The sequence below is a fragment of the Halomonas sp. G15 genome (assembly GCF_021282295.1).
Taxonomy (GTDB): domain Bacteria; phylum Pseudomonadota; class Gammaproteobacteria; order Pseudomonadales; family Halomonadaceae; genus Halomonas; species Halomonas alimentaria.
The window spans coordinates 1-115,343 of sequence record NZ_JAJSPA010000005.1; the positions used below are offsets into that span (position 1 = coordinate 1).

Annotated in this window: 105 protein-coding genes and 4 tRNA genes (1 of these 109 running past the window's edge); 61 read left to right on the forward strand and 48 right to left on the reverse strand. The window is 62.7% G+C overall.

Translation table 11 applies throughout. The annotated features are described in order from the left end of the window. Positions 1-77: 77 nt before the first annotated feature. From LWH48_RS03960 to LWH48_RS03980, 5 genes are all read right to left on the reverse strand, one after another. The gene (locus LWH48_RS03960; protein WP_232911371.1) at positions 78-2,177 is read right to left on the reverse strand and encodes a diguanylate cyclase domain-containing protein; all 2,100 of its coding nucleotides are present in this window, start codon (positions 2,175-2,177) and stop codon (positions 78-80) included. A 98-nt stretch (positions 2,178-2,275) separates the two neighbouring features. Beyond that, positions 2,276-4,075: a bifunctional diguanylate cyclase/phosphodiesterase gene (locus LWH48_RS03965; RefSeq protein ID WP_332875609.1), complete on the reverse strand. Its 1,800-nt coding sequence runs from the start codon at positions 4,073-4,075 to the stop codon at positions 2,276-2,278. Next, the gene (locus LWH48_RS03970; RefSeq protein ID WP_232911373.1) at positions 4,072-5,748 is read right to left on the reverse strand and encodes a methyl-accepting chemotaxis protein; all 1,677 of its coding nucleotides are present in this window, start codon (positions 5,746-5,748) and stop codon (positions 4,072-4,074) included. The genes LWH48_RS03965 and LWH48_RS03970 overlap by 4 nt, the downstream gene beginning before the upstream one ends. 68 nt (positions 5,749-5,816) lie before the next feature. After that, complete coding sequence (locus LWH48_RS03975) at positions 5,817-7,535, reverse strand: putative bifunctional diguanylate cyclase/phosphodiesterase (RefSeq protein ID WP_232911375.1); 1,719 nt, start codon at positions 7,533-7,535, stop codon at positions 5,817-5,819. Continuing rightward, positions 7,520-8,836: a sensor domain-containing diguanylate cyclase gene (locus LWH48_RS03980; protein WP_232911376.1), complete on the reverse strand. Its 1,317-nt coding sequence runs from the start codon at positions 8,834-8,836 to the stop codon at positions 7,520-7,522. Before LWH48_RS03980 ends, LWH48_RS03975 begins: the two co-directional genes overlap by 16 nt. A 313-nt stretch (positions 8,837-9,149) precedes the next feature. Between LWH48_RS03980 and LWH48_RS03985 the strand changes: the two genes are divergently transcribed. From LWH48_RS03985 to LWH48_RS04000, 4 genes are all read left to right on the forward strand, one after another. Beyond that, entirely contained in the window at positions 9,150-9,629 is a 480-nt protein-coding gene (locus tag LWH48_RS03985; RefSeq protein WP_232911377.1) for a hypothetical protein, read from the forward strand. A gap of 207 nt (positions 9,630-9,836) precedes the next feature. Next, entirely contained in the window at positions 9,837-10,616 is a 780-nt protein-coding gene (locus LWH48_RS03990) for a nitrate- and nitrite sensing domain-containing protein (protein ID WP_232911378.1), read from the forward strand. A 218-nt stretch (positions 10,617-10,834) separates the two neighbouring features. After that, positions 10,835-11,803, forward strand: a complete 969-nt coding sequence (locus LWH48_RS03995; protein ID WP_232911380.1) for a methyl-accepting chemotaxis protein — start codon at positions 10,835-10,837, stop codon at positions 11,801-11,803. A gap of 117 nt (positions 11,804-11,920) precedes the next feature. Next, positions 11,921-12,289 carry a flagellar protein FlaG gene (locus tag LWH48_RS04000; RefSeq protein WP_232911381.1) on the forward strand — a complete coding sequence of 123 codons (369 nt, stop codon included), beginning with the start codon at positions 11,921-11,923 and terminating at the stop codon, positions 12,287-12,289. Here LWH48_RS04000 and fliE read toward each other — a convergent pair whose 3' ends face one another. Beyond that, on the reverse strand, positions 12,290-12,619 hold the full coding sequence (gene fliE, locus LWH48_RS04005) for a flagellar hook-basal body complex protein FliE (RefSeq protein ID WP_232911383.1): 330 nt from the start codon (positions 12,617-12,619) through the stop codon (positions 12,290-12,292). Between the two features lie 265 nt (positions 12,620-12,884). Here fliE and fliF point away from each other — a divergent pair, with 265 nt between their 5' ends. The 13 genes from fliF (at position 12,885) to fliR (ending at position 24,092) form a co-directional block, all read left to right on the forward strand. Then, positions 12,885-14,615, forward strand: coding sequence for a flagellar basal-body MS-ring/collar protein FliF (fliF, locus tag LWH48_RS04010; RefSeq protein ID WP_232911389.1), 1,731 nt, complete (start codon positions 12,885-12,887; stop codon positions 14,613-14,615). Then, positions 14,608-15,612 carry a flagellar motor switch protein FliG gene (gene fliG / locus LWH48_RS04015; RefSeq protein ID WP_232911390.1) on the forward strand — a complete coding sequence of 335 codons (1,005 nt, stop codon included), beginning with the start codon at positions 14,608-14,610 and terminating at the stop codon, positions 15,610-15,612. Before fliF ends, fliG begins: the two co-directional genes overlap by 8 nt. Continuing rightward, positions 15,605-16,384, forward strand: a complete 780-nt coding sequence (gene fliH / locus LWH48_RS04020) for a flagellar assembly protein FliH (protein WP_232911391.1) — start codon at positions 15,605-15,607, stop codon at positions 16,382-16,384. Before fliG ends, fliH begins: the two co-directional genes overlap by 8 nt. Continuing rightward, positions 16,381-17,772 (forward strand): flagellar protein export ATPase FliI, encoded by a 1,392-nt coding sequence (gene fliI, locus LWH48_RS04025; RefSeq protein ID WP_332875610.1) that lies wholly within the window; start codon positions 16,381-16,383, stop codon positions 17,770-17,772. The genes fliH and fliI overlap by 4 nt, the downstream gene beginning before the upstream one ends. Then, complete coding sequence (gene fliJ / locus LWH48_RS04030; RefSeq protein WP_232911396.1) at positions 17,769-18,227, forward strand: flagellar export protein FliJ; 459 nt, start codon at positions 17,769-17,771, stop codon at positions 18,225-18,227. The genes fliI and fliJ overlap by 4 nt, the downstream gene beginning before the upstream one ends. 19 nt (positions 18,228-18,246) lie before the next feature. Then, complete coding sequence (locus tag LWH48_RS04035; RefSeq protein ID WP_232911397.1) at positions 18,247-19,596, forward strand: flagellar hook-length control protein FliK; 1,350 nt, start codon at positions 18,247-18,249, stop codon at positions 19,594-19,596. Between the two features lie 118 nt (positions 19,597-19,714). Further along, positions 19,715-20,185 (forward strand): flagellar basal body-associated protein FliL, encoded by a 471-nt coding sequence (fliL, locus tag LWH48_RS04040; RefSeq protein WP_232911398.1) that lies wholly within the window; start codon positions 19,715-19,717, stop codon positions 20,183-20,185. 25 nt (positions 20,186-20,210) lie between these two features. Next, a complete protein-coding gene (gene fliM / locus LWH48_RS04045) occupies positions 20,211-21,269 on the forward strand; it encodes a flagellar motor switch protein FliM (RefSeq protein ID WP_232911400.1) in 1,059 nt (352 codons plus the stop codon). Continuing rightward, on the forward strand, positions 21,262-21,771 hold the full coding sequence (gene fliN / locus LWH48_RS04050; protein ID WP_232911402.1) for a flagellar motor switch protein FliN: 510 nt from the start codon (positions 21,262-21,264) through the stop codon (positions 21,769-21,771). Before fliM ends, fliN begins: the two co-directional genes overlap by 8 nt. Continuing rightward, entirely contained in the window at positions 21,768-22,214 is a 447-nt protein-coding gene (gene fliO, locus LWH48_RS04055) for a flagellar biosynthetic protein FliO (protein WP_232911404.1), read from the forward strand. The genes fliN and fliO overlap by 4 nt, the downstream gene beginning before the upstream one ends. 56 nt (positions 22,215-22,270) lie before the next feature. Continuing rightward, positions 22,271-22,969, forward strand: a complete 699-nt coding sequence (fliP, locus tag LWH48_RS04060; protein WP_269816088.1) for a flagellar type III secretion system pore protein FliP — start codon at positions 22,271-22,273, stop codon at positions 22,967-22,969. 51 nt (positions 22,970-23,020) lie between these two features. Next, positions 23,021-23,290 carry a flagellar biosynthesis protein FliQ gene (gene fliQ, locus LWH48_RS04065; protein ID WP_232911406.1) on the forward strand — a complete coding sequence of 90 codons (270 nt, stop codon included), beginning with the start codon at positions 23,021-23,023 and terminating at the stop codon, positions 23,288-23,290. A gap of 4 nt (positions 23,291-23,294) precedes the next feature. Continuing rightward, on the forward strand, positions 23,295-24,092 hold the full coding sequence (gene fliR / locus LWH48_RS04070) for a flagellar biosynthetic protein FliR (protein WP_232911408.1): 798 nt from the start codon (positions 23,295-23,297) through the stop codon (positions 24,090-24,092). A 115-nt stretch (positions 24,093-24,207) separates the two neighbouring features. On the opposite strand, the gene flgL is transcribed toward fliR, so the two are convergent. The 11 genes from flgL to flgB all read right to left on the reverse strand — a co-directional run bounded on the left by flgL (position 24,208) and on the right by flgB (position 34,731). Then, entirely contained in the window at positions 24,208-25,425 is a 1,218-nt protein-coding gene (gene flgL / locus LWH48_RS04075) for a flagellar hook-associated protein FlgL (RefSeq protein WP_232911410.1), read from the reverse strand. 17 nt (positions 25,426-25,442) lie between these two features. Then, the gene (gene flgK / locus LWH48_RS04080; protein ID WP_232911411.1) at positions 25,443-27,347 is read right to left on the reverse strand and encodes a flagellar hook-associated protein FlgK; all 1,905 of its coding nucleotides are present in this window, start codon (positions 27,345-27,347) and stop codon (positions 25,443-25,445) included. A gap of 62 nt (positions 27,348-27,409) precedes the next feature. Next, positions 27,410-28,501 carry a flagellar assembly peptidoglycan hydrolase FlgJ gene (gene flgJ / locus LWH48_RS04085; RefSeq protein ID WP_232911413.1) on the reverse strand — a complete coding sequence of 364 codons (1,092 nt, stop codon included), beginning with the start codon at positions 28,499-28,501 and terminating at the stop codon, positions 27,410-27,412. A 1-nt stretch (position 28,502) separates the two neighbouring features. Further along, a complete protein-coding gene (locus LWH48_RS04090) occupies positions 28,503-29,585 on the reverse strand; it encodes a flagellar basal body P-ring protein FlgI (protein ID WP_232911544.1) in 1,083 nt (360 codons plus the stop codon). Positions 29,586-29,646: 61 nt separating this feature from the next. Beyond that, positions 29,647-30,330, reverse strand: a complete 684-nt coding sequence (locus tag LWH48_RS04095; RefSeq protein WP_232911415.1) for a flagellar basal body L-ring protein FlgH — start codon at positions 30,328-30,330, stop codon at positions 29,647-29,649. A gap of 23 nt (positions 30,331-30,353) precedes the next feature. Next, positions 30,354-31,136, reverse strand: a complete 783-nt coding sequence (gene flgG / locus LWH48_RS04100) for a flagellar basal-body rod protein FlgG (protein WP_232911416.1) — start codon at positions 31,134-31,136, stop codon at positions 30,354-30,356. Between the two features lie 35 nt (positions 31,137-31,171). Continuing rightward, positions 31,172-31,933 carry a flagellar basal-body rod protein FlgF gene (gene flgF, locus LWH48_RS04105; RefSeq protein WP_232911417.1) on the reverse strand — a complete coding sequence of 254 codons (762 nt, stop codon included), beginning with the start codon at positions 31,931-31,933 and terminating at the stop codon, positions 31,172-31,174. Positions 31,934-31,949: 16 nt separating this feature from the next. Continuing rightward, positions 31,950-33,152 (reverse strand): flagellar hook protein FlgE, encoded by a 1,203-nt coding sequence (gene flgE / locus LWH48_RS04110; protein WP_232911419.1) that lies wholly within the window; start codon positions 33,150-33,152, stop codon positions 31,950-31,952. Between the two features lie 41 nt (positions 33,153-33,193). Further along, positions 33,194-33,898: a flagellar hook assembly protein FlgD gene (locus LWH48_RS04115; protein WP_232911421.1), complete on the reverse strand. Its 705-nt coding sequence runs from the start codon at positions 33,896-33,898 to the stop codon at positions 33,194-33,196. A gap of 3 nt (positions 33,899-33,901) precedes the next feature. After that, a complete protein-coding gene (gene flgC / locus LWH48_RS04120) occupies positions 33,902-34,309 on the reverse strand; it encodes a flagellar basal body rod protein FlgC (protein ID WP_232911423.1) in 408 nt (135 codons plus the stop codon). A 14-nt stretch (positions 34,310-34,323) separates the two neighbouring features. Beyond that, positions 34,324-34,731: a flagellar basal body rod protein FlgB gene (gene flgB / locus LWH48_RS04125; RefSeq protein ID WP_232911425.1), complete on the reverse strand. Its 408-nt coding sequence runs from the start codon at positions 34,729-34,731 to the stop codon at positions 34,324-34,326. A 218-nt stretch (positions 34,732-34,949) separates the two neighbouring features. Here flgB and flgA point away from each other — a divergent pair, with 218 nt between their 5' ends. From flgA to LWH48_RS04140, 3 genes are all read left to right on the forward strand, one after another. Further along, positions 34,950-35,591, forward strand: coding sequence for a flagellar basal body P-ring formation chaperone FlgA (flgA, locus tag LWH48_RS04130; RefSeq protein ID WP_232911427.1), 642 nt, complete (start codon positions 34,950-34,952; stop codon positions 35,589-35,591). A gap of 103 nt (positions 35,592-35,694) precedes the next feature. Then, positions 35,695-35,991 carry a flagellar biosynthesis anti-sigma factor FlgM gene (flgM, locus tag LWH48_RS04135; protein ID WP_232911429.1) on the forward strand — a complete coding sequence of 99 codons (297 nt, stop codon included), beginning with the start codon at positions 35,695-35,697 and terminating at the stop codon, positions 35,989-35,991. Then, complete coding sequence (locus LWH48_RS04140) at positions 35,988-36,437, forward strand: flagella synthesis protein FlgN (protein ID WP_332875611.1); 450 nt, start codon at positions 35,988-35,990, stop codon at positions 36,435-36,437. The genes flgM and LWH48_RS04140 overlap by 4 nt, the downstream gene beginning before the upstream one ends. On the opposite strand, the gene LWH48_RS04145 is transcribed toward LWH48_RS04140, so the two are convergent. Next, entirely contained in the window at positions 36,429-37,985 is a 1,557-nt protein-coding gene (locus tag LWH48_RS04145) for an EAL domain-containing protein (protein WP_232911432.1), read from the reverse strand. The two genes, LWH48_RS04140 and LWH48_RS04145, sit on opposite strands and share 9 nt — an antisense overlap. Positions 37,986-38,356: 371 nt before the next feature. Here LWH48_RS04145 and LWH48_RS04150 point away from each other — a divergent pair, with 371 nt between their 5' ends. The 24 genes from LWH48_RS04150 (at position 38,357) to LWH48_RS04260 (ending at position 66,237) form a co-directional block, all read left to right on the forward strand. Further along, positions 38,357-40,039 (forward strand): HD domain-containing phosphohydrolase, encoded by a 1,683-nt coding sequence (locus LWH48_RS04150; protein WP_232911434.1) that lies wholly within the window; start codon positions 38,357-38,359, stop codon positions 40,037-40,039. Between the two features lie 188 nt (positions 40,040-40,227). Next, complete coding sequence (gene fliS, locus LWH48_RS04155; protein WP_232911435.1) at positions 40,228-40,650, forward strand: flagellar export chaperone FliS; 423 nt, start codon at positions 40,228-40,230, stop codon at positions 40,648-40,650. A 5-nt stretch (positions 40,651-40,655) separates the two neighbouring features. Beyond that, the gene (locus LWH48_RS04160) at positions 40,656-41,045 is read left to right on the forward strand and encodes a flagellar protein FliT (protein WP_232911437.1); all 390 of its coding nucleotides are present in this window, start codon (positions 40,656-40,658) and stop codon (positions 41,043-41,045) included. Positions 41,046-41,839: 794 nt separating this feature from the next. Next, positions 41,840-42,268, forward strand: coding sequence for a flagellar hook-length control protein FliK (gene fliK / locus LWH48_RS04165; RefSeq protein WP_232911439.1), 429 nt, complete (start codon positions 41,840-41,842; stop codon positions 42,266-42,268). Beyond that, on the forward strand, positions 42,255-42,551 hold the full coding sequence (locus tag LWH48_RS04170; protein ID WP_232911440.1) for an EscU/YscU/HrcU family type III secretion system export apparatus switch protein: 297 nt from the start codon (positions 42,255-42,257) through the stop codon (positions 42,549-42,551). The genes fliK and LWH48_RS04170 overlap by 14 nt, the downstream gene beginning before the upstream one ends. A 252-nt stretch (positions 42,552-42,803) precedes the next feature. Next, on the forward strand, positions 42,804-43,136 hold the full coding sequence (gene flhD / locus LWH48_RS04175) for a flagellar transcriptional regulator FlhD (protein WP_232911441.1): 333 nt from the start codon (positions 42,804-42,806) through the stop codon (positions 43,134-43,136). Then, entirely contained in the window at positions 43,129-43,713 is a 585-nt protein-coding gene (flhC, locus tag LWH48_RS04180) for a flagellar transcriptional regulator FlhC (RefSeq protein ID WP_232911442.1), read from the forward strand. The genes flhD and flhC overlap by 8 nt, the downstream gene beginning before the upstream one ends. Before the next feature lie 126 nt (positions 43,714-43,839). Continuing rightward, on the forward strand, positions 43,840-44,712 hold the full coding sequence (motA, locus tag LWH48_RS04185; RefSeq protein ID WP_232911444.1) for a flagellar motor stator protein MotA: 873 nt from the start codon (positions 43,840-43,842) through the stop codon (positions 44,710-44,712). Then, on the forward strand, positions 44,709-45,650 hold the full coding sequence (gene motB, locus LWH48_RS04190) for a flagellar motor protein MotB (protein ID WP_232911445.1): 942 nt from the start codon (positions 44,709-44,711) through the stop codon (positions 45,648-45,650). Before motA ends, motB begins: the two co-directional genes overlap by 4 nt. Positions 45,651-45,692: 42 nt before the next feature. Next, a complete protein-coding gene (gene cheA, locus LWH48_RS04195; RefSeq protein WP_232911446.1) occupies positions 45,693-47,882 on the forward strand; it encodes a chemotaxis protein CheA in 2,190 nt (729 codons plus the stop codon). Next, positions 47,879-48,379, forward strand: a complete 501-nt coding sequence (locus LWH48_RS04200) for a chemotaxis protein CheW (RefSeq protein ID WP_232911447.1) — start codon at positions 47,879-47,881, stop codon at positions 48,377-48,379. The genes cheA and LWH48_RS04200 overlap by 4 nt, the downstream gene beginning before the upstream one ends. 18 nt (positions 48,380-48,397) lie before the next feature. Then, the gene (locus tag LWH48_RS04205) at positions 48,398-50,053 is read left to right on the forward strand and encodes a methyl-accepting chemotaxis protein (RefSeq protein ID WP_232911448.1); all 1,656 of its coding nucleotides are present in this window, start codon (positions 48,398-48,400) and stop codon (positions 50,051-50,053) included. Between the two features lie 18 nt (positions 50,054-50,071). Next, the gene (locus tag LWH48_RS04210) at positions 50,072-51,790 is read left to right on the forward strand and encodes a methyl-accepting chemotaxis protein (protein ID WP_232911449.1); all 1,719 of its coding nucleotides are present in this window, start codon (positions 50,072-50,074) and stop codon (positions 51,788-51,790) included. A gap of 61 nt (positions 51,791-51,851) precedes the next feature. Continuing rightward, complete coding sequence (locus tag LWH48_RS04215) at positions 51,852-54,035, forward strand: methyl-accepting chemotaxis protein (RefSeq protein ID WP_232911450.1); 2,184 nt, start codon at positions 51,852-51,854, stop codon at positions 54,033-54,035. A gap of 23 nt (positions 54,036-54,058) precedes the next feature. Continuing rightward, entirely contained in the window at positions 54,059-54,910 is an 852-nt protein-coding gene (gene cheR / locus LWH48_RS04220; protein WP_232911451.1) for a protein-glutamate O-methyltransferase CheR, read from the forward strand. 96 nt (positions 54,911-55,006) lie between these two features. Then, on the forward strand, positions 55,007-56,068 hold the full coding sequence (locus LWH48_RS04225; RefSeq protein ID WP_232911453.1) for a protein-glutamate methylesterase/protein-glutamine glutaminase: 1,062 nt from the start codon (positions 55,007-55,009) through the stop codon (positions 56,066-56,068). Positions 56,069-56,120: 52 nt separating this feature from the next. Beyond that, positions 56,121-57,845 carry a methyl-accepting chemotaxis protein gene (locus LWH48_RS04230; RefSeq protein ID WP_232911454.1) on the forward strand — a complete coding sequence of 575 codons (1,725 nt, stop codon included), beginning with the start codon at positions 56,121-56,123 and terminating at the stop codon, positions 57,843-57,845. 53 nt (positions 57,846-57,898) lie between these two features. Next, complete coding sequence (gene cheY / locus LWH48_RS04235; protein ID WP_089677136.1) at positions 57,899-58,288, forward strand: chemotaxis response regulator CheY; 390 nt, start codon at positions 57,899-57,901, stop codon at positions 58,286-58,288. 42 nt (positions 58,289-58,330) lie between these two features. Further along, positions 58,331-59,017, forward strand: coding sequence for a protein phosphatase CheZ (cheZ, locus tag LWH48_RS04240; protein WP_232911456.1), 687 nt, complete (start codon positions 58,331-58,333; stop codon positions 59,015-59,017). Between the two features lie 143 nt (positions 59,018-59,160). Next, the gene (gene flhB / locus LWH48_RS04245) at positions 59,161-60,327 is read left to right on the forward strand and encodes a flagellar biosynthesis protein FlhB (protein ID WP_232911457.1); all 1,167 of its coding nucleotides are present in this window, start codon (positions 59,161-59,163) and stop codon (positions 60,325-60,327) included. Continuing rightward, positions 60,324-62,405 (forward strand): flagellar biosynthesis protein FlhA, encoded by a 2,082-nt coding sequence (gene flhA, locus LWH48_RS04250; RefSeq protein ID WP_232911459.1) that lies wholly within the window; start codon positions 60,324-60,326, stop codon positions 62,403-62,405. The genes flhB and flhA overlap by 4 nt, the downstream gene beginning before the upstream one ends. 3 nt (positions 62,406-62,408) lie before the next feature. After that, positions 62,409-64,664 (forward strand): flagellar biosynthesis protein FlhF, encoded by a 2,256-nt coding sequence (gene flhF / locus LWH48_RS04255; protein WP_232911461.1) that lies wholly within the window; start codon positions 62,409-62,411, stop codon positions 64,662-64,664. Positions 64,665-65,166: 502 nt separating this feature from the next. Beyond that, on the forward strand, positions 65,167-65,508 hold the full coding sequence (locus tag LWH48_RS18420) for a flagellar protein FlhE (RefSeq protein ID WP_442908295.1): 342 nt from the start codon (positions 65,167-65,169) through the stop codon (positions 65,506-65,508). Positions 65,509-65,529: 21 nt separating this feature from the next. Further along, positions 65,530-66,237, forward strand: a complete 708-nt coding sequence (locus LWH48_RS04260) for an RNA polymerase sigma factor FliA (RefSeq protein ID WP_232911463.1) — start codon at positions 65,530-65,532, stop codon at positions 66,235-66,237. A 43-nt stretch (positions 66,238-66,280) separates the two neighbouring features. On the opposite strand, the gene LWH48_RS04265 is transcribed toward LWH48_RS04260, so the two are convergent. The 3 genes from LWH48_RS04265 to LWH48_RS18360 are packed head-to-tail and all read right to left on the reverse strand — an operon-like array spanning position 66,281 to position 69,084. Then, a complete protein-coding gene (locus LWH48_RS04265) occupies positions 66,281-67,399 on the reverse strand; it encodes a GGDEF domain-containing protein (RefSeq protein WP_232911466.1) in 1,119 nt (372 codons plus the stop codon). After that, entirely contained in the window at positions 67,399-67,839 is a 441-nt protein-coding gene (locus LWH48_RS04270; RefSeq protein WP_232911468.1) for a molybdopterin-dependent oxidoreductase, read from the reverse strand. The genes LWH48_RS04265 and LWH48_RS04270 overlap by 1 nt, the downstream gene beginning before the upstream one ends. Positions 67,840-67,899: 60 nt before the next feature. Then, positions 67,900-69,084, reverse strand: a complete 1,185-nt coding sequence (locus LWH48_RS18360; RefSeq protein WP_232911469.1) for an EAL and HDOD domain-containing protein — start codon at positions 69,082-69,084, stop codon at positions 67,900-67,902. A 245-nt stretch (positions 69,085-69,329) separates the two neighbouring features. Between LWH48_RS18360 and LWH48_RS04280 the strand changes: the two genes are divergently transcribed. Beyond that, positions 69,330-70,145, forward strand: a complete 816-nt coding sequence (locus tag LWH48_RS04280) for a motility protein A (protein WP_232911471.1) — start codon at positions 69,330-69,332, stop codon at positions 70,143-70,145. Beyond that, the gene (locus LWH48_RS04285) at positions 70,138-70,830 is read left to right on the forward strand and encodes an OmpA/MotB family protein (RefSeq protein ID WP_232911473.1); all 693 of its coding nucleotides are present in this window, start codon (positions 70,138-70,140) and stop codon (positions 70,828-70,830) included. The genes LWH48_RS04280 and LWH48_RS04285 overlap by 8 nt, the downstream gene beginning before the upstream one ends. Before the next feature lie 174 nt (positions 70,831-71,004). On the opposite strand, the gene LWH48_RS04290 is transcribed toward LWH48_RS04285, so the two are convergent. The 3 genes from LWH48_RS04290 to LWH48_RS04300 all read right to left on the reverse strand — a co-directional run bounded on the left by LWH48_RS04290 (position 71,005) and on the right by LWH48_RS04300 (position 75,678). Continuing rightward, positions 71,005-72,690 (reverse strand): sensor domain-containing diguanylate cyclase, encoded by a 1,686-nt coding sequence (locus LWH48_RS04290; protein ID WP_232911474.1) that lies wholly within the window; start codon positions 72,688-72,690, stop codon positions 71,005-71,007. A 178-nt stretch (positions 72,691-72,868) separates the two neighbouring features. Continuing rightward, positions 72,869-74,116 carry a TIGR02679 family protein gene (locus LWH48_RS04295; RefSeq protein ID WP_232911475.1) on the reverse strand — a complete coding sequence of 416 codons (1,248 nt, stop codon included), beginning with the start codon at positions 74,114-74,116 and terminating at the stop codon, positions 72,869-72,871. Beyond that, a complete protein-coding gene (locus LWH48_RS04300; protein ID WP_232911477.1) occupies positions 74,113-75,678 on the reverse strand; it encodes an ATP-binding protein in 1,566 nt (521 codons plus the stop codon). Before LWH48_RS04300 ends, LWH48_RS04295 begins: the two co-directional genes overlap by 4 nt. A 335-nt stretch (positions 75,679-76,013) precedes the next feature. Here LWH48_RS04300 and LWH48_RS04305 point away from each other — a divergent pair, with 335 nt between their 5' ends. After that, the gene (locus LWH48_RS04305; protein WP_232911478.1) at positions 76,014-76,805 is read left to right on the forward strand and encodes a Fic family protein; all 792 of its coding nucleotides are present in this window, start codon (positions 76,014-76,016) and stop codon (positions 76,803-76,805) included. On the opposite strand, the gene LWH48_RS04310 is transcribed toward LWH48_RS04305, so the two are convergent. The 5 genes from LWH48_RS04310 to LWH48_RS04330 are packed head-to-tail and all read right to left on the reverse strand — an operon-like array spanning position 76,773 to position 85,423. Next, the gene (locus LWH48_RS04310) at positions 76,773-80,948 is read right to left on the reverse strand and encodes a TIGR02680 family protein (protein ID WP_232911479.1); all 4,176 of its coding nucleotides are present in this window, start codon (positions 80,946-80,948) and stop codon (positions 76,773-76,775) included. The two genes, LWH48_RS04305 and LWH48_RS04310, sit on opposite strands and share 33 nt — an antisense overlap. Beyond that, on the reverse strand, positions 80,941-82,230 hold the full coding sequence (locus LWH48_RS04315; RefSeq protein WP_232911480.1) for a TIGR02678 family protein: 1,290 nt from the start codon (positions 82,228-82,230) through the stop codon (positions 80,941-80,943). The genes LWH48_RS04310 and LWH48_RS04315 overlap by 8 nt, the downstream gene beginning before the upstream one ends. After that, positions 82,218-83,762, reverse strand: coding sequence for a TIGR02677 family protein (locus LWH48_RS04320; RefSeq protein ID WP_232911482.1), 1,545 nt, complete (start codon positions 83,760-83,762; stop codon positions 82,218-82,220). Before LWH48_RS04320 ends, LWH48_RS04315 begins: the two co-directional genes overlap by 13 nt. Before the next feature lie 12 nt (positions 83,763-83,774). Continuing rightward, positions 83,775-84,080, reverse strand: a complete 306-nt coding sequence (locus tag LWH48_RS04325) for a helix-turn-helix domain-containing protein (RefSeq protein WP_232911484.1) — start codon at positions 84,078-84,080, stop codon at positions 83,775-83,777. Then, positions 84,077-85,423: a type II toxin-antitoxin system HipA family toxin gene (locus tag LWH48_RS04330; protein ID WP_232911485.1), complete on the reverse strand. Its 1,347-nt coding sequence runs from the start codon at positions 85,421-85,423 to the stop codon at positions 84,077-84,079. Before LWH48_RS04330 ends, LWH48_RS04325 begins: the two co-directional genes overlap by 4 nt. A 217-nt stretch (positions 85,424-85,640) precedes the next feature. Between LWH48_RS04330 and LWH48_RS04335 the strand changes: the two genes are divergently transcribed. The 4 genes from LWH48_RS04335 to LWH48_RS04350 all read left to right on the forward strand — a co-directional run bounded on the left by LWH48_RS04335 (position 85,641) and on the right by LWH48_RS04350 (position 88,527). Further along, entirely contained in the window at positions 85,641-85,919 is a 279-nt protein-coding gene (locus tag LWH48_RS04335) for a helix-turn-helix domain-containing protein (protein WP_232911487.1), read from the forward strand. Beyond that, positions 85,909-86,613, forward strand: a complete 705-nt coding sequence (locus LWH48_RS04340; protein ID WP_232911489.1) for a type II toxin-antitoxin system HipA family toxin — start codon at positions 85,909-85,911, stop codon at positions 86,611-86,613. The genes LWH48_RS04335 and LWH48_RS04340 overlap by 11 nt, the downstream gene beginning before the upstream one ends. A 248-nt stretch (positions 86,614-86,861) precedes the next feature. Then, positions 86,862-87,986, forward strand: coding sequence for an RNA-guided endonuclease InsQ/TnpB family protein (locus LWH48_RS04345; protein ID WP_232911491.1), 1,125 nt, complete (start codon positions 86,862-86,864; stop codon positions 87,984-87,986). A 43-nt stretch (positions 87,987-88,029) separates the two neighbouring features. Further along, a complete protein-coding gene (locus LWH48_RS04350) occupies positions 88,030-88,527 on the forward strand; it encodes a HipA domain-containing protein (protein WP_232911492.1) in 498 nt (165 codons plus the stop codon). Between the two features lie 125 nt (positions 88,528-88,652). On the opposite strand, the gene cysS is transcribed toward LWH48_RS04350, so the two are convergent. Both cysS and LWH48_RS04360 read right to left on the reverse strand, forming a co-directional pair. Continuing rightward, positions 88,653-90,062 (reverse strand): cysteine--tRNA ligase, encoded by a 1,410-nt coding sequence (gene cysS / locus LWH48_RS04355; RefSeq protein WP_232911493.1) that lies wholly within the window; start codon positions 90,060-90,062, stop codon positions 88,653-88,655. 1 nt (position 90,063) lies between these two features. Further along, the gene (locus LWH48_RS04360; RefSeq protein WP_232911494.1) at positions 90,064-91,776 is read right to left on the reverse strand and encodes a glutamine--tRNA ligase/YqeY domain fusion protein; all 1,713 of its coding nucleotides are present in this window, start codon (positions 91,774-91,776) and stop codon (positions 90,064-90,066) included. A gap of 314 nt (positions 91,777-92,090) precedes the next feature. On the opposite strand from LWH48_RS04360, the gene LWH48_RS04365 reads away from it, so the two are divergent. Together LWH48_RS04365 and LWH48_RS04370 are read left to right on the forward strand one after the other, a co-directional pair. Next, positions 92,091-92,588, forward strand: coding sequence for a peptidylprolyl isomerase (locus LWH48_RS04365; protein ID WP_213313200.1), 498 nt, complete (start codon positions 92,091-92,093; stop codon positions 92,586-92,588). Between the two features lie 79 nt (positions 92,589-92,667). Beyond that, complete coding sequence (locus LWH48_RS04370) at positions 92,668-93,429, forward strand: UDP-2,3-diacylglucosamine diphosphatase (RefSeq protein ID WP_232911496.1); 762 nt, start codon at positions 92,668-92,670, stop codon at positions 93,427-93,429. Here the strand turns inward: LWH48_RS04370 and LWH48_RS04375 are convergent. The 11 genes from LWH48_RS04375 to LWH48_RS04425 form a co-directional block, all read right to left on the reverse strand. Beyond that, positions 93,404-94,462, reverse strand: coding sequence for a CobW family GTP-binding protein (locus LWH48_RS04375; RefSeq protein WP_232911498.1), 1,059 nt, complete (start codon positions 94,460-94,462; stop codon positions 93,404-93,406). The two genes, LWH48_RS04370 and LWH48_RS04375, sit on opposite strands and share 26 nt — an antisense overlap. A gap of 130 nt (positions 94,463-94,592) precedes the next feature. Beyond that, positions 94,593-96,410: a SurA N-terminal domain-containing protein gene (locus tag LWH48_RS04380; RefSeq protein WP_232911500.1), complete on the reverse strand. Its 1,818-nt coding sequence runs from the start codon at positions 96,408-96,410 to the stop codon at positions 94,593-94,595. Positions 96,411-96,567: 157 nt separating this feature from the next. After that, the gene (locus LWH48_RS04385) at positions 96,568-96,840 is read right to left on the reverse strand and encodes an HU family DNA-binding protein (RefSeq protein ID WP_027962884.1); all 273 of its coding nucleotides are present in this window, start codon (positions 96,838-96,840) and stop codon (positions 96,568-96,570) included. A gap of 177 nt (positions 96,841-97,017) precedes the next feature. Beyond that, entirely contained in the window at positions 97,018-99,423 is a 2,406-nt protein-coding gene (gene lon, locus LWH48_RS04390; protein ID WP_232911501.1) for an endopeptidase La, read from the reverse strand. 168 nt (positions 99,424-99,591) lie between these two features. Next, complete coding sequence (gene clpX, locus LWH48_RS04395) at positions 99,592-100,872, reverse strand: ATP-dependent Clp protease ATP-binding subunit ClpX (RefSeq protein ID WP_161432036.1); 1,281 nt, start codon at positions 100,870-100,872, stop codon at positions 99,592-99,594. Positions 100,873-100,981: 109 nt separating this feature from the next. Further along, positions 100,982-101,602, reverse strand: a complete 621-nt coding sequence (gene clpP, locus LWH48_RS04400; RefSeq protein WP_232911503.1) for an ATP-dependent Clp endopeptidase proteolytic subunit ClpP — start codon at positions 101,600-101,602, stop codon at positions 100,982-100,984. 80 nt (positions 101,603-101,682) lie between these two features. Beyond that, on the reverse strand, positions 101,683-103,047 hold the full coding sequence (gene tig, locus LWH48_RS04405) for a trigger factor (protein ID WP_232911504.1): 1,365 nt from the start codon (positions 103,045-103,047) through the stop codon (positions 101,683-101,685). A 341-nt stretch (positions 103,048-103,388) separates the two neighbouring features. After that, positions 103,389-103,463: transfer RNA gene (locus LWH48_RS04410), tRNA-His, on the reverse strand. Positions 103,464-103,488: 25 nt separating this feature from the next. Beyond that, positions 103,489-103,563: transfer RNA gene (locus tag LWH48_RS04415), tRNA-His, on the reverse strand. 45 nt (positions 103,564-103,608) lie between these two features. Beyond that, a tRNA-Arg gene (locus tag LWH48_RS04420) sits at positions 103,609-103,685 on the reverse strand. 68 nt (positions 103,686-103,753) lie between these two features. Then, positions 103,754-103,830, reverse strand: a tRNA-Pro gene (locus tag LWH48_RS04425). A gap of 192 nt (positions 103,831-104,022) precedes the next feature. On the opposite strand from LWH48_RS04425, the gene folD reads away from it, so the two are divergent. From folD to LWH48_RS04445, 4 genes are all read left to right on the forward strand, one after another. After that, complete coding sequence (gene folD / locus LWH48_RS04430) at positions 104,023-104,880, forward strand: bifunctional methylenetetrahydrofolate dehydrogenase/methenyltetrahydrofolate cyclohydrolase FolD (protein ID WP_232911505.1); 858 nt, start codon at positions 104,023-104,025, stop codon at positions 104,878-104,880. Positions 104,881-104,981: 101 nt separating this feature from the next. Next, on the forward strand, positions 104,982-105,446 hold the full coding sequence (locus LWH48_RS04435) for an S-ribosylhomocysteine lyase (protein WP_232911506.1): 465 nt from the start codon (positions 104,982-104,984) through the stop codon (positions 105,444-105,446). Beyond that, a complete protein-coding gene (mtnN, locus tag LWH48_RS04440; protein ID WP_232911508.1) occupies positions 105,446-106,180 on the forward strand; it encodes a 5'-methylthioadenosine/S-adenosylhomocysteine nucleosidase in 735 nt (244 codons plus the stop codon). The genes LWH48_RS04435 and mtnN overlap by 1 nt, the downstream gene beginning before the upstream one ends. Positions 106,181-106,211: 31 nt before the next feature. Continuing rightward, the gene (locus LWH48_RS04445) at positions 106,212-106,976 is read left to right on the forward strand and encodes an alpha/beta hydrolase (RefSeq protein ID WP_232911510.1); all 765 of its coding nucleotides are present in this window, start codon (positions 106,212-106,214) and stop codon (positions 106,974-106,976) included. Here LWH48_RS04445 and LWH48_RS04450 read toward each other — a convergent pair. Beyond that, a complete protein-coding gene (locus tag LWH48_RS04450; RefSeq protein WP_232911512.1) occupies positions 106,868-108,199 on the reverse strand; it encodes an IS200/IS605 family accessory protein TnpB-related protein in 1,332 nt (443 codons plus the stop codon). The two genes, LWH48_RS04445 and LWH48_RS04450, sit on opposite strands and share 109 nt — an antisense overlap. Positions 108,200-108,303: 104 nt before the next feature. Between LWH48_RS04450 and LWH48_RS04455 the strand changes: the two genes are divergently transcribed. Further along, complete coding sequence (locus LWH48_RS04455; protein WP_332875612.1) at positions 108,304-108,654, forward strand: alpha/beta hydrolase family protein; 351 nt, start codon at positions 108,304-108,306, stop codon at positions 108,652-108,654. On the opposite strand, the gene LWH48_RS04460 is transcribed toward LWH48_RS04455, so the two are convergent. Beyond that, the gene (locus tag LWH48_RS04460; protein WP_232911514.1) at positions 108,651-108,884 is read right to left on the reverse strand and encodes a hypothetical protein; all 234 of its coding nucleotides are present in this window, start codon (positions 108,882-108,884) and stop codon (positions 108,651-108,653) included. The genes LWH48_RS04455 and LWH48_RS04460 overlap by 4 nt on opposite strands. A 144-nt stretch (positions 108,885-109,028) precedes the next feature. Here LWH48_RS04460 and LWH48_RS04465 point away from each other — a divergent pair, with 144 nt between their 5' ends. Next, on the forward strand, positions 109,029-110,027 hold the full coding sequence (locus tag LWH48_RS04465; RefSeq protein WP_232911515.1) for an IS5 family transposase: 999 nt from the start codon (positions 109,029-109,031) through the stop codon (positions 110,025-110,027). A gap of 135 nt (positions 110,028-110,162) precedes the next feature. Here the strand turns inward: LWH48_RS04465 and LWH48_RS04470 are convergent, their stop codons facing one another. From LWH48_RS04470 to pyrC, 3 genes are all read right to left on the reverse strand, one after another. Beyond that, positions 110,163-111,137 (reverse strand): type II toxin-antitoxin system HipA family toxin, encoded by a 975-nt coding sequence (locus LWH48_RS04470; protein ID WP_232911516.1) that lies wholly within the window; start codon positions 111,135-111,137, stop codon positions 110,163-110,165. A 2-nt stretch (positions 111,138-111,139) separates the two neighbouring features. Next, on the reverse strand, positions 111,140-111,427 hold the full coding sequence (locus LWH48_RS04475; protein WP_232911518.1) for a helix-turn-helix domain-containing protein: 288 nt from the start codon (positions 111,425-111,427) through the stop codon (positions 111,140-111,142). 140 nt (positions 111,428-111,567) lie between these two features. Next, entirely contained in the window at positions 111,568-112,608 is a 1,041-nt protein-coding gene (gene pyrC / locus LWH48_RS04480; protein ID WP_232911520.1) for a dihydroorotase, read from the reverse strand. A 75-nt stretch (positions 112,609-112,683) separates the two neighbouring features. On the opposite strand from pyrC, the gene LWH48_RS04485 reads away from it, so the two are divergent. Both LWH48_RS04485 and LWH48_RS04490 read left to right on the forward strand, forming a co-directional pair. After that, on the forward strand, positions 112,684-113,631 hold the full coding sequence (locus LWH48_RS04485) for a DMT family transporter (protein WP_232911524.1): 948 nt from the start codon (positions 112,684-112,686) through the stop codon (positions 113,629-113,631). Between the two features lie 136 nt (positions 113,632-113,767). Beyond that, positions 113,768-114,187, forward strand: coding sequence for a hypothetical protein (locus LWH48_RS04490; RefSeq protein WP_232911525.1), 420 nt, complete (start codon positions 113,768-113,770; stop codon positions 114,185-114,187). A gap of 31 nt (positions 114,188-114,218) precedes the next feature. Here the strand turns inward: LWH48_RS04490 and LWH48_RS04495 are convergent, their stop codons facing one another. After that, positions 114,219-115,343, reverse strand: the 3' portion of a protein-coding gene (locus tag LWH48_RS04495) for an NAD(P)/FAD-dependent oxidoreductase (protein ID WP_232911527.1). 123 nt of this gene lie beyond the right edge of the window; 1,125 of the gene's 1,248 nt are visible here — the last part of the coding sequence; its start codon lies off the right edge, out of view; the stop codon is at positions 114,219-114,221.

Below are 115,343 nucleotides of genomic sequence, written 5' to 3' on the forward strand. Positions count from 1 at the left end.
TTGAATTACCTGAAAGGGGAGACCCGTTTCAAAGGCGGTATTCGGCGAAAGCAGAAGAAAGCCGCGCTGGATGAGACCTACCTCGCAGACATTCTCGCGGTGTAGGGTTTTTCATGCGTTTTCCCTGTCACCAGGTCAGCCTGCCAGAACTCCCGCGCCGAGAGATTGACCGCCACGCGCGGTGGAGAGAATCCGGCCTCCAGCCACTCACACAGCTGGCTTGCCACGAGATGCAACAGCCGCTCGCCAATGGGCAGGATCAGCCCCGAGCGTTCCGCCAGTGGGATGAACTCTCCCGGCGACACAGTGCCCAGCTCCGGGTGGTGCCAGCGCAACAGCGCCTCGGCCCCATGGACCTCGCCTGTATCACGATCGATCAGGGGCTGGAAATACACCTCCAGCCCCTCGCCGGTCTCGGCGGTGTCGCGCAGGGCAGTTTCCAGCCGCAGGCGGTCGGCGTCCTGCTGGTGCATCTCGGAGCGGAACAGGCGGTAGGTGTTGCGCCCCTCCTGCTTTGCCTGATACATCGCCGAATCGGCACAGCGCACCAGGCCTGCCGGGGTGGCTGAGTCATCCGGGTAAAGGCCGATGCCCAGGCTGCAGCCGACCCGGAATACCTGCCCCTCGATGTCAAACGGCGCACTGACGGAGTCGATCAGCCGGCGTGCCACCCGAGTCACCTCATCGAGCTCTTCGACCTCGTTTAGCAGCACGATGAACTCGTCACCGCTGAGCCGCGCCAGGGTATCGTCCTCGCGCAGGTGCGAGCGCAGGCGACGCGAGACATTGAGCAGTAGCTCGTCGCCGGCGGCGTGCCCCAGAGCGTCGTTGACCTGCTTGAAGTGATCGAGATCGAGAAAGATCACCGCCAGGCGCTTTGCCTGACGGTGGGCATGGCGGATTGCCAGTTCCAGACGGTCATCGAGCAGGCGTCGATTGGGTAGACCGGTAAGCGGGTCGTAGTAGGCCAGCCGCTTGACCCGCTCCTCGTTCTCGCGAATATGAGTGATGTCGTTGAACAGGGCGGCGTAGTTGGTGACTTCCCCCGCGTCCCCGTAGATGGCGGTGATGGTCAGTAACTCCAGATAGAGCTCGCCACTCTTGCGGCGGTTCCAGATCTCGCCCCGCCAGTAGCCATGCGCGCGCAGGATGCCCCACATCTCGCGATAGAAGGCGGCGTCCTGGCGCCCCGAGGAGAGCATGGCGGGCGTGCGCCCCACCGCCTCCTCCAGGGTGTAGCCGGTCATGTGGGTAAAGGCCGGGTTGACGAATTCGATGCACGCCTTGGCATCGGTGATGATGATGCCCTCGAGCGAGGAGTCGATCACTCGCTCGGCTAGCTGCAGGTTGTGCCGAGACTGGGCCAGAGCCTGGTCGCGCTGCTCAAGGGCGTGGCGCAGATCCTCGAAGTAGAGATGCTCGGCGCCAGCCAGCATGTCGCGGAAGCCCAGCAACCCCACGACTTCACCCTGCTGATCCAGCACGGCGAGATGACGTACACGATGGTCGATCAGCAGGTCGCGGGCATGGATCAGTGGATCGCTCTCGGCCACGGTCAACAATGGCCGGCTGGCCAGCTCACCGATCGGGGTGTCGCCCGGATGGCGCGCGACGAAGCGCACCATGTCGCGCTCGGTGAGGATGCCGAGCTCGCGCCCGCCACAGTCCACCACCGCGGCATCACAGCCGCCGCGCTTCATCTGGCGCACCGCCTGACCCAGGCTCAGGTCGCATGCCAGTATCAAGGGCCGAGTGCGCATCGCCCCGCTTACCTCGCGCAGGCGCAGGTAGGGCTCCAGCCCCTGGTTCAGGGCCACGTCCGTCTGGGTGATGATGCCCTGAGGCCGCCCCTGCTCATCCACGATAAGGAAGTGGCGCCGCTGCTCGCTGGCAAAGCGCAGCGCCGCTTCGCCAAGCGACGTCCCCAAGGGTAACGATGCCACGGGCTGACTCATCACCTCGCCGATCGGCACGCGCAGCGTCTTGGGATCATCGAAATCAACACTCAGGCAGTCATGCTCGGTCCAGATGCCGACCGCATGCCCCTCCTCCATCACCAACATGGCACTGCAGCGCCGCGCGGACATGCGCGCGGCGGCATCACAAAGGGGAGTGTCACGCCGGCATGTCAGTAGGCCGGTCTGCATGATGCGATCTACGGGCAGGTCTTGCGTCATGAGGGCTCATCAGGGCTGACTTGAGTTATATCAAGCTAATGTTCGTGATGAGCACTCTAACTGATCCTGACCCTCATGATCATGCCCAAGATGACGGTTCAATGACGTCGATCAACGAAAAGGGTACTTCCAATGTGTTTTTTGGCCTCCCCCTTGAGCTCGGCCAGCACGTTGGAGAGATCCAGGGCGCTCTGGGCCGTAACAGGGCTGACCGGGTGCAGCGCCATTGAGAGTGACATCAGCGGAAAATTGACCCGCTGCCCCTGTCGATTGCTGGCCTCGATGCCGCCGCGCAGGCGATCTTCCTCGCGATAGAAGGTCGGGACGAAGCGATCGAAGCGTTCGATCATCGCCTCACAGATCGGCCGGCAGCGCGCCAGATCTCCCTCCAGCACCAGCATGAAGTCGTCACCCCCCAGGTGGCCGACGAAGTCACCTTCTTGGGTGTGCTCGCTGAGCATTCGGGCCAGGGCCAGCAGCATCTGATCCCCCGCGACATAGCCATAGACGTCGTTGTAGGCCTTGAAGTTGTCAAGATCGCAGTAGACCGCGCAGAAGGTTTGGTGTTTCGCCAGTCGCTCGGCCAGGACCTGCTGGATCGCATGGTTGCCCGGGAGGCCGGTCAGCGGGTTGGCCTGGCGCGCTGTACGAATCTGCAGCGTGGTAATTTCGCGCAGAAGATCGACGATATGCCCGACACCGTGATAGCGCCCATCCCGGTCGACGATGATGAACTCTTCCACCAGGCTCTCTGGCGCTTCAGTCACCCGAGCGCTGAGCGCCTCAAGCGGCATTCGCTCGTCGACCACAACCATCTCGTCATCCATCACCTCATCGAGGGTACTGCGGGCATACAACGAGTGGCTGAATGGATTGGCGAAAAGGCTGAGCAAATCGGGCTGTCGAAGCACCCCCAGGGGGCGCTGATCGGCATCCAGCACGGCGATGCAGCGCAGCCCCGGGGCTTCCTTGAAACGGCGAAGTGCCTCAGGCACCCTGACATCTCGTGACAACGGAGCCACATGGCGGCTGAGCAGGCCCGCAGAGAGGCTCAGCGCTCCTGACGCCGGCCGGGCTGGTGGCTCCCCGGGACTGCCCGGCTGTGAGATATTCTGGAGGTCGAGACGACGCAGAGGGTCGTCGGCGGGGCGGGCGAAAAGATAGCCCTGCATCAGCTCGCAGCCCAGCTCCGCTAAACAGCGGTGCTCCCCCGACGTCTCGATGCCTTCGCTGATCACCCGACAACTCAGTCCCCTCGAGACCTCCAATAGAGAACTCAGGAACTGACGCTTGCTCGGGTCACGATCGACGTCCTGTACGAAGTGGCGATCGATCTTGACGAAGTCGGGTTGTAGCTCGGCCCAGTGGCGCAGCCCCGAATATCCTGCCCCCAGGTCGTCTATGGCGACCCGAAAACCCATGCCCCGATAGTGCGCCACGGCCTGGCGCATCAGGGCGTAGTCGTGGATCGGGGTGTGCTCGGTAAGCTCGATCACCACTCGACTGGCAGGCAAACCGGCATGCTCGAGGAGCTGTGCGGTGACCCCTTCACGGAAGTCCTCCTCGAGCAACGACAAGGGCGTCACATTCAGGAACAGGAAGCCCTCCAGGCCAAGCTGTGCGAAACGCTCGATGGCCAGACGCCGACACAGCAGGTCCAGTTCGACCAGGCATCCGGCACGGCCCGCGGTGTCGAACAGCGTAACGGGGGAGTGCAGCGGCGAGTCCGAAGGACCCCGTATCAGCGCCTCGTAGCCGAAGATATCAACCTGCGGACCCATCACGATCGGCTGGAACAGCGGTGTCAGACTGGCCGTCTCCAGCACTCTCACCAGCTCGTCGATCAAGGGATCATCGTGGCCCTGGCTGCCCATTTCAAATTGCCACATCGCTGTCATGCCGCCAGAGGCTCCGAGCGCGAATGCGACTCGCGCAAGTCTGGCGTTGCCTGGGAGGCCTCGACGCCGGAGAACATCGCCTCTTCGAAATCCTCACTCGGCATTTCGCCACTATCGGGTGCGAGCACAAAGCGTCCGGCAAAGGACTGCATACGTTCCGCCTCGGCCTCAAGGGTTGCCGCCGTATGCGAGGCCTGCTCCACCATGCTGGCGTTGCGCTGGGTGACATCTTCCATCTGACCCACGGCCTGGTTGATCTGCTCGAACCCTTGCTGCTGTTCATTGGCCGCCTGGGCGACCTCGCCGGTCAGCTGGCTGACGCCCTGGATCGCCTCGACGATGGCGGCCATGTCTGCCTGGGCCTTGTCGGAAAGTTGACCGCTCTCAGTCACGCTGCCCTGCACGGCTTCACTGAGCTGACGGATTTCACGGGCCGCCTCAGCCGAGCGGGATGCCAGTTCGCGCACCTCGCCGGCAACAACGGCAAAGCCACGTCCGGCCTCTCCTGCCCTGGCGGCTTCGACCGATGCGTTCAGCGCTAGGATATTGGTCTGGAAGGCGATGCCATCCATCAGCCCCAGAATCTCGTCGATGCGCTGGGCGCGGGTGCGCACCTCACCAAGCTTGTCGGTCAGCGCATGCACACCCTGACTACCATGGCGCGCCTTGTCGGCGGCGGCGCTGGCCAGGTTGTCGACCTGGCGCACGTTGTCGGTAGTGGTGCCCACGGTCGCCGTCAGCTCTTCCAGGCCCGATGCTGTCTGTGACAGGGAGGCCGCCTGCTGCTGGGTCCGCGTGGCCAGCTCCTGGCTGGAAAGTGCCATCTGGTGTGCCCCATCGGCAACGTGCGAGCTGCTCGAGCGAAGTCGTTCCACGGTAGTCGCCAGCGCCTGGCGCATGACATCAAGCTCGCGAAAGAGATGCCCGATCTCGTTGCGCGCCTTGAGCCCAACGGGCGAGGCGAGATCCCCCTCGGCCATGGCCTGGAAGTGGCGGGCCAGTTGCCGCAACGGCCGCAGCACGTTGACCTGCACGCCCCAGATCACCAGCAGCACGTTACCGATCGCCAGCACGAGACACACCACCAGTGCCCTCTGCAGCCACTCTGCAAGAGTCGTGAAGCTTTCGGCCTGGGTTTGTCCCTGGGCGGCACTCCGGGTGAAGAAAGTGTCGGCGGCCTGCATGAAGGCATCGCGGTAGTCGCTGACGCGGGACTGGCCGGAGCTGTAGCCGGTCACATCACCCTCTTCCAGCATCATTAGTTGCAGCGATAGCCCGGTATCCACAAGCGTACCGAAGTGTTGTGTCAGCAACTCGACCTGTTCAGCCTGGTCGTCCAGTGGTGCGATGCTCAGGAACGACTCAAAGGACGTCTGTGCCTCGACAAGATGTGACTCAGCCTTTTCGAGGACCGGACCTGGGCGATCAAAGGACGGTGTTCGCAGGAGCTGGGCGGCACGATCCATGCCTACCTGGGCTCGCAGGCTGGCAACATAGGCACGGTTGAGTGCCTGGGCCTGCTCTACCTGGAGGCGACGCAAGGAATCGAACGCCTGCTGCCCATGATGGTTGGCGAAGAGCCCCATGCCGCCGATGCCCAGAATCAATGCACCAAACGCCGCCAGCACCAGAAACCAGCTCAGTCGCACCGAGAGACGATCGAGAACCCGCATGACCCGTTACCCCAGCTTCAAGAATGGGGACAGCAACAGCGTGCTGCCTTTCATGAGCAAGTGTTATATCAGGCTTTTGTGACATTACTGCGACGAGAATTGCCGATCGTGTGCATGGCCAGTGCCGTCCATTCATGACGGTTGGGCCAATCGGCTAGCCAGTCGGGAATCGCCTCGGCAGGCATGGGGCGGGCGATCCCGTAGCCTTGCGCCTGGGCGCAGCCGAGTGCAAGCAGCGCACGAGCGTGATCGAGGCTTTCCACCCCCTCGGCAAGCATCGGACGCCGAAAACGGTTGGCCATGAAGATCACGCTCTCGACGATAGCCATGTCATCGGGATCGATTAGCATGTCGCGCACGAAGCTCTGGTCGATCTTGATCAGGTCGACCGGCAGCTGCCTGAGGTGGGTCAACGAGGAGTAGCCAGTGCCGAAGTCGTCGATGGCGAAGTCGATCCCCAGGTTCTGGCAATCACGCATGGTGGCAAGGGCCGCCTGCAGGTCGCCCATGGCGGCACTCTCGAGCACCTCGAGCTTGAGCCGTGTGGCAGGCACCTCGGGATAGCAAGCAAGCAGACCGGTGAGGCGCTGCACGAAATGTCCCGACAGCAGGTGAGCCGGGCTGATATTGACATGCACCGGCAGAGTAATCCCTGCGCGCTGCCAGCGCTCCAGCTGCTTTAGCGCGGCTTCCAGCACCCACTCGCCGAGCAATGCGTCGAGGCTCGCCCCCTCCACCAGCGGCAGGAAATGGCCAGGAGCAAGCAACCCCTGCTCGGGGTGCTGCCAGCGAACCAATGCCTCGAGACCGATCACTCGGCCATCGAACATGTCGACCTGTGGCTGGTAATGCAGGCAGAGCTCGTCATTCTCGATGGCCTGGCGGAAGCGCCGCCGCTGCACCTCCCGCGCCTGCAGTTCGCGGTCGAAGCGCGGATCAAATACATGGAAGGTATTACGTCCACGCTGCTTGGCGCGGTGCATGGCCTGGGTGGCATGGCGGAGCAGTACGTCACCATCGGCATCGTCCTGGGGATAGAAGGTCACACCCAGGCTGACCGTGACCTGCAGCGCTTCGCCGCGCAGGTGGAAGGGGGCCGCGACCGCCTCGAGCAGACGGGAGAGCACCGCCTCGTCGGCGCCCTGCTGCAGGATCAGGGCGAACTCGTCCCCGGCGATGCGGGCCAGGATATCATCGCCATGGACCAGGTGGCTGATGCGCTGGGCCAGCAGCGCGATCAGGCTATCTCCCATGGTCTGGCCGTGACGGTCGTTGATTGCCTTGAAATGGTCGACATCGAGCACGCAGAGCGCCACCCGGGCGCCGCGCCGCTTGGCATGTTCCAGCGACTCGTTGAGCAACTGGCTAAGCAAGTCGCGGTTGGGCAGTCCGGTCAAGGCATCAAAATAGACCTCACGCCCGGTCTTGCGACCAGAAGCGGCCAGCGCCGCCAGGTCGGAGAGCACGACCAGATGATGGCTCGGTTGACCATGATCGTCGCGCAGGCGCGACACCGAGAGGATCGCGGGAGCGTTACGCCCCATGCGGTTGCGGTAGGTGAACTCTGCCTTGACATGGTCCCGGGCATTCAGCATTTCCCAGGGATCCGTGATCAGGTGGCTCTTGTCGAGCAGCTCACGTACGCATCGTCCCTGGAGGCGGTACGGCTCGACGCCGGAGAGCTCGGCAAAGGCGGCATTGGCCGCCACGACCTTGAGGTCGGCATCGGCTACCACCATCGCTTCGCCCGCCTGGTGAAAGGCAGTGCTAATCAGACTGGCTGGCATTCGCTATCCACCACGATACGGTTGCGTCCCGCCTCCTTGGCGCGATAGAGGGCATCATCGGCCCTCGCCAGCAGAGAGTCGGTATCATCCCCCGGTCGGTACTGGGTAATGCCGGTACTGATCGTCACTGCAAGACCGTTGAGGCGCGCTCCCTCGATCTGGTGACGCAGACGCTCGGCGAAGACGGCCGCTCCTTTGAGTCGAGTATCTGGCAACAGGATGGTGAATTCCTCTCCGCCCCAGCGACAGAGAATATCGGTCGCTCGAAGCGTATCGGCCACCCGCTCGGCAAGACGCTTGAGGATGGCATCGCCGACATCGTGGCCATGACGGTCGTTGACCTGCTTGAAGTGGTCGATATCGAACAGCAAGAGTGTAAAGGGCTCGTTGTCCAGCTCCGCCTGCTGGATGGAGTGGCGCAAGGTGGCATCGAAGGCTCGCCGGTTATAGGCACCGGTGAGGTGGTCCCGCGTCGCCTGGCGTTCCAGCTCATCCTCCATGCGCTTGCGCTCAGCAATGTTATGGAAGACGGCGACGAAGTTGCGAATCCCGCCCTTGTCATCGGGCACCGCGGTAATGGACTGCCACAGCGGATAGACCTCGCCGAACTTGTTGCGATTCCAGATCTCGCCCTGCCAGTGCCCACTCTGGAGCAGCGAGTCCCACAGCCGCTGATAGAACTCTGGTCCGTGCCGGCCCGACTTGAAGATCCGCGGCGTCTTGCCCAGCACTTCCTCCTCGCGATAGCCGGTGATGTCGGTGAAGGCCTGGTTGGCACGCTCAATGCGCATCTCGGCATCAGTAATCATGGTCGCCTGGCCAGTCTCGAAAGCGGTGGCCAACAACTTGAGCTCCCGCTCTTGGCGGCGGCGCTCGGTGATGTCCTCCTTCACCGCCACGAAGTTGACCACCTCCCCCAGGTCGTCGCGCACCGGGGTGATCACCTCGGCCTCCCAGTAGCGTTCACCGTTCTTGCGTCGGTTGAGTAGTTCGCCTCGCCAGATCTTGCCGGCATAGAGCGTTTGCCACAGATCGCGATAGACCTCGGGAGCGGTCTCGCCGGACTGGATGACAGCCGGAGTCTTGCCCAGCAGTTCCTCGCGGGCATAGCCAGTCACATCCAGGAAACGCTGGTTCACATGCTCGATTCGACCCTTCACATCGGTAATCGCGATCGCCACCGGGCTCTGCTCCACGGCAATGGAGAGCTGGTAGAAGCGCTGACGCAGTGAGGTGATATCGGTGCAATGGCAGGCCGTGCCGATCGATACCGCTTTATCCACTGAAGATACGAAACTCACACTTGCTCTCCTGTCCGCGACAGGCTCCCCGTTACCCACGACGCCGCGGTCGGCTCTCGAGTCGGCATGGTTCCCTCCCTTGTTATTGATGTTCAGGACCTCGATCGCGGACAGGATAACCTACTGCGGCGAAGGGCCGCGCCGCTACTGCACTTTCACAACATTGTCTTGACTTATATCAGGAAAATGAGATTGCTTCGATGCCCCTTTTGGCGTGGCCGTGAGGGCCGGCCTGAAGTTTGTCTTCTATCGGCCGATAAGCCTGGAGACAAGGGCGAGCCTGCAGTCACCATCTGGAACAGGAGAGTTGTCGATGTCCGTCATGGAGCGCTTTCATCCAGTACCCAGCACAGAGATCCAACACATCCTTGAGCAGGCACTGAAACGACTGACCATCCGCGATGCGTCCCTGCTGGTGGATGAGGCCAATGAACGCACCCTGGCGTGCCGACTCGCCATCTACCTTCAAAGTGCCCTGCCTCAGTGGGACGTCGACTGCGAATACAACTGCTGGCAAACCCCGATTCAGCGAAAGGGGCATATGGTGATCCCTACCACCAGCGATGCGACGGTCGCCCGCACGATCTACCCCGACATCCTGATTCATCATCGCGACAGCAGCGAGCCGCTGGCCGTGATCGAGCTTGGTAAGAGCAGCTACCCGCAGAGTCGACATCAGGACTTGCGCAAACTGCGTGGCTGCCACGAGCGCTTGGGCTGTCACTACGCCATCTGGCTGGAGCTGGGGGTTGGCGAGGCCTGCGGTGATTACCGCATCGAAGTCCTGCAGTGAGCCCCTTTCTAACGATTCCTTTGACGTAGATCACAACCGTAAGCGCCTCTTCCTCGATCGACTAAAGGCGTAGCCTGCTCAGCCGATAGCTGGGGCAGGCAGGCAGCACGCGACCCCAGAGACAGACTCCAACAACCGCCCCCTCCCCTGCCCCGAACATCCAAAAGCACTATCAGTCGGCCCCGCGCAGGGTCAGGAGATACCGGCATGACAAAGCTGTTGAATCGAATCCCCATGGGCTGGAAGTTCGTCCTCGCCCTTGCCTTACCGTTGCTGGCAATGACGTGGTTCGCTGTCAACGGCATCCTCGAGCGCCAACACATGGCCACCAATATGGCGGAGCTGGAGCAGCTCACCCGGCTCTCTCAGGGCGCTGGTAACCTGGTTCACCAGCTGCAGCGTGAGCGCGGCATCTCCTCTGGCTACATCGGCAGCAACGGCGAGACGTTCGGCAGTCGCCTGAACAGTCAGCGCCCGGCCACTGACCAGGCGCTTTCGGCCTTTCAGGCTACCCTGTCCGAGCTCGACCTCGCCGCGCTCAGCCCGGATCTGGCAGCCATGGCCGGTGACGTCGAAAGCCACCTGGCCGAGACCCGCGCGCTGCGGCGGCGCATCGAGGCACTGGAAGTCGAGGCCCAGGAAGCGGTAGACCACTTCACCGGCTTCAACGAGACCCTGATCGGCATGGTCGGGGAGATGGCACACCTCACCGATGACGCCGAGATCTCGCGCCGCCTCGGTGCCTACTACACTCTGCTCAAGGCCAAGGACCTCGCCGGCATCGAACGCGCGGTACTGGCCAATGCCTTTAGCACCAATCTCATGCGCACCCCCATGCACCAGCGCCTGCTGGCAATGCAGGGGCAGGAGGGCGCGCACTTCGAGACCTTCGACACCCTCGCCAACGCCAAGATGTCCGACAGCCTGAATGCCATCCTGGAGGGCGACATCGTGCAGCGGGTCACCCCCTGCGGGAGAAGGCCCTGACCCTAGGCGTCGCCGGCGGCTACAACGTCGACCCGCAGCAGTGGTTCGACTGGCAGAGCGCCAAGATCGACGCGCTCAAGGGACTCGAGGACGACGTCTCGGCCGACATCCTCGCCTCGGCAAGCGACCTTCGCCGCTCCGCCAACCAGGCCCTGACTGCCTACCTGGTCGTCGCCGGCCTGGCGGCCATTTTCGCAATCACCCTGGCACTGCTTACCGTGCGCAGCCTGCTTGGACCGCTCTATCGCAACCTCAAGGATATCCAGACGCGTGGCGGCGACCTGACCCGGCGACTCGAGGTTCCGGGCAGCGACGAGCTCTCACGCCTGTATGCCGCCTTCAACGACGCCTCCGAGGAGACCGAGACGTTGGTCGGCAACATTCAACGCAACGCCCTCTCCGTGGAGGTTGCCAGCGGCGAGATCGCCCAGGGCAACCAGGACCTGGCCCAGCGCACCGAGGAGCAGTCTGCCTCGTTGGTGGAAACTGCCTCAAGCATGGAACAGATCACCGCCACGGTGCGCAACACCGCTGACAACGCCCGACAAGCCGAGGAGATGACCGAGGAGATGAGCGGTCAGGCCAGCGAGGCCAGCCTGGTTGCCGGCCGCGCCAGCGAGGCGATGCAGCAGATCCACGCCTCCAACCAGGAGGTGACCTCCATCGTCGAGGCGATCGACAACATCGCCTTCCAGACCAACCTGCTGGCCCTGAACGCCTCGGTGGAGGCAGCCCGTGCCGGCGAGCACGGTCGCGGCTTCGCGGTGGTGGCCCAGGAGGTGCGCAAGCTGGCGAGTCGCAGCGCCGAGGAAGCCGAGCAGATCCGCCGCCTGATCGCCAACAACGTGGCGCGCATCAATGAAGGCGAGGCTCTGGTACAGAACACCAGCACCACCCTCGAGGCGATCACCCGCAAGGTGGGCCAGGTCGCCGACCTGGTGCGCGACATGTCTGCCGCTACCGGCGAGCAGTCCGCCGGCATCGAACAGATCAACCAGGCGGTGACACAGCTGGAGGAGGTCACCCAGCAAAATGCGGCCCTGGTGGAGCAGGTGGCGGCGGCAAGCCGCTCGCTGGACGATCAGGCCGGCGACATGGCCAAGCTGGTCGGCCGCTTCACAGTCTCGGGGGGCAGCGAGATGGCCTGGCAGGCACCAAGCCAGCAGCAGCACGCTGAGACGGCCTAAGCCGAAGGCTGCCGTTGTGGGCTCAAGTCTCCGCGGCGGCGGCCGATGATGTAGACGTAAACTTCGTGTGAACCGCGCCGATCAGGCGTGACAAGAAAAGAAGAAAGGAGAGCCACGATGACGTCACCCCTTACCGATGCCACCGCCTCCGCACCCTTCGGGGGCGTCCACGAACTGCCACCACGTCAGCGTCTCGACAACGTGTTGGCTCAGCTACCCAATCCCGGCGGCGTCATCGCCCAAGGAAGTGCCGGCGGGGACGCTATCAGCCAGGACTCACTGGTTGCACCGGTCGCTCGCATCAATGAGACCATGCGCGCCTACGGGCTAGAGTTCGAACTGTCGGAGGACGCCGGACGGCCGATCACCCGAATCGTGGATCGCGACAGCGGCGAGGTGATACGCCAGATTCCTGCCGAGGAGGTGCTGCGAGTGGCAGAACGGCTGAAGGAGCTTACCGGGCGACTGATCCACCAGCAGGCGTGATCACACCTGCATGTTCATGATGTCCTTGTAGGCGGTGACCAGCCGGTTGCGCACCTGGGTGCCCATCTCGCTGGCGATGCTGGCCTTCTGCATGTCGAGCATCACGTCATTAAGCTCAACTCCTGGCTCGCCTGCCTGAAACGCAGCGGCCGTATCCGCGGACTTGAGCTTCAGATCATTGATGCGATGGATGGCGTCCTGCAGCTCACCGGCGAACCCGCCACTGCCGACACGGGTATCGACCTGCTGGCCGCTGACAGCCTGACCCGAGGCCTGAGATGCCAGCGACTGCATCTGGGAAAGGGCCGATTCGATTGCGGGCGCGCTCATTACCACCACCTCACTCATGGGTTCGGAAAGTTACTCGCAAGGCTACCAGCCCAGCCATCTCGACCAAACGGGCAAATGCCCGGCAAAAGAAGGGCTATTCGCTCCTTTAGGGTGGCGCCAAGGCCGGATAATGGCGTTCATCACAGTACCGCTCCGTGCCTGCGGGCGGCTCAATGCGATGAACGGACGCAGCAGATGCCCTCTTTACCCCATTACCGGGTCGTGATGCGCGCCACATCTGGTGCCAAACCGACCGGAGGCGTTCATGAGTAACGGCGCCTCGGCCACAGAAAGTCAGTACCGCCAGGATGCGGGCGGCCTGTCGCGCGTGCTCGACCGGCTGCGGGGCAACCCCATGGTGGCACTACTGATCGCAGGCGCAGCCACGGTGGCCATTGTCGTGGCCCTGTTGATGTGGGCGAGCAGCCCTGACTATCGCGTGCTCTACAGCAATCTCAGCGAAGCTGACGGCGGTCGCATCATCAGTGAGCTGGACAGTCGCGGCGTCCCCTACCGCTTCAGCCAAGGTGGGCAAGCCCTGTTGGTGCCGGACAACCAGGTCCACTCATTGCGCCTGCAGCTTGCCGAGCAAGGCCTTCCCCAGGGCGGCAATGTGGGCCTCGAGCTGATGCAGGATCAGGCATTCGGTATCAGCCAGTTTGCCGAGCAGATCAACTACCAGCGCGGCCTCGAGGGCGAGCTGGCACGCTCCATGGAGTCTCTTGGCCCGGTGGAACGCGCACGCGTACACCTGGCGCTGGCCAAGGACTCGGTTTTCGTGCGTGACCGCGAACCGGCCAAGGCTTCGGTGGTACTCACCCTGCAGCCGGGCCGTACCATCGGCGAAGGACAGGTCAACTCCATCGTACACATGGTCTCCAGCAGCGTACCCGATCTGGCAGCAGACGCCGTCACGGTCGTGGACCAGAACGGCAAGCTGCTGACAAGCAGCGACAGTAACGGACTCGGTCTCGACGGCACACAGCTGGAGTACATCGCCGAAGTCGAGCGCTCCTATCAGAGGCGCATCGAGTCGATCCTGGCACCCATTCTGGGCATGCGTAATGTCAAGGCGCAGGTCACCGCCGATATCGACTTTTCCCAGCGCGAGGAGACGGCCGAGAGGTACGGCCCTAACCAGGACCCCAATGAAGCAGCAGTGCGTAGCCACCAGTCGCGCCTGACCTGGCGCGGCGACGAGGAGCTAGCCGGCGGGATTCCCGGCGCCCTCTCCAACACCCCTCCCGGCATCGCCGCCTCACCAGTGGAAGCTCCCGCCGAGGAAGGTGAGGATGATGACGGCGCGGACGATGCTGAGAACGGCAATGCGGATAACGATGCCAGCCTTGATCGTGATCATGTCGTTAACTATGAGGTCGATCGCACCGTCTCCCATGTCCAGTACCGTCGCGGCGAGGTTGAACGACTGAGCGCCGCCGTGGTGATCAACTTCCGCGAAACCATCGGTGAAAATGGTGCCACCGAGACAGTGCCGCTCAGTGAGGAGGAGCTGACCCAACTGGAGCGCCTGGTGCGTCAAGCCATGGGGTTTTCAGAGGCGCGCGGTGACGAAATCGCGCTGGTCAACAGCCCCTTCGCCGTGGATGAGCGCGAGGCAGAGCCGCTGGAGTGGTGGCAACGCTCGGATATCCAGCAACTGGCCTTTACCCTCGGGCGCTACCTACTCATTGGCCTGGCGGTTCTGCTGCTCTACCTGCTGATCCTGCGGCCCTTCATCAAGCGCGCAACGGCAACACCGCCCCCGGCACCGCAACAGCCGCCGGCAGCTACGGTCACCGCACGCGTCGGTGATGATGACGAACGTGATGACGAACGCGGCCAGGAGGAAGACGACGCCTCCACCTATGACAAGCCGCGCCGACGCCGCAAGGCCTCGGCTTACGAACAGAACCTCAACGACCTACGTGAGATGGCCGAGGAGGATCCCCGCATGGTGGCCATGATTGTACGCGGCTGGATGAACCGGAATGAGTAAGCTCCAGGAAATGGGCGGCGTTCGCCGCAGTGCCATCCTGCTACTGGCGCTGGACGAGGACAGCGCGGCGGAGGTCTTCAAGTTCCTCTCGCCGCAGGAAATCCAGCAGATCAGCATGGAGATGGCCAGCCTCGAACAGGTCTCCCACGATGAGATGCGCAAGGTGCTGCAGGCTTTCAGCGATGAGACAGAGGAGTTCATCGCCCTGAACCTCAACTCCAGCGACCATATCCGCTCGGTGCTCACCAAGGCACTGGGTACGGACCGGGCCAGCAGCCTGATCGAGGACGTGCTCGAGACGCGAGGCAGCGGCTCTGGCATCGATGCGCTCAACCTGATGGAGCCGTCGATGGTAGCCGAGCTGATCCGCGACGAGCACCCACAGATCATCGCCACGGTGCTGATCCATCTGGAACGCCACCAGGCAGCCGACGTGATGGCGTTGCTCGACGAGAAGCTGCGCAACGACGTGGTGTTGCGGATCGCCACCTTCAGCGGCGTGCAGCCGGCGGCCCTTCAGGAGCTGACCGAGGTGCTGACCAACATGCTCGACGGCCAGAACCTCAAGCGCAGCAAGATGGGTGGTGCCCGCACTGCAGCCGAGATTCTCAACCTGATGAACACCAGTCAGGAAGAGGCGGCGATCGAGACGGTACGCTCCCACAGCGAGGATCTTGCCCAGAAGATCATCGACGAAATGTTCCTGTTCGAGAACCTCATCGATCTCGACGACCGCAGCATCCAGATCATCCTCAAGGAAATCGATACCAACTCCCTGGTGGTGGCACTCAAGGGGGCACCCGAGGTGCTCATGGACAAGTTCATGCGCAACATGTCCCAGCGTGCGGCCGACCTTATGCGCGAGGATATGGACGCACGTGGTCCGATCCGGGTATCCCAGGTGGAAGCCGAACAGAAAACGATTCTGCAGGTGGTCCGGCGCCTGGCCGATGCCGGCGAAATCGTGCTGAGCGGTGGAGACGAGACCTATGTCTGACACCTCCCGCTTCGACCCGGGCGGCCAGCAAGGTTCCTGGCAGCGCTGGGAAATGGGCGAGCTGCGCAGCCCGCGCAAAGCTGCGCGCCATGCCGAAGCGGCCAGTGCCGATCCCGGCATCGAGGCGCAACGTCTCGAGCAGTCGCGTCGCCAGGCGGAGCTCCAGGCGCTGCGCGAACGCGCCATGCAGGAGGGGCGCCAGGCCGGCTACCAGGAGGGCCTAGAGCAGGGGCACGCCGAAGGACTGGAGAAAGGCCTTGCGGAAGGCCGACGCCAGGCCCAGGAGGAGCTGGAGGCTCGCAAACGCGAGCTACTCGCTCCTCTGGGCGAACTGGCACAGCAGTTCTCCGAAGCACTCGACTCTCTGGATGACGCCATCGCCGAAGACATGGTTGATCTGGCACTGGAAACGGGTCGACAACTCGCCGGGGAAGCGCTGAAAACCCGGCCGCGCCAGGTGCTGGAACTGGTGCGCACTCTGCTCCATACCGAACCGCCACTGGTGGGCCAGCAGCGGCTATGGCTGCACCCGCTGGACCACAAGCTGGTCGACAAGCACCTCGGCGAGGAGCTCGCCGCCGCGGGCTGGACGCTGCAGCCCGATGACCAGCTCAGCCGCGGGGGCTGCCGGGTGACCAGCGCCAGCGGTGAGCTCGACGCCACCTGGGAAACACGCTGGCAGGCGGTCAAGGCCCAGGTACGCCGCCGCCAACCCGTACGGGAGCCTGGCAGCCAGCCATCTTCTTCTGACCGGGAGGAGAGCCAGCAGTGAACGAAGGCCTCGCCACCAACCCACATCAGGCACGCTGGCAGCAAGCACTGCGCGGCGTGCGTCGGCGTGTGGCGCCGCTGCCCCCCTGCCGCCCCAGCGGCCGGGTGGTACGCGCGACCGGGCTGGTGATCGAGGTGGTGGGGTTGCAGGTGGCGCTGGGCAACGCCTGTCGCATCGAGCTTCCTTCACTGCCCAGCGAGCCTGCCCGCTTCGCCGAGGCCGAAGTTGTCGGCTTCGCCGGCGACCGGCTCTATCTCATGCCGCTGGAGGAGATCAGCGGCCTCTCCCCAGGCGCTCGGGTGCTGCCGCTGGTGGAAGGTAGCCAGAACGCGGCACGCCGGTTTCCGATTGGCGAGAGCCTGCTCGGGCGTGTCGTGGATGGCAATGGCAATCCGCTGGATGACCTCGGCCCGCTACAGGAGGCACGCCGTGCGCCGCTTGCCACACCACCGCTGAACCCCCTCTCCCGCGCTCCCATCAGCGAGCAGATTGACGTTGGGATCCGCGCCATCAACGCCCTGCTCAGCGTCGGCCGCGGCCAGCGCATGGGGCTGTTTGCCGGCTCCGGTGTCGGTAAATCGGTGCTGCTGGGGATGATGGCACGCTACACCCGAGCGGATGTCATCGTGGTTGGGCTGATCGGCGAACGCGGCCGGGAGGTCCAGGACTTCATCGACAACATCCTCGGTGAAGAGGGCCTGGCTCGCTCGGTGGTGGTCGCCGCCCCCGCCGACACTTCGCCATTGCAGCGCCTGCAGGGGGCGGCCTATGCCACCCGGTTGGCCGAAGGGTTCCGTGACCAGGGCAAGAACGTGCTGCTGATCATGGACTCTCTGACCCGCTTCGCCATGGCCCAGCGGGAGATTGCCCTGGCCATCGGCGAACCACCCGCCACCAAGGGGTACCCACCCTCGGTGTTCGCCAAACTGCCGAGCCTGGTGGAGCGAGCCGGAAACGCCGCGCCGGGTGGAGGCTCGATTACCGCCTTCTATACGGTGCTAACCGAAGGTGATGATCAGCAGGACCCCATCGCCGACTCGGCCCGGGCCATCCTCGATGGCCATATCGTGCTTTCACGCACGCTCGCCGAGGCGGGACACTACCCGGCCATCGACATCGAAGCCTCCATCAGCCGCGCCATGACCGCTATCACCGAGGGCTCACAGCAGCGGCTGGCCCAGCGCTTCAAAGGCATGTTCTCGCGCTATCAGCGCAACCGTGACCTGATCAGTGTCGGGGCCTACCACCCCGGCAATGACCCTAAACTTGATGAAGCCGTACGCCGCTTTCCCCAGCTCGAAGCCTTCCTCCAGCAAGGCATCGATGAGATTGCGAGCGTAGACGCATCCCGACAAGCGCTTTCCAGTACGCTCGGAGGTCAGGCATGAGTCAGTCCAATAAGCCGCTCGATACCTTGATCGACCTGGCTCGAGACTCTCGCGACCAGGCCGGCCAGGCACTCGCCGGCGAACAACGCAACGCTCAGCAGGTCGCCGAACAGCTGGCGGCGCTGAGCGGCTACCGGCAGGAGTATGCCGACAAGCTCAATGCTGCCATGCGCGACGGGATTGATCCCGCCACCATGCGCAACTACCAACAGTTCCTCTCCTCGCTCGACGAGGCTCTTGAGCGCGCCCGCCGAGCCGTGGCAGCACAGGAGCAGCGAGTGCACCGTACTCGACAGCAGTGGCAGCAGGAACAGCGCAAACTGAACTCTTATGACACCCTGGCTGAGCGCCGTGCCAAAGAGCAACAGCGCAAGGAGCAGCGGCGTGAACAGAATATCAGCGACGACCTGGTGAACAGTCGCCTGGCCCGCCGTCCCACACGGGGCGAGCGTTGAGCCATCGAGGAGAACTCCAATGGATATCCAGCAGCTCATGACAATCGCCGCCACCCCGGCCAAGGCATCCGCCGGGCGAGTCGGCGAGTCCAGCAACCCAGGCGGCTTCGCCAATGAGCTTGCCCAGGCGTCGATGGGTGGCAAGACCAAGGCGCCCTTCGCCCAGGCATCGACCGGCCCATCCGAGGCCCTGCCTGCGCTTGATGAGGCAGGGCTAGAGGCCCTGCGCCGGGCCTTCGGCAGCGGCGACATGAGCGTACTACGCGATTGGCTGGGAGAAGCCGGTATGGCACAGGCGCAGACCGAAGAGCTGCTCGCCGGGGTGAAGGCCCTGATGCAACAACTGGAGACCAATGAAACGACCGTGTTGCCCATCCAGCTCGAACTGGCAGGCCACGACGACGCCCGGCAGCCAACCCAGGACGCAGCGGGCGAGATAGACGAGTGGGCTGCGCTGCGCGAACGCCTGTCCCTGATCGACCAGGCGGGTCGGACCGCTGAGAGGGAGCGTGGCGAGCAAGCCGCTCCGGCCTTCACCGCCCTGATGCCCCAGCTGGCACAGGATGACGGGGCCCGGGAGCTCGACGTCCTGCGTCGCGGACAGAGCGGCAGTGGCCAACCCCATTCTGAAGCGCCCTCGCGTACCAGCCTGCAGGGCGCAATCCTGGAGGCCATGCAGCGCGGCAGCCAGGCCCAGGCCCAGGCCGATGCTTCCTCTCCTGCTCGTGCGACGAGCGCCGACGCCCTGGCCGCCGCCTTCGGCCGTCAGGCTGAGGCAGCACCCAGCGTAATGGGGAACGCCCAGACCGATGCACAACGCGGAGGCCTACTGGAGGGGCTGTCGACTCTGACTGGTAATGCCGCTGCGGGAGCCCAGCCGGCCAACGCCTCGGCACAGAGCACCGCCCAGGCGACCACCGCCAGCTTGAGCGCCCCGGTAAATAGTCCAGCCTGGCCTCAGCAACTGGGCCAGCAACTGGTGCGCATGAGCCAGAGCGGCGGAGAACAGCGCGTCGAGCTTCAGCTTCACCCTGCCGAGCTTGGTCCGCTGTCGGTAAGCCTCAAGTTCGGCGACCACGGGGCGCAGGCACAGTTCCTCTCTGCCCATGCCCAGGTCCGCCAGGTTCTCGAGCAGGCCCTGCCCCAGCTGCGTGAGGCACTGGCCGAGCAAGGCATCGAGCTGGGGGAGGCCACGGTGGGCGAACAGCGCACTGGTGATGGCAAGGGGGACGAATCCGGCGAGGGTAGTCAGCCGATGATGGCAGGCGAAGCCTTGGGCGAAGGCGTCGACTCTGACCTGGAGGGTGTGCCCGAGGTAGCGTCTGGACGCGAGATCAGCCTCGACGGTCGGGTCGATCTCTACGCCTGAACCCCAGGCGTTCAAACTATGAAGATGCGCCCGCAAGACGGGCCTGTTCGATTCATCATCATGACCTGATCGGCCGCATACTCTGGCCCAGGCATGACACGACACGATAGGTAAGCGAATGGCGAAATCTGCCGGCGGATCCCGCAAGCTGATGTGGGTGATGATTCTGCTGCTGACGCTCTCTTCCTCGGCGGCGGCAGTGGCCCTGTTCATGGTGTTCGACCAGCGCGACGCTTCAGCAGAGGAGACCTCGGCCAGCGTCGAACGCCGTGCGCCGATCTTCCTCTCCATCGAGCCCTTCACCGTCAATGTCGCGGATGACGACTACGGCACGCGGTTGCTCTATACCGGTATCACGCTGAAGCTCGGCGACGAAGAGTCCCGCGAACTGCTCGAGGAGTATATGCCGCAGGTACGCAGCCGGCTGCTGACGCTGTTCTCAGGGCAGCAGGCCAGTGCGCTGACCTCTTCCGAGGACAAGCAGCGGCTGGCTAAGGACATCATCGACGAGCTGGAGACGCCACTGGAAACCAACCAGGCGCCTCTGGCCATCGAAGACGTACTGTTCACCGAGTTCATCGTTCAGTAGTCGGGCAGGAGACCCCCGAGACGCCATGTCCCAAGACGACCTGCTATCACAGGAAGAAATTGACGCCCTGCTCAAGGGCGTCAGTGGCGATGACGAGCCCGAAGCCAAAAACGATGGTTCCTCTCGAATCCGTCCGTATGATCCGGCCTCGCAGCACCGGATCATCCGCGAGCGTCTGCATGCTCTGGATATCATCAATGAGCGCTTTGCCCGCCACTTTCGCATGGCATTGTTCAACCTGATCCGGCGAAGCGCCGACATCACCGTGGACTCGGTGCGCTATCAGAGCTACAGCGAGTTCTCACGCAATGTCCCGGTGCCGACCAATATCAACCTTATTGCCATGAAGCCGCTGCGCGGCTCGGCGCTGATCGTCTTCCCACCCAGCTTGGTATTCATGGTGGTAGACAACCTGTTCGGGGGCGATGGTCGCTTCGTCACCAAGTCAGAAGGGCGCGAGTTCACCAATACCGAGCAGCGCATCATCCAGCGCCTGCTTCAGCTAGCCATCGATGCCTATAGCGAATCCTGGAAGTCGGTCTACCCACTGGAGATCTCGTATCTGCGCAGCGAGATGCAGTCGAAGTTCGCCAACATCACCAACTCGCCCAATGAGATCGTGGTCAACACCAGCTTCAACCTTGAGGTGGGCAACCTGGCGAGCAACTTCCAGATTTGCATGCCCTACTCGATGATCGAGCCACTGCGTGACCTGTTGACCAACCCGCTGAGCGATGGCAATCACAGCCAGGATGGCGCCTGGACACGTCGCATCGCCGGGGAGATCCGTCACTCAGAGGTGGAGCTGGTAGCCAAGTTTGCCGAAATCCCGAGCCGCATCTCCCACGTCATGTCGATGAAGGCAGGAGACGTGCTGCCGTTGGAGCTGCCTGACAAGGTCACCGCCAGCGTTGACGGTGTGCCAGTGATGGAGTGCGAATACGGCAGTCAGCATGAGCAGCGGGCACTGCGCGTGCTGCGGGTGTTTGACCATGCCGGCGACCATGCCCCTGCCGATACTTTCATCAAGGGATCCTCACCGCGGGGCGCCGCACAGAAAGCTAAGGAATCGAACCATGACTGATCCCAACAAGCCCGATCAGAACATCAGCGAAGATGACTGGGCAGCCGCCATGTCAGAGCAGGAGAGCGACTCTCAGGCTGGTGCGGATGATGACCCTTGGGCCGAAGCCCTGGCAGAACAGCAGGCAGTTGAAGCAGCAGAACAGGAGTCCAAGGCCCCGGACGATCCGGAGCCCGAAGCCCGCTCTGCCAGTGGCAGCGTGTTTCGCCCGCTGGAGCAGACCCAAGAAACAACCGAAGCCCGCGACCTCGAGATGATCATGGACATCCCGGTGAAACTCACCGTGGAGCTGGGCCGAACCAAGCTGACTATCAAGCAGCTGCTGGAACTAGCCCAAGGCTCGGTGATTGAGCTCGATGGCCTGGCCGGTGAGCCCATGGACATCCTGATCAACGGCTACCTGATCGCCCAGGGTGAAGTGGTCGTGGTCGAGGACAAGTACGGCATCCGTATTACCGAGATTATCACCCCCTCCGAGCGAGTGCAGAAGCTGAACAGATGAGTGAGAACAGCGGCGAACAGGCACAGGCCGGCATCGAGGCCGCGGCCGCAGGCGGCGAATCTCTGCTCGGGCTGGCCATGCTGGGCAAGACGGCCGCCGCACTGGGCCTGATCCTGGCCATCCTGTTCCTCGCGGCAGCGGCTCTGCGCCGTTGGGGCCCCTATCAGCGTCGCCGTGGCGGCCAGCTCAAGGTCATCGACAGCACCATGGTCGGCCCCAAGGAGCGAATATCCATCGTCCAGATCAAGGACACCTGGCTGGTACTCGGCATCGGTAACGGTCGTGTTGACATGCTGCACAGCATGCCCGCCGAACCAGACACTGCCACTGGTGCACCCGATACACAGTCCCCTCCCCTATTCGAGGCTGGAGACAGTTTCGGCACGCGGTTCGCCAAGGCACTGAAGCGCAATGCAGGAATGGATGGCAGGAGAGGCTCGTGATCACGCGTGACCCCGTGAAATTGCTTGCCTTGCTACTGCTTGCCGCCGGCCTGCTGATGCCAAGCCTGGCCATGGCCCAGGAAATCCCCGGTATTGTCAGCCAGCCCACGGAAGACGGTGGGCAGCGCTGGTCGCTATCCCTGCAAACGTTGCTGCTGCTCAGCTCGCTGGCCTTCTTGCCGGCAGTACTGCTGATGATGACCAGCTTTACCCGCATCATTATCGTACTGAGCCTGCTGCGCACCGCCATGGGTACCCAGGCCACCCCCCCAAACCAGATCCTGCTCGGTCTGGCGCTGTTCCTCACCTTCTTCATCATGGCGCCGGTATTCGACCAGGTCTACGAGCTGGCCTGGGTGCCGCTAAGCAATGACGAGATTGGATTCAGCAGGTTCCTGGAGCTGGCTCAGGGGCCATTCAGAGAGTTCATGCTGGCCCAGACTCGTGAGCCCGACCTGGCAATGTTTGCTCGCCTGGCTGACGTCGGTGAGCTGCAGGGGCCCGAGGATGTACCGCTGCGTATCCTGGTGCCCTCCTTCGTTACCAGCGAATTGAAGACGGCCTTCCAGATCGGTTTCACCATCTTCATACCGTTTCTCATCATCGACCTGGTAGTGGCCAGCACGCTGATGTCGCTGGGCATGATGATGGTGCCACCCATTACCATCTCGCTGCCCTTCAAGTTGATGCTGTTCGTGTTGGTAGATGGCTGGCAGCTGATCCTCGGCTCACTGGCCGAGAGCTTCTACTTCTAGCCATCATCACGTCTTAGCATTGCACACTCACCATCGCTCAGGGAGCCGCTTGTGACACCGGAAATGGTGATGAACCTTGCCTATCAGGGGATGCGCGTCACGCTGCTGCTGGCGGCACCCCTGCTACTGGCGGCACTGGCCACCGGCCTGCTGGTGAGCCTGTTCCAGGCCGCGACCCAAATCAACGAGATGACGCTGTCGTTCATTCCCAAGATCCTGGCGGTATTCGCGGTCCTGGTACTGGCGGGCCCCTGGCTGCTCAAGTTGATCACCACCTTCACGCGGGAGCTGTTCACTAATATCCCCGCGATGTTGATGTAGCCCCATGGTGGAGGTGACCTTCGCGCAGCTGCATGGCTGGCTGGTGGCCTTCTTCTGGCCCTTCGCGCGGATCACGGCACTGATGCTGAGCGCCCCGCTCTGGGGGCACTCCAGCGTACCACGCCAGGCCAAGATCGCCGCCGCCGGCGCGGTTGCTGTGGTGATCTCTCCCGTGCTCCCCCCCATGCCGGATATTCCGCTGTATTCCTGGGCAGGCCTGGGCATTCTGGTCGAACAGATGTTGATCGGCGCCGCCATCGGGCTCACGGTGCGCATCATCGTCTCGGTGGTACAGGCGTCAGGGGAGTTTATCGGCCTGCAAATGGGTCTGGCCTTTGCCACCTTTTTCGACCCCTCTAGCGGCACTAACATGATGGTGCTGTCACGAATACTCTACATGATCACCCTGCTGATGTTTCTGGCCTTCAATGCCCACCTGATGGTGCTGGAAATCCTGGTGATGAGCTTCGAGACGCTGCCAATCGGTATTGGGCGCTTCAATCCCGATGCCTTTATCATGCTGGCCCGCTACGGTGGCACCATCTTCTCCGTCGGCATGCTCATGGCATTGCCCCTGGTCGCCTCGCTTTTGATCATCAATCTGGCGCTGGGCATCCTCAACCGTTCTGCTCCCCAGCTGACGGTATTCAACATCGGCTTTCCCGCCTCGCTCACCGTGGGCCTGGTGTTGCTGATGGTACTGATGATCGACCTGGGCAGCTTCCTGGAGCGCCACTTCGCAAACGGTCTTAGATTCCTTCAGGGACTATTGGAGACGATGGCGCCACTCCCTTTGCCATAAGCCAGGGACAAAAAAACCGTTCCGACCAGGGCAGGTAGCGGAACGGCAAAACGGCCATGTCGGAGACAGGAGACAGACATGGCCGGCAGGGAACGGATGAAAGCGGGAACAGGCCTCAGAGATAATTGAACAGCGACATGCCCTTCATATCGGCGAAGGCCTTCTGGGAGGCCTGCAGGCCCACTTGGCGCAGGATGTAGTCGCCGATCGCCTCGGCGTAGTCCAGGTCAACCAGGTCAGAGAGGGTTTGCTCGTAGTTGAGCATGCGGTTGCCGCCCACGCTGTCGACCACGTCCAGCTCGTTGAGGCGCGCGCCGACGGACGCCCGCTTGGTCAGCACGTTATCGAGGCTATTGTCGAACTCGCGCATCACGGTATTCAGGGTGTTACGCAGGGCAGCCTTGTCCGAGTCGTTCTCGGTGGGATTCTCAAGCACCGCCAGCGCTTTCTCGAAGCTTCTGAACAGGTTGGTGTTCATTTCATCGGCGGGGGAGAACTCGATGGTATCGCCGTTCACTGCCTCGCCCTTGAGTTCCATGCGGAGGCCGCCGATTTCGACCACACCCGACTGATCATCATAGTCTGCCGTTGCCTGCACATCCCAGTCTTCGGTAGCCGGGTTAAACCGCTGCACTTGATACTGGGATTCGCTAGTGAATTCGATACGGAACGACTCACCGTAGTCAGCATTATCGTTATCAATCACCTGAGGTCCGGAGAAGGTAATGTTGCCACCGTTTCCAGAATCCGCCTCGGCCACATAGCCGGCACCGCTGGGCACGCTGTTGAAAATGGACTCTCCATTCTCGCTGACCTTCATCAGACGAGACGCATCGATACGCTGCTCTCGGGTATTGGCATCACCTTCGTACTGAATGCCATTGTCTGAGCGAACAAAAGGCTCGGAGCTGTCCTGGTAACCACCGAAGAGGTGCCGGCCGTTGCCGTCGGTGGCATTGGCCTGGCCGATCACTGTCTCATAGATGCCGCGCAGCTCGCTGGCCACGGACTCACGGTCGGCATCGCTCAGCGTATCGCTCGACGCTTGCACCATCAGCGTCTTGGCGCTGGTGATAGCGTCGCTGACGCTGTTGAGCACGCTCTCGGTCTGAGCAAGGGAGTTTCGCGCGCTCACGCGGGAGTCGGCAAACTGCTGGGTCACCGCGCGGGCCTGGTCGACGCCCACCGCCCGCGAGGCGGCCTGGGGATCGTCGGAGGGATTGACCACCCTTCGACCGCTGGCAATCTGCTGGCTGACCTTGAGAAAGTCGTTCTGCTGACGGTTCATGGACGAGATGCTCTGCTCGTACATGGTGACGCTGCTGACTCGCATCGTTTGCTCTCTCCAGATCAGTTACGCAGGCCGAGGATGGTGTCGAGGACGGTGGTGCCGGTATCGATGACGCGGGCGTTGGCCTGATAGAACTGCTGGTAGCGGATCAGGTTCGCCGCCTCCTCGTCCAGGTTGACACCGGACTCCGACTGCTGCACCGCTTCCAGCTGCCGCGTCAGCCCCTGCTGCGCATCGAGGTTGGCCTGGACGATATTGGTGCGGTTGCCTACGTCGCTGACCATGGCTCCGTAGGCACCGCTGAAGGAGGCACTGCCGCCCACCGTCAGCTTGTCCTGCAGGGCCTGCATCGCCAGGGCATTCTCGTTATTGCCGGTGCCGAAATCTCCACGGCTCAAGGTCAGGGTGGCTTCACCGGCATCCGGGAGCTCTTTCAGAGTGAAACTGACGCCATCGATCGTCAGGCGATCACCCGACTGAAGCTGCTCAGCTCCATCCAACGTACTGCCATCACGAGAGATGGTCGTTCCAGTCGACACACTAAAGCTGCCATCGGGTTGAACTGTAAGCTCATGAGATTGATTGGCAGCAAGAGCACCACTGGCGGCACGCACATTGCCGACAGCAAGCTCCCCGCCCTGCTCCACTAGAGAAGACGCGGCCAGCTTGTCCAGATCGTCGATGGCCGTTTGCATATTGGCGGCGGCACGGCGTACGGGCTGGACCTCGAAGCGATCCCCGTCCTGCGCATTCGCCAAGTTATCGAACTCGAGGGTAATACCACCAAAGCTCAAGGTGCTGGTACCGCTATCGAAGGAGGCATCCACGGCTTCACCAGTGCTCTTGCGGACCACCTCGAAATCACCATCACCTGGCGAATCAGCCGTTACTCGAATCTCGTAGTCGGCGGCTCGTAACTGATCCAGCTGAGCCTCATCAAAGCTGGCCGTTGCCGTGGCACCAGGATCGGCGTTGCCGTCATCGGAATACACCTGAGGCTCGCCGATGCGGAACAGGTCGCCGCCCTGAGCGCCATCGAGATCGGCACCCAGGGCATGCTGGGCATTGAGCCCGCTGGCAAGGGAAACCGCCAGTTGACCGATCTGGTTCTGGGTCTTGTCCAGCGTCTCGCTGCGGAAGTCCATCAGGCCGCCCAGGGTGCCGCCGGTCACGGTGTCCTCATCCAGCGCCACTATGTCACCGTTGGAGTCACGATAGCCCAACACGGTGCGCTGGGGATCATTCGGTGAGTCCATCGCCTCCAGGCGATAATGCTGGGTGCCGGCCACCAGCGGCTGACCGTTGGGCAGGCTGATGTTGTAGGTCTTGCCGTCCTGGATATTCAGCCGCACGTCCATGCGCTCGCTGAGCTCATGCACCATCTGGTCACGCTGGTTGAGCAGGCTGTTGGGCGCCTCGCCACTGCGCGCCCGGGCCAGGGCAATCTCGCGGTTGATATCGGCCAACTGTTCGGTGGAGTTGTTGATCTGGGTGACCTCGTCGGCGATCTGGCCGTTGATGCCTTCTTGCATATCCTGCAAGTAACCGTCGAATGAGCGGAACTGCGCCGTCAAGGTATCGGCTGCGCCCAAAACACCCTGGCGAGCGGCGGGATCCGAAGGCGCACTGGCCAGGTCCTCCATGGCAGAGAAGAAATTCTGCATCAACGGTGCCAGACCTGCATCTCGATCTGCCAACAGGCTGTCGATCTGCTCCACCTGCTGATTATACGACTCCAGCGCGCTGGACTTGCTGGTAGCGGCGTTGAGCTGTGAAGCCACGTACTGGTTGAACTGGCGCTGTATGTCGTTGACCTGCACACCGCCACCAGCACGGCCCTCGCCGAGCTGGGTTACCTCGCGGTTGTACCCCGGGGTATAGACGTTGCTGATGTTGTTGCTGGTACTGTTGAGGGCGCTCTGGGCGGCATTGAGGCCGCTGAGCCCAGTCGAGAAGATACTCATGAGGGGATTCCCTTGGCCATTACCCAGTTAATCGGCAGCGCGGCGACAATCTTGAGGCCGAATCATCGCAATGCTCCAAGGCCGATGGACCCTGCACTGGCCAGATTCAGTGACTGCTCGAGGGGACGCATGCTGTTCATGACTGCAATCAGCTTGTCGGCGTAGGCTGGATCGGTAGCGTAGCCACCCTTCTGCAGGGCATGCGCCGCCTCGGCCGGGCTTCCGGCCGTGGTCACCGCCTGGTAACGGGGATTGTTCCCGATCAGGTTGGCATAGTCGATGAAGGCCTCCTCGAAGGAACCGTAGACCCTAAAGTCATCACGAATTTTCTGACGACGCCCGTCATAAACCTCGTGGGTGACGATCTCGGTGGTATCTCCCTGCCAGCTACTACCGGCCTTGATACCGAAGAGGTTGTGGCTGTTGCCGCCATCACGTGTGGAGATCTCGTGGCGCCCCCATCCAGTCTCGAGCGCCGCCTGGGCCAAGATCAGCTCGGCCGGTACCCCGGTGGCTCGACTGGCAGCCTGGGCGGGGGCCTCGAGGCGACTCAGGAAAGTACGCACATGATCGGGCAGATCGTGGCGCTCTCGAGACGCCGGGACCGCATCCGCTCGCTGAATGGCTTCCTCAGCTGTAGAAGAGGGTGTCAGGCTGCTCGTCATCGGCCGTGCGTCAAGCTCGGCCATGAAGCCCTTGGCATCGCTCTGTTCAGATGACGCGGAATCCTCAGCAGGCAAGGCTTCGGTATCCGGCTGGATCGCATCACGTAGGGGCTTGGGTGTTCCACGCGGAATCCCGGCAATCAGGTCGTTTTCAGCTTGAGATGCTTGCTGCGGCACCAGGCCACGGTTCTCCAGTTCACTCACCAGCTTGTCGGCGAGGCCGATACCGCGACTCGCCATGGTCTGAGACCACTGCTGGTCGAGCATCGACTGAAAGAGCTCGCTCTGCTTGTTGTCGAGCAGGCCGGTAGTCGGCACTGCATCGCGCATGCTCTTGACCATCATCTGTATGAACAGGGCCTCGAACTGCTTCGCCGCCGCCTCGGCACCACCTGCAGGGTCCTGACGGGCGCTATGCTTGAGCCGCTGCAGGCCCTGCATCTCCAAAGCAAACTGGCCTTCCATTCCATGACCGCTACTCAGCGCCATATCAGATGATCTCCAATTCCGCGCGCAGTGAGCCCGAGGCCTTCAGCGCCTCGAGAATCGACATCAGGTCGGCCGGAGTTGCCCCCAGTGTATTCAGCGCATCTACCAGCTCCGTCAGGTCGGCGCCCTCCACCACCTTCAACGTGCCGGGTTGCTGCTCGATGCTCACCTCGGTGTCCTGGACTACCACGGTCTGGCCGCCACCGAAGGGGTTGGGCTGGCTTACTCCCACATCGGTGTCGATGGTGATGGCGAGATTCCCATGGGCCACGGCGGCCTGGCGCAGGGTGACACGACCATTCATCGCGATAGCACCGGTTCGAGAGTTGAGTACGACCTTGGCTGCCGCTTCGGTCGGCGTGACCCGCAACTGCTCGATGCGCGCCATGAAGTTGACCCGAGCGTTGTTATCTTGAGGACCATCGAGAGCGATCACACGGCCGTTCTGTGCTGCAGCCACCGGGCGGCCGAATTCCTGGTTGATGGCTGACACCACCCGCTGGGCTGTGCCGAAGTCTGCTCGGTTCAGCTCGAGCTCCAGAAGCCCACCACGAGCGCCTAGATCCAGGGGCACTTCCCTCTCAACCATGGCGCCACCCGTGATGCGACCACCAGCCTGCTGATTGATCTGCACGCTGCTGCCACCGCCCTGGGCACTGGCACCACTGACGAGCAAGTTGCCTTGGGCGATGGCGTAAGTGGCGCCATCCGCCCCCTTCAGTGGCGTCATCAGCAGAGTACCGCCACGCAGACTACGGGCATTGCCCACAGAGGAGACATTGACGTCCAGCCGCTGACCGGGACGAGAGAACGGCGGCAAATCCGTCGTGACCATCACCGCTGCCACGTTACGCAGCTGCATGTTGGTCCCCTCGGGTATTGTCACGCCCAGTTCATTGAGCATGTTGGTCAGGCTCTGCCCAGTAAACGGTGCTTGTGTCGTCTGGTCACCGGTGTTGTCCAGCCCGACAACCAGGCCATAGCCCACCAGAGCGTTGTCTCGAACGCCGGCAAAACTCGCCAATTCACGGATCTGTTCGGCACGCGCCGGGGTAGCTGCAAGTAACAGCACCAAAAAGACCATCGAAGTGATGAAAAACCAGTTGAGTCGCACCTGCGGAGATGGCTTCACTATCGAACTCCTGCTAGAAGGGCGAGACGTTGAGGAAGAATCGCTGCAGCCAGCCCATATGCTGTGCCTCGCTGATATATCCGTCGCCTACGTACTCGATACGGGCATCGGCCACCTGGGTCGACATCACGGCGCCCTGGCCGGTGATGGTGCGTGGGTCGACGACCCCCGAGAAGCGGATAAACTCGGTGCCCTGGTTGATGGCGATCTGCTTCTCGCCACGCACACGCAGGTAGCCATTATTGAGCACTTCCAGCACAGAGACGGTAATGGTGCCGGTAAACGAGTTGTTGGCCTCGGAGCCGCCACCGCCGCTGAAGTCACTGTTGCCCTCGACGTCGAAGCCGTACTCTGAGAGTGTTTCAAGTGCGTCAGGGAGCTGGGCCAGGTCGAGGCTTGATGAGCCGTTACGATCGGCATTGGACTGGCTGTTCTTGCTGGCACTGACCTCCTCGTCCAGCACGATGGTCAAGATATCGCCGACCATGGTCGGACGCCGATCCTCGAACAGCGGGCGGTAACCGCGCTCAGCTTGATAGATGGAGCCGTTGGCCCGCGGCGGCTGCGGCTGAGGGATCTCGATACGCTCCTGCTCGCCGACCACCGAGGCGCGCGGAATCTGGGCGCAGCCGCCCATCAGCAGCATCAGCGCTGCCACCAGCAAAAGGCTCGGTGTGCCCAAGCGCCCGGTCGTCATGCAGTCTCTCCCGCCATCATCGCTTACAGCTGGCTCAGGCGCGCCAGCATCTCGTCGCTGGTCTGCACTGCCTTACTGTTAATTTCGTAGGCACGCTGGGTCTGGATCATGCTCACCATCTCCTCCACCACGTTGACATTGGAGGTCTCGACGTAGCCCTGGAAGAGGCGGCCCGCGCCGTTCATGCCGGGCATATTCTCATTGCGGGGCCCTGAAGACGCAGTCTCCATGTAGAGGTTGCCGCCGACACTCTCGAGACCAGTGGGATTGACGAAGGTGGAGAGGGTAATCTGCCCCACCTCGTTGGGCTGGCTGGTGCCCGGCTCGGTCACGCTGACCACGCCATCCTCGCCGATGGAGATCGACAGGGCGTTATCGGGGATGATGATCGCCGGCTCAAGGGGGTAGCCGTTGGCAGTCACCATCTGACCGTTCTCGTTGAGCTGAAAGCTGCCATCACGGGTATAGGCGGTGCTGCCATCGGGCATCAGCACCTGGAAGAAGCCCTGGCCGTTGATCGCAAGGTCACGGGAGTTCTCGGTGTTCTCAAGCCCGCCCTGGGTGTGCAGTCGCTCGGTGGCCACGGGGCGCACGCCAGTACCCACCTGCATGCCGGAAGGCAGACGATCCTGAATGTTGTTCTGGGCGCCCGGCTGACGCATGTTCTGGTAGAGCAGGTCCTCGAACACTGCACGGGAGCGCTTGAAGCCGTTGGTGCTGACGTTCGCCAGGTTGTTGGAGATGACGTCCAGGTTGACCTGCTGTGATTCCAGGCCGGTCTTGGCTGTCCATAGTGACTTGATCATGTCGTATTCCTAGCTAATGAGCGTGTGGCGCTTACCTAGCCCTGTATCGATAGCAGGCTGTTGGCGCGCTGGGCGTTCTCGTCTGCGGTGCTGATGCCCTTCATCTGCATCTCGTAGCGGCGCGCCACGTCGATCATCGACACCATTGCCTCGACGGCACTGACATTGCTGCCCTCCAGAGCACCACTGACCAGGGAGACCTCCTCATCCAGCGGTAGCACCGCGGGGGCTTCTCCCTCGGGGCCTGGTGCCGAACGGAAGAGGCCATCATCGCCGCGCAGCAGGCCCTGCTCGGGTGCCGAGACCAGCTTGAGCCGGTCGACAGGCACCAGGGCATCGGGATCCTCTCCGGCGCCGATGGTGCTGATGGTACCGTCCGCGCCGATGGAGACCTGGGCACCCAGCGGGATCTGGATCGGACCGCCCTCGCCCATCACCGGACGGCCGTTGGCGGTCATCAGGATGCCGTCACCATCGACCTGCAAGTCGCCGCGGCGGCTATAGGCCTCGCCATCCGCCGCCTGTACGGTCAACCATCCGTTACCTTCCACCGCGACATCCAACGCTCGGCCAGTGCGGTTGATAGGCCCACTGGTGAAGTCCGACCCAGGCGTGGAGGCGGCTACAGATACGCGCGTGTCCAGCGGACCATCGCCCTGCACTGGCACCGCGCGCATGGCGTGGAGCTGGGCGCGAAAGCCGGTGGTGCTGACGTTGGACAGGTTGTTGCTGACCACCGCCTGCTGCTCCATGCTCTGGCGCGCGCCGCTCATGGCGGTATAAAGGATGCGATCCATGGCTCAGTCTCCGCTCTTACCGCAGGTTGATAGCGGTTTGCAGGACTTCGTCCTGGGTTTTGATGGTCTGGGAGTTGGCCTGGTAAGCACGCTGGGTAACGATCATGTCCACCAGTTCGCGGGCCATGTCCACGTTAGAGGCCTCAATGGCACCAGACTCGATGCTGCCCAGCAGGCCGGTACCAGGCGCGCCAACCAGTTCCTGACCGGAGGCCTGGGTCGCCGACCAGGCGTTATCGCCCTCCGGACGCAGGCCTTCGGGGTTACGGAAGTTGGCCATGGCGATCTGGCCCACTGCTCGAGACTGCTCGTTGGAGAAGTTGCTCATGATGGTGCCATCAGCTTCGATGCTGATGCCTACGAAGGCACCAGAGGTATAACCGTCCTGCTGCAAGTCGGTAGTACGTGAGGTGTTCCCAAACTGGGTAAAATCAGAAAAATCAATCTGCATATTTAAATCAGCAGCACCATTATCAAGGTCGGCTGCTGTCAAACTTGCTACAAATGGGTCAGCGGTCGCACTATCAAACTGCCCATCGCTTTCGAAGTTTAGCGTGACTTCACCTGCTTTCTTGCCACCTACACTAACCGTAGCATCCCATTGGTTCGAATCAGCTCTCTGAAAGTACACTGTTGTAACTTGGGGGTTACCCAAAGAGTCATAAGCAGTAAAATTACTTGAAAAATGATAGGGAACAGGACCTGTACCTAACGTTGCTTCATTTAAATCATCATCAGTAACTCGAGAATCGAGATTAGCAACTAAACTAACGTTCTCTGTCGCTTTAGCGCCAAGCTCCGCTGTACCGATCTGCAGGATCTCAGGCTGCCCCCCTGCCAGAACCACACCAGCATCATTGGCATCAAACCCCATGATCCGCGCACCCTGGGCGTTCTGCAGATAGCCATCGGCGGTCATGGAGAGCTGGCCATTGCGAGAGTAGACCACCTGGTCGTTCTGACTGAAGCGGAAGAAGCCCTCGCCGCTGATGCCGAGATCCAGGTTGCGGCCGGTGCTCTCCAGGTTACCCTCGCCGAAGTCCTGCAGCACCGTCGACATGCGCGTGCCAAGGCCAATCTTGGAATTGGCGAAGACGTCGGCGAACTGGGCGCTGGAGCTCTTGAAGCCCACGGTCTGGGAGTTGGCGATGTTGTTTCCCTGGACGTCCAGGCTGGAGGCGGCGGCATTCAGACCGCTGAGCGCTTGTGAAAAACCCATGGTGATGTTCCCTCTGCGTATTCGTAACCGGTGGTTGTTCGTTAGAGAATCTGCTTGATGGCGGAGAGGCCGACCTGCCCCTGCACGGCGCCCAGGTCAAGGGCGAAGCCGCCCTGCTCGCCGTTGGGCGTCACCGCGTTGACCATGGCGTAGTTCAGGGCATCGACGGAGAGCTCCTTGCCGCCCTGGGTCGCCTCGAGGCGGATGCGGTAGGCACCGTCAGGAGCGTAGCTGCCCTGGTCGGTCTCGCCATCCCACTGGAAGGATGAGACCCCGGCATCCACTGAGCCGATGTCATAGCGCCGCACCACCTGGCCCGCGCCGTCGGTGATGGTGACCTTGACGTTCTCCGCCGGCTCGCTGAGCTCCATGCCGAACGGCGTGGCGTTCACATTGCCCTCGCCGTCACGCCCCACCAGTACCCGGTCACCCGGCACCAGCACGCCCTGACCGATCAGACCGGCGGCTTCCAGGGCACGCCCGGCGTCGATCTGGCTGCCGATCCCATTCAGCGTCTCGTTGAGATCCTCGATGCCGTTGAGCGTGTTGATCTGCGCCAGCTGCGAGACCATCTCGCTGTTGTTCATCGGTTTCAGCGGATCCTGGTTCTTCAGCTGGGCGACCATCATGGTCATGAAGTTGTCGTTCAGCGCCTGGGAATCGTTGGCGCGCGAACTGGACGTCCCGCGGCTGGCGCCGACCCCGTTGATGCCGTTGAGCACGCTGTTATCGATGGTGGCCGCCATGGCTTAGCCCTCCCCCAGCGTCAGCGTCTTGAGCATCAGCTGCTTGTTGGTGTTCATCACCTCGACATTGGCCTGGTAGGAGCGCGAGGCGGAGATCATGTTGACCATCTCCCCTACCGGATCGACGTTGGGCATGGTGACGTAGCCCTCCTCGTCGGCCAGGGGGTGCTCGGGGCGATACTCCAGGCGCATGGGCGAAGGGTCCTCCACCACCTCACGCACACCGACGCCGCCAATGCCTTCCTGGGACTGGGCGCGGGTCTCGAACATCACCTGGCGGGCGCGGTAGGCCTCACCGTCGGGGCCGGCCACGCTATCAGCGTTGGCCAGGTTGCTGGCGGTCACGTTCATGCGTTGCGACTGGGCACTCATGGCCGAGCCGGAAATCTCGAAGATGGAGAACATCGACATGCACTCGCTCCTGGTTATTCGGGCTGCATGGCCTTCTTGAGGCCCTGAATGCGACTGTTGAGGATGGTCAGCGCGGACTGGTAACGCACCGAGTTGTCGGCGAACTGGGCCCGCTCCACGTCCATGTCCACGGTGTTGCCGTCGAGGCTCGGCTGAGCCGGGACGCGATAGAGCAGGTCACGTGAGCCAAGCGCCGAGCCGCTGCCCTCGAGGTGCCGCGAGGAGGTACGCGACAGCGACAGACCGTCCTGCCCGGTGCGGGACACGGCCTGTTTGAGGGCACTAGCGAAATCCATGTCACGCGCCTTGTAGCCGGGGGTGTCGGCATTGGCGATATTGCTGGACAGCACCTTCTGGCGCTCCTGGCGTAGCCCCAGCGCCTGCTGGTGCAAGTTCAATGATGCTTCGAGTCGGTCGATCATCCCCGCACTCTCCAAAAAGGGGTTTCGTCGATGCTGAAGAGTAGTGCGCAAGCCGTCACCCCAAAGGCAAGAACAGCCGACTTCGATACGCCTATTTCACGCGATGCCTATCCTGCCTGAGGTCTAGAATCAACCAGCGAAACTACTTCCACCCACTACCCGGCGGTGTCCACATGCCCGGTCCTCTCTGGAAACGATTCCTCTGGTTTCTTCTATTCATGGCACTGGCTCTGCCCTCGGCGGCCAACGAGCGCCTGATGCTGGAACGGGTACAGGCTCTACTTTACGAACGCGCCAGCACCTTGGGTGAGGAGGTGGTTATCGAGGTTTCACCACCCAGCGCGCGGCTGGGCGAGTGTGAGAACCCCACCCCGTTCCTGCCCAACCCAGAAGCCGAGTTGCGCAGCCGTGTCTCCGTGGGCGTGCGATGCGGAGAAGATGCACGCCAGGTGCGATACCTGCAGGCCAGCGTCGAGGTGGTCGGCCGCTATGTCGAGGTGGCCAAACGCGTTGAGCGGGGCCAGCCTCTGCGCGAAAGCGACCTGACACTGGCGCGCGGCAACCTGGGGCGACTGCCAGGCGGCACCGTTATGGCGCTCGAGGACGCCATCGGCCAGCATGCTACCCGCCCTCTTGCCCCGGGACAGACACTCCAAGAGCACCATGTACAGTCGCCACGCCTGGTCTATCGCAGGGATAGCGTGCAAGTGGAAGCCGCTGGCACCGGCTTTCGAGTACAGCGCGAGGGCGAGGCCATTGATGAAGGCGGCATGGGCGACAGCGTTCGGGTGAGACTTCCCGACCGCCTCATACTCGAAGGAAGAGTCGTGGGCCCAGGCCGAGTCAGCGTGGACTTCTGAAACCACGACCGCCACACTTGAGAAGACGATCGCCATCTGGGCTAAAGTTCTCGCCCGGATGGCCGATAGCCTGTGTAACGCATTGCTCACGAGGCTAACCACCGTGAAAATAGACAACCAGCACCCCAACCTGACCCGCCCGACGCAGGTCGAGTCGCGCCAGGAGACCCAGAAAGTCCAGGGTCTTCAGGGGGGCAAGCAGCAGGACGCGGGCCCCGCCAGCATGACGCACCTGAGTCAGGCGGCTGCCGACACCAGCCAGGACATCGATAGCGCCCGCGTCGAGGAAATTCGTGAAGCCATTCGTGAAGGCAAGCTGGATATTCGCGCAGAACGCATCGCCGATGGCCTGATCGCCAGCGTCCAGGATCTCCTCAACCAGGAAGGCAGAAGCAAGTGAGCCTGTCACGACTCATAGAGACTCAAGCCTACCGACTGGAGGCGCTTACCCGCTTGCTCACCCAAGAGCAGGAGCTGCTGCTTGCCGGCAAGGTGGAAGGAACGGCACTTGAGCAGCTGGCTGCTGACAAGCAGGCCCTGCTGGAGTCGCTGGAAGCCACTGAGAAAAGCCGCCTGTCCGTGCAACGCCGACTTGGCTACACCGCCGATGCCGAGGGCTCGCGTCAAGCCGCAGAGGATGCTGGCTGCCTGGAAGAGTGGCAGACAATGCTGGAACTGGCGCAGCAAACTGCACGCCAGAACCAGCGTAATGGTCGCCTTATCACCGTTCGCACCCAACACAACCGCCAGATGCTTGACTACCTGCAGAGCATTGTAGAAGCCCGCCCCTATACCGCGAAGGGCCGCCAGCGCGGCGGAGAGGGACAACTCAACGCTTCAGCCTGAGGAACGAGCTTTCAGCCAGTCAGCCAGGACCTCCACGGCCATCGGCTCGGCAATGAGATACCCCTGAACCCGGGACACCCCATAGCGATCAACCACCTCTTGCTGAGCAAGGTCTTCAACGCCAACGGCCGTCATCTCGATATTCAGAGCACCCAAGGCAGCGACCAGCGCTGCGAGAACCGCGTCAGACTGAGGAGCTCCCAGAGAGGCCACCAATCCCCTCCCCACCTTACCTCCGGAGATCGGCAGTTGCGCCAGTTTGGGCAACGCCAACACGTCACCGCAGAGATTATCGGCCACCAGCCGCACCCCAGCGCGAGCTAACCTTCGCAACATGAGGGCATGGGACGCATCCAGCCCGGCAAGCACCTCACCATCGAACTCCAGCACTAACCCCGCGAGATCTTCTTTCATATCGCGCAAGAAGCGATCCAGCGTACACCCATCAAAAAGCGCCTGCGACAGCAGAGAAACATCGACATTCACCGACAGCTCAAGCCTCGCCAGTGCACAGCCCTTCGCTGCACAGAGCTGCCGCTGGCTGACCACCTGCTGAAGCACCCAGCGATTGAGGCGAACCATCTGCCCCATATCCCGGACCTCAGGAAGAAACTCACCGGGAAGCAGCCACCCTCGCCGGGGGTGACGCCAGCGCACCAGGCACTCCACGCCGGTGCAACGCGCCTCTTCCAGGCTCCACTGAGGCTGATAGACCAGACCAAAATGACGACCAGGCTCCATCAGGGCCAACTGCAGCTCTGCACGGAATGCAGATCTGTCAGCCAATTGGCGCTTCAGCGCACGGTCAAGGAAGGCATAGCCATTTGGCCCGGCATGTCGCTGTGCCTGCTCAGCCCCGGCCAACAGAGAAGCTGGCGAGTCACCATCATCGGGGTAGAACACAATCCCGATCGACAAGCTCATCAACAGCGGCGGGGAATCCACCGACAAGGGGGCATCCATCGCCTCCAGACACCTCAGCGCCGCGGTCTGCAGGCTCTCAGGCGCTACCGGGTGCTCAACCAGCACCCCCCAGCGATAACGTCCCAGATACGCAATGCTGTCTTCTACCCTGAGCGTGTTCGCCAGGCGACGACTGACCTGTTGCAACAACTGATGAACCAACGCCTCGCCGTGCTCACGCAACACCCGGCTAGCACGATCGAGGCGAATCAACATCACCGCCACCCCTTGCTCAAGGCGGTGGGCACGATCCATGGCATGCTGGAGCCGATCCTCGAATATCCAGGTACTGGGAAGCCCAGTGACAGGATCGGCAAAAGGCGGCACCCGAGCACCTCCTCCCGCCCGTAGATCGATGAAAGAAAGCATCCGCGCGCCTGCCAGCTCATCGCCTACAGGGCAGGTTTCCGCCATCAGGAAAGGCCTGGGAGCCTGGCTCCCAGCTGCACTGAGCCACACACGGTGCCAGGGCCCCTCCATCTCGAGGTCGCGACCATGCGAGAGCCAACTGGTCAGCGTCACAATATCGCCAAACCGGACACCATCAGCTAACGCCTCCTGCTGCCCCAGAAGCCGCCAGAACATTGGATTCGCCCAAAGAATACGACTGTCCACATCAAGCAGGACATGGGCAACGGGCTCTGCCTCACCCACTGCTCTGGCCAGAGCCACCGGATGAAGGGCAACACCTTGAGCGCCAGGCTTGCCTGATGGTCCACGTGGTTCATATACCATATCGCTGCCCCGGCACATTGATATGTGCGTTCTTCACTTGAGTTTAGGCGCTCTCGCGCCAGCCGGAGGCAAAGAATTAGCCGTTCGCCATATTCAACGCTTTATCGACCGAACCAGCCTTGACTTGAGTCTGCTGTCGCACAGATATCACAACACTAAAGACTTTGTTAACACGGCCGATAACCTAGCGAGATCAATACGATGACCAGCACGAGGCAAGGATGTCGCAAACCGATGATGGCTATACCCGGATCGAGCGCCCCAACGAGGTAGAATCGCTGCTGGATGCGCTAATGGAGCCGGGCGGCGCCTCCCTGCAGCTGCTGGACGCTGGTGGTAAGCCGGATCCAGTGCTTCTGATAGACCAGATACCCGGTGAATCCCTGACCCTGGACATCAGCGCCTTCCGTGAACTCGCCATCACGCTTCGCCAGGAACATCCATTTCGGATTCTGGGGCAAGTCCAGGGCAAGATGCTTCGAACCCCAGCCATTACCGCTCAGTCCTGTAGGGAGGAAGACGGCCGCCTGCTGTGCGTCAGTGACTATCCACTGCACCTGGAAGAGCTGCAGCGGCGCTCTTCGTTTAGAGCACGCCTACGCCTGGGAATGGAAGTCGGTGGAATACTGCGTGATGACCATGGCCACTCTGCCCAGGGCGATCTCAAGGACCTTTCACTGGAAGGCTGTCAGCTCGAATTGCCACTGACCGCAGGCGGGATGCTGGCAGAGGCCGGCCAGCCACTCGAGGTGGAGCTCTGCTTTCCCGATGGCACGCGGTTTCTGGCACGTGCCGAATCACGCCACCAGAAAGTCGACACCGAGCGTCAGAGCCTGCAAGTCGGCTTCCAGTTCAAGGGGGGGAGCCCGGACCAGGAGCGCCAGCTCTGGCATCTGGTACGAGAGATCGAGCGAGAAGCCGCCCGTTATGACGAGGGAGGGGAGGCATCCCGGCTGCCGTCGCTACTGTTCCAAGCCAGCACCACTGCCCCTCCTGGCATCGGGCGGCGCAACACTCAGGCGTACGCCACGCCAATGGCCAAGCGGCTAGCTCGTATCGCCGGCTACCTGGACGCTCAGATGCTGGAACTTCAGCAAGGCGGCATTATCGACTCGGTACAACTCTCTCGCCACGCTGACCGACTCCTTCAGCTTCACGACGAAGACCGCAGCGCTCTCCTGTTCGCTACACGCTGTCTCCCATACGAGCCACGGCTGGTACGCCACTCTCTGGCTGTCGCCGTGCAATTGCTGAACCTGGCAGGTCTTGATGGAATACCCCGGGACCTCTGCAAGGCCATGATTGCCTGCGCCATGATCCACGACCTCGGCAAGGCGCTACTCCCTGTCGAACTGCTCGAAGCCGAAGCGCTCGATTCTGACCAGTACGCGCGCCTGCAGCAGCATGTGCCTCTGCTGCTAGAGCGCACGACACACTGCCACTGGTTATCGCGCGGAGTGCTCGCCTCGGTCGTCGAAAACATCAATGAACGCCTTGACGGCAGCGGCTACCCGCGCAACCTGCAGAGCAACGAGCTTCATGAACTGGCGCGAGCCGCGGCAGTTGTCGATGTCATAGAGGCCATGCGACGTGACCGACCGGATCGCCCCGCCCACCGGATCGACGAGATCTATCGCCACCTCCTGTCCCAGCCGGACAGCTTCGACCAGCGGTGGGTCAAACGCTACATCAAGCGCTTCGGCCTATACCCCGTTGGCTCGCTAGTGATGTTCGCGTCAGGCGATATGGGCTGGGTACAGGGGCTCGACAGCCAAGGGCGCCCCGACCGTATTCAGTTGACCCAGAAGACCGAGCCGCCCGGTCAAGCCCTTGGCGAGGTCATGCAGGGGGACGTATCGAGACACCTGGGGAAGATCGTCCACGAGATTCCCGTTTCCACTTAAAATCTGCTGTGGGTAACGGCCGCGTTAAAGTCCGACCGCTCGATGCCGATAGACCGAAATAATGACGTAGCTTGATGTTGTTCGATCCACTGCACTTGGCAACATCTGGCACACTTCGCCCAAATTGGCCACATCACGATATTCGCCCTGGCCCCTTGCGGCCATAACCGAACAGGAGCGACAACACCATGTCAGCTATGCGAGGAGCCGCCGCGTACGGGCGCGGTGCTAGTGCCTACGCACGAGTCGGCGTCGAGAGTGGCGTCATGTCTGCCAGCCCCCACCAGCTGATCGTCATGCTGTTCGATGGCGCCATCGCCGCGATCCGCACGGCCCGCATCCATCTTGAGGCTGGCAATACTGCCGAGAAAGGCAAGGCGATCTCCAAGGCTATGGATATCATCAATAACGGCCTGTTAGCCGCCTTGGATGCCGAAAAAGGCGGTGAGATCGCCGAGCGACTGGCATCTCTTTACGACTACACAACGCGCCTGCTGCTGGCAGCCAATCTGCGTAACGATGTCGAGAGCCTCAACCAAGCGGAAGCAATCCTCGAAGATATTGCCAGCGCCTGGAAAGAGATCGGCGGACCTACTGCTGCTCAAGGCTGAACTCAATGACCTCCAACGACTTTTCGTCCAAGGATGTGGTGGCCGGTTACGAGACCCTGCTGCAACAAACTCGCCGCATGCTGGAGGCTACCAGCCAGCAGGAATGGGAGACTCTGGTCTCCTACGAAGCGGACTACGTACTACAGACTGAGCAGCTTAAACGGTTGGACGCAACGGTGCCGCTCACGGAGGCACATCAACGGCGCAAGGCAGAATTGATCGAGCAGATCCTCGAGAACAACCTTCACGTGCGGGATCGCCTGATGGCGAGGCGAGACGAGCTGGGGGAGCTAATCGACACGTCTCGCCGTCAACGAAACCTCAGCCGCGCCTACGGTGTCAAACTGGGTAAACACACTTCTAGCCTGTCGCCGGACAATAAGAGCCTGACGTGAGCGGAATCACACCGCTGCTGGACACACTCCTCCATCAGGTACTAGGGAAGCGCGTCGACACCCCGCCTCCCCAGGACCTGAACCAGCCGGTCAAGCCAACCTCCCCGGCTGATGCTCCGCGCGCCCTGCACAGCGACTCAAGGCTGGATGCTCGCACCGGCAGTACACAAACTCAGAACACTACCCGTACCGCGACGAACGTCACGGATAGTTCGACGCCGCATCCCCGTCAAGGGGGTGCGCCGCCGGCCTCGTCCCAGACGCACTTGAGTAGCGCCGGCCGCACCATCGCTGACCTGCTGATGCGCTTCCCTGCACCACCCTCAATCCTGACGACGAAAACTCCACTGGTGCCAGCAGGCCAGGCACCCGACCCTACTCATGTGGCCTCGCGGCTGGAAGGCAGTGTTCGTGACAGTGGCTTGTTTTATGAGTCCCACCTGAACCGTTGGTACAAGGGCGAGCTACCACGGCAACAGCTGGAGCGAGAGCCTCAGATGTGGCGTGTGCTTCGCTTCTCGCCCGCCATGTCACCTGGCGCTGGCGGCCTGCAGGAGCAGAGACTTCTGCTGCCGCCCGATGCTCGCACACATAACTCGGGTGCCGCTCATCAGCCTATTCGTTCATCCTCTTCACACACCGCCACGACACCCGCCCCTCCGACACCTTCTTTTACCAATGCTCCTGCTTTGGTTACAGCCACGCCCTCTCCTGGCACTCAGGCAGCAGAAACTGTACAAACACCTAGTGGGACTGGCAGCGAGCCTCTGACGCTGCGACAGGCGCCCGCTGCCTTGCCGGACCCCGTTCACGAGAGCCTGCAGGGGATCGTCCGCCACCAGCTTGAAATGCTCGTGACTCCGGCGCTTCGCTTGGAAGGTGATGTCTGGAGCGGCTTGTTTATGGCATTGCTGATTCAGCCACCCGACGGGCAGCAGGAATCGAGGGAAGGAGCGCAGGATGAATCAGCAGGAGAGGATTCGCAGCGGACCTGGCGTTCCGACATCGACCTCGATGTCCAAGGTGCCGGACGCATCAAGGCCTCGGTATGGATGCAGGCCGCACAGCTCGAGATTGATATGCAGATCGCCGATGGCGACACCCTGGAACGCCTGCGGGAAGGGCTCGCCCCTCTCAAGGCCCGCCTGAGTGGCCATGGCTTTGAGGATGTAGGCGTTACACTGTCTCGTCTGACGACGGAGCCTCGCGATGACGTCTCATGATCCCAACCAACATCGCCGCCAGGCGGTAGCTCTGGCCTACCAGGGCAGCGACGATGCCCCACGCGTCATCGCCCAGGGTTATGGGGAGCTGGCGGAACGCATCATTGCCGAGGCAAGGCGGCAGGGCATCCATGTCCACGACGCCCCGGAGTTGGTGGGACTGTTGATGCAACTCGACCTGGACGACCAGATCCCGCCACGCCTTTATCAAGTCATCGCTGAGCTCCTGGTGTGGGTATACGAGCGCGCACCCAACGATGCGGATGTGCCACCTCGCCAGTAGTGTAAAGAATTGTAATTGTCTAATTATGATTAGCGACTCCCTGCGACACATTAAACGTTTGATTCCTTTCGCCTTTTGATCGTCATCACCACTCCCCCCTGCCCTTCAACCATCCTCTTACCTCTTTAGGTAGATTGCATCGCCACGATTGGCGATGACAATGGCTCGCACGACATGCCGCTAGCTCGACCCGCGGCACTAAAAAATCATCCGGCCGCTGGACGGCTAGAATCAATATGTCGACAGGGAATCATGACTACCAACTCACTCTGCGAAGAGATTCAGGAGCTAAACCTAGCCTACCTTCTGCTCGCCCAGCGCCTGCTAGGTGCAGATCGCGATGAAGCCATATTTCGCCTGAAGCTCAATGACGAGATTGCCGACCTGATTGAAGGGCTAAACGCCCGACAACTCACTCGCCTGTCTCGCACCAACCAGCTGCTTTGCCACTTCAGCCTGGACAGTTCCGAAAAATTGCGGCAGGTAACTGAAAACCCGCGTGAGCAGGGCCTTGGTTCGCTGCATGCGTCACTGCTGATGGCTGCAACGAAAAATGCAGACCTGTCAGGTGAGAGCCATGTCTGACAAGAGCCTTCTGAAAGAGTTGAAGCAGGTGCAACTGGCGATCGACCTGATCGAGCTCGGCGCGAGACTGCAGGTACTGGAGACAGAGACCGACCTGAGTCGAGCGCGCCTGGTGAGGCTGTTCAAGGAGATTCGCGGAATGTCCCCTCCCAAGGGGATGCTGCCCTTCTCTACCGATTGGTTCATCACCTGGATGCCCAACATCCACTCGTCGCTGTTCTACAACATTTACAGCCGCCTCAGAGAGGACCAGGGCTGCGAGCGCATGACCGCCTTCATCAAGGCCTACCGCCTCTATTCAGAGCAGATCGACAGCGACAACGCCGAGGCCGTACTCGGGTTGACTCGTGCCTGGACGCTGATTCGCTTCTTCGAGAGCGACCTGCTGCAGCTTTCTACCTGCACTCGCTGCTCAGGACATTTTGTGGCGCACGCCCACAGCCCCACGCACGATTACGTATGCGGCATCTGCCAGCCTCCTTCCCGAGCCGGCAAAACACGGCGTCGGCGCGAATCCGACATGCACGAGGCCGATGGCAGGCAGCTGGAAACAGTACGGCCACGACGTCTCGCCTGAACCCGATACGCCCCGAGAGCCAACCTCCCGGGGCGTTTCTTTTCGCCCCCTCCCTCAAGTCTGCCACCGCCTCGCCGATAACTGGGAAAGAACTTCAACCCACGATTCGGTTAAGGGATAGCGGCTGTGCTGATACCCATCGGTTACCTTGTGGTACTGCTTTCCGTATTCGGAGGCTTCGCGCTGGCGGGCGGTCATCTCGGACCGCTTTTTCAGCCAACGGAGTTCCTGATGATCGGCGGCGCCGGTATCGGCGCCTTTATCGCTGCCAACAATGGCAAGGCTATCAAGGCCACCTTTCGCATTTTCGGCCGTCTGCGCCGCTCCAAGCGCTACGACAAGTCCTTGTACATGGAGCTGATGGCGGTTCAGTACAAGATGCTGGTCAAGATCCGTCGCGACGGAATGCTGGGCATCGAGCGCGACATTGATAACCCACAGGACAGCGCCCTGTTCAACGAACACCCACGGATCCTGGACGATCCCACCATCATGGCCTTTCTTACCGACTACCTGCGCTTGATGGTCAGCGGGACCATGGAGCCCATGGAAATCGATGAACTGATGCTCCATGAGATCGAAGCCTTCGAGCAGGAAGCACATATCCCTGTCGACGCTATCGCCAAGGTGGGCGACGCCATGCCGGCCTTTGGCATCGTCGCCGCCGTGATGGGCGTGGTGAAGGCGCTGAGCGCGGCCGATGCGGCTCCCGACCAGATGGGCCAGATGATTGCACACGCTCTGGTTGGCACCTTCCTGGGCATCCTCGCCGGCTACGGCTTCGTCAACCCGCTGGCAAGCCGAGTGGAGCGTCAGGCAAAAGAAGTCGAGAAGGTGCTTCAGTGCATGCGGGTCACGTTGATGGCCAGCCTTCACGGTTATGCACCGCAGCTTGCAGTGGAGTTCGGTCGCAAGGCACTACACAGTGAAGAGCGCCCCGGTTTCACCGAACTGGAAGAGTATGTGCGCAACCCCAAAGCGAGTGAAGGGGGCGCATGAGCAACGACCGTCGCCCCATCATCATCCGCCGTAAGAAAGTAGTACATCAGCACCACGGCGGCAGCTGGAAGATTGCCCTGGCAGACTTCATGACCGCACTGATGGCGCTCTTCCTGGTGATGTGGATCCTGTCACAGTCAACACCAAACGAGCGCGAGGCCGTGGGCGAGTACTTCCGCACTCCCCTAGTTACGGCGATCACTGGTGGCGACGGCCAGGCCCAGAGCGAAAATGTCATTCCTGGCGGCGGCCCGGATCCCACACATGCGGAGGGGGAGAGAGCGCGTATTGATCTCAGGCAGCAGACCCGGCCCAGCGACGCTCAGCGGCGCGCATTTCGCGACCTCCAGCAGCGCATCGAGACAGCCATCAACGCCGACCCTGACCTTCGCCAGCTGCGGCAGCAACTGCGGTTCGAGATGACACCCGAGGGATTGCGCATTCAGCTTCTGGATACCGACCAACGTCCCATGTTCGACCTCGGCAGCAACCAGATTGCCCCCTACATGCGCGATCTGCTGCAAACCATCGCACCGCTGCTTAATGAGCTCGAAAACGATCTCAGCATCAGTGGCCATACCGACAACCTCGCATACCTGACGGGTTATCGCGGTTACAGCAACTGGGAGCTCTCCAGTGACCGCGCCAATGCCTCACGGCGCGAACTGGTCGCCGGCGGATTGGATCCGAACAAGCTGCTGCGTGTCTCCGGCTTCGCAGACAGGGTGACGATGCCGGAAACCGATGCCAGCGACCCGATCAATCGTCGCATTGAGCTACTGGTGCTTTTCGATGAAGTCGCTCAGCGAATTCGTCGACCGGGCACTCTCAACGGAGCAGGAGCGCCATCGCCACTTGGCCGACGCATGCCACAGGTGGATACGGCTCCCGTGGAACGCTTTACCGAGAGCCTTCGGGGGGCCCTCGGCACGGACTAAGGCCCGCACTGGGCATCACATTTTCAGGGCAGGGGTAAGCGCATGGATATCACTGATTTCTATGACACATTTTTCGAGGAGGCGGAAGAGCTTCTCGCCGACATGGAGCGTCACCTCCTCGAACTGGATATCGACGAACCAGATGCCGAACAGCTCAATGCCATTTTCCGCGCGGCCCACTCCATCAAAGGCGGCGCTGGCACCTTCGGCTTCGATGTCCTGCAGAAAACCACCCACCTGTTCGAGAACCTGCTCGACCATGCCCGCCGCGGTGAGATGACGCTGCGCCGAGACATCATCGACACCTTCCTGGAAACCAAGGATATGCTGCACGACCAGCTCGACGCCTACCGCAACGACGAGGAGCCAAATCAGGAGGCCTTCGCCCGCATCTGTCAGACCCTCCAGCAACTCGCTCTGGAGGAGATCGGCAAGGGGCTCGAGGGTGCCGAGGACGTGCCAGCACCAAGTCGTGCATCGGAGCCCCCCCCGGATAACACCACACAGCCAGACACTGGGGGGAGCAACACCCCCACTGAAAGCGCGGCAAAGGCAGACGGTGAGCAGCGGCTGGTAGTGGCGCTTCTCGATGTCAGTGACAAGGACCGTGCGTTACTGGTCGAAGAGATGGAGCAGCTAGGGGAGATACAGGCCCAGGATGGCAACCAGCAGTGCTATGAGGTCACCTTGATCACGGCAGTGAGCCGTGACGATATCGAAGCGGTAATGTGCTTCATCACCGAACCCGAGCAGGTGCACATTCGCGTCGATGAGAGCGAGGAAGCTATTGTTCCGCCCTCCACGCCGGCATCAGGCGGCGATGTCGCTGAAACATCCGATCCTGATAGCAGCATGCCCGGCGAGTCCGCCAAACCACCCTCCCAGGCCGCTACCACAACGGCCAGGTCCGATGGCGGAAATACCACGGCGGATGCATCCAAGGTCGGCAAGCCCAGTTCCAGCGAGCCCAAGCCGAAAAAGGCCAAGGCAAGCGAATCCAGCTCAATCCGTGTGTCGGTGGATAAGGTCGACCAGATCATCAACCTTGTCGGTGAACTGATCATCACCCAGTCGATGCTCGACCAGACCGTCAGCGAGATGGACGGCATGAGTAACTCCAGCCTGCTCAACGGTATGAGCCTGTTACAGCGCAATGCCCGTGACCTGCAAGAAGCCGTCATGTCAGTGCGCATGATTCCCATGGACTTCGTTTTCAGCCGCTTCCCCCGTGTGGTACGTGAGACCTCGAGCAAGCTTGGCAAGGAGATTGAGCTGGTTACCGAAGGCGAGTCCACCGAACTGGACAAGAGCCTAACCGAGCGCATCATCGATCCCCTGACCCACCTTGTCCGGAACAGCCTCGACCACGGCATCGAGCTACCAGAAGTGCGCGAGGCCAACGGCAAGCCGCGTTCGGGCAAGTTGACACTGTCTGCCCGACATCAAGGCGGCAACATCATCATCGAGGTGAGTGACGACGGCGCCGGCCTCGACCGTGACAAGCTCCTGGCCAAGGCTCAGGAAAGCGGCTTGCCTGTATCGGAAAGCATGAGTGACGACGAGGTATGGCAGCTGATCTTTGCGCCAGGCTTCTCCACTGCCAAGGAAGTTACCGACGTATCCGGCCGCGGCGTGGGCATGGATGTAGTCAAGCGCAATATCCAGGGCATGGGCGGACAGGTCCAGATCATGTCGGCCAGAGGCAAGGGCACCACCATCCGTATCGTGCTCCCACTGACGCTTGCCATCCTCGACGGCATGTCGATCAAGGTCGGCAACGAGGTATTTATTCTGCCGCTCTCCACCGTCCTCGAATCACTGCAGCCCTCCAGAGACAACCTCTACCCCATGGCTGGTGACGACGTGGTGCTCAAGGTGCGCGACGAATACCTACCTGTCGTCGCCGTGCACGAAGCGCTGGACGTGGCCAATGCCAAGACCGAGCTCAATGACACCATCGCCGTCATCGTTCAGGGTGAGGGGCGTCGTTATGCCCTGCTGGTGGATGACCTGGTCGGACAGCAACAAGTGGTAGTCAAGAACCTCGAGACCAACTACCGCAAGGTGCCAGGCGTCTCCGCCGCCACCATCCTGGGCGACGGCAGCGTTGCCCTGATCCTCGACATCGCGGACCTGCACCGTCTTAACCGCGCCAAGAAAGAGGCGCGGCATCAGCAACGTCCTCATCACGACCTGGAGCGTCGTCTCCAAACCGAAGGAGAAGTCTCATGAGCAGTCTCACCAACCCCAGCCTCGATGCGGCCACTCTGGAAGCTCAGAGCCGCGAGTTTCTGGTGTTCTCGCTCGGCGAGGAAGAATACGCCATCGATATCCTCAAGGTGCAGGAGATACGCGGTTACGAGAACGTCACTCGCATCGCCAACGCGCCGGACTTCATCAAGGGGGTCACCAACCTACGGGGGGTGATCGTGCCCATCGTCGACCTGCGCATCAAGTTCCATCTCGACAAGGTCGAGTATGGCGGTCAGACAGTGGTGATCGTGGTCAATGTCGCCGACCGCGTCGTTGGCATCGTGGTCGACGGTGTCTCCGACGTCATGACCCTGACTCCAGAGCAGATCAAGCCGGCCCCAGAGTTTGGCGTGACCCTCTCTTCAGACTTCCTCAGCGGGCTGGGTAGCCTGGAGGACCGGATGCTGGTGCTGGTGGATATCGACAAGCTTCTGACCAGTGACGAAATGGCCCTCGTGGAACAAGCCAGCGAGTAAGGCGGGGATGGAACAAGCATGCGACAACTGACAACGACAAAGAAACTGTGGGGATCGCTGGGCATCATCTGGATCGGCATGATTTGCCTCATGGCCTGGGGCGCCTGGGAGAACCGCCAGACAATGCTTGAAGAGCGGCGGAACGCGCTGGGTGACTATGTCGACATGGCATTGAACGTTGTCCGCGACCACGCCCGGCAAGCCGAATCCGGCGACTTATCGCTGGAGGAGGCCCGGACTCGCGCCGCCAGCGCAGTCCGCGAGATGACCTATGACGAGGGCCGCGGCTATGTCTACATCTTCAACGGCGATTATGAGCTACTCGCCCACCCTCGCCTGCCCGTCGGCACCTCCGTCCGTGATTTCCAGAACGAAGAAGGCCGCTACCTGTTTCGTGAGTTCGTCGAGGACGTGAACAGCGACGATGGTGTCGTCGATTACCTCTGGGCACACGCCTCAGAAGAGGATGCCCTGGCAGAAAAGTCGTCGCTCAACACAGTGTTCGAACCCTGGGGCTGGTATGTCGGCACTGGGGTGTATATCAATGATATCGATGCCGCCTTCGTTGATCGCCTGACCCGCAGCTTGCTGGCTCTCCTTGGAGTGGGTATCCCTCTGACGCTACTGATGGGCCTCGTCATCCGTAGCGTTACCCGCCGCCTGGGTGGCGACCCCGCCTATGCGGCCGAAGTGGTTAGTCACATTGCTCAAGGTAACCTCGACCGGCCTGTCAGACTCCGCAAGGGAGACCAGGCGAGCCTGCTGTTCGACATCGAGCTCATGCGAAGCAATCTGGAGAATACCATTGGGCATATCCACCGCAGCACCGATGAGGTCAATGGCGTAGTCGAGGAGATCAGCGCTGGCAACGACGAGCTGGCCACCCGCACCGAGCAACAAGCCGCATCCCTGGCCGAGACTGCCTCGAGCATGGAGCAGCTCACCGCCACCGTACGTCAGAATGCCGACCATGCAGGCAAGGCCAGTACATTGGCGCACGAAACTGCCGACAACGCGGAACGCGGTCACGACGCCATGGACCGGGTCGCCGCTTCGATGAGCGAGATCAATGATAGTGCGACTCAGATGTCGACCATCATCGACACCATCGACGCCATTGCCTTCCAGACCAACATCCTGGCGCTCAATGCTTCGGTGGAGGCCGCTCGAGCCGGAGAGCATGGCCGAGGGTTTGCCGTGGTCGCGGAGGAAGTGCGCAAGCTGGCCAGTCGTAGCTCCGAGGCCGCCGGCGAGATCAAGACACTTATCGACGGTTCGGACGCCAAGGTGACCGAAGGCACCCGCCTCGTGCAGGAGAGCGGAGAGATCATTACCGGCATTGTGCGCGATATCCAACAGCTGACCACCTTGATCGGCGAGATCTCGGCTGCCTCAGAGGAGCAAACCCACGGTATCGAGCAGGTTAACCTGGCAGTGACCCAGATGGACCAGATGACCCAGCAAAACTCTGGGCTGGTGGAGGAGCACTCTCAGGCATCGCAGCGACTGAGCATACAGACCCAGCACCTACGTGATCAGGTAGCTCACTTTCACCTGAGTGCGCGTCAGGCCCGGTCCGAGCGGGATGACCAAACACCTCCGGCCCATGGTGCCCAGGTATCCAGCACCGCTGAACACAGGGTCACACCGCGCGAATCCGCCACCACCACCTGACCGCTCAGGGACGATAACGTGAAACTACTCGACAACATGACGGTGCGCCTCAGCTGGAGCCTGGTGTTAGCAGTGTTCTCCGCACTGATCATCGCGCTGGGCGGCCTTGGGCTGTATGCCGCTCGCCACAGTGAGGCCGCACTGGAGACACTCAACCAGGTCAACGTGGACCAGCAGTCCTCGCTCAATCGCACCAATACTCAGATGCTGTTCACGCAGGTTGCACTGCGTGACCTACAAGCACGCCTGCTGGACAGCGATGGGCCACAGGATAGCGAGGCAATTCAACGCCAGGCCGTGGAGCTGCAGGGCAATCTGACGAAGGTTGAAGCTACCTTCCAGGAGTTCCTGGCACTGCCAGGAACCGGCGACCGGGCGGACATGATCGATGAACTACAGGTGAGCTTCGCCCGCCTGATGAGTGATGGCCTGAGGCCACAGCAGCAGGCGCTGTCGGCCGGGGATGCCGAGCAATTTCAGGCGCTCGTCCCCGAGGTCGAAAGACTTACCGAGACTTTCTACGACGACGCGGTCACCTTCTTCGTCGACGCCGAGCAGAGTGGTGCCAGCCTCTACAGCGGCTTTCTCAACCTGGTCGAGGTGCTTGAGTGGATGATGATTGCTGGCCTGGTGATCGCTGCCGGCACCGTGGCGGTGGTGCTCTGGGGGGTGACGGTCAATGTCATCCGTCCGCTCGGCAAATTGGTTGGCTACTTCGAGGCAATGCAACAGGGCAACCTGGCACAGCATATCCCTGAGCGCGGCAATAACGAGATTGGCCGACTCTACGCCTCCATGGCGGCCATGCAACACGGCCTGGCCGATACCGTCTCGACAGTGCGTGACAGCAGCAACGCCATCTATCAGGGAACCCAGAGCATCGCGCACGGCAACAATGACCTCTCGGCCCGCACCGAACAGCAAGCTTCCTCATTGCAGGAAACCGCCTCGAGCATGGAGCAGCTCTCCTCCACCGTGACGCAGAACGCCGACAATGCCGGCCAAGCCAGCCAGTTGGCCGCGGAGGCCTCAAGGACAGCCCAGCAAGGGGGGGAGGTGGTCAACGACGTTGTCAGCACCATGCACGATATCAGCAAGAGCTCCCATCGTGTCGCCGAGATCATCGGGACCATCGACAGTATCGCCTTCCAGACCAACATCCTGGCGTTGAACGCTTCCGTGGAGGCGGCTCGCGCCGGCGAACACGGCAAGGGCTTCGCCGTGGTAGCTCAAGAGGTGGGGCACTTGGCCAGCCGGTCCGGTGATGCTGCACGCGAGATCCGTGGCCTGATCGAGACATCGGTAAGCCAGGTCGATCGCGGCACATCCCGCGCCGACCAGGCAGGCAAGACCATGGGCGAGATTGTGGCGGCGGTACAGCGTGTCAGCGACATCATGGACGAAATCGCCTCTGCCTCGAATGAACAGAGCAGCGGCATTGGCCAGGTCAACGATGCCGTCACCCAGATGGACCAAGTCACTCAGCAGAACGCTGATCTAGTCCAACAGGCCGCCAGTGCCGCGAACCAGTTGGAGGCCGAGGCCAGCCGCCTCAAAGCCGCCGTTAACCGGTTTCAACTCGAGACCTCGGGTGCTGCCGGAGACTACCAGCCGGTCAATGATAACGACGACTTATCGCGCTGGATGCCAGCCTTGATGACACGTCGTACACAAGAGACACCTCCCGCCGACACGGCCCGGACGACCCGGAGCGACGGCGACTGGGAGTCGTTCTAGACACTCGAGCCACCCCACTAAACAACAACGATATCGACGTACGCCGCTGCAGGGGAACACCATGCGAAACAACCAGCCAGTCACTCAGCAGGAATATCTGCTTCACGACGACCACTTCCTTATTTCACGCACCGATCTCAAGGGGCGTATTACCTACGCCAACCCGGCATTTGTCGAGGTTAGCGGCTTCGATCACGATGAGCTTCTGGGGGCCCCACACAACATCGTACGCCACCCGGACATGCCCGAAGTGGCCTACCAGAATCTGTGGGATACGCTGAAGGCCGGCGAGAGCTGGAAGGGGTTGGTCAAGAACCGGCGCAAGAACGGTGACCATTACTGGGTCGAGGCCAACGTCTCCCCTATCGTCGAAGGGGAAGAGGTAAAGGGCTATGCATCTGTGCGCGTCAAGCCTTCACGCGAGGATGTCGAGCGTGCTGAAGCTGCTTATGCTCGAATTCGTGACGGGAAAGGTCGCGGGCTCACGTTGGACAAGGGTCAGCTCAAGCGCCGAGGCCTGGCCGGCTGGTTTGCAGGCGCCAGTCTGACCAGCCTGCGTGCTCGTATCGTCTCCATGGTCTTGGTGGCCGGAGTGCTTCTTGTCGCCAGCGGTGCACTGGGCCTTTACGGCCTCCAAACATCGGGAGAACGGCTGCGTACCCTGGATCGCGACGGTTTACAGGATGTCGCACGTCTGCAGCAGATCGACCAGCTGACCACTCAGGCGCACCAGCTACTTTCCCGCAGTGACCGCTTCGAGCTCGTTGACCAGAAAGCAGGATACGCCGAACAACTGGCCAGCATCGAGAGCGAACTCGACCGCCTGTGGTCGGCCTTCCGCGAGCGGGAGACCAACCAGGGCGGCATCGCCGACAGCTTCAATGCCGAGCTCAGCGCCTACCGCCAGGAGGGGATCGGCCACGCGATCAGCCTGCTGCAGAGTGAAGAGAACTTCGACATCTTCACCAACATGCCGGAACACATCGAGACGATGCAGGGTGAGGGCGAGGCACTGGCGGACAGCGTCAACGCCATGATCGCCAGCAAGCAGGATTCCGCCGGCACACTCGCCCAGCAGGCACGCGAGGGGCAGAGGAAGATGCTGATCGCCCTGGCCGCCCTGCTGGGTGCGGGACTGCTATTGCTCGTCACCATTGGCGGCATGACGCTGCGTGCAGTCATCCGACCCGTTCGCGAGTCGCGTGCCTTCACCTTGCAGATCGCTTCAGGCAACCTGGCAGCAGATGCCCCTGCCCGCCGTCGCGACGAGCTGGGTCAGCTGGTTGATGCGCTGGATATCATGCGAAAGAGCCTGGGCAGCATCGTCAACGACGTCAACGGCGGTATTGGCATCGTCACTCCGGCGGCCCGGGACATTGCCCGTGGTAACGAAGACCTCTCGGCACGCACCGAGCAGCAGGCGGCTTCACTGCAACAGACAGCCTCCAGCATGGAGGAAATGACCACTACGGTTCAGCACAACTCCGACAACGCGCGCCAGGCCAGTGGCCTGGCCGAGGAGAACGCCAACGAGTCACGGGCATCCGGCGAGCTGATGCAGCGTGCGGTGTCGACCATGGATGAAATCACCGCGGGCTCACGCAAGATGACCGAAATCATCGACGTCATCGACTCCATCGCCTTCCAGACCAATATCCTGGCCCTCAACGCCTCTGTCGAGGCAGCTCGGGCGGGGGAACAGGGGCGCGGATTTGCCGTGGTGGCTCAGGAAGTGCGCAACCTGGCCAGTCGCTCCGCCGATGCTGCCAGTGAGATTCGCAATCTGATCGACGGCTCCGCACGTCAGATCGATAGCGGCGCCACCCTGATTCATCAGGCGGAAGCTGCAATCTCGAAAGTCATGGATGCCTCCACCCGGGTCAACGATATCCTCGGCGAGATCACTGCTGCTTCTGAAGAGCAGAGCAACGGGATCGCCCAGATCAACTCGGCAGTGACGGAGATGGACCAGGTAACCCAGCAGAACGCCTCGCGGGTCCAGAGCTCGGCACGGGCCGCTGGGGAGCTGGAGCAGCAGGCCGAGATGCTGACCAACGCCGTAGCGGCGTTCCGGCTGCAGGGTAGTGGTATGGAACAGGCACCGAAGCGAGAACGCAAACAAGCGGTTGCCACCAGAGCATCCCGGGCCACCGAGATGAAGTCGCCGCAACGCGATGATGCCCCTAGCCCTAGCGTCAAGCCACAGACGACGACAGAAAACGTAGAGGAGTGGGAAGAGTTTTGAATGTACCCAGGGAGGGTGCCAGCATGTCGAACCCAGGATCCGGCTGGTCGGACAGCAAGCTGGAGCGCGACCTAGAGCTGACGGATACGGACTTCACGAGAATCCGCCAGCTCATCTACCAGCGCGCCGGCATCGTGCTGGCCGAGCACAAGCGCGAGATGGTTTACAGCCGTCTCGCCAAGCGGTTGCGCCACTATGGGCTGACACGCTTCGGTGACTACCTGGCTCGCCTAGAGCGACAGCCTGATGCCAAGGAATGGGAAGCCTTCACCAATGCCTTGACCACCAACCTCACCGCCTTTTTTCGTGAGGCGCACCACTTCCCTCTGCTGGCCGACCACGTCCGTAGCCGGCCAGGGCGCATCCGCGTCTGGAGTGCTGCCGCATCGACCGGTGAGGAGCCCTACTCCATCGCCATGACCCTGATGGAAGCCCTGGGCCAGCAAGCACCCCAGCGTGCAGAGGTCGTTGCCACCGATATCGATACCGACGCGTTAACCAAGGCCAGGGCCGGTGTGTATCCGCTGGAACAGGTGAGCAAGCTGGAAGAGTCGCGCATCAAGCGTTTCTTTCAGCGTGGGCGCGGCCCTCATCAGGGGTTGGCTCGCGTCCGTCCCGAAGTGGCATCAATGGTCGACTTCCAGCCACTGAATTTGCTCGCCCCTAGTTGGCCGGTACAGGGCCCGTTCGATGCCATCTTCTGTCGCAACATCATGATCTATTTCGACAAGGCGACCCAAACCCGCATCCTTGAGCGCTTTGCGCCTCTGCTCAAGCCTGACGGTTTGTTGTTCGCAGGCCATTCCGAAAACTTCTCCTATATCACCGACCGCTTTCGTCTACGCGGCCAGACTGTCTACATCCGCAAGCCATAGCCCGCACCTTCACTAAAGTTCTCTCTCCGGCCGCCGATATCACAGAACATGCCCTGACCGGACAGCCTGCGCTGCCAGAACCACAGGAGAGACCACTTGAGCGCCAGTAGAATCAAGGTGCTGTGTGTCGATGATTCGGCGCTGATACGCGACCTGCTCACAGAGATCATCAACAGCCAGCCCGACATGGAAGTCGTGGCCGTGGCGCCCGACCCCATCGCGGCCCGCGATCTGATCAAGCGTCACAATCCCGATGTGCTGACACTCGATGTCGAGATGCCTCGCATGGACGGGTTGGATTTCCTCGAGCGCTTGATGCGCTTGCGGCCCATGCCGGTCCTGATGGTTTCCTCGCTGACTCAGGCCGGTTCGGAAGTGACCCTACGCGCCCTGGAGCTCGGTGCTCTGGATTTCGTCGCCAAGCCTTCCTTGGGTATCCGCAGCGGCATGCTGGAGTATGCCAATGAGATCGCCGAGAAGATTCGAGCGGCGGCTCGCTCGCGTCCTCATCGTGCGCGGCGGCGCAACGAACCACCGCCCGAACGTCTCAAGGCGCCGCTTATCTCCAGTGAGAAGCTGATCATCATCGGAGCCTCCACCGGCGGCACTGAGGCAATTCGTCGTGTGCTAGAGCCGTTGCCAGCCAATAGCCCTGCCATCCTGATCACCCAGCACATGCCCGGCGGCTTCACCCGCTCCTTCGCCGAACGCCTCGATCGTCTGTGTCAGATTCGTGTTAAGGAAGCGAGCGACGGCGAGCGCATCCTTCCCGGCCACGCTTACATCGCTCCGGGGGACGCCCACCTAAAGCTCGCCCGTAGCGGGGCCAACTATGTGGCACGCCTGGACGAGGGTCCGCCAGTCAACCGCCACCGCCCTTCCGTGGATGTCCTCTTCCACTCTGCTGCCACCCAGGCCGGCCGTAATGCCATCGGCGTGCTGCTGACAGGTATGGGTAAGGACGGTGCCGCGGGCCTGGTGGAGATGCGCCAGGCCGGCGCTCCAACCATCGCCCAGGATGAAGCAAGTTGCGTGGTCTTCGGCATGCCGCGAGAGGCCATCGCCTTGGGTGGCGCCGCCGAAGTGCTGTCTCTTGAGGAGATCGCCCCGCGACTTCTCTCCCTGGTCACCGCATCCGGCCGCGCCCAGCGTGTTTAACGTCGATAGCCACGGCAGTTCCGACAACACAACACTAAGAAGGAAGCTCGGCATGACACGACTCCTGCGCAACATCAGCATCCATGCTGCCATGATCACAGTGCTGGCATGCTTTATAGCAGCCATCACGGGCGTTGCTGCCATGGGCTTCCTGGCCAGCAAGCAGGCTAACGAGACCATGGACACGCTGGAACAGATCAATATCAATCAGCTCAACGAGATCAACCGCGCCGATGCACTGCTAAGTGGCGCACTCGTGGACCTCGAGACAGCATCTAATCATTCCATGATGGGGCGCCGAGGTGAGGCAGACGCGCGACTGGTTTCCGCTGTTGACCAGATGGAGCGCGCCGAAGATCGCTTCGAGGCCTTCAGCGCGGTGCCACGAACCGAAGCCGGGGAGGAGCTGGGGGCCCGCGTGGAGTCGACCTTCGCCGCCGTACTCGACCTGGCACGCCAGCAGCATCAAGCGTTGGATCAAATGAACTCCACCGGCTTCAATGTTCTTCGTGAGCAGATGGCCGGCCCAGCCGAGGCGCAGGAAGCCGCATTAACGGAATTTGTGCGCTATGCAGATGAGCGAGGCAACGAACTGCAGGCTGACTACGCCAGCGTCACCAGCTTCTACGAAAAACTGGCACTCGCTGTGCTCGTGACAATTGCTCTTATGGTGGTACTGATCTACCTGGGCCTTCGCGGTGTTTTGATTCGCCCTCTCAACCAGGCGGTGGAAACGCTGGAGACTATTGCCAAGGCCGACCTTTCTCGAGAGATCAAGGTGCTCAGCCGCAACGAGATCGGCAAACTGTATGCCGCCATGCACGACATGCAGCAGAGCCTGATCCGCATCGTCGGCGACGTTCGTGACAGCAGCGCCTCGATCCATCTGGGCACGCGCGAGATCGCCAGCGGAAACGCCGACCTCTCCTCTCGCACGGAGCAGCAGGCGGCGTCCCTGGAAGAAACTGCCTCGAGCATGGAACAGATCACCTCCACGGTGAAGCAGAACGCCGACAACGCCCGCCAGGCAAGCGGTCTGGCACTTGACGCCTCCAATACCGCAGAGCGTGGCGGCGATGTCGTTCAACAGGTTGTCAGCACCATGCACGGCATCTCCGGCAGCTCGAAAAAGATTGCCGATATCACAGGGGTAATCGACTCCATCGCGTTCCAGACCAACATCCTGGCCCTCAACGCCTCAGTAGAGGCAGCTCGCGCCGGCGAGCAAGGTCGAGGCTTTGCTGTCGTCGCCGGTGAGGTTCGTCAGTTGGCAAGTCGCAGCGCCGATGCCGCCAAGGAGATCAAGGGGCTGATCGAGAATTCCGTCAGTCAGGTAACTCAAGGCTCCACCCTGGTAGAACAGGCCGGCGAGACCATGCAGGAAGTCGTTGCGGCCGTTCGCCGCGTTACCGACATCATGGATGAAATTTCTGCTGCTTCGCAGGAACAGAGCGATGGCATCGAACAAGTGAGCCAGGCGGTTGGACAAATGGACCAGGTAACCCAACAGAATGCCTCTCTGGTTCAGGAAGCCTCTGCCGCCGCTGCCTCCCTCGAAGATCAGGCCAGTCGCCTGGAGAAGGCCGTGGCGGTATTTCGTTTGGCTAACGACGCAGCCCCCAAGGCCGCTGGTTCAGCGCCTCGTGAACAGGACGTTACCAAAACTGCCTCTTCCGCAACGGCTGGGCGAATTGCGACTGCCGCCGGCACACCCGACAAGCCACAATCCACTCTTCGGCGGGAGACGCCCGCCGAGGCCGAGTGGGAAGAATTCTAAGCGACGCCGGCCGTGCCGGCGCCATTTGCCATGACACGACATGAGGAAACCCGATGGCAGACAAGAACATGAGCATCCTGGTAGTAGATGACTTCCCGACCATGCGCCGGATCGTCCGCAGCCTGCTCAAGGAGCTGGGCTTCACCAACGTCGAGGAGGCCGAGGACGGCCAGGACGCCCTCAACAAGCTCAAGGCCGGCGGCTTCGAGTTTGTGGTGTCTGACTGGAATATGCCCAACCTCGACGGCCTTGAGATGCTCAAGCAGATCCGCGCCGACGACGCCCTCAAGGATCTGCCAGTACTGATGGTCACTGCAGAGGCCAAGAAGGAGAACATCATCGCAGCGGCCCAAGCCGGCGCCAATGGCTACGTGGTGAAGCCCTTCACTTCGGCCACCCTGGAAGAGAAGCTCAACAAGATCTTCGAAAAACTTGGTATGTGATAACACCGGAGAGCCACTGGCTCTTCGGCGAGGAGATTTACCATGAGCAACGACGTTCCCCAGGGTAACCAGGCGACTCACGGAGATGACCTGGTCCAGCGGATCGGCCAGCTGACTCGAATGCTGCGCGAGAGCATGCGCGAGCTCGGTCTCGACAAGGAGATCGAACGCGCGGCAGAGGCGATCCCGGACGCTCGCGACCGCCTGAGCTATGTCGCCACCATGACCGAGCAGGCCGCAGAACGCGCCCTCAATGCCATCGACCGGGCGCAGCCGCTACAGGATACCCTAAGCGAACAGGCCCAATCTCTGGATAGCCGCTGGGCCGAGTGGTTCGCCGAACCCAAGGAGCTGGACGAGGCACGCGACCTGGTCACCGAAACACGCCAGTACCTGGCCTCAGTACCGGACAGAACCCAGGCTACCAACAAAGAACTGCTCGAAATCATGATGGCCCAAGACTTTCAGGATCTGACCGGCCAGGTCATCAAGAAGATGATGGATGTGATCCGCGAGATCGAGCAGCAGCTGGTTCAGGTACTGATCGACAACGTGCCTGAAGGCCAGGCACGTGACGACCTCCAGAAGAAAGCCAGCGGCCAGTGGGAGACGGACGACAGGCGACGCGAAGAAGGCCTTCTCAACGGCCCGCAAGTCAAGCCCGACAGTGAGGATATCGTGACTGGCCAGGACCAGGTTGACGATCTGCTCGACCAGCTCGGCTTCTGACGCTGACGCCCCCCTCCCCCAACTTCCCTGATTAGGCCGTGCCTCGCGGATAAGACTGCGATTAACGGCCCTTTTTGACGCATCACCTCTTCCCCGCCGACGTCACAATGACCAGGGTGCAGACAAGTGCCCGGTAAACCATCATGGCGGATCAGGACAGCGATCAGGAAAAGACCGAAGAGGCCACACCCCGACGCCTGGAAAAGGCGCGCGAGGATGGCCAGGTTGCTCGTTCCCGTGAGTTGGCCACCTTCATGCTGCTCCTCGGTGGTGTCGTGGGTTTGTGGACCATGGGCGAGATGCTCTACGGCCAGCTCGGCCTGGTCATGGAGCAGGCCTTCCTGTTCGAGCGCCGACATGCCATGGAAACCACGCCTATGCTAGCCCAGGCGCTGGATCTCGGCAGCCGTACCCTGTATGCCATGCTGCCGCTATTTCTGTTACTGACAGTGATCGCCCTCGTCGCGCCGGCGCTTCTCGGGGGGTGGTTGATATCTGCCAAGTCACTCAAGCCACAGCTAAGCAAGCTCAATCCCTTCAAGGGTCTGAAGAGAATCTTTGGCGTCCAGGCCTTGGTGGAACTGGCCAAGGCAATCGCCAAGTCACTATTAGTGGGCAGCGTGGGTATCGCATTCCTCTACCTGAACCGCGGCACCTTCATGGACTTGATGGACCAGCCTGTGCGCCAAGCTCTCGCCCAGGCGCTGTGGATGGCGGCTCAGGCCAGTGGCTTGATGGTACTGACTCTACTGGTGGTGATTCTGATCGACGTGCCCTACCAGATCTGGAGTCATGCCAAGAAGCTGCGCATGAGCAAGGACGAGGTAAAACGCGAGCATAAGGAGTCCGAGGGGGATCCTCAGATCAAGGCACGCATCCGTCAGCAGCAGCAAGCCATGGCTCGGGGCAGGATGATGAGCAAAGTACCGGAGGCAGACGTGATAATCACCAACCCGACTCACTATGCTGTGGCGCTGCAGTACCGCGAGCAGGGGATGCAGGCCCCCCGGGTCGTTGCCAAGGGTGCCGATGCGGTGGCTGCACGGATTCGTGAACTGGGGGACGAGCATCGTGTTCCCCTCCTTGAGGCCCCACCGCTAGCACGCGCCTTGTACCACCATGTGGATCTCGACCAGGAAGTTCCGATGACACTTTACTCCGCCGTGGCCGAAGTCATGGCATGGGCCTTCGGCCTACGGCGCGCCAATCAGGAAGGTGGCGAGGCACCCCCAACACCTCACGACCTGCCGATACCCGATGAGCTGAATGTCGCGGAATCCGGCGGCGAGAACGACGAGAAACGCCAATGAAGGCCTGGAGCCAATACCTGGGACAGCGTGACTGGATGTCAAAGGTCCCGATGAAGGTCCTCGCCGGCCCCGTGCTGATCATCATGATCCTGTCGATGATGATCCTGCCGCTGCCCCCCTTCGTGCTGGACCTGCTGTTCACCTTCAATATTGCGCTGGCAGTCATGGTACTGCTGGTAAGCATGTTCACTCAGAAACCGCTGGATTTTGCAGCCTTCCCGGCAGTGCTGCTGTTCACCACCCTGCTGCGATTATCACTGAACGTTGCCTCAACCCGCGTGGTACTGATGGAGGGCCATGCAGGGGGTGACTCGGCAGGCAAGGTGATCGAGGCCTTCGGCCAGTTCCTGGTCGGTGGCAACTTCGCCGTCGGCCTGGTGGTTTTCCTTATTCTCGTGATCATCAACTTCATGGTCATCACCAAGGGTGCCGGCCGTATCGCCGAGGTGGGCGCCCGCTTCATGCTCGACGCCATGCCCGGCAAGCAGATGGCCATCGATGCTGACCTCAACGCCGGCCTGATCGGCGAGGAAGATGCCAAGAAACGCCGCAGCGAAGTGTCTCAAGAGGCAGACTTCTACGGCTCCATGGATGGTGCCAGCAAGTTTGTGCGTGGCGACGCCATGGCCGGCCTGGTGATCATGGTCGTCAACATCATCGGCGGCCTGCTGATCGGCATGCTGCAACACGACATGGCCTTCGGTGACGCCGCTCGGACTTATGTCCTGTTGACCATTGGCGATGGCCTGGTGGCCCAGATACCAGCCCTGGTGATCTCCACTGCCGCCGGCGTCACGGTATCGCGCGTGACCACCGACCAGGACGTCGGCCAGCAGATGATCGGACAGCTGTTCGTCAACCCGCAGGTAATGATTCTTGCCGCCGGTGTCATGGGCCTGCTCGGCCTGGTTCCGGGAATGCCTAATCTGGTATTCCTGATCTTTACTGCCTTGCTGGGCGGCCTGGCCTGGTGGCTCCTGCGTGAACGCGATCGCAAGCTAGTCGAGCAAGAGATCAGCGAAGCACCTGCGCCAGTGCAAGAAGCCCCCGAGGCGAGCTGGGAAGACGTCCAGCTGGTCGACATCCTGGGACTTGAAGTCGGCCACCGCCTGATACCGCTGGTCGACTCCCGCCAGCAGGGCGAGCTTCTCGGTCGCATCAAGAGTGTGCGCAAGAAGTTCGCCCAGGAGATGGGTTTCCTGCCCCCCGTGGTTCACATTCGTGACAATCTGGAGCTTGGTGCCAATACCTATGTATTGAGCCTTAAGGGAGCAGAAATTGGTCATGCTGACGCCTACCCAGGCCAGTGGCTGGCCATCGATCCTGGCCAGGTGACCGGCGAGTTGAAAGGCACCCCAACCAAGGAACCGGCCTTCGGCCTCCCGGCGGTGTGGGTTGATAGCGATCAGCGAGAACATGCTCAGGTCTATGGCTACACCGTAGTCGATGCCAGCACCGTAATCGCCACCCACCTCAATCACCTGATGCAACGCCACGCTGCCGAGATGCTGGGCCGCAGCGAAGTACAGAAGCTGCTCGACAAGCTGGGCGAGGAGAACAAGGCGCTTGTTGAGGATGTGATCCCCAAGGCCATCACGTTAACGGTATTCCAGCGCATCCTGCAGAACCTTCTGGAGGAAGAAGTCACCATTCGCGACCTGCGCACCATCCTGGATACCCTCGCCGAATACGCCCCTCAGCAGCAGGATGCTAATGAACTGACTGCCCTGGTGCGCATATCACTGGGACGCGCCATCACACAGCAGTGGTTTGGCGGTCAGGAACAGCTCAACGTCATAGGCCTCGATAGCCAGCTAGAGCAGGTGTTGACCCAAGCCATGAATGGCAATGGCTCTCTCGAACCCGGCCTGGCCGAAACATTAATGACCCAGGCCGAGCAGGCACTGGAACGTCATGAGTCCAGCGGTGAGCCACCGGTGCTGGTAGTCCAGCATAATCTGAGGGCCTTGTTATCACGCTTCCTGAGACGCCGTCTGCGTCATCTGGTGGTGATGTCCCAGGCCGAGATCCCGGATGATCGCCACCTGCGTGTCACCACCCTGATTGGAGGTCACTAATCGATGGGCGTTATGCGTTTTACCGGAGCCAACAGTCGCGATGCCATGCGTCAGGTACGTGAGGTACTTGGCGACGACGCCCTTATCCTGGCCAACCGCCCCACAGACGATGGGGTAGAGATCCTCGCCATGGCCGATGATGCCGTCGGCAACCTGACCTCCTCCCCAGCCCCCTCTTCTCGCGTCGCGTCATCGCGGTCGGCAACAGCTGAATCTGGCAATGAGACTGCTCGGACCGAGCCGCACTCGCCTGCCGCCCCTGAAGCGAACGAAGAGTCAGCAGACCTCCGCTCAATGAGTGCACGGTTGCTGAGTGAAATGCAGGATATGCGCGCCCTGTTGGCACGCGAACAGTCACGCCGGCATCCGGAGACCGACTGCGCCGGCCGTCTAAGACGCATCCTGCGCGAGGCTGGCTTCAGTCATGACTTCGCTCAGGAGCTCGTTACTGGCCTGCCACGAGAACTAGACAAGACCGCCCCCGACGATGAGCGCCCACTGGCCTGGCTGCAGCGTCAGCTGGCAAGCCAACTGAGCGTCGGGACGGATGAGGACGCATTCTTTCAAGCTCCTGGCATTACCGCGCTGGTCGGTCCCACTGGCGTAGGCAAGACCACCACTACGGCGAAGTTGGCAGCACGCTACGTCGAGCGCCATGGCGCTGACCGGGTGGCACTGGTCACTACTGACAGCTTCCGTATCGGCGCGCACGAGCAGTTGCGGATCTATGCCGAACTGCTCGGCATCCGGATGGTGGCACTCGATCCGGACCAACCCGTTGACTCCCTGGCCACTCGGTTGATGGGGCGACGCTGGGTGATTATCGACACTGTCGGAATGAGCCAACGCGATCAGAGGATCGTTGAGCAGATCGCCCAGCTGCAGGGAGGTCGAGTCAAGGTCCACATGGTCCTGCTGCTCAATGCCGCCAGCCAGCCGGAAACACTCAACGAAGTGGTGCAGCGATACCGGGCGGCCGCCACCTCAGCCAACTCACGGCTTGACCGCTGCCTGGTATCGAAGCAGGACGAGGCCTGCCGTCTTGCGCCGGTGCTGGAAACGATAATACGTCACAATTTGACTCTGTCCTTTGTTTCCCACGGACAGCGGGTACCGGAGGACTTGAGCCTGCCCGATGCCGCTTCGCTAGCCGCTCGCGCACTGGCCACACGCTCACCACTTACCGAAAATGCTGAATCGGCTCCCGCCAGATCGCCCATTGCTGGTCGCCAGTTGCTGGGGCAAGGGCGTCGAATCGCCTTATCCTTAACCCGACTTCGCGCAAGAGTCCCAGGCTTCAATACGCTCGAAAGGGCCTGGGATCTGAGTGCCACCTCTACGGTTGAGCAGCAGGACAATCTGCCCTCTCTGCTGGAACCTTCCTCCCACACGACACCCGCTACCGGACTCCTGTGGGCTCCCCGCCGAGCAGCTAGCCGAAGTGATTGGCGCCTGCCTGACCTGTGCGTGGATGCCGAAGGTCTGCCCCGTCTGCCAGTGCGACTACAACATCGACAACCAGCGGGTGACCTGGAGCGCCTGAAGGCAGCACTGGCACATCAAGCCAATGAGTCTTCGCCCTTCCAGTTATTCCCGACCCTGCCAGGGTCGACCATTCGTGACGAGCTCGACGGCTCCTCGATCCAATGGCTTGCACGCGCCCAACCGGCAACGCGAGTGATTCATCAAGGGGAATCACGCTCAGTATCTCGGCTGGCGTCACTTTTCGATGGTTGCGGCCATCTTGATACCCGACTGCGCGGCAAGGCGGTCAAGGCGTCGCTGGCAAAACTACGAGTGTCATTGCCACCATCGAAGCGAGACAGCGCTGAAGCTTGCCAATATGCGCATCTCTGGCAGGCCACCTTGTATGACGAGGAGAGTGGGCGACAACTAGGCAAGCGCTATTGGCTGAGTCCGTCGGAGGAAACGCACAGCGCACGACCACTACTTCAGGCCGTGCTTAACAGCGAAGGGTTAGAGCAGCTGACTCGAGAGGCCATGTCGACACTCACGGCTTGGCTTCCTGCCGGGACGCGTGCCGAGCTCCTTTTGGCTCTGGCAGCGGGCATCGCTGCGGTCACGCTTCACCTGGAACATGCAGGAGATGAGGACGCCATGGACCTCAGGGCCGAGCTACTGGAGTTGTTGGGCACTCGCCGACGCCGTCGAGACACTGCCCTGCTACAGGCCCTACTGCAACTGTTCGCCACTCGGGAGGCGATACGCCATATCCAAAGCAGCGGGGACGCGCAGTGATGGATCAGGCGGCAGGACTGCGGGCCAGAGCGACCAATGTATCCCGACGGCAGCACTCTGCTGGGACGTCTACCACCTTGATCGTGGCAGGGCCTGAGCGCTGCATCGACACCGTGCGCAGCCTGCTCGACCATTGGCAGGCTGAAGGCTACCGCTGGGTAGGTGACCCGGAGGATTGGCGTCTAGTGCCCGTATCACCGGACAGTCCCTACCTTGCGACACTGGCCAGCGAGCAACCACGCTGGGCGGTATGGGTCGACAGGGACGCCGAAGCATTTCTTCGTGGCTTGGCAACACTGACTCGCCTGCGCCAAGGCGGTGCCCCACAACGACTCCTTGCTGTGCACCACCCTGACGTTCCCCGCCGTGGACTTCTCGAGAACCTGCGTCAGGCGGCCGCCAGCCGCCTGGGCATTGACCTTTTGGTGATCGCACGATGACGAAACACCGTTACCTCCTCCTGATATTTGCCTTGTGCCTGGTACTACTGCCCCTACCTAGTATGGGAGCTGGGAGCTGGGTGGCTGACCAGACAGGACCCAGGGTTGCCCTGGCCGATGCTGAAGTGCGCTCGTTACCTCTTGCCTCTCCATCTGATGAGGCCAGGGGCCACCACATCACCAGCGTGAGCTGGCGGTTTTCACTGCCCGACGCTTCTCGTCAAAGGGTATTGGCTCGCCTCTGCCATCCCGTACGCTGCGTTCCAATTCGCGATGAGCGCGGGCTTACTGAGGCATTGGCAGGCCTCGACGCTGACGTCCCTCTGGCATTTCACTTCCGCCTAGTGGCCGTCGGCCCCGCAGTCCAAACGGAAGGACTGCAGGTCATCGTCAACTACCGTTAGGGCTAGCTGCGAGGCAGATGAATGTATACAGCACACGGAAAAATCGACCAGACGCAGCTGATCGAGCAGTACCTTCCTCTGGTGCGCCGACAAGCACTGGCGCTTCAGGTTCGGCTACCTGCCAGCATTGATCTAGACGACATGATTCAGGCCGGCACCGTGGGCCTGCTTGAAGCCTTGCAACGTTACAAGGCAGGTCAGGGAGCCAGCTTCGCCACCTTTGCCAGCCAGCGCATTCGGGGGGCCATGCTCGACGAGCTGCGCACTCGGGACTGGCTGCCCCGCAGCGTACGTCGCAGTGCGCGTGCCATGGATGAAGCCATCCGCCAGCTTGAACAGCGTTATGGGCGCCCCCCCGAAGAAACCGAGATCGCGCAAGAACTGGATATGCCACTGGAGGAGTATCGAAGACTGCTGACCGACACCAACAACGGACAGTTACTCCCCTTCGAAGAGCTGATGGAGGAAGGGGGTGAGGGTCGGCTTCCGGTGGGCGACAACCAGACAACGCCCTATGCACAGCTGATCGACCAGGAACAGCGCGGGCGCCTGGTGGAAGCGATTGACGCCCTGCCAGAGCGCGAGAAGCTGCTGATGGCCCTCTACTATCAAGAAGAGCTCAACCTCAAGGAGATCGGCGCCGTGCTGGGCGTGACGGAATCCCGCGTGTGCCAGCTCCACAGCCAGGCGGTCAGCCGGCTGCGCACCCGGCTGGCCGAGCCCGATTGACCACGGGAGTTGTCAGCCGGCTGCGGCTCAGTTGCCGGCCGGGCTACCCCTCGGCACGATCACGCCCCTGCGCCTTGGCCCGATAAAGACGCCGATCCGCCTGGGCGTAAAGGCGCTCAAAGTCGTCCTTCTCCCCCGCCTCGGCCACCCCGATACTCACCGTCAGCCTGGCATCGTGGGCTGGGCTCGGCAGCGGCATGTCGCGAACCGCCTGCAGGATTCGCTCGGCGAGCCGTCGCGCGGCGGCGATATCACTGTCTGGCATCAGGATGGCGAACTCCTCGCCGCCCATGCGAGCGACCACGTCCATGCGCCGCGCGCATGCTTCCAGCAGGCGCGCAAAGCGGATCAGCACCTCATCACCCAACGGATGGCCGTAGGCATCATTGATCTGCTTGAAGTGGTCCAGGTCCAGAAGCAGCAACCCCAACGGCGCTCCTTGTCGCTCAGCACGCACGAACGCCTGCCCCGCCTCCTGGAGCAGGCGACGACGATTGTGGAGCCCGGTCAGCTGGTCCGTTAAGCTGAGGTGGCGCATGGTCTCTCGCTGATCCTGCAGGCGGCGCAGCATCAGCAAGACCCCACCGATGGCCACCAGTAGCATCAACAGCAGCACGGCGACAGCCAGGGTCAGGCGTCCCATGAAGCGCCGCTGGTCAGCGGATGCCCGATGTAGCAGCTCATTCAGCTCGCTGTAGGACCAGGCCAGAGCCTCTTCGAGTTCCATCCCAAGTTCGCGCAGCTGCCGCCCCTCCCCCGGCATCAATTCGTTGTCGATGCCCACCCGAGCGATGGCCTGCTCCAGTGTCGGCAGGCGACTCTCGACATAGGCCAGCTCCTCCAGATAGGGGGTATAGCGCGCCGGTGCCAGGTCGCTGCGCAGCAGATGATTTCTGAGCCCCTGGATTCTGAGGGGGATGCGCCAGATCAGCTCGTTGAGCTGGCCGAGGTGGATGCGGTCGGGGCTGTCAAGCAGGCTGTCCAGAACCAGCCTCAGGCGGTCAGGGTCCTCCTGGGCGCGCACCAGATCGGTGACCATGGCGGTATAGTTCGCCCCCACCAGCCGTCGCGCCTCGGTAAGGTAGAAGCCGAAGGCCGCCAGGCAGACACCCACCATCACCAGGTAGCCCACCAGCAGGCCGCGGGAACTCGCTCGGCGCATCACCGGACACTGACCTCGGCGATCGCCCAGATCCAGCGCGTCATGGACTCGGTACCCTCGAGCACCGCCTCGACGTCCTCAGGCACCACCAGCATGTAGGGACCGAAATCCTCTACTGCGATAGGCTCGCCGTCGAGGCGTGTGACCAGCAGGTAAGCCTTCTGCCGACGCTGCTCGGGAGTCAGAAAGGTGGTGTAGCCATCGTGAGCGATGAAGCGCACCCGGCGCGCCTGGTTCATGCCCTGAGCCTCCAGGAAGTCATCCAGCCAGACACCGGTGAATCGCCCTGCGAAGCCTTCCGGGTGGCGCATCTCGAGGTGGGTCACCCCGACCGACTCGATGTCCGGAAGGGTCAGGGTGCGCGTCTCGACACCCTGGCTCAAGGATAACTCGGTAGCCAGGGCACTACCGTCTGTACCTATCAGCAGCAGACCTGCCATGCCGAGACTCCAGAGAAAATGTCGCATACTGGGGCACCTCGCTGGGGTGTGGCGTCTGGCTTACGCCAGTCTCATCAGGCTATCGGTCTCGGCCAGCGCCTGAAGGTAGCAAGCCTGCAGGCGATCAGCGGCATGTTCGGGCGGCCGCTCAGCCAGCTGGTGCTCATGCTCCTCGCAAAGGCTCAGCAGCGCGCCCAGTGGGCCCTCCCGCCGCTGCAGCGCCACGCGGATCGGTTCGGCCAGAGACACCTGCTCCAACATCGCCTCCTGGTCCTCCTCGAGCAACGTATCCATCAGCGAGAAGAGACCGGTGGTAAAGGCGTCTTCCGGGTCGATGCCGGAGAACGGTGCCGCCAGCTTCTGGCACATGAAAGCGCGGATCAGCGCCAGACGAACCGTCAATCGCGAAGAAGGCAGCTCACTGGCCAGCGACAGTGTCATCACCAGTCGACGGATCTCGAGCAGCCCCAGCATCGACAGCGCCCGCTTCAACTCGGTGGGTGGCTTATTTCCGCGGGCGTAGAAGCTGGAACCGGCTCGCATAAGAATCGCCATGTGCAGGGCAGGCATCTGAATTAGCAGGTCATGCAGCTTCTGAAGATCGACATCCTCGCGATAGAGTTCGTTGACCAGGCGAAGCTGCGCGGCCCGGTTACCGTGTCGGGTCCGGGGGCGGGTAGCATGGAAGCCTGAGTCGCCGAGATAGCGACCGTTGAACCAGCTGAACCCCGCCTCCTGGCAGGCCGTCAGCCGTTGATGATCAGCGATGTCCTCGGCCATCAAGCAGTAGCCAGCGGCCTTGAGCGTTTCGATGTCAACACCCTCAAGCCCCTCGGCGACATCCACCACCACTACGTCAACCATCGGCTTCAGCGCGACCTGCTTCAGCGTTGGCTCATGCACAGCAAGCCGATACCCGGCATCCTTGATTTCAGCTAGGCTTGCCGCCACCTCTGGCGTCATCTCAAGTTCCTCCGGCAGTCCGATGATGATCTGCCACGGTGGCGTCGGCAAAAGTTCGGTGCGCACTAGCCACTCCTTAGGAAGCTCAATGAAAAGCTCTCGTTCACCGAGAGGGTGCCCTCCCTCGCCCTCGTAGATCACGCAGGAAAGAGCCTGCGCCACCTGACTGACCGGATCATCCTTGTCCGCCTCCGAGTCTGCTTCGTCGTGGCGCCGATAGACCAGTCGATCCGCTACGTGGCGGTAGCGATCGTCATGGATGGGCTGCAGGGCGATGGTCACCCCTGCGGCGGCTTGCTGACGGCTCATGCGTCTCTCTCCCTCAATCCCAGCACTCCCCCTCTCTTACCCGACGTGCGGCTGGGGGCTTAATGTTACTTTTTAACCACAAGCGTATCACGCCTGCGGAGGCGAGGGCGCTACCCTGCAAGCACCTCGAAAAACTCAAGTCTTGGCCATTTCCGCCGATAATTTCTTTTGGGTATGCTGTTGCCCCTTCACTCGCCTGCACCAACACCGGAGCCCCCATGAACCCTTCGACGCTGATCGGCATCCTGGCCAGCTGTGTGCTGCTTGCCAGCGTTCTGTTCTTCACTGCCGAATCTCCGCAGAGCTTCATCAACCTGCCGGGGCTCGGCATCGTTGTCGCTGGCACCCTGGCTGCCACTTTCATCAGCTACCCCCTCAAGGAGGTGCTAAGGGTGGTCCGCCTGGTGGGCATCGTCTTCCGGCGCGAGAACACGTATATCCGAGACGACATCGAGGAGCTCGTCGACTTGTCACGGCTGTGGCTCAAGGGTGACGTACGCGCTGTGGAGAACGCGCTGGAGAAGACCCGTAACCCCTTCCTGCGCAATGGCATCCAGCTGGTCATCGCCAACACCAAGGAAGATGAGATATATGACCTACTGCGCTGGCGAATTGCCAGGCTGAAAGCCCGCGAGCACGCTGAAGCCCAGATCTTTCGTACCATGGCCACCTACGCCCCGGCTTTCGGGATGATCGGCACCTTGGTGGGTCTGGTGAATATGCTAGAGGTCATGGAGGCAGGAGACTTACACGTCATCGGTCCGCGAATGGCCGTGGCACTGCTTACCACTTTCTACGGGATCCTGTTGGCTAACCTGGTATTCAAGCCAATCGCCGTGAAGCTCGAGCGCCGCACCGAAGAACGTCTGATTGCCATGAACATGGTGCTGGAGGGCATCTCGCTGATCACCAAGCGACGCCTGCCCTCCTTCATTGAGGAGACTCTGCACTCCTTCGTAGCCAATTACCACGATGAGATCCGCGACCCAGAAAAGCCTGGACGTAAGAGCGACGAGGCCGCTGCGAATGCTTGATCGCAGCACGTACGATGCCCTCGCACCGACACCTCAGGGTGATGGCGATGGAGAGAGCTGGCTGATGAGCTACCTGGATGTACTGACACTGCTCATCACGCTCTTCGTCTTGCTGCTCTCCATGGCTGGCAATGGCCAGGCCACCCAAGGCAGTGAGTATGCCGGTGTAGCCGCTAGCGAGATCTCACCAGCCGCGATGAGGGCAGCTTCGTCTATTGCCCCAGGCATTAAGCCACAGACCTTTGGATTGCAACCACGAAACTCTGGTCTTCAGCCACGCTTCAAGGGACTGGAGATGGAAGGCGTCAGTGTGGCAGAAGGGGATGAAGGCGTAACCTTGCGCATAGACAACAACCTCCTCTTTGCGAGTGGCCAGGCCGCTCTCACAACTCGGGGTAAAGGGGTACTGCAGGGGCTCACCGATGTTCTGGCCAGCTTTGATGGCAACATCTCGGTCGAAGGGCATACCGATAATGTGCCCATCAGTACTGCCCGCTTCCCTTCCAACTGGGAGCTGTCTACCGGCCGGGCGATTTCGGTGCTGCGTTACCTGGCCAGTAACGATATTCCTGAAACCCGGCTACGCGCTATCGGTTATGCTGATACTAAACCCTTGGAAAGTAATGAATATGCAGAAGGGAGAGCAGCCAACCGCCGAGTAGAGTTGCTGCTTAAACAGCCCTAAGTGCCTCCCCGCCGGAATTGCTGACCAGGGCTACCGCGGTGGTAGGAGGCGAGCACCTGGATGGTATCGCCGGTTGCCTCGGCACCAGACTGCGCCTGGGCGAATGGTGCCAGGCCCCAGGCCAGCAGCAGCCAGAATGCGGCGCGACGGGCCAGCCGACGAAGCTCCCTGTCATCAGGCCACCACCAGGCGGTCGCGGCCGCTCTCCTTGGCGTTGTATAGCGCGTCGTCAGCGCGCTGCAACGCGCTTTCCAGCGTCTCCCCGGGCTGGACCAGGCAAGCCCCTACGCTGACAGTGACATTACCCTCTGAATAACTGGCCTGCCGGGCAATCTCGAGGCGAAGGCGGGTGGCGATACTCATGAGATCGTCTGCCTCGCAAGGGGTAAGCAGCACCAGGAATTCATCACCGCCCCAGCGCGCCGCATGGTCATAGCAGCGCAGGCCGGCCTCCAGCACCCAAGCCACCTCGCACAACGCCTGGTCGCCGGCTGCATGGCCGGCGCTATCGTTTATCTCCTTGAAGCGGTCCAGGTCGAGCCAGATCAGGCCGTATGCCTGGCCGTTACGAACCGCATGCGCGGTCTGTTCTGCCAACAGCAGGCTCATGCCACGACGATTGAGCAATCCGGTAAGCACGTCGACCCGGGCCAGGCGCTCAAGCTCTTCGGTGCGCTCGCGCACCTTGGCCTCGAGCGCCTCGGTGTGGCGAGTGACCTCGTCAGCCATATCGCCGAAATGGCGGATCAGCTGTCCCATCTCCCCACTACCACGGGGCAGAGCCACCTCTCGGCGTCCCTCACGCAGCGCCCCCATGGCCTGCCTGAGCGAGGCCATAGGGTGGAGCAGCTGGCGGTGTAGTGCCCAGTAGAACAGTAGCAGCGCCACCAGCAGGAAGGCGATCAGCAGGCCCAGAGCCGGTACAAAGCTGGCCACCGGCATCACCTCGTCGAGGTCAAGCAAGGTGACCTCGAACCAGCCGATGCTGGCCAGATAGGCGATGCCGGCCAGGTGGCGTTTGCCATCTACGGTGACGAAGTCGGTGATGACGCTTGGTTGTTCCAGCGGGGTGTCGCGTAGGCGGCGCATACGCTCCATCACCCGCTCACCGTCACTTGAGAGGTCGAAGAGCAGGTCGAGGGTGCGCTTCTTTCCCTCCGGCTTGACGAAGCTGGCGAAGTCGATGAAACGTGGGTCGCGGTAGAGCTGAATGGCGCCGTTGACGTCGGCAAACAGCGTGGTGATGCCGCGCTGATCGATGTCGATGATCTGATCGAGGATATTCTCCAGCTCGATGCCGGTGCCCACCACACCGAGGATCTCACCGGCGGCGTCGCGCATCAGGACATCGATCCACAGCTGGGTGATGCCGAGCTCGACGTCCGGATTGACGTTAAGATGGAAGTCGCGCCCCTCCTCGATCAGCTGATAGAACCAGGCATCGGCGGGGCGATTCTCGCGCAGGTGATAGCGCAGTGGATCTGCGCCGAAATCGTCATCAGCGTTGTTGTGGTAGTAAGCGCCGCTCTCGCGCAGGGCGACGAAGTAGTTGCGGTCGTTGAAGTTGCGCCGGAAGCTCTCCATCTCGTTAAGCGCCTGGGCCTTGAGGGCTGGATCTTCAGTGTTCTCTGCCCAGCGCCTGAGGACCTGGGAGTTGGCGAGCTGGTGAGCGAGAGCGATCTCGCGTTCCAGTGGCTGCAGCAAGCGGGCACTGTCGTACTGCACCTGTACCTCGGCTACTCGCCGCCCCCACTGCTCGACGATCCGCTCGGCCATGAATTGGAAGCTGAACCAGGCGAGCAGCGAAGCGCCTAACATCAAGGCCGCCGCCAGCAACAGGAAGCGCATTTTCAGGCTCAAGGCATTCTCCTTCGTTCCTCGCATGCGCCGGCGTGACGGCGACTCGACGTGGGGACAGCATACCTGAAACACCTACCTCGCCATTCAGCGCAGAACCAGGCATCGTCAACGCGCCGGCGGATTCGCTGAGGGAGGGGATGTGGCAATGTGGCAATAGAGCTCGGCGAGATGCGTCGTTTCACCGCCCCGTGCATCGCACATCACCAAGCAGCGTTTCGATCAGCTGCTCCTCATGCAGCGCCCTGCCCCGCGCTTCCAGCGTCCCGCTTAGCTCAGGGTCCCAGGCCGTTTCCTGAGCCCTGCCCTCCAGCGGCTTGCCCGCGAGATGGGCGTGAGCCTCCAAGTCCGCTGCTGCCATGCGCCAAGGTTGCATGGCGAAGCGCACCAGCAGGGTATTGGCGATGCTGATACCCGGCCAGTCGAAATCACCGTGATAGTGCAACACGGCCCCTGCCGCCTCCAGCTGTTCAAGCAGCGTGAGCACGGCGGCACCAGGACGCCCCCAGGTGGTCACCAGCGGAGCGCACCCGGCCCCCAACCGTTCAGCGGCTTCGGCGAGCACTGCCGGGTTCTCGCAGACGAAGACATCCCGCCCTTCGACATCCCATGCGGGCGGCTGACGCAGCAGCTGGCGCAGAGTCAACCAGGCAGGCTCGGCAAGGCGCGCGTAGTGCGCAAGCGCCGCATCCAAGCCACCTATACCCTGGACCGGCAAGCGCAGGGTCAGTACAGCGCTGGTAATATCGCCACCCAGCAGCACACCGGCATGGGCCCAGATCGAGCGCTCATCCGGATGCTCCAGAGCCACACCGCCGCGCCAGTAACGGGCCAGGGCTCGGCGCACCAAGGCTGAAACGGGCTGACCAATATCCAGGGCGTGAGCATCGCCCAGGCACTCACCGGCCAGAGTGCTGAGCGTGATGCCCTGTGCCGGCAGTCGCTCGAGCACAGAGAGAGCCTGTTCGAGTAGGCGAGCACCCTGCTCTTCACTACTACCGGCCAGGCGTTTGAGCTGGCCCCCTCGGCGCAGGTCCGCAAGCCAGTCGCTCACCCCCAGCCGTTCGGTGTCAGGATAATAAGCGTCAAGCAACTCGCACCAGCGTTGGCGTGCCGCGTCACGCACGGCGCGGGTGTCCACAAGCGGGCCATCCAGGGCTTCCAGGGCGTGTCGCAGGTCCTTTGCGACGCCGGCCCGAGCCAGGGCACGAGAGAGCTCCTGAAGATCCACGCTCAGCGACTTCCCCCGACGGGGAGGCCGCCCTAGCAGGCGTTCCACAGCTGCGCGCTCGAGATGACTGGCCTGGCTTATGGTCAGGCGGCCGCCACCCTCGCGCAGAATCTTGCGCACCAGGCGTTGGCGCAGTCGGGCAAGCCCTGGGCCGCCCAGCAGCCGCCGCAAGCGATCATGATCCACATCATCGGTCACGCCGGGATCTGCTCCCACTCGACGGCTACGACCTGGCGATGCTCGCGTGAGAACTCGATACCGATAAGGTAGATCGGTTTGCCTGCCGCGCGGTATTTGTCGGCATAGCCCTTCTCCTTGAGCTGCGCCAAGGCATTGCCCTCGGGAAGCTGCTCTACCACCTTGAATTCGAAGAGAAAGAGTCGTCCTGCGAAATCGACGGTCATGTCGACACGACCGCGGTGGGTAGCGTCCTCCACCGTCACTGCCAGTCCTAGTGCCGCGAAGTGACTGTAGAAGACGCTGGCGTAGTGGCCTTCGTAGCGCGCGATGGGATTATTGCGATACCAGTCGTGGGGCAAGCCAGCATAGAGCGCCTTAAAGTACGTCTCCAGGCCCTCCATGTCGGCCTCTTTCAGCAGCTTAGGCAGCCGCAGAATCAACTCATCGAGGATATCGTCATCCAACCCCAGCGCCGGCAACAGCGCCTCGTTGAGGCTGCTCTCCATCTCATAGTTGGGAAATCCCAGTCGATATATCGGCTTGTTGGGAATCTCCTCCTCGACACCGGTCAAGGTCAGATAACCGGTCTGGAACAGCAGCGCCTCGGTGCTGATCTGATCCACGTCGAAGCGGCTGAGCAACGACGGGCGGCTCTGCCACTCGGTCAAGGCCGGGGTATAGACGCTACGCTCGGCCAGTACCTTGACCAGGAAGGTCGGTGTGGCGGACTCGAACCAGTAAGGTGAAAACTTGCGTTTATCGAACAAGAGCAGCAGGTCAAAGGGATTGTAGACGCTTGTCGTTTCAGCCCCTCCCCAGCGATAGCCGTTGTACCAGCGGCGGATCTCATGGCGATCCAATCCGCCCAGCTGGTCGGCAAAAATGCTGTCGACGTCACGATCGGTGTAGCCGCAAATCGTGACATGTTCGGCATCGAGAGTGATGTCGTTCAGGTTGTTGAGGCCTGAAAACAGGCTGACCTTGCTGAACTTGGAGACCCCGGTCAGGAAGCAGAACTGCAGGCGAGGGTCGGCATCCTTGAGCACGCTGTAGAGATTCTTCAGGCCCTCGCGCAGCTCGCGGGCCCGTTCGGGGTCGGTGATATTATCGAGAATCGGCTTGTCATACTCGTCGACCAGCACCACGGCACGCTGACCATGGCACTCGTGGGCCTGAGCGATCAGATCGGCGAATTCGCCGGGAATATCCTCGGCCCGAGTATCGGCAAGCCCAAGGCGTTCCCGGTTATGGCGAAGCTGGTAACGGATTCGCTTGTCGAGATCGTCACGCGAACGCATCACCCCATCGGCGAAGCTGATGCGAATGACCGGATAGGCGACCTTCCAGTCCCATTGATCGTGGATATAGAGGCCTCGGAATAACGACTCGCGGCCTTCGAACAGCGACTTCATGGTATCGAGCAGCAAACTCTTGCCGAAACGTCGAGGGCGGGACAGGAAAAAGTACTTACCCTGCTCCACCAGCCGGTGCACATGCGGCGTCTTGTCGACGTAGTAGTACTCACCGTTGACGATGTCGGCAAAGGTCTGGATGCCGATAGGCAGTTTGTGCTTGGCCATTCGACTTCTCTTCTTGCAAGGTGGAGCTGCTGGGTTAAGGTGTCGAAGAAACGCTTTATGCTATATTTATGTACAGGTTAACATCCCCCCTCTCCCTCAGCTTCTCAGAAAGCTGCCACCTGCGGCGGAAAGGGCGGGAATTCCTACGGCGCTCAGGCGCGGCATTGAGCTGCTCCTGTGTCGCTTCGGTGGGTTCATGAAGCACAAGGCGTCCTGCTGGACGCCGCGCTATCCATCCGATCACTAAGAGTAAGCGGATATCCACGCTGGCTTATAAGATTATTTCGACACCAACACGATACTGTAGATCCCGAAACGCGGCCAGGAGGCCAAACATGTCGGAACGCTTTCACCGCCTGGACTGGCTCAAGGTCCAACTGGACCAACACCGACCTTTGCCGCCTCAGGTAGTTGAAAATCTGCATGATTCTCTTGTGCTGCAATGGACATACCATAGCAACGCTATCGAGGGGAACACGCTAACCCTCAAGGAAACCAAGGTCGCGCTCGAAGGCATCACCGTAGGGGGCAAGACCCTCCGCGAGCACTTCGAGGCGATCAACCACCGAGAGGCAATTCTGATGGTGGAGGAAATGGTCAGCCAGAACGCTCCTCTCTCGGAATGGTTGATCAAATCGCTGCATCAACTCGTGCTAAAAAACATCGATGATACGCATGCTGGAGCTTACCGCCAGATCAATGTGTTGATCTCAGGGGCAGAGCACCGACCGCCTGAAGCCCATATCGTCCCCCAATCCATGAGTGATTTTATCGCTTGGTACCGTGACGATGCAGCGCGGGTACACCCAGTTGAGCGTGCCGCCCGTGTGCATGGCGAATTCGTCAAGATTCATCCCTTCATTGACGGTAACGGCCGTACTTCCCGCTTGTTGATGAACCTTGAGCTGATGAAGGCCGGTTTCCCCGCGGCGTTGATCCAGGTCGAACAGCGCCTGGCTTACTATGAAGCCTTGGATACTGCCCACTGCAGCGGCGACTACGCGCCGTTTCTTGCGTTGCTCAGCGAGAGCGTGGAGCGCAGTTTTCAACCCTACTGGTGGGCGCTGGGCATAGAAAAGCAGATCGAGGACGCGCTAGAACAGGCTGTCCATACCTCCCGGCGTTAAGGTTTCCGCAGGCTCCACAACCTCTTGCGGCGCCTGACTGACGGGTATCGCATCTCTCGTGCGACGCCTACCGTCCCACCTCCACCGCGTGACGTGCACGGCATCAACCCCTTCGCGACGTACCAGCTGGGCGATGGCCAGCCCCGGCACGTCCGGGTAACAGCCCCACTCGCGCTCCGAGGTCATCACGGCGTCGAGATCGAACTGGGCCAACAGCCCCATGCTCTTGGCCCGGGCGTCGTCGTCGATCCCCGCAAACACTTCGTCGAGCATCACCAGACGCGGCGCCTGCTCATGGGCGCTGCCATAGTGGCTGGCCGCGGCGGCGAACAGCGGCAGGGTGATCACCAGGGCGCGCTCGCCTCCGGAGGCCGGGCCATAGGCGGGGCGCCACTGACCGTTCTGATGACGCTCCACCACGAAACGATGCCAGAAGCGGTAGTCCAGGGCACGCTCGAGAATCTCCTGCAGGGCGCCGCCCTCGTCATTGGCCCGGGCCTCCTCGATGCGTCGGCGCAGGAAGTCCCCTACCACCTCGCGATCCTCCGCCGACCAGGCGTCCAGGGCCTGACGCCGCAGCCGCTGGCAGACATCCTCCAGCCCCGCCGGGGCCGTCATGCCCCCGGCGCTCTGCCCCTCGGACAGCGGCTGCCAGCGGATACGCAGCCGCATCCCGGTACTGGTCGGCCGACTCTCCAGCTCGCCGTTCATCTCGCGGACGTGACGCTCGGTGTCGGTGATGCGCTCCTGGATGTGGCTGGCCACCTCGTCGATCAGGTAGTTCTCGAGCAGCTCACGCTCCCGGGCATTGAGCAGCGCCTGGCGTTGGCTGATCTCCTCGTTGAGCTGGCGATGCAGGGCATCGGGATCCTGGCGACGCCCCTGGAAGACGATACGCACCAGCAACAGGTCGTCCCGGGCTTCGGCGATGCAGTCGTGACCGCCGCGGGAGAGCACATCGGTGAGCAGCTTGATGTGCTCGTGCAGCCGCCCCTGGTGGGCGTGCCAGCTCTCGTCGTCGGCATTGATAGCGGCAGTGGCCTGGGCAGCAGACCGGGCCAGGCGCACAGCAGGGTCTGCCGCCCAGGAGCCAGGCGCCTCCTCGTCCATGAAACGCTCCGGCGCAGCCACCCGCAGCAGTCCCTCCTCCACCAGGGACCGGAAGTCAGCGATCCTTCCTGCCCGACGTTCGTCCAGTTCGCCCAGGCGCTGCTCGCCCTGGGTGACCTTCTCGGCGAGGCGTGCCACCTCGCCGAGCAGGGTCTCGTGGCGTGTGTCGAGCTCACGCTGCTCGGTGGCCAACGCCTCGCTGCGCTCCTGAATGGCCGCCAGCTGGCGCTCCAGCTCCTGCACCTCAGCCCCCATGGTGTCGCGCAAGGTATCCCGGCGCACCTCCGCCTCACTAGCCTGCTCCTCGGCCTCGGCCTGCTCCCGCTCGGCCTGGGCCAACGCCTCACGAGCCAGCTGGTGCTCTTCCTTCAGCTCGTCACAACGGAGCCTGGCCTGCTGCCAGGACGTGATGGCCTGCAGCAGTTCGCTGATGGCGAGCCGGTAGTCATTGAGCGCGGACTGAAGGCGGGCCAGGGGCTCGCGCTCGGCGGGAAGACGCAGATCCTCGGCGGCGATATACAGCTCACCGCGCTGGGCCTCCAGCGCCTCGAGGGCCTCTTCCCGCCTGGCCTGGGCGTGCTCCAGACGCGCGGCTTGCGTATCCCGAGCGCGCCGCGCTGCCGCCTCGGCGGCGTGGGCATCACGCAGCGCCTGGGCACTAGGACGACCCTGCCACTCCTGATCGATGACCTCGAGACACGCATCGAGGTGCTCGAGCTCGGCGGTGATGCCGGCGACCTCTATGGCCAGCCCCTCCAAGGCGTGGGCGATCTCTGCCATCCGGCGCTGACGTGCCGCCTCCCGGGCGGCGTGGCCGATATAGACCGCCTCGTCCTTGCCCCACTGCCCACCGAGCGGACCCAGCCGCCAGGCACCTTCGTGACTTACCCAGGTAAAGGCCTCGGAGACGCCCAGGCCGATGCCGGCCAGCAGCGTCTCGACCACCGCCAGGCTCACCGGAGAGTGCTCGGGAAGGTCGGGGCAGAGGGCGGAGGCCAGGCTCTCCTCCCCCGGTCGCATGGCGCCATCGGCGAGCGGCGTGAGCAATGTGTCCCAGGTGCCGGGGGCGAGCAGCTCGCCATCTGGCATCACCCAGGCATCCAGTAGCCCGGAGGCCTCCAGGGCCGCCTCCAGCCCGGCACGCTGTCTCGCCTCGAGGCCTGTCTGAAAGTCCACCAGTTGCCAAAGCGGGGCGCCGGGACGAGCCTCACGGCTGCCCTCGCCACGGGTATGAGGCGCCGGCGGCACGCGTGCCTCCCCCGCTGCCAGACGCTGATGCTCCGCCTCGAGTTCTGCGCGTTCGACGCCCAGCTCTCGATGCCGCTGTTCCAGCGTATGCCGTTGCTGGCCCAGCGCCTCGCGCCGGGCATCCCGCGCCATGGAGAGCCCTGACTCGGCGGGGTCATCACCGCTCAGGTGATCGCACCAGGGTGCGAGCTCGGCGAGCATCGCCTCGGGATCCTCGGGTGCCAGTTCCTTCAGGGCGGCAAGGTGTTCACGCCAGTCGGCCTGAAGGGTCTCGGCCGCCTCAACACGTGCGCTGGTCGCGTCCTGGCACTCTTCCTCGCGACTCGCCAGGGTCTCCTCTTCCCGACGCGCCTCATCCTCCACCCGGTGGAAGGCTCGCTCGGCCTTGTCGACCTCATCGAGGCGGCGGTTGAGGTGTGTCACCCCCTCCGCGCGGCGACGATGCAGGTCTCGCAGCGCCTGCTGCAGCGACTCCACACCCCGGGCATCGGGAGGCACCTGCTCGCCCGTTTCCGCGGATAACCGCGTGGCGATTTCTCGACGATGGTCGCCGCCCACACCCGCCGCATCGGCCAGTGCCGCACTCTCATCGCGGCGCGCCTCCAGATTCGCGACGCCGCCCTTCAAGGACGCTTCGGCCTCCAGCAAGCGGGCCTCGGCTCGCCGGTCACTGTCACGCTCCCGGCCCAGCCGCCGGCCTTCCTCATCGGCGCGGGTGCGGCGCTGGCGAGCCAGCTCGTCGGCATTGCGCAGCGCCTCCGCCGAGCGCATGGCGTCGCTGGCCTCCAGGGTGCGTTGGCGTGCCGCCAGCTCCCGCTGCTGCTCGGCGAGGAGCTCGCGGGACTCACCCAGCGCCTCGCGACTCCCCCGCGCCTCCTCATGGGCCTGGCGATCGCGGCCCAACTGCAGGCGCACCCTCTCGTATTCGGCGTGGGCAGCGGTCAGGAAGTCGGCACGGCGGCGCACCGCGATACCGGCATAGTGGCGGTAGTGACCCAGGAAGGCCTCCACCGCACGGGCCGTCTCCTCCAGCCCCTGTATCTCCTCGCGGTAGACATCCAGGCTGCGATAGGCCTCGGCCACCTCGCCGATCAGGCCTCGTCCGAGTGGCGGCAAGGCATCGCTGAGGGCCTGGGAGAGGCGATTGGGATCGGGCTTCTTGGCCAGCTGGGGCTGGCGCAGCTGCAGCAGCAGGTCGAGCAGCGCCCCGTAGCGCTGCTCCCCCAGACGAAAGAGCCGTTCATCGATGGCGCGCCGATAGTCCGCGGCACGATCATACAGCTGCCCCACGCCGCCCAGCGCTTGGCCGAGACGCTCGCGACTCACGCTTCTCCCGCTATCGATCAGGAAGAGATCACGCCCGACGCGTTGGGGGGTGGTGAAGAACCAGGAGCGCACCGGTCGCCCCGCGACTGCCTTGAGCCCACAGCCCACCGTGAAGGTCTCGGGCCCCTCATCCCCCAGGCGCCCGAACTCTAGCCAGGTGTAGCCCAGGCGTTCCTGATACTCGCCCACCAACAGGTTCCACTCCATGCGCTTGGCGCTGTCGCCATCGGGCTCCACCCGCGAGGGAAGCAGCTGGCCATCGAGCAGAAACGGCAGGGTCAGCGCCATCACCTTGGACTTGCCGGTACCGTTGTTGCCACGCAGCAGCAGACGCCCGTCGTGGAAGTGAAAGACCTCCTCGTCGTAGTAGAAGATCTCCACCAGGCCACAGCGCAGGGGCTGCCAGCGGGTGCTCTGCGGTTCGGGAAGCTCGCTCATCGGGACGGAAGGCTCAGTCATCGGTGAAGGACTCGGACAGATCGGATTGGGCGTATCGAGGGGTACCGGAGGCATCCGGCAGTGTTGGTGCATGCACGCGGAAGCGCCCCAGTGCCGGCAGCGGCAGAATTCGGCCACCTTCATGCTGAGCCTGGCGCCGGACCAGACCCAGCGCCGCCAGGCGGGCCAGGGTCTGGCGTGCCAGGCCATGGGCGGCGCCCGGCTCACAGGCGGACTTGCGCCAGTAGCGTCGGTAGTCGGTCTGCCACTGAAGGATCCATGCCTCCGCCTCCTCCAGGGTAACGCCCTCGGGGCCGCCCTCGGGGCCGCCCTCGGCCAGGCGCTCAGCCATCAACAACGCCAGATGTCCCTCGGTGCCCTCCGACGGCATCTTCTCGTCGGTGAGCTCGCCTTCGGGATCCACCAGAGCCAGCCCTTCAGCGCGCACCTCGGCAACCAGTCCCGTGGCCTGCTGCAGGCGACGCAGCATGGGCCCGCGTTGATTGGTCAGGTAGGCGGCCTCCTCCTCGTCGAGGGACTCCAGGTAGACCACCGGGTCATCCAGCAGCCGTCGTGCCAGGCGGTGACGCAGCTCGCGATTGCGCCCATCGGGGGTATCCGGCACGAAGGTCTCGCTAAGGGCGTGGAGACGACCCTCAAGATCCAGCTCGGCATCAGCACCGTTCAGGGCCACCAGGGAAGGGCCTCGGGCGGTGACCAGCAGGGCGGCCAGCAGTCGGCGGTCCACGTCGTAGAGCACATCGCCCTCCAGGCCACGACGCAGGAACTGCTCCTCGTCACCGGCCACGCGCACCAGCACCCCGAGTTCCATCAGCAGGCGCACGACCACCACCAGGTCGCGGCGTGCCTCCTGATGGTCCAGGGAGAAGGCCAGCCCGCGCTCGGCCAGGGCAGGATCATCGACCGCCTGCCCCAGTCCCTCCCCCAGGCGGCCCAGGGTGATCTGGGCATCGCCGCGTTCGAGATCCGCCAGCAATAGGCAGAACAGTGCATAGCGCCGACGATTGAAGGTCTTGCGCTGTGTCCCCCTCCCTACCGTCGCTGGGCGAGTCGGGTCTTGGAGATCAGCGGGGCGCTTGTGCAGGCGCACGAAGTCACGCTCGCTCTGCAGGTGCCAGCCGGCCTCCCGGGCCAGCCAGTCGCGCAGGCTGGCCGTGTGACGGCGAATCAGGGGGAAGGCGCTATCATCGCTGCGGATCAGTGGCCTTGCCAGCAGCGCACGCAAAGCGCGGCGCTGTTCGTCATGGCGCTGCCGCGTCAGGGCATCGCTCAGGTCCTCCATTCGTCTTCCTCCAGATCGACGATCTCCAGGCGATAGTCACGGCCACGGAGTACACCGGCTTCCGTGCGCAGGGTCGCGGTGCTCTTGGGCCCCAGCGGCGCCAGGGTGATGCGCAGGCTACCGTCGCCGGTGGTGGTCGTCACCGGGGAATCATCGCCGGGACTCGCCGCCAGGGCATCGCCGAGCAGGTTGAGCAGCAGGCGAAAGGCGCCATCGTCCAGCTCACCCAGTTCCGAGAGCCGCTCGGCTCGCCGCTCCACCAGCTGGCGCCGCGCGGCACGTGCCACACTGGCCTCCTCGGCCAACTGACGGGCCAGCAACTCGCGCTCCCGGGCGCGGCTGCGCAGCTTGGGCGGCGCCCCGGGCTTCTGGTAGCTGCCGGTGGCGCGCAGCCGCGCTTGCACCTGCATGCCCGGAGCCTGCACCCAGGGCGTGCTGGCCGGCACCGGAGACTGTTGCCACGCCTCGGCGGTTTCGGCGTCGATCACCAGATGGCGCGCCGGCGTCAGGCCGAAGGCAGTTCGCCATAGCCGATGCGCATCGCCGTCGTTGTCGCACTCCAGGAACCAGCGCGCCAGGGTGCGGAAGTCCGCGGAGCGGTCGCTGCGCGCCATGCGCCGCTCGTTGAGCCGGCCGACCATCTCCAGCAGCTGGGTCACCGCACGACGGGCACTGCTGCGCAGCAGGCGGGCCTGGGCCTGACGCCCCGGCTGGTCGAGGAACCAGGCGCGCAAGCCCTCCCAGTGGCCGTGCCAACGCCGCCACGCCTCGGCGAAGGCTCGGGCACGCTCATCATCATCGGGAGATTCTCCGGGCGCCAGGTCGAGGAGCTCGCGCTCAGCAGCCTGGCGCAGCAGTCGCGCCACAGGCGCTTGTGCATCACCGTCGCCATCCAGGGCGCGGATCAGCTCGGCGATCTCACCGGAAGAGGTAGTCAGATCCCCCAGGAAACGCTCGATATAGCCGATCACCCGCTCCTTATATAGCAGGAAGGCATCGGCATCACTGCCCTGCCCCTCCAGGGTGCGGTTCAGTCCGGTCATGAAGGCCCGGGCATTCTCGGCCAGATCGGCGAAGACCCCGGCAAGGTCGCGCAGCAGCAGCTGGCTCTCGGTGGCCGAGGGCGACTCGCTCTGGGCCAGGGTCAGCAGGGCGCGCAGGCGAGTACGGATATCCTCCAGCGCCACGCTCTGCAGGGCCCCGCGCCGCCCCAGCTCTTGCTCGAAGGTGGCCAGGGCCGCCTCCACGGCTTCGCCCTGGCGGGTAATCTGATAGACGTAGAGCGCGCGATAGTAGTCCTCGACACTGGTCACCCGGGCATTGTCACGTTCGGCATCCAGGTTGCCCCAGGCCACCAGCTGGGTCAGCGCCGACTGCACGCTGGCCAGTTCCGGCTCGCCGATCTGCTGCTGCACATCCTCCGGGCGCAGATGCACCAGGAAGTGCGACTTTGCCTCCACGAAGGCGCGCATCACCCTCCGGTAGAGCTCAGCCTTTTCGGCAGTGACATAGCTAAAGGGGGTGTAGTCCAAGCGGGCTCCCATTTACTTGGTGGGTGACAGGGCCTGCGCCAGCAGGGCTCGCTTGCGCGGCAGCAAGGTGACCTCCAGCCCCAGGGGCCGGAAGACGCGGTTCTTCACCTCCAGGGTGACATTGCCCTTGTCGCCCTCCAGGTCGGAGAGGGTGCGACGGCTGATGCCGACCAGAGCCGCGTAGCGGGTCTGGGAGAGACCCAGCACGTCCCGACGCAGGGCACGCAACAGCTGACCGTCGGTCAGCTCGCTTGCATAGAAGCGCTGGAGCAACGCCACCAGCGCCGCTTCACGGTCATCGACATGGCGTGGCTTCACAACAACCCCCAGCGCTTGAGGCGCGTGCCAAGTGACCGTAACCCTACCGATGGCATATCCAGAATTCGAGAGGGAACGCCGCGCAAGGCTAGGCGCTCATCGAGCCCTTCGAGATCGCCTGCCAGCTGCTGGAGCGCCTCCATCAGCTGATCGGGCTCCACGAGATCCGACAGAGATTTCGCAACAGCGTGCCAGTCGTATTCGCCCCCAGCCTCGAGCGGCGGCCCCCACTGGGTGGTCCGCGTGACGCCCTCGGAATCGGCTCGCATCGGGGCGAAATCGTAGACCGGTGAGAGCCAAACTCCCTCGGGGCGTTTCAGCAGCGCCGTATTGCGGCCGTGGTTGTCGGAGTTGCCGAACGCGATGTTCAGCAGATCACGCCGCACCCACTCGATGGCGAAGGCCTGGGTGTCGAAGTCCTCGCCCCCTTCGCGGATACGGTACTGGCCCTGAAGCAGCGCCACCAGGCGACGTAGGGTCTCACCATGGCGAAGGAAGGTGCCAGGCGACGCCCCCAGCAATGAGTAGACAGATTCCAGGCCGTAGCGCGTCCAAGTTCCGTTGCGATAGTCCATATCGAAGCGCGGCAGCCACAGCGAGGGATAGCGCTCGCCCTCGATCAATCGCATGGCGTCGGTTTCGATAGTGTCGATGCCAAGAGCGGCGAGCTCCTTGTAGTAGTGATACTCGGCACGCAGGATATCGCAGTCATCGGCACTACGGCGGCCGCGGGGAAACTTCACCAACATCGGCAGGTCCGCGCAATGGACCTCATCCTGCCAGGTATCGATCCAGACCTGCTCGTCCGCGGTAAGCCGGAGCAGCAGCTTGGGAGCCTCGCCACCGGCACCGGTGGCCCCGCCGCTGGCCGCGCCCATCTGCTGGGCATACTCCAGAAAGTCGACATCCCGTTCCACCACGCTCTGCACCGGGAAGCGTCGTTCACCGAGGGCATCTCTCAGGCGATTGTCGGGAACTGCCTCCTTGACGCGAAGGTTACCCACCGGCGCAATGGTGCCGCGAGCCAGTAGCTCCGTATCCTGTCGTCCGCTCGAAAGGTGCTGGATACCGAGAGAGTCCACCCAGAAGCGACGGCTGGCCCCCGCCGGCATGATGTCCTCCAGGAAACCGAACCAACGCGGAGACTCATGCGTCAGCATCAGCTCCACAGGCAGCACCAGACTGGCGGCATGCCGGTCGTCGTGAAACATCCATTCGACGGCATAGTCGGTTTCATATCGAAGCCGGGAAACGCCAAAGCTACCGCGCTCCGGATCCGGTATCAAGATCTCGGCGGCATCATGCCAGGCCTGATCAAAGTGGATCTGCAGGGTCACTTTCACGGCTCACCTATGCGAGGAATAATGCTCAACTGCTTGACGAATCGTCATTTCTGAGAAGCATAACTCACAAAAAGCAATAAAGGGAGGTTAAATGAGCAAGATCGCGCACAAAGAACAGGACTTCGTTGAGTTTGCCAGCCAATCAAAGGCTACTATAATGTCTTTTACTGCTTAATAATCCCATTTATGGACATCATGTTAGCTATATAGAGGCACCATGCGACTCACGCTACTTACCGCCAGCGATGTCCAGCATGACCTGGCGAGCGCCATCAGGCGGCGCAGGCGCGAGCTCAAGCTCTCCCGCGACGCCCTGGCAGAGCGGAGCGGCGTGCCGGCCCCCACGATCAAGCGATTCGAGACGACCGGCCAGATTTCATTGCGGCAGTTCCTGCTGCTGTGGCAGAGCGTGGATCGCCTGGAGCGTGTGGCAGAGTTGGCGGCGCCAGCGCCGACCATGCCTGGCAGCATAGAAGAGGTGCTGCGTGACGATTGACTTCACTCCCATCCGACAACTGGACGTGCGACGTCGCCTCAGCGATGGCCATCGGGTACTCGTCGGCCGCCTGGCCCAGAACAGGCAGGGCGTCTTCTTCCAGTACGACGACGCCTACTGTCGCGAGCACCACAGCCTGTCGCCGTTCCAGCTCCCCTTCGACGCGCGATTGCATGCTGCCCCTCCCGCTCCCCACAAGGGGCTCCACGGCCTATTCGCCGACTCGCTGCCAGACGGCTGGGGGTTGATGCTGATGGATCGCCTGTTTCGGCAGCACGGCATACCACCCCATGCGGTGACTGCCATGGACCGGCTGGCCTTCGTCGGCGAGCACGGCATGGGAGCTCTCAGCTATCACCCGGCCTCGGCACTTATTGGTTCAGACGAAGCCGACCACTGGAGTCGCCTGGGCGAGCTGGGTGAACAGGCCCGACAGCTCTTCGAGGGCCAGACCGATACTGTGCTCGCCACACTCGCTCAGGCGGGCAGCTCAGGAGGGGCCCGCCCCAAGGTGCAGGTTTACCTCTCGCCAGGCAGCACCGACCGGGCCAGCACCCGCCCTCGCCCGAGACTGGAGCCCTGGCTCGTCAAGTTCACCTCCAGCGCACTGGCGCTGGGACATGAAGAAGGGCTATGCGAGGCGGTCTACTTGACCCTGGCCAAGCGGGGCGGAATCGAAACGCCTGACTGGTAGCTCATCACCCCACCCAAAGGCTCTCCGGCACTAGCGTGGCTGGCCCTGCGGCGCTTCGACTGCAGCCAACAGGGGCGCTACCACATGAGCAGTGCCTGCGGACTACTGGACGCCGACTTCCGCCTGCCATCGCTCGATTACCAGACAGCGCGTAAAGCATCGCCCACTCGGGCGGTGATATAAGCGCGCACCGCGCAGCGGTGCCTGTCGATGTTGATATTGCCAATCATGCCTGATATTTATACAGCATGACGAAACGTGCCTATAACGAGCGGTTCTATCCCACCCCCGAACAGGCTGAGCTGCTGGCCAAGTCGTTCGGGTGTGCGCGTTTCGTCTGGAACAATACGCTGGCCTATCGCACCGAGGCGTATCAGCAGCGGGGTGAATCGGTGTCGCATTCCGCAGCGGAAAAGCGGCTGGTAGCGCTTAAAGCCGAATATCGGTGGCTGAAAGATGTCTCCAGCGTGATCCTCCAGCAGACGCTGCGGGATCAGAAAGCCGCCTTCGACAACTTCTTCAATCCCAAGCTCAAAGCGCGCTATCCGCGTTTCAAGCGCAAGGATGGCCGGCAGTCGATCCGGCTAACCAAGGCCGCTTTCCGCTATCGGGATGGTGAGATCACTATCGCCAAGACCAGCACGCCGCTGCTGATCCGCTGGAGCCGCCCGCTGCCCAGCGCGCCCTCCAGCATCACAATCTCGCAGGATCGTGCCGGCCGCTATTTCATCAGCTGCCTGTGCGAATTCGAGCCAGAGACGCTGCCGGTCACGCCGAAGATGGTAGGCATCGACCTCGGCCTGACCGACATATTCATCACCAGTGAGGGCATGAAGTCCGGCAATCCACGCCACCTGAAACGCTACGAAGCCAAGCTGGCATATTGGCAGCGCCGGTTGGCGAAAAAGCAGAAAGGCTCGAAGAATCGGGCCAAGGCGCGAAACAAGGTGGCACGGCTTTATGCCAAGATCGCGGACTGCCGCCGTGATGCCACCCACAAAGCGACCCGCACGCTGATTAACGAAAACCAAGTGCTGTGTGTCGAGTCGCTGAACATCGTTGGCATGGTCAAGAACCGTTCCTTGGCCAAGGCCATCAGCGATGCGAGCTGGGGCGAGTTCGTCCGCCAACTCGAATACAAGGCGGCCTGGGCGGGCCGAGAACTGGTGAAGGTCAGCCAGTGGCTGCCCAGTAGCAAGATGTGCCACGGCTGCGGGTATAAGGTTGAGAGGCTACCGCTGTCGCAGCGCCATTGGCGCTGCGAGGGCTGCGGCCAAGCCATCGACCGTGATATCAACGCGGCCAGAAATATCCGAACCGCCGGGCTGGCGGGGTTAGCCTGTGGAGCGACTGGAGCGGGGGCAGCGGCTTAGCCGCTGCCTAGTGAAGGCGTGTCGAAGCAGGAAGGTTCTCGGGGTGACCCAAGAACCCTCGCCTAAAGCGCGAAGCGCGGCAGGCGGGGAGTGTCAGGAAGACATCATCAAAGCCGGCCAGGTCCTCTGCGGAAGTCCCGCCATCGGCAGAGCACTATTTCGTCGGGCAATATTCAACCTCTTCGCATGCAACCAGGACGACCACAGCAAGAACTGGGCCTTTCTCCTGCAGGATGACGGTCAATGGTGCCTTTCCCCCGCCTATGACATGACCTTTAGCCCGGGCCCTTACGGCGAGCACGCCACCGCCTTCAAGGGGCACGGCAAGAACCCGCCGTTAAAGGTCGTTCAAGCACTGGCCGACCAGGCCGGCTTCACACGCTGGAGCGAGGCTCGGCAAGTCATCGAGGAAGTAGTGGCGGCGGTTAACGCATGGGATGAGGAGGCCAGGACGCTGGGCATCAGTCCAGGCGTGCGACGGGAAATAGCGCAGCAGCTGGATGCTCTCCAGAAAGCCAACCACGCTCTTGTGACCGGATAGTCCGCCTGCCCTCCACCCTGGAGACCACAACGCCCGACGCCCCTGTGAATGAAGCTCAGGGGGTCGGGCGTTCCGGTTTTCTGTGGCGGGTTTTCTGGAGTAAGGCGTTCAGCTCAAGGCCTGGCCTATGCCTCGACGTCGGGCTTCTCGAATACCCAGCTGGTGCCTTCCCGGGAATCCTTGAGGATGATGCCCAGTGCTGCCAGTTCGTCGCGGATACCGTCGGCGGCGACGAAGTCCCTGGCCTTCTTGGCCGCGGCACGCTCGTCGATCTTTGCCTGGATCTGCTCCTCGGAGAGCGGCAGGTCGCCGGCACCGGCCTTGAGGAAGGTCGCCGGATCCTGCTGTAGCAGGCCGAGGACGGCCCCCAGGCGCCCGAGCTCTGCCGCCAGGGCCGGCGCCTCGCCGGGCGATTCCTTCTTCGCCCGGTTCAGCTCCCGGGCCAGGTCGAAGAGCACCGAAAGCGCCTCGGGGGTGTTGAAGTCGTCATCCATGGCGGCGGTAAAGCGCTCGTCGAAGCCTCCATCCACCTCGCCGGGGGACTCGACGCCTTCAGGAGCCACCCCTTCAAGGGCGTTATAGAAGCGCTCCAGCGACTTGCGGGCCTCGGCCAGGGACTCCGGCGCATAGTTGATCGCGCTGCGGTAGTGGCTCGCCACCAGCAGGTAGCGCACCACCTCGGGGTCGTGATGCTCGAGCACCTCGCGGATGGTGAAGAAGTTGCCCAGCGACTTGGACATCTTCTCGTGGTTCACCCGCACCGCCCCTGCATGCATCCAGGTATTCACGAAGGGCTTGCCGTTGGCTGCCTCGGACTGGGCGATCTCGTTCTCATGGTGCGGAAAGGTCAGGTCCGGCCCGCCCCCATGGATATCGAAGGTCTCGCCCAGGCAGCACTTCGACATCGCCGAGCACTCGATATGCCAGCCCGGGCGTCCCTCGCCCCAGGGCGATGGCCAGCTCGCCTCGCCGGGCTTGGCCGCCTTCCAGAGCACGAAGTCGAGCGGGTCTTCCTTGTGCTCGTCCACCTCAACCCGGGCTCCCGAACGCATCTCGTCGAGGTCGCGGTTGTTGAGCTTGCCGTAGCCCTCGAAGCGGCGCACCCGGTAATAGACGTCGCCGTTGTCCGCCGCATAGGCGTACCCCTTACTGATCAGCGTCTCGATCATGGCGAGGATATCGTCGATATGCCGGGTCGCCCGCGGCTCGTGATTCGGCGGCAGCACGGAAAGGCGCGCCTCGTCCTCGTGCATCGCCTCGATCATGCGCTCGGTGAGTGACGAGATCGTCTCGCCGTTCTCGTCGGCCCGGCGCAGGATCTTGTCGTCGATATCGGTGACGTTGCGCACATAGGTGACGTCATAGCCGCGGTGACGCAGATAGCGGGTGATGACGTCGAAGGCCACCATCACCCGGGCATGGCCCAGGTGGCAGTAGTCGTAGACGGTCATGCCGCAGACATACATGCGCACCTTGGCCGGCTCGATCGGCGTGAAGGGTTCCTTGCGACGGGTCAGCGTGTTGTAGATCTGCATGTCAGCCCTTCTGCTTGTCCTGGACGTTCTTCTGGGCTTCCTTCTTCTGAACCTTGGCCCAGGTGTCCTTCAGCCCCACGGTACGGTTGAACACCAGCTTGCCATCACGGCAGGCGTGGCGGTCGGCACAGAAGTAGCCCACGCGCTCGAACTGGAAGCGGCTCTCGGGGACGACCTCGGCCAGGCTGGGTTCACCCACGGCCTGGCAGACCACCAGCGACTCGGGGTTGAGGTGCTCCAGGAAGTCGGCGTCCTTGTCCTTGTCCGGCTGCTCCTCGAGGAAGAGGTTGTCATAGAGGCGTACCTCCATGGGCACCCCGTGCTCGGCGCTGACCCAGTGGATCACGCCCTTGACCTTGCGCCCTTCCGGGTTCTTGCCCAAGGTGTCGAAATCCACGGAGCAGCGCAGCTCGCTGATCTCGCCGGCGTCGTCCTTGACCACCTCGTCGCAGCGGATCACGTAGGAGTTGCGCAGCCGCACCTCCTTGCCCGGTGCCAAGCGGAAGAACTTCTTGGGGGGCTCCTCCATGAAGTCGTCGCGATCGATATAGATCTCGCGGGTGAAGGGCACCCTGCGCACGGCCATGTCCTCGCGCGCCGGATGACCGGGGACCTCGTAGGTCTCCTCGTGGCCTTCCGGGACGTTGGTCAGCACCACCTTCAGCGGCTTGAGCACGGCCATGGCCCGCGGCGCATTGTCCTCGAGGTCGGCGCGGATGGCGTGGTAGAGCATGGCGATATCCACCAGGCCGCCGTCAGCGCGGGTCACCCCGATCATCTCGCAGAACTTGCGGATCGACGCCGGCGTGTAGCCACGGCGGCGCATCCCGGAGATGGTCGGCAGGCGCGGATCGTCCCAGCCATCGACGATGCCCTCGTCCACCAGCAGCTTGAGCTTGCGCTTGGAGGTCAGGGTGTAGTTGAGGTTGAGCCGCGCGAACTCGATCTGGCGCGGCTTGGCCGGCACCGGCAGGTTGTCGAGGAACCACTCGTAGAGCGGGCGGTGATCCTCGAACTCCAGGGTGCAGATGGAGTGGGTGATCCCCTCGATGGCGTCGGACTGGCCATGGGTGAAGTCGTAGGAGGGATAGATCTTCCACTTGTCGCCGGTCTGGTGGTGCGTGGCGTGGCGAATGCGGTAGAGGATCGGGTCGCGAAGGTTGATATTGGGCGAGGCCATGTCAATCTTCGCCCTCAGCACCTTCTCGCCCTCGGCAAACTCGCCGGTACGCATGCGGTCCAGCAGGTCGAGGTTCTCCTCGGGGCTGCGCTCGCGATAGGGGCTCGGGCGACCCGGCTCGGTCAGGGTTCCGCGGTATTCGCGAATCTCGTCCGGCGAGAGGTCATCGACATAGGCCTTGCCCTCGCGGATCAGATGCTGGGCCCATGCATAGATCTGGTCGAAGTAGTCGGAGGCGAAGCGCACCTCCCCTGCCCAATCGAAGCCCAGCCAGCTCACATCCTCCTTGATGGCGTCGATATAGGCCTGCTCCTCCTTGGCCGGGTTGGTGTCATCGAAGCGCAGATGACAGTCGCCACCGAACTGCTCGGCCAGCCCGAAGTTGAGACAGATCGACTTGGCGTGCCCGATATGCAGGAAGCCGTTGGGCTCCGGCGGGAAGCGGGTCACGATCTTGCCGGTACGCCCGGCCTCGAGCTCCTCGCGAATCTGATTGCGGATGAAATTCGGGGCGCTGGTGGTTTCGGTGGACATGTTGAGAAGAACAGCCTCTGGTTGAAAGTGCGGGCCTGACGGCGCAAGCGTTGCCAACGCGCCTCAGTGGGAGGCGCCGGGGGCAGGGCGAAGAGGAGGTCCTACGCCAGGGATGGCGTCGGTAGCGCCCGGGGAGAGGTTCACAGCGCCTCCTCGAAGGCCTGCCGCCGGATCAGCCCCGGGCGCCGCCACCAATGGCAACCGCCGTGCCCTGCCCCACGCTCGCTTCGCGCATGGAAGCAAAACCGGTATTATAGCGCCACGCCCACGGGCAACGCCAAGGCGGAGCCCCTTTATTGCACAGGAACTTAGCGATGATCGTTCTGCAGACCACCTACGGTGACATCAGCGTCGAGCTCGACCACGAGAAGGCCCCCAAGACCGCCGCCAACTTCGAGCAGTATGTTCGCGACGGCTTCTACGACGGCACCCTCTTCCACCGCGTGATCGAGGGCTTCATGGTCCAGGGCGGCGGCTTCGACGAGGACTTCAACCAGAAGCCCACCCGCGACCCGATCGAGAACGAGGCCGACAACGGCCTGGCCAACGAGAAAGGCACCCTGGCCATGGCGCGCACCCAGGATCCGCACTCCGCCACCGCCCAGTTCTTCATCAACGTCGCCGACAACACCTTCCTCAACCACAGCGGCAAGTCCATCCAGGGCTGGGGCTACTGCGTGTTCGGGCGCGTGGTCGACGGCATGGACGTGGTCGAGAAGATCAAGAATGTCGAGACCACCCGCCGCGGCATGCACGCCGACGTGCCGGCCCAGGATGTGATCATCGAGAAGGCCTACGTCAAGGAAGACTGATCCACCTGCCCTGCCCCATCTGGCGCCCGCCCCGTGCGGGCGTCTTGCCTTGCGACGCACGACGTGAGAACTCACCACCATGGCCACTCTGCTGATTTCCGACCTGCACCTGCACCCCGGCGCCCCCGAGATCACCGAGGGCTTCCTGCGCTGGCTGGAGGAGCGCGCCTGCGGCAGCGATGCCCTGTATATCCTCGGCGACTTCTTCGAGGCGTGGATTGGTGATGACCTGCTGGACCTCGTCGGTGCCGACCCCAGCGGCAATGCCGACCTGGCGGCGCGTATCGCCCGAGCGCTGCGCCGGCTGGCGGATGATGGCACCAAGATCTTCCTGATGCATGGCAACCGCGACTTCCTGCTGGGTGAGCGCTTCGCCCGCGAGGCCGGCGCCACCCTGCTGGAGGATCCTAGCGTGGTCGAGCTGGGCGGCAAGCCCGTGCTGCTGATGCATGGCGACAGCCTGTGCACGCGGGACGAGGCCTACCAGGCCTTCCGCGCCCAGGCCCGCCACCCGCTGTGGCAGCAGCAGGTACTGTCGATGCCCATCGAGCAGCGCGTCGCCCTGGCCAGCCAGTTGCGTGCCCAATCCGGTGAGGCCAACTCCAACAAGGCCGAGGACATTATGGACGTGACGCCCGAGGAGGTAGTCAAGGTGATGGCCGAACACGGCGTCACCACCCTGATCCACGGCCACACCCACCGCCCGGCAGTGCATGAACTCGAGGTCGACGGCCAGCCCGCGCAGCGCATCGTGCTCGGCGACTGGCAGCCCGGCAAGGGGTGGGAAGTCGTGGTCGATGGCGGTGCGCCTCAGCTCAGCGATTTTCCGTTGGGGCAGTGAGAGACCGCTGCAGCAGCGCTTCCAGCGCCTCGGCGTCGGGCAGGGACTCTGCCTCGCCAATGACTTCGAGGCGCGAGTCGCGCCGCCAGGCGCTATCGGTCAGGCTCACCGCACCCTCAGCGCGATTGTAGAGCTTCCAGCCGGCCTCGGTATGAAAGACCCCTTTGACCCTGAGGGGACCAGGCAACCCGCCAAGACACTCCCCCAGGCGATCCAGATCGAAGACATCCCCGGGGTGCCACCGCCACCCCAGGGTCCCGTGACCCAGGGCGCTGCCGGCCTCCCGCTGGGGCCTGCCCGGCTCGGGCAGTGCCTCGGCAAACTCCTCCAGCACCACGCCCTGCAGGCCGCGAGCATCCTCCGCGGCCTGCCTGAGGTGCCGATGGGCCTCACTATCGACCGCCGCGCGGGGTGACACTTCTTGCTCGCCTGCCGTCAGCCTCGCCAAGGGCAGCTCGCCTCCGGGTGCCTCGAGAATCCAGCCCTTCGGCGGCCACAGCCGCTCCAGCCACTCCCTCGCTGCAGCCAGCTGGGCCGGCGTGGCCAGGTCGGTCATGGTTAGGGCCACGCCATCGGCCATGGCGAGCTGGTCACGGAAGGTCTCGTGATCCCGGCTACGCGGGTCGTCCAGGCGACGGGGATCGAGAAGGGCCACGACACTGCGCACGTCGAGAACGTCGGCGAAGGCCTCGCCGCGTAGCACCTCCAGCAACCCCGCCGGGTGCCCCAGCCCCGAGGGCTCGATGATCAGCCGCTCCGGCCGATAGCGATGGAGCAGGTTGACCAGGGTCGCCTGCATCACGAAGGCCAACTGACAGCAGAGACAGCCGCCGGGCAGCCCCTTGACCACCAGGTCGTCCCGGGACTCGAACATCGCCTGGTCGATGCCCACCTGGCCGAACTCGTTCACCAGCACTGCCCAGCGTTCTCCAGCAGGCTTCTGGTCGATCAGGCGATGGATGAGCGTGCTCTTGCCACTGCCCAGAAAGCCGGTGATCAGGTGGACGGGAATATTGGCCATTGGCGTGGGCATGGGTGCTCCTCGGTCTGGAAATCGAATGAATTGTTATAACATAACAATAAGACAAGAGGGCTGAAATTAAAAAAGGAGCAAGCCCAGGATGTCCTTGGGCTTGCTCCTTTCGTCTGGCGGCTGGCAAAGCCTAGCGCTTGATCTCCGCCTCGCTGCGCAGGTGCTCGATGAGCCCCTGGATGGCGGCCTGGGCACGCAGGCGCTCGGCCATGGAGGAGACGAACTGCTCGACCTGCTCATCGACCTCGCCTTCACCGACCGACTCCAGGGCGATGATTACGGCGCGATCGCCGTCGACCACCGTGCCATAGGCCGGGGCATCACCCTCGGGGGCCGGCAGCCGGAAGGCGGCGTCGACGATGCCTCGAGAAAGTCCCTGGCTATCCTGACGGCTGACCTCCTCGGCCTGCTGCCAGTCGAGGTCGATCGACTCGCCGTCACGCAGGGAGGCAACAAGCTCATCCGCCCGGGCACGCAGCGCATCGCGACGCATCTCTCTCTCGACCTCGGCGGCAACCTCGTCGCGCACCTCAGCCAACGGCAGTGTGGTCGCCTCACGGTGTTCGGCCACGCGCAGCACCAGGCGGCGATCATTGTCCAGCTCGATCACCTCGCTGTTGAAGCCCTCCTCGAGCACGTCGCCGCTGAACGCCTGAGACATCACGCCCGGCTCGGAGAGCACCCCTTCGGCATCATCACGGGAGACCCAGTCGCTGGTCTGGAGCTCTAGCCCGAGATCCTCGGCGACACTCTGCAGGTCGTCGGCGGCGAAGCTCTCGTCGATCAGTTGCTGGGCCCTGTCGTTGAACTCCCCACTGACCCGGTCCTGGGCCAGCTGACGACGCAGATCGTCACGCATCGACTCGAACGGTTCGCGCTCCAGACCGGTCACGGTCAGCAGGTGCAGGCCGTTGTCGGTCTCGACGATCTCCGAGACTTCCCCCTCATCCAGCGAGAAGGCGGCCTCGTCGAAGGCCTCACCGAAGAAGCCACGACTGACCACGCCCAGGTCGCCCCCCTGCTCGGCGGAGACGGTGTCATCAGACACATGGGCGGCCAGGTCGGCAAAGGACTCGCCCTCGGCGAGGCGGGCCTGGACCTCTTCCAGCTCGGCCACCGCCTCCTCGCGACTGCGCTCGTCACCGACGCTGAGCATGATGTGCGAGAGACGGCGATCGGCATCGGCGGTCTGCTCGCGCCAGGCGTCGCGCAGCGCCTCCTCGTCGATCTCCACCTGCTCGGCCATCGCCTGGCGGTCGAGCACCACATAGTTCAGACGGACCTGCTCGGGGCGACGGAAGCTATCCTGGTGTTTGGTGTAGTACTCCTCGATGGCCGCCTCGGAGGGCACGACCTCTTCCTCCAGCGACTCGGCATCCAGAGCCGCGTGGCGGAAGGTCCGCGTCTGGCGCTGCAGCTCGGCCAGGCGCTGCTGCTCACTGGGCAGAGTGAAATCACTGAACGCCAGTCCCTGCTGCAACTGCTGCTGCCGCATGTCGCGGCGCAACTGGTCGCGGAAGCCCACCGGGGTGTAGCCGGCGCTTGCCAGGCGGTTGCGGAACAGCTCGCTATCGAACTGGCCCTCCTGGTTCTGGAACTCGGGCAGCGAGACGATGATCTGGTCGAGCTGCTCCTCGGAGAGGTGCAGGCCGCCCTCCTCGGCGTACTGGCTGAGCACCTTGTCGGTGATCAGCTGGTCGAGCATCTGACCACGCAGCGCGCGCTCCTGCTCCGGCGGTACCTGGCCGCTGCGGATAGCGCGCTGAACGGAGAGCTCGAGCTCCTGGCGCATGATCGGCTCGCCGTTGACCTCGGCGACCTCGTCACCGCTGTTGCCGAACAGGCCCACCAGCGACTCCACGCCGAACAGCGCCATGGTCACCACGACTGCCCCGACGATGATCTTGGCTCCCCAGCTTCGGGAGCGGTCTCGAATACTTTGCAGCATGCAGGCCTCGGAAGTGTTGCCTCGAAATGGATATCTAAAAATTCGGCTGCCGATAACAAAGACAGGCGCACCGCCGAGGGCGATGCGCCTGTATCAATCAACCATCAGCGGTCAACCAGCGGCGGCGCGGACGGCGCGCTTCTCCAGTTGGCCTGGATTAGTTGACGGAATCCTTCAGCGCCTTGCCGGCCTTGAAACCGGGCACCTTGGCCGCCTTGATCTCGATCGGCTGACCGGTCTGGGGGTTGCGACCGGTGCGAGCAGCACGCTCCTTCACATGGAAGGTACCGAAACCGACGAGGGAGACACTGTCGCCTTTCTTCAGGCTATCGGTCACGGAATCCACCATGGCATCCAGAGCACGCGCGGCGGATGCCTTGGGAATATCAGCAGACGCGGCGATGGCTTCGATCAGCTCAGACTTGTTCACACTTCACCCCTTGACTTTTTCGGAAATTGGCCCCAATCGAACCGGTATTTCAACCGACAAGCACGATCACAGCATGAGGTAATTTATAGCAATGCGGAGAAAGCACTGTCAAGCAACATTCAGGGCAGAGCCCCACCATATCAGGCTTCAAGCAAAATTATGGTGGGGAAATTGACCTCAATGCGTGCTGATCATTGATTGCGCTGTAGCGGCGTCATCGGAATGGGATTCCCCCTCGGATTCCTCATTCCTTTTAGCTAATGCCACTTCAAGCACCTCATCGATCCAGCGTACCGGCCTGATATCGAGAGCCTCCTTGATATTATCCGGCACCTCCTTGAGGTCCCGGCGGTTCTCCTCGGGTACCAGCACGGTCTTTATACCACCGCGCCTGGCGGCCAGCAATTTCTCCTTCAAGCCGCCGATAGGCATGACCTCGCCACGCAGGTTGACCTCACCGGTCATGGCCACATCGCAGCGCACCGGCCGACCGGTATAGGCAGAGACCATGGCGGTGACCATGGCGATACCCGCGCTGGGGCCATCCTTGGGCGTCGCGCCCTCGGGCACGTGGATATGCAGATCTTCCTTCTCGAAGCGCTCGGGGTCGATGCCCAGAGACAGCGCGCGTGCACGCACCACGGTGTGGGCGGCACTCACCGACTCCTTCATCACGTCGCCCAGCGAGCCGGTCTTGTTGATGCGCCCCTTACCCGGTGTCACTACCGACTCGATATTGAGCAGCTCACCACCCACCGACGTCCAGGCAAGCCCCGTCACGCGACCGACCTGATCTTCCTGGTCGGCCAGCCCGTAGCTGTAGCGGCGCACCCCAGCATACTCCTCGATATCCGCGGCGGCCAGCAGCATGGGTGCCTGGGCCCCCTCCTTGCTCTCCTTCTCGAGGCGCACGCGCAGCACCTTGCGACACACCTTGGCGATCTGGCGCTCCAGCTCACGCACCCCGGCCTCGCGGCTGTAGTAGCGGATCAGCTCGAGCAGCGACTCGTCGGAGAACGCCAGCTCCTCGTCCTTGAAGCCGTTGGCCTTGAGCTGCTTGGGCACCAGGTAGCGCTTGGCGATGGCCAGCTTCTCGTCCTCGGTGTAGCCGGGCAGGCGGATCACCTCCATGCGGTCGAGCAGCGGTCCGGGGATGTTCATCGAGTTGGCGGTGCAAATGAACAGAGTCTCGGAGAGATCGTAGTCCAGCTCCAGATAGTGGTCGCTGAAGGTATCGTTCTGCTCCGGGTCGAGCACCTCGAGAAGCGCCGACGCAGGGTCGCCGCGATGGTCCATGCCGATCTTGTCGACCTCGTCGAGCAGGAACAGCGGGTTCCTGACCCCGGCGCGGGACATGCGTTGCACGATCTTGCCCGGGAGCGAGCCGATGTAGGTGCGGCGGTGACCACGGATCTCGGATTCATCACGCACGCCGCCCAACGCCAGGCGCACGTACTTGCGGTTGGTGGCCCGGGCGATGGACTTGCCCAGCGAGGTCTTGCCCACCCCGGGCGGCCCCACCAGACACAGCACCGGCCCCTTGAGCTTCTTGACCCGCTTGTGCACCGCCAGGTACTCGAGGATCCGCGCCTTGACCTCGTCGAGGCCATAGTGGTCCTCGTCCAACACCTTCTGGGCGTGGACCAGGTCGTGCTTGACCCGGGTGCGCTTCTTCCAGGGCACCGACACCAGCCAGTCCAGGTAGGAGCGCACCACGGTGGCCTCGGCGGAGTTCGGCGACATCATCTTCAGCTTGCCCAGCTCCTGGGTGGCCTTCTCGCGGGCCTCCTTGGGCATGCCGGACTCCTCGATGGCCTGCTCGTACTTCTCGGCCTCGTTGGGCACGTTCTCGAGCTCACCCATCTCCTTCTGGATGGCCTTCATCTGCTCGTTGAGATAGTACTCGCGCTGGGATTTCTCCATCTGGTCCTTGACCCGCGAGCGGATGCGCTTCTCCACCTGCAGCAGGTCGATCTCGGACTCGATCAGTGCCATCAGGTGCTCGATGCGGTCGCGCACCTTGTCCATCTCCAGCAGCTGCTGCTTGTCGTCGATCTTCAGCGACAGGTGAGCGCAGATGGTGTCTACCAGACGGCTGGGGTCCTCGATGCCGGAGAGCGAATTGAGCACCTCGTTAGGCACCTTCTTCGACATCTTGACGTACTGCTCGAACTGGTTGAGCAGCACGCGCACCAGCGCCTCCTGCTCTCGATCGGTGAGCGGCACGCTCTCGCGCAGCAGCGCCTCGGCGCTGGTGTAATCATCGCCGGCCTGGAGCTCGCCGACATCGGCGCGCGAAACGCCCTCGATCAGCACCTTGACGGTACCGTCGGGGAGCTTGAGCAGCTGCATGATCTCGGCCACGGTGCCGATGGCAAAGAGGTCGTCGCGGTCGGGATCGTCCTTGCTGGCCTCGCGCTGGGCAACCAGCAGCACTCTCTTGTCGGCACTCATGGCGGCGTCTAGCGCCTGGATCGACTTCTCGCGACCCACGAACAGGGGAATGACCATCTGCGGGTAGACGACCACGTCCCGCAGCGGCAAAAGGGGCAGACTCAGGGTCTGATCAGCGTTCTGCTGCATCGCAGACGTACCTCAAAGAAAACGAAGGGATGCCCCGTGGAATGGGGGCGACCGGGTGACTTTGCAAGGCAGGAGCCGAGAGGACAAAAAAAACGGGAGCTGCCGCGACTCCAGCCGGCCGGGCCGGCGATGGAGACAGGGCGCTCCCGTGGGGTAACCCCCGATGGATCAGCCGTCGGTACCGTCGCTGGCGGCTTCCTGCTGCTGCGAATAGATCAGTAGCGGTTCGCTTTCGCCGCCGATCACCGAGGCGTCGATCACCACCTTGCTGACACCCTCCAGCGAGGGGATCTCGTACATGGTGTCGAGCAGCACCGATTCGAGGATCGAGCGCAGGCCACGTGCACCAGTCTTGCGCGCCATGGCCTTGCCAGCCACTGCCCGCAGGGCATCGTCGCGGAACTCGAGCTCGACGCCTTCCATCTCGAACAGCTTGGCGTACTGCTTGATCAGCGAGTTCTTGGGCTCGGTGAGGATCTCGATCAGCGCATCCTCGGTGAGCTCGGTCAGGGTGGCGATCACCGGCAGGCGACCGACGAACTCCGGAATCAGGCCGAACTTGACCAGGTCCTCGGGCTCCACGGTGGCCAGGATATCGCCCACCGGCTTGCTGTCATCCTTGCTCTTGACCTCGGCATTGAAGCCGATACCGCCCTTCTCGGCGCGGTCGCGGATCACCTTGTCGAGACCGGCGAAGGCGCCGCCAACGATGAACAGGATGTTGCCGGTGTGTACCTGCAGGAACTCCTGCTGCGGATGCTTGCGGCCACCCTGGGGCGGTACCGAGGCGGTGGTGCCCTCGATCAGCTTGAGCAGCGCCTGCTGCACGCCCTCCCCCGAGACGTCACGGGTGATGGAGGGGTTGTCCGACTTGCGCGAGATCTTGTCGATCTCGTCGATGTAGACGATGCCGCGCTCGGCCTTCTCCACATCGTAGTCGCACTTCTGCAACAGCTTCTGGATGATGTTCTCGACATCCTCGCCCACGTAGCCCGCTTCGGTCAGCGTAGTGGCATCGGCAATGGTGAACGGCACATTGAGCAGCCGCGCCATGGTCTCGGCGAGCAGCGTCTTGCCGCTGCCGGTGGGGCCGATCAGCAGGATGTTCGATTTGCCCAACTCCACGTCGTCTTTCTTCACGTCGGAGCTCAGGCGCTTGTAGTGGTTATAGACCGCAACGGACAGCACCATCTTGGCGCGGTCCTGGCCGATCACATAATCATCGAGGGTGTGACGGATCTCGCGAGGCGTCGGCAGACGCTCATCGTCGCTCTCGGCATCGGCATCGAGCACCTCCTCGCGAATGATGTCATTGCAGAGGTCGACACACTCATCACAGATATAGACGGACGGGCCGGCAATGAGCTTGCGCACCTCGTTCTGGTTCTTGCCGCAGAACGAGCAGTAGAGCAGCTTGCCACCGTCGTCCTTGCCTTTGCCGTCGGCCATTCGCTTACCTCTTTTCATGTTGGTGGCACCTGCCAGAGCCGGCGCCACCGAGCTCACAACGGCGGCCAGCGCCGCCGGGAACATTCAGCGTGTAATGCAAATCACGCTATCAGGATGTGGGCCGCTTATCCAGCACGGCGTCGATCAGGCCATACTCCGCGGCCTGGTTGCCGTCCATGAAGTTGTCGCGGTCGGTATCCCGGGCGATCGTCTCGATGTCCTGGCCGGTATGCTGCGCCAGGATGCGGTTGAGCTTGTCGCGGATACCGAGGATCTCACGGGTGTGGATCTCGATGTCCGAGGCCTGGCCCTGGTAACCGCCCAGCGGCTGGTGGATCATCATCCGCGAGTTGGGCAGGCAGAAACGCTTGCCTGCCGCCCCGCCGGCCAGCAGCAGCGCGCCCATGCTCGCCGCCTGACCGATGCACACGGTGGAGACGTCGGGCTTGACGAACTGCATGGTGTCGTAGATCGACATGCCCGCCGTCACCGAACCCCCCGGCGAATTGATGTACAGGTGGATGTCCTTATCCGGGTTTTCGGATTCCAAGAACAGCATCTGTGCCACCACCAGGTTGGCCATGTAGTCTTCCACCGGACCCACCAGGAAGATCACACGCTCCTTGAGCAGGCGGGAATAGATGTCGTAGGCACGCTCGCCGCGCGCGCTCTGCTCGACCACCATGGGCACCAGGCCGCCGGCATTCTGGATATCGAACTCGTTGCTCATCTGCGTGTTGTCCTTGCATCCGATGAATGGAAGCGAAGAGAAACAGCGCCCCGACAGGAGCCGGGGCGCGGGGACATCGATCAGGCCTGGCGCTCTTGCTCGCCGGCCTCCTCGCTGCCCTCGTCCTCGTCGGCCTCTTCCTGCTGCTGGGCCGCGGCCAGCACGTCCTGGTAGGACATCTCGACGTCCTTGACGCTGGCCTGGCCAAGCAGCACGTCCACGGCCTTCTCTTCGAGGATAGCGGACTTGACCTGGGTCTTGAGCTGGTCGTTACCCATGTAGTGCTCGACCACCTGCTCGGGCTCCTGGTACTGCTCGGCGAGCTCCTGCACCTTGGCGCGGATCTCGTCGTCGCTGGCCTCCAGCTCGTTGGCCTTGATCACCTCAGCCAGCAGCAGACCCACCTCGACGCGGCTCCGGGCCTGCTCCTCGAACAGCTCGTTGGGCAACTGGGAGACGTCGAAGTCCTCGCCCAAGCCGAACTGCTGGGCTGCCTGGCGCTTGAGGCCATCGGTCTCCTGCTGGACCAGCGCCTGGGGCACCGGAATCTCGTTGGCCTTCTGCAGCGCGGTCAGCACCTGCTGCTTGACGCGGTTGTCCACCGCCTGACTCGCCTCGCGGGTCATGTTCTTCTTGACCTCGGCGCGGAACTTGTCGAGATCACCATCCTCGACGCCGAACTTCTGGACGAACTCGGCATCGACCTCGGGCAGGGTCTGGCCCTTCACCGCGTGGACCTTGACCTTGAAGGTGGCTTCCTGGCCGGCCAGGTTCTCGGCCTGGTAGTCCTCGGGGAAGGTGACCTCGATCTCCTTCTCTTCGCCGGCCTGGGCACCGATCAGCTGCTCCTCGAAGCCGGGGATGAAGCTGCCGGAACCGATCACCAGGTCGTGACCCTCGGCGCTGCCGCCCTCGAAGGGCTCGTCACCCAGGAAGCCCTGGAAATCGATGGTCACCTGGTCGCCATCCTCGGCGGCGCGCTCGACCGCTTCCCAGGCAGCATTCTGCTTGCGCAGGGTATCGATCATCTCGTCGACGTCGGCCTCGGTCACCTCGACCACGGGACGCTCGACCTCGGTGCCTTCGATCGGGGCCAGCTCGACCTCCGGGTAGACCTCCAGGGTCGCCACGAACTCGAGGTCCTTGCCCGCCTCGTTGACGGTAGGCTCGATCTGCGGGAAGCCAGCCGGGTTGAGCTCGTGCTCGGAGATGGCGCGAACGTAGCGCTCACGCATCACCTCGCCCACCACCTCGTTGCGCACGTCGCTGCCGTAGCGCTGACGAATCACCGACATCGGCACCTTGCCCCGACGAAAACCGTCCATACGAACGTTCTTGGCGGCATCCTTGAGACGGGCATTGACGGCCTCATCGATCTCGGCGGCCGGTACTTGAACCGTGATGCGGCGTTCGATCTGGGAGGTCGTATCGACGGAAACTTGCATGAAATGTCCTCTACCGACTGGGGGCATCGTGTTGCGTGAATGGAAATTCAAAGGGGGGATTTTATGAATCCCGCCCGGCACTGGCAAGCGCCATGGCGAGACAAATGGGGGCGAAGCGAGAGATTACAAGGCTTGGCGACGCATCTACGCCAGAAATCGCCGACGCCAGGGCGACCGCATGCGCACACCTTGCGCCACGCACTGGAATGCCTGGAGGATATCGGTTGACGACGAACTATTGACGAAGAGCCAGCCACACCAATCAGACGACCTCGCGGAGAGCATCTGACGAAGGCGATCTATGGAGCACGTTCGGAGGTTCTTGCTGAGGAGTCAAGGCGTGGGGTGGATGATGGGGATCGAACCCACGACCACCGGAGCCACAATCCGGGGCTCTACCACTGAGCTACATCCACCATTGCCTTGCTAAAGATGTCGAGGTGGGGTGGATGATGGGGATCGAACCCACGACCACCGGAGCCACAATCCGGGGCTCTACCACTGAGCTACATCCACCACATCGACAGTTGCTCGAATCGACTTCCTGCTACCGCACCCGGATGGCGCGCCCAGCAGGACTCGAACCTGCAGCCTACGGCTTAGAAGGCCGTTGCTCTATCCGATTGAGCTATGGGCGCATTCTACGTTCCAGGTCGCCTCGCCGCAACCCTGAGTGCCAAGAAACCGCAAGACATTCAAGAAGTTGTGGTCGGAGTGGAGGGATTCGAACCCCCGACATCCTGCTCCCAAAGCAGGCGCGCTACCAGGCTGCGCTACACTCCGCCGGCGATCTAGCGGGCTGGACGCCGCCGCAGAGGCCTCGTCGAGCGCTGCGTATTCTACGTGACTTTCCCGCCCGGTCAAGTAAATACGTACCACCTTCCGCTATCGCCCGCTTTGTTTCGCGGGCCCGGCATGCGAAAATCACGCCTCTGATTTTTCAGCCACCCATTCCAGCCACCCAGAGGATCCTCGATGACCGCGCAACTGATCGATGGCAAAGCCATAGCCGCCCGTGTTCGCCAGCAGGTCGCCCGCCAGGTGCAGGCGCGCCGCGAGGCCGGGGGCCGAGCACCGGGTCTTGCCGTCGTGCTGGTCGGTGAGGATCCCGCCTCCGCGGTCTACGTGCGCAACAAGCACAACGCCTGTGTCGAGGCCGGCATCGAATCGTTTCGTCACCAGCTGCCCGCCGACACCACCCAGGGTGAGCTCGAGGCGCTGATCGACCGCCTCAACGCCGACCCGGCCGTGGATGGCATCCTGGTCCAGCTGCCGCTGCCCGAGCAGCTCGATGCCCGCCCTATCCTCGAGCGCATCCGTCCGGACAAGGACGTGGATGGCTTCCACCCCTACAACCTGGGTCGCCTCGCACAGCGCCTGCCGCTGCTGCGCCCCTGCACGCCCAAGGGGGTGATTACGCTGCTCGAGGAGACCGGCCTGCCGATCCGCGGCCTGGACGCCACCGTAGTCGGCGCCTCCAACATCGTCGGCCGCCCCATGGCCCTGGAGCTGATGATCGCCGGCTGCACCACCACCGTCTGTCACCGCTTTACCCGCAACCTCGAGGAACACGTGCGCCGCGCCGATGTCCTGATCGTGGCAGTGGGCAAGCCCGGCCTGGTCAAGGGGGAGTGGGTCAAGGAGGGTGCCATCGTCATCGACGTGGGCATCAACCGCCAGGAGGATGGCCGCCTGATCGGCGACGTCGACTTCGAGGCCGCAGCGAAGCGTGCCGCCTGGATCACCCCCGTCCCCGGCGGTGTCGGCCCCATGACCGTGGCCAGCCTACTGGAGAACACCCTGCAGGCCGCCGACCTCCACGACGCCGAATAATTTCCGGTACCGACCTCGGGTCGGCAAGCCAACCAACATCCAGGGCCAGATCCCTCAGCTACCCCGTGGGAGGGGCTGGCGCCACAGCAAGAGAGGATTTCATGAGCGACAAGATGAACGTCGAAAGCTTCAACCTCGACCACACCAAGGTGAAGGCTCCCTACGTGCGCCTGGCCGACGTCAAGACCGGCGAGCACGGCGACACCATCCACAAGTACGACATGCGCATCTGCCAGCCCAACCAGGAGCATATGGAGATGCCCGGCCTGCACTCCCTAGAGCACCTGATGGCAGAGATGTCACGCAACCACTCCGACAAGGTCGTCGACATCAGCCCCATGGGCTGCCAGACCGGCTTCTACTGGGCGATGCTCAACCACGACGACTACGACGGCGTGCTCGAGCTGGTCGAGAAGACCCTCAAGGACGTGCTCGAGGCCAGCGAAGTGCCTGCCTGCAACGAGATGCAGTGCGGCTGGGCCGCGAGCCACAGCCTGGAAGGCGCCAAGCAGATCGCCCGCGGCTTCCTGGCCAAGCGCGACGAGTGGTCCCAGGTGTTCGCCTGATGAAGCGCATCGGCATCATCGGCGCCATGAGCCAGGAGGTGGCACGACTCGCCTCCCTGCTCGAGGAGCGCGAGACCCACACCCATGTCGGCAACACCTTCCATAGTGGCCTGCTGCATGGCGTCGAGGTGGTGATCCTGCAATCGGGTATCGGCAAGGTGAATGCCGCCGTCGGCACCACCCTGCTGCTCGACATGTACAAGCCCGAGGCGATCATCAACACCGGCTCCGCCGGCGGCTTCGGCGAGGGACTGGAGATCGGCGATATCGTGGTCTCCAGCGAGGTGCGCCACCATGACGTAGACGCGGTGGTGTTCGGCTACGAGCACGGCCAGGTCCCCGACATGCCCGCGGCCTATCTGCCCGACGAGCGCCTGGTCCACCTGGCCCGGGAGTGTGTCGAGGCGCTGGGCGAGGTCAACGTGGTCGAGGGGCTGATCGCCACCGGCGATGTGTTCATGGCCTGCCCCAACCTGGTAGCCCAGACCCGCCAGCGCTTCCCCACCATGCTCGCCGCCGAGATGGAGGCCGCGGCCATCGCCCAGACCTGTCATCTCTACGACTGCCCCTTCGTGGTGATCCGCGCCCTCTCCGATATCGCCGGTGGCGGCGACAACCACCTCTCCTTCGAGCAGTTCCTGGAGAAGGCCGCCCTGCACTCCTCGAAAATGATCGAGGCCATGGTGGCTCGCCTCGCCGATCGAAAGCGTGAGACGGCAGTGGCAGGCGCCTGAGACGATGGCGCGGCGGCGGGCGCCTGGGACGATGGCAGCCACGACCTGGTGGCGAGGCGCCCTGCTGCTGGCCAGCCTGGTCCTCGCTGGCTGTGCCAGCACCCACCTGGGCAGCGACGGCCGCGAGGTCGAGGGCGCCGACCACCCTGGAGCGACAGGGGAGCCGGCCACCATCCGGCATCTGGCAAACCAGCGCTACACCCCCGACGACTGGCCAGAGCCGCTCAGTGCACGGGTGCGCCTGCCCCGGGGCGATAGCGACGAACTACGCCCGGCCGCCCTGCTGGTTCACGGCGGCGGCTGGCGCAATCGCACGCCGGACGACATGGAAGAGATCGCCGAGGCTCTGAGCCTGCGCGGCTTCGTCACGGTGAATATCGAACACCGCTTCGCCCCCGACTACCGCTTCCCCGCCCAGCTGCACGATCTCCAGCAGGCCATGGCGTGGCTGCACGCCAACGCCGAGGCGTGGCGCGTGGATACCGATCGCATCGTCGGCGTCGGCTTCTCCTCGGGCGCGCACCTGGTCAGCCTGCTCGCCCTGGCCGGCAGCGACGGGCCGCTGGCCGCGCCCCACGGAGGCGAGCACGCCCGGCTGGCGGCTGTCGTCGCGGGCGGCACGCCCACCGATCTGTTGAACCCTCCGACGATTCATTCAGAGAATAGAATCGCGGATTCTTATCCCTCTCACGCGCTCTGTTGCCAGAGCGTGGAGAGCGATACCGGGGTTCTCGGTGTGCCGGTCGACTTCTGCGAGGCGGCACGGGGCGCTGCCTTGCGGCGACACCCCTGGTAGTAAACATGGCCTCGGGCGGCGATGTTATAGGCCGCGTTCAGATCGGCGTGGTAGCGCTTGCCGGAACTAAACGTACACTGGCTGTAGTTATCTTTGTCGCGCTTTACTGACCCTGATCCGTCGAAGGCGTGGCGGGACGTACCGCGAGCATATACCGCCACATAGCGAAGCCCCACCTCGACGGCCTTGCTGTCGAGGCGTGTCACCAGTTGGCGATGAAACCAGCGGTGAAACCGCGCCTTCATCGGTGTCCGTTTTTTACCCGCTTTGGGTCGCCAGCCCTTCAGGTTTTCGACTGCAATGGCCTGGCAGTGATGATCAAGCGCTAGATTCACCAACTGCCGACTGATCTGGTGGGCTTGATTGTCTGCCAGATGGGTTAGCCGTTGGTGGTCGCGGCGGCAGAAGCCGGGCGGCAGCCGGCTTCCGTGCCGCGTGTGCTTTTTGGCGGCCTGGCGAATACGGGCCATCAGCCGACACTCCCGGTCTTTATCCGTGCGCGAGATAAAGCCGCGCGCATGGACAGTGCCTTGAGTATCAACCACCGCCCAGGTGGCCGCCGTATTAATCCCTACATCAACCGCTAATACCCGCTCAGGCGCACCTTTTACTGGCTTCGGTGGTTCGAACTGTTCCGGTAAGGAAAGCTGCCACTGTCGCCCATTCGTGGTCAGCAGTGGCGACTTGGCCTTGCCTTTCCCTCGAAACCGGCAGGTGCCTTTCAGCCCAAATCCCATCCAAATCCAGTCATTCTGCCAATGCACTTTGATAAAGGCATGGCTGGCATCGGTGTTGAGCTTGGCACACTGGCTGCCGTAAAGGCTGGGGAAGGTTTTCGTGCTGGCCGTTAGGCGCGGTGGTTTGGCGTGCGGGTGCTTGCGCTGGCCACATCGCCACTGATCGAACCGCGTGACGAAGGAACGCACCTGGCCGACCGCATCCATCAGCGCCACACGCCGGAGATACGAAGGGAATTTGTAGTAGCGTTTGGCAAAGTACGTGTAGCGAACGTGCGGTCGTTTAGCCGTTGGGTGAATCAGCGCCTCAATGACCTTTACCGCTTCATTGCCCTGCGTGGCTCCTATCGTCGGCCAGTGGGTATACGCCACCGTCATCAGATCGCGCACCAGCCGCCGATACAGCGCCAGCGTATTCGCCAACGCCTGTTGTTGATCGGCGCCGGTGACCTGAAGGGTGAGGGTGTCGGAGCGAATAATGGCCATGGATTGACTATATATTTATCCAGCTATACCTGCAAGGCTGACGCCTTGCTCTGCCTTAACTGTCGATTCATTCGGAGAATTGAATCGCAGAATGCGGCAGATTTTTGTTCAAATTCGATGATGGCAAGCTGGTAGTGCAGTTTCTGGGGGGCACCCGCGCCGAGGTGCCCGAGAAGTATCGGCTTGCCTCCCCGGCCAGACAGATCCAGAGTACGCCGCCGCCCTTCTTCCTGTTCCACGGCACCTGGGACCGCCTGGTCCCGGTGGATCATGCCACCGACTTCTACCAGGCGCTGAGGGCCCAGGGCGGTGAAGCCGAGCTCTTCCTCCAGCACGGTCGCGGCCACTTCCTCAGTTTCCTTAACCGTGGCAATGCCATCGAGGCCGGCCTCGACTTTCTGGAGAGCCAGGTTAGCGCTCCTCACTACCCGCCGAAGGGCGACGAGGAGCGTTAATCGATCCGCCACTCCGTTGCCAGGCTTTGCCAGTGCTCGCGCAGCAATGCCTTGTGCGACTCGGCCATGGGCAGCGAGTCCAGCATATCGGGCCAGGTGTCTCTGGCACGACGCAGCGTATCCTGCAGTTCCGACTCCACGGCCGGCCAGCTGACGCCTACCCTGCCCGCCCAGTGCTGAAAATCGGTGAGCCGCAGCTGCTCCCAGCCTTTCTTGCCGTTTAGGTTCAACGCTGCCTCCCGCTCAGCAGGCAGATAAGCCCGCGTCATCACGATGTCGTAAGGGAAACGCTGCACAAATCCTGCCGGAGCTGCCTCGCAGCGACCGGCAGGGTAAAATCTGACCATTCCGACACCGTCTGACAGAGCTATCCGATGAAGCAGATCTCGTTCGCCCAGGCAGAGCACCAGAACAAGAAGAAGGTTACCCGCCGAGAGCGGTTCCTGGCGCAGATGGATGCCCTGGTGCCATGGCAACGACTGATCGACGCGCTGTCGCCGTCCTACTTCCCGAACTCGGCGGGCAAGCGGGGCCGGCCGCCCATCGGCCTGGAACGCATGCTGCGGATCTACTTCCTGCAACAGTGGTATGCGCTTGCTGACGAGGCGCTGGAGGATGCCATCTACGACAGCCAGGCGATGCGTGACTTCGTGGGAATCGATTTGGCCATCGAGAGCGTGCCGGATGCGACCACACTGCTGCGCTTCCGCCATCTGCTGGAAAAGCATGCCCTGACCCAGCGGATCTTCGAGGAGATCAATGCTCACCTGGCCGAAAAAGGACTGTTCATGCGCGAGGGCACCATCGTCGACGCCACCATCGTCGCGGCCGCGCCCTCCACCAAGAACAAGGCCAAGCAACGCGATCCGGAGATGAAGCAGACCAAGAAGGGCAACCAATGGTATTTCGGCATGAAGGCGCATATCGGCGTCGATGCCGTCACCGGGCTGACCCACAGTGTCGTCGCCACTTCGGCCAACGTCGCCGATGTCACCATGACCAGTGAATTGGTCCGGGACGATGATAAGCGGGTATACGGCGACGCGGGCTACACCGGCATGTGGAAGCATCTGGATGAAGAGAAAGATGCCCCGGATTCCCGGTGCTGTGTTGCCGACAAGCGCGGCGCCATCAAGAAGATGGAGGACAGCCCAATGAAAACGCTGTTGCTGGCATTCGAGAAGGCCAAGGCCAGCATCCGTGCCAAGGTCGAACACCCGTTTCATGTCATCAAGAACCTCTTCGGCTACCGGAAGGTGCGCTACAAAGGGCTGGCCAAGAACCAGGCGCAGTTGTTCAGCCTGTTCGGGCTGGCCAATTTGGTGTTGGCGACACGATGTGAGGGCCGAGTTGACGGGGCCGGTGCGCCTTGAATCTGCTCCGCCAGCCGGATAATCCGGCTGGCGGGGAAAACAAGCGGCCCAAGCGGGTCAGAAAATGACCGCAGGGTCTTTGAATTGACCGCGCTGAGCGCATCAGTTGCTCAGCGACGAATTGATCAGTGGTTCCTAAGCGGGCGACAAGGTTGGCCGTTGGCGATCGGGATAGACAAGACTCCAGTTCTTCAGGTGAGCATCGCCGTTGGCCAACAGTGCATTAACCAGCAGGCGCCTCGCCATCTGCGCCGCGCACGCCATGCCGTCGGCGGAGAACTCGCGTATCAGCCGCCCGATCTGCTCATAGCTTGGGCCGGAGTACTTCTCGTGGGGGTAGCGAAACAGCACCTGGGCGAAGTCTTCCGCATGCACCCGCTCACTCCCAGCCCGATCAAATCGCTTGATCGCATAGGCCATTGGCTCATCGGGCAGATTCAGGCGCGGCAGCCCATCCAGCTCCTCGAGGGGAATCAGTCGAATCTCCGGAATCGTCACCCCGGCCGCCTCTGCCAGGCGCATAGCGGAGTATTCGTTCTCCACGAGCCACGGTTGAATAGGGGATGGCGGCTTGACGATCCAGTCCCCGGGCAGCGCCTGCCCGGCGCCCTGGAAACGCCCGTCCTGCTCGCGCATGGAAAACTTCATCTGCACCCCCGCCAGGGAGAAGCCCCGCCCCACGGCGACTTGGCGAGGCTCCGGGCTGACGCTGCGGCGATGGGCAACAACCCAGGCGGGCATCTCATCGGACGTCACGGCGGCGACCTCCAGGGCCCCCGGGAGGTCATGGCCAAGAGCCGCCAGCAGAGGGAACTCGTTGTCCGGATGCACCTTGAGTTCGGCGGCAAGCCATTCCCGCAGCGCGCCCTCCGGCAACAGGTTGGAAAGCCAGGGGTGCAGCCGCTGGCGACGTATCCAAGGCGACTGCAGCAGTCGTTGGTTATGCGGTGCCGAAGGCATCAGCGACAGCGACAAGGTGGCGCGGCTCTCGTCGAGTCGCCAGTCGTCATCGAACACCAGCACGTTGCGGCCACCGCGATACCCGGCCAGCCAACCCAAGCGGCGGCCGTGCAGCCACAGCGACAGCATCTCGACACTTTCGTTGGCCATGCTCAGTCCTCCTCGTCGAGCAGGCCCTGCCAAGGATCCTCATCGAGGGGAACCGTCTCCTCCTGCCCCTCCTCGAGAAGCGCCTTGACCCGATACCACTGCTCGACAGGGATCAGCATCATACGGGCATTGAGGCCATCCGCCGCCAGTTGCAGGGTATCCAGCCGCGGATTGCCACCCCGCTCCAGGCGCTGATACTGCTGCCGAGACATGCCGACACGGTCCGCGATCTGGGCCTGGGTAAAGCCGAGGTCATGACGGCGGCGCTTCAGCTCTTCGTGAATGCTCACAAAAATGCACCACATCTGTTGCTTTTAATAAAGAATAGCAACACATGTGATGCATAACTAGACCTGGGAACGCTATAGCAGATAGCAACCGCCGATTGCGTGAGATCGATTCATCGACAAAAGCGGAAGTATCGAACTGTCTATTCGCCGGCCAGCTTCCACGCCAGCGTCTCACCGGCCATCAGCGGCACGATGCGAGCACCGCCGGCGTAGGGCAGCGACTCAGGAAGCTGCCAGGGCTCGCGGACCAAGGTGATGGTTTCGCTGTTGCGCGGCAGGCCGTAGAAGTCCGGGCCATGGTGGCTGGCGAAGCCCTCCAGACGCTCGATGGCACCCGCCTGCTCGAAGGCCGTGGCGTAGTATTCGATCGCCGCCGGCGCGGTATAGGCACCGGCACAGCCGCAGGCACTCTCCTTGTCGCCCTGGGCGTGGGGCGCGCTGTCGGTGCCCAGGAAGAACTTCGGGTTGCCCGAGGTGGCCGCCGCCAGCAGCGCCTGGCGATGCCGCTCGCGCTTGAGGATCGGCAGGCAGTAGTAGTGTGGCCGGATACCGCCGACCAGCATATGGTTGCGGTTGAACAGCAGGTGGTGGGCGGTGATGGTGGCGCCCACGTTGGCCGGCGCCGCGGCGACGAACTCGGCCGCCTCGGCGGTGGTGATATGCTCGAACACCACCTTGAGGTTCGGGTGGCGCTCCAGCAGCGGCTTGAGCACCGTCTCGATGAACACCGCCTCGCGATCGAAGATATCGATCTCGGCATCGGTGACCTCGCCGTGCATCAGCAGCGGGATACCCAGGCGCTCCATGGTGGCGATGGCATCGTCACACAGGGTGATGTCGGTGACCCCGGAGGCCGAGTTGGTGGTGGCGCCGGCGGGATAGAGCTTCACCGCCTGCACCAGGCCACTGGCGTGGGCGCGCTCGATCTCCTCGGCGGGGGTATTGTCGGTGAGGTAGAGCGTCATCAGCGGCTGAAAGCGGCTGCCCTCGGGCAACGCCGCCAGGATACGCTCGCGATAGGCCAGCGCCTGCTCGGTGGTGGTCACCGGCGGCTTCAGGTTGGGCATGATGATGGCGCGGCCCATCTGGCGGGCGGAGGCCTCGACCACGGCGGCCAGCGCCTGGTCGTCACGCAGATGGAGGTGCCAGTCGTCGGGGCGAGTCAGGGTCAGGGTAGTCACGGCGGATCCTGTATTGGCGGGTTCATATCGGCGTGGCGCCAGTATACCCAATGGCGCCTGGCGAGGCAGAGCCCCATGGCCACTAGTCTGCTAACCTATGGGCTTCGCCTGACCACCGGGACTTCCATGGCCGACTCCCTCGAGCGCAGTCCGCTGCGTGCCGACCTGCTGCTGCTCACCGTCACCCTGCTCGCCGCCGCCGGCTGGATCTTCTCCAAGGAGGCGCTGGACGGCATGCCGCCGCTGCTGTTCATCGGCACGCGCTTCCTATTGGCCGGACTGCTGCTGGCGCTGTTCGGCTTGCCCGCCCTGCGCCGGCTCTCCCCCCGCGACCTCGCCGCCGGCGCCGGTGTGGGCCTGCTGTTCAGCGGCGCCCTGGGCTTCTGGATCATGGGGCTCTACCACTCGAACCACCTCGGCGAGAGCGCCTTCATCAACAGCCTGGGCATCCTGCTGGTGCCGATCGTGGCGAAGCTGCTCTTCGGCGACCGCCCGCCACGCACCACCTGGATCGCCCTGCCCATCGCCCTGGCCGGCTTCGCCCTGCTCTCGCTCAACGCCGGCCTGCGCCTGGAGCCCAGCCAGTGGCTGATCGCCACCTCCGCCGTGCTCTTCTCGCTGCTGATAAACGTCAACACCCGGGTGGTACGCCACCTCCCCGCCCTGCCGCTCACCGCCATCCAGCTTACGGTGGTGGGTGTCCTGCTGGGACTGGTCTCGGCGCTGATCGAACCCTGGCCCGCGCGTATCGGTGGCATCACCCTGGGCTGGCTGGCGGCCAGCGTGCTGCTCGCCAGCACCCTGCGATTCTTCCTGCAGGTCTATGCCCAGGGCCTGACCACGCCGAGCCACGCCGCCGTCATCCTGATGCTCGAGGCCGTCTGGACGGCCCTGCTGGCCGCCGCCTGGTACGGCGAGACAATGAGTCTGTTGCAGCTCGCCGGCTGCTCACTGATCTTCGCCGCTCTACTGATCAATCGCTGGTACTGGGTAAGGAAGCTGGTGCTGCGGACTGCCAGGTAGCAAGCACACCGGCGCGGGGCTCGGGGGTCAAACCGCAGAAGAGGTCGCCCGGCACTCGCAGCAACTCGCCATGAAGCAAGAAAATCCCGTATCATGCCGCCAGTTTTCGCGGGGCCAGCTTCACGAGGGAGAGACGATGCCCAAGGTTCGCCACTATGCCGATCTGGCCGCCACCCTGGCCGGCCTGATGTGGCTGGTCGTCTACTGGTCGATCAGCCTGTCGGCCCACCTGGGCAACCTGGAGCCGACCCTGGCAGCCCTGCTGCTGCTCGGTACCACCGTGCTGGTCACCTTCGTTCACCGCCCAACGCGGGTACTGCTGCGGCGCTATCACGTCAGAAAGCGGCGCACCGAGATGTGGATGCACATCCTGGCGCTGCCGCTGTTCATCGCCTTCCTGTTCGGGGTCACCTTCGAACTGATCTTCACGCCCCTGAGTGGCGTTCAGAAACTGCTGCTCTTCAACGTGGTAGCCACCGCCGGCTGGCTGGTATTCATTGTCACCATGCTGGTCAAACTGGGCACCCACAAGGTCAAGCAGCGCCGCAAGGCCTAGCACACCCCGCGGCACCCATGTCTCAGGCGTTTCAGAAACGCGTGGCGCTGAACGGCGCCATATCCACCTCGGGGGTCTCGCCCGCCATCATCTGGCTCAGCAACAGCCCGGTCACCGGACCCAGGGTGAAGCCCTGGTGGCCATGGCCGAAGGCCAGCCACATCCCCTCCTGACCGGGGGCCGGACCGATGATCGGTTTCATGTCCGGCAGGCAGGGACGCGCGCCCTTCCAGGGCTCCGGATCGCGACGCTCACCCAGCGGATAGATCTTCCTGGCGGCCTGCTCCGCCGCCTTGAGCTGCTTGAACCTGGGCGGCGCATCCAGGTCGGCCAGCTCCGCCCCGGTGGTCAGGCGAATACCGGCACGCATCGGCTCGAGCAGGAAGCCGGTCTCGGCATCCATGATCCAGTGGTTGAGGTGGGCATTCTCGTCGGCGCTGGTGTAGTGCATATGGTAGCCGCGCTTGACGAACAGCGGCACCGAGATGCCCAGGCGCGAGAGCAGCTTGCCGCTCCAGGGCCCCATGGCGACCACCAGCTGCTCAGCCTCCAGTGTCTCGCCACCGGTGGTTGTCACCTTCCAGCCTTTGCCACCCTTCTCGACACCCTTGACCTCGGCCTGCACGAAGCGGCCGCCCTGCTGCTGGAAGTGCTCGGCATAGGCCTGCACCAGGGCGCCGGGATCTGCCACCGTCCACGGCTGGATCCAGTGGATGGCACCCACCAGCCCCTTCTTCAGGTGCGGCTCCTTGGCATACAGGCCGGCCGCGTCGAGTACTTCGAATTCCACACCGAAGCGCTCACGGTTCTCGCGCGCCTCGGCGATACGCTCATCGAAGGGCTTCTGGGTGTGATAGAGCTCCAGCCAGCCGTCGCGACGCACCAGGTGATCGGCACCGGCGGCCTCGACCATAGGGGCATGGGTCTCCAGGCAACGCATGATCAGCGAGGCGTACTCCGGCACGATCTTGGCGTAGCGAGACTTGCCGGAGTTGATCCAGTACTGCAGCAGCGGGCTCGCCGCCCCAACCATGCCCGCAGGGCGATAGCGAATATCCACCTCGCGGTTGGGCAGCACCCGCATCAGGGTGCCGAGATCGCGCGGGAAGGCATAGGGACGCACCGCCTCGCGCTGGATGATGCCGGCATTGCCGAA

Coding starts and splice junctions, on each gene's coding strand:
- LWH48_RS04485 (WP_232911524.1), top strand. CDS start 112,684: ATGGCCACTAGTCTGCTAACCTATGGGCTTCGCCTGACCACCGGGACT.
- flhB (WP_232911457.1), top strand. CDS start 59,161: ATGGCGGATCAGGACAGCGATCAGGAAAAGACCGAAGAGGCCACACCC.
- fliS (WP_232911435.1), top strand. CDS start 40,228: ATGTCAGCTATGCGAGGAGCCGCCGCGTACGGGCGCGGTGCTAGTGCC.
- flhA (WP_232911459.1), top strand. CDS start 60,324: ATGAAGGCCTGGAGCCAATACCTGGGACAGCGTGACTGGATGTCAAAG.
- LWH48_RS04095 (WP_232911415.1), bottom strand. CDS start 30,330: ATGACGACCGGGCGCTTGGGCACACCGAGCCTTTTGCTGGTGGCAGCG.
- LWH48_RS03965 (WP_332875609.1), bottom strand. CDS start 4,075: ATGACAGCGATGTGGCAATTTGAAATGGGCAGCCAGGGCCACGATGAT.
- LWH48_RS04115 (WP_232911421.1), bottom strand. CDS start 33,898: ATGGCGGCCACCATCGATAACAGCGTGCTCAACGGCATCAACGGGGTC.
- mtnN (WP_232911508.1), top strand. CDS start 105,446: ATGAAGCGCATCGGCATCATCGGCGCCATGAGCCAGGAGGTGGCACGA.
- cheY (WP_089677136.1), top strand. CDS start 57,899: ATGGCAGACAAGAACATGAGCATCCTGGTAGTAGATGACTTCCCGACC.
- flgK (WP_232911411.1), bottom strand. CDS start 27,347: ATGAGTATCTTCTCGACTGGGCTCAGCGGCCTCAATGCCGCCCAGAGC.
- LWH48_RS04000 (WP_232911381.1), top strand. CDS start 11,921: ATGACGTCACCCCTTACCGATGCCACCGCCTCCGCACCCTTCGGGGGC.
- cheA (WP_232911446.1), top strand. CDS start 45,693: ATGGATATCACTGATTTCTATGACACATTTTTCGAGGAGGCGGAAGAG.
- LWH48_RS03975 (WP_232911375.1), bottom strand. CDS start 7,535: ATGCCAGCCAGTCTGATTAGCACTGCCTTTCACCAGGCGGGCGAAGCG.
- LWH48_RS18420 (WP_442908295.1), top strand. CDS start 65,167: ATGGGAGCTGGGAGCTGGGTGGCTGACCAGACAGGACCCAGGGTTGCC.
- LWH48_RS04380 (WP_232911500.1), bottom strand. CDS start 96,410: ATGCTGCAAAGTATTCGAGACCGCTCCCGAAGCTGGGGAGCCAAGATC.
- LWH48_RS03990 (WP_232911378.1), top strand. CDS start 9,837: ATGACAAAGCTGTTGAATCGAATCCCCATGGGCTGGAAGTTCGTCCTC.
- fliN (WP_232911402.1), top strand. CDS start 21,262: ATGACTGATCCCAACAAGCCCGATCAGAACATCAGCGAAGATGACTGG.
- flgA (WP_232911427.1), top strand. CDS start 34,950: ATGGCACTGGCTCTGCCCTCGGCGGCCAACGAGCGCCTGATGCTGGAA.
- lon (WP_232911501.1), bottom strand. CDS start 99,423: ATGCAGCAGAACGCTGATCAGACCCTGAGTCTGCCCCTTTTGCCGCTG.
- fliP (WP_269816088.1), top strand. CDS start 22,271: ATGCCAAGCCTGGCCATGGCCCAGGAAATCCCCGGTATTGTCAGCCAG.
- LWH48_RS04230 (WP_232911454.1), top strand. CDS start 56,121: ATGACACGACTCCTGCGCAACATCAGCATCCATGCTGCCATGATCACA.
- LWH48_RS04150 (WP_232911434.1), top strand. CDS start 38,357: ATGTCGCAAACCGATGATGGCTATACCCGGATCGAGCGCCCCAACGAG.
- fliJ (WP_232911396.1), top strand. CDS start 17,769: ATGAGTCAGTCCAATAAGCCGCTCGATACCTTGATCGACCTGGCTCGA.
- LWH48_RS04090 (WP_232911544.1), bottom strand. CDS start 29,585: ATGGTCTTTTTGGTGCTGTTACTTGCAGCTACCCCGGCGCGTGCCGAA.
- LWH48_RS04435 (WP_232911506.1), top strand. CDS start 104,982: ATGAGCGACAAGATGAACGTCGAAAGCTTCAACCTCGACCACACCAAG.
- LWH48_RS04490 (WP_232911525.1), top strand. CDS start 113,768: ATGCCCAAGGTTCGCCACTATGCCGATCTGGCCGCCACCCTGGCCGGC.
- LWH48_RS03985 (WP_232911377.1), top strand. CDS start 9,150: ATGTCCGTCATGGAGCGCTTTCATCCAGTACCCAGCACAGAGATCCAA.
- LWH48_RS04170 (WP_232911440.1), top strand. CDS start 42,255: ATGACGTCTCATGATCCCAACCAACATCGCCGCCAGGCGGTAGCTCTG.
- cysS (WP_232911493.1), bottom strand. CDS start 90,062: ATGCAGATCTACAACACGCTGACCCGTCGCAAGGAACCCTTCACGCCG.
- flgF (WP_232911417.1), bottom strand. CDS start 31,933: ATGGATCGCATCCTTTATACCGCCATGAGCGGCGCGCGCCAGAGCATG.
- flhD (WP_232911441.1), top strand. CDS start 42,804: ATGACTACCAACTCACTCTGCGAAGAGATTCAGGAGCTAAACCTAGCC.
- clpP (WP_232911503.1), bottom strand. CDS start 101,602: ATGAGCAACGAGTTCGATATCCAGAATGCCGGCGGCCTGGTGCCCATG.
- LWH48_RS04215 (WP_232911450.1), top strand. CDS start 51,852: ATGCGAAACAACCAGCCAGTCACTCAGCAGGAATATCTGCTTCACGAC.
- fliE (WP_232911383.1), bottom strand. CDS start 12,619: ATGAGCGCGCCCGCAATCGAATCGGCCCTTTCCCAGATGCAGTCGCTG.
- flgL (WP_232911410.1), bottom strand. CDS start 25,425: ATGCGAGTCAGCAGCGTCACCATGTACGAGCAGAGCATCTCGTCCATG.
- LWH48_RS04205 (WP_232911448.1), top strand. CDS start 48,398: ATGCGACAACTGACAACGACAAAGAAACTGTGGGGATCGCTGGGCATC.
- LWH48_RS04280 (WP_232911471.1), top strand. CDS start 69,330: ATGAACCCTTCGACGCTGATCGGCATCCTGGCCAGCTGTGTGCTGCTT.
- LWH48_RS04260 (WP_232911463.1), top strand. CDS start 65,530: ATGTATACAGCACACGGAAAAATCGACCAGACGCAGCTGATCGAGCAG.
- LWH48_RS04335 (WP_232911487.1), top strand. CDS start 85,641: ATGCGACTCACGCTACTTACCGCCAGCGATGTCCAGCATGACCTGGCG.
- LWH48_RS04160 (WP_232911437.1), top strand. CDS start 40,656: ATGACCTCCAACGACTTTTCGTCCAAGGATGTGGTGGCCGGTTACGAG.
- LWH48_RS04305 (WP_232911478.1), top strand. CDS start 76,014: ATGTCGGAACGCTTTCACCGCCTGGACTGGCTCAAGGTCCAACTGGAC.
- flhF (WP_232911461.1), top strand. CDS start 62,409: ATGGGCGTTATGCGTTTTACCGGAGCCAACAGTCGCGATGCCATGCGT.
- LWH48_RS04145 (WP_232911432.1), bottom strand. CDS start 37,985: ATGTTCTGGCGGCTTCTGGGGCAGCAGGAGGCGTTAGCTGATGGTGTC.
- folD (WP_232911505.1), top strand. CDS start 104,023: ATGACCGCGCAACTGATCGATGGCAAAGCCATAGCCGCCCGTGTTCGC.
- cheR (WP_232911451.1), top strand. CDS start 54,059: ATGTCGAACCCAGGATCCGGCTGGTCGGACAGCAAGCTGGAGCGCGAC.
- LWH48_RS03960 (WP_232911371.1), bottom strand. CDS start 2,177: ATGACGCAAGACCTGCCCGTAGATCGCATCATGCAGACCGGCCTACTG.
- LWH48_RS04360 (WP_232911494.1), bottom strand. CDS start 91,776: ATGTCCACCGAAACCACCAGCGCCCCGAATTTCATCCGCAATCAGATT.
- LWH48_RS03970 (WP_232911373.1), bottom strand. CDS start 5,748: ATGCGGGTTCTCGATCGTCTCTCGGTGCGACTGAGCTGGTTTCTGGTG.
- fliH (WP_232911391.1), top strand. CDS start 15,605: ATGTCTGACACCTCCCGCTTCGACCCGGGCGGCCAGCAAGGTTCCTGG.
- fliM (WP_232911400.1), top strand. CDS start 20,211: ATGTCCCAAGACGACCTGCTATCACAGGAAGAAATTGACGCCCTGCTC.
- motB (WP_232911445.1), top strand. CDS start 44,709: ATGAGCAACGACCGTCGCCCCATCATCATCCGCCGTAAGAAAGTAGTA.
- flgE (WP_232911419.1), bottom strand. CDS start 33,152: ATGGGTTTTTCACAAGCGCTCAGCGGTCTGAATGCCGCCGCCTCCAGC.
- tig (WP_232911504.1), bottom strand. CDS start 103,047: ATGCAAGTTTCCGTCGATACGACCTCCCAGATCGAACGCCGCATCACG.
- LWH48_RS04445 (WP_232911510.1), top strand. CDS start 106,212: ATGGCAGCCACGACCTGGTGGCGAGGCGCCCTGCTGCTGGCCAGCCTG.
- LWH48_RS04365 (WP_213313200.1), top strand. CDS start 92,091: ATGATCGTTCTGCAGACCACCTACGGTGACATCAGCGTCGAGCTCGAC.
- flgC (WP_232911423.1), bottom strand. CDS start 34,309: ATGTCGATGTTCTCCATCTTCGAGATTTCCGGCTCGGCCATGAGTGCC.
- flhC (WP_232911442.1), top strand. CDS start 43,129: ATGTCTGACAAGAGCCTTCTGAAAGAGTTGAAGCAGGTGCAACTGGCG.
- LWH48_RS04450 (WP_232911512.1), bottom strand. CDS start 108,199: ATGGCCATTATTCGCTCCGACACCCTCACCCTTCAGGTCACCGGCGCC.
- LWH48_RS04470 (WP_232911516.1), bottom strand. CDS start 111,137: ATGGCCAACGAAAGTGTCGAGATGCTGTCGCTGTGGCTGCACGGCCGC.
- LWH48_RS04265 (WP_232911466.1), bottom strand. CDS start 67,399: ATGCGCCGAGCGAGTTCCCGCGGCCTGCTGGTGGGCTACCTGGTGATG.
- LWH48_RS04300 (WP_232911477.1), bottom strand. CDS start 75,678: ATGGCCAAGCACAAACTGCCTATCGGCATCCAGACCTTTGCCGACATC.
- LWH48_RS04035 (WP_232911397.1), top strand. CDS start 18,247: ATGGATATCCAGCAGCTCATGACAATCGCCGCCACCCCGGCCAAGGCA.
- flgB (WP_232911425.1), bottom strand. CDS start 34,731: ATGATCGACCGACTCGAAGCATCATTGAACTTGCACCAGCAGGCGCTG.
- LWH48_RS04375 (WP_232911498.1), bottom strand. CDS start 94,462: ATGCCCACGCCAATGGCCAATATTCCCGTCCACCTGATCACCGGCTTT.
- LWH48_RS04315 (WP_232911480.1), bottom strand. CDS start 82,230: ATGGAGGACCTGAGCGATGCCCTGACGCGGCAGCGCCATGACGAACAG.
- LWH48_RS04465 (WP_232911515.1), top strand. CDS start 109,029: ATGAAGCAGATCTCGTTCGCCCAGGCAGAGCACCAGAACAAGAAGAAG.
- flgJ (WP_232911413.1), bottom strand. CDS start 28,501: ATGGCGCTGAGTAGCGGTCATGGAATGGAAGGCCAGTTTGCTTTGGAG.
- LWH48_RS04200 (WP_232911447.1), top strand. CDS start 47,879: ATGAGCAGTCTCACCAACCCCAGCCTCGATGCGGCCACTCTGGAAGCT.
- fliR (WP_232911408.1), top strand. CDS start 23,295: ATGGTGGAGGTGACCTTCGCGCAGCTGCATGGCTGGCTGGTGGCCTTC.
- LWH48_RS04310 (WP_232911479.1), bottom strand. CDS start 80,948: ATGACTGAGCCTTCCGTCCCGATGAGCGAGCTTCCCGAACCGCAGAGC.
- LWH48_RS04285 (WP_232911473.1), top strand. CDS start 70,138: ATGCTTGATCGCAGCACGTACGATGCCCTCGCACCGACACCTCAGGGT.
- clpX (WP_161432036.1), bottom strand. CDS start 100,872: ATGGCCGACGGCAAAGGCAAGGACGACGGTGGCAAGCTGCTCTACTGC.
- fliG (WP_232911390.1), top strand. CDS start 14,608: ATGAGTAAGCTCCAGGAAATGGGCGGCGTTCGCCGCAGTGCCATCCTG.
- LWH48_RS04270 (WP_232911468.1), bottom strand. CDS start 67,839: ATGGCAGGTCTGCTGCTGATAGGTACAGACGGTAGTGCCCTGGCTACC.
- fliO (WP_232911404.1), top strand. CDS start 21,768: ATGAGTGAGAACAGCGGCGAACAGGCACAGGCCGGCATCGAGGCCGCG.
- cheZ (WP_232911456.1), top strand. CDS start 58,331: ATGAGCAACGACGTTCCCCAGGGTAACCAGGCGACTCACGGAGATGAC.
- LWH48_RS04370 (WP_232911496.1), top strand. CDS start 92,668: ATGGCCACTCTGCTGATTTCCGACCTGCACCTGCACCCCGGCGCCCCC.
- LWH48_RS04345 (WP_232911491.1), top strand. CDS start 86,862: ATGACGAAACGTGCCTATAACGAGCGGTTCTATCCCACCCCCGAACAG.
- fliL (WP_232911398.1), top strand. CDS start 19,715: ATGGCGAAATCTGCCGGCGGATCCCGCAAGCTGATGTGGGTGATGATT.
- flgG (WP_232911416.1), bottom strand. CDS start 31,136: ATGATCAAGTCACTATGGACAGCCAAGACCGGCCTGGAATCACAGCAG.
- fliF (WP_232911389.1), top strand. CDS start 12,885: ATGAGTAACGGCGCCTCGGCCACAGAAAGTCAGTACCGCCAGGATGCG.